The organism is Streptomyces sp. NPDC004266 (genome assembly GCF_042874095.1).
Lineage (GTDB): Bacteria > Actinomycetota > Actinomycetes > Streptomycetales > Streptomycetaceae > Streptomyces.
Genome location: NZ_JBIAMM010000012.1, coordinates 190,816 through 289,253, shown reverse-complemented (window position 1 = coordinate 289,253; position 98,438 = coordinate 190,816). Strand labels below are relative to the sequence as shown.

Sequence of the window (98,438 nt, the reverse complement as noted above, 5' to 3'; positions counted from 1 at the left end):
GCCTCGCCGACCACCTCCATGTCGGGCTCGTCGTCGATCAGGTCACGGAGGCCCCGGCGGACGACCTCGTGATCGTCGACGAGGAACACCCGCGTAGGTGCGGTGGCTGCCGGCAGATCGGTCATGGCGATCCCTGTGGTCGGTCGGGTAGTTACCCGCCCCCACAAGGATTGTCCATCAATGGGGCGTCTCAAGGGGCGCCGAGATCCATTCGGACGTCGACGACGCCCTCCACAGCACGCACGGCGCGGGCGACCAGAGGCACCAGCGACCGGTCGGAAAGCGACCCACGGATCGTGGCCACACCCTCCTCGACGGTCGCCTCCAGCCCCACGGGGGCGGCCGGCTCGCCGAGCACGGAGTGGCGGATCTCCTCCTCGATCTCGGCGTCCGTACGGAGGAACACCTTCAGCAGATCGCTCCGGCTGACCACACCCTCCAGCATGCCGACGCCGTTGACCACGGGCAGGCGCTTCACCCTCCGCGTCGCCATGATCCGTGCCGCCTCGGCGAGCGTCGCGTCAGGACGGACGGTCACGGCCGGGCTGGACATGAGCTCCCCGGCCCGTACGGCTCCGGCCTTGGACGCCGCGGCGGACTCGTCCGGGCGGAACCCCTCGGTGCGGAACTCCTCCTTCGGCAGCAGATCGGCCTCCGACACGACCCCGATCACCCGTCCCTCGCCCTCCAGGACGGGCAGGGCGCTCACCTTCCAGCGGTCCAGGAGCGCGACGATCTCCTTGTACGGCGCGTCACGCCCGATGGCGATGGCGATGGCGGTGCGGGTCATGACGTCGCTGACGGTGTGGCGCGAGGCGGTCATCACGTTCTCCCAGAGGGATGAGGATCTACGGGCCGCTCCCGTGCGGGCGTAGATCCAACAGCCGCGCACGGGCGGAGAAGACACGGTGGGCGAGCATGTGTCCGGCGAACTGGTCCAGAGCGAGGCGGGGGCCTCCGCACCGGAGTCCACTGCACTCCAGTCTGGCCTCGTTCCTTGAGGGGAGAGGAGGGCCGGATGGCCCCCCTTGGGCCCTGTTCGGCCGGTGCAAGGCGTGTCGCGCTCTGGCTGGCGGAGCACGGCTTCGCCGACCGCACCCGAGTCCCGGGCGGCGCTGGCGAGTGGGTCAGCCGGGATCTCCGCGCATCTGATCTTCGGCTCAACCGCCACAGTCCCCGTGGGTCTTGGTTCCCTTGGGGATCAGTCAGGCGACCTGGAGGGCCGCGCCCCATGCCCTCGCGCGATCCCGTTCGCCTTCGCGCAGCGGTCCTTCGGTGTCCTCGATGATGAATCCCTCGGGTTCCGCGACGAGTTCGTAGCCGTGGCTGCGCAGCCGACGTGCGATGCCGCTGGCGGCGGCGCCGGCCAGGCGCATGTCCGCCCGGGTGTCGAAGGCCGCGGCGGCATGGGTGCCGGTGTGGGACTTCGGGAGCGTGTCGTGGAACCAGTCGCGGACGCCGGGGCCCTCGGCGCCCTCCTCGGGGGTGTAGGTACGCTCCTTCTTCTGGGCCTCTTGCTTCTCGGCCTTCAGCCCCATCTTCCGGCTCATCCCGGAGGTCATGCCCCGCATATGGGTCGGCCCGCCGACGACCAGCAGGTCGGTGGGGCCGATGCGCTCGGGCAGGGCGTCGGCCACGGCCACGCACTCGACCTCGGCGTCCGGGTGCGCTTCCTTCACGCCCTCTCCGATCGCGTCAGCGATCTCGCGCGTGTTGCCGAACAGGCTCTCGTACACGATCACAGCACGCATCACGGCTCATCTCCTCAGGTGATTCCTTCTCCGGTCTCCGCCGCCGCTTCGATCGCCCGCAGCGCTCTGCGCAGCACGATGCCGACGCCGGGGGAAACCAGCGTCCAGTAGCGGCCGAACCGCGTGGTGGAAACGGGGTCGGTGCAAGCGGTACGCGCTTCATAAGTCAGGAGAGACCGCCGTGCGCCGTAGGGGTGGACGACGAAGGCGGCGGCCATCTTCGCCCAGCCGGGTTCCGCGAAGCCCGGGTAGTCACCGGGTTCGACACGGCGCCACTCGATGGTGGGCTTCCACACCTTGCCGACCGCCCCGAAGACGATCTCGCGCCCCGCTCGCTCCCCCAGGGCGACCCAGGGTTGAGCCAGGTCCTCCCGATCACCAGCTGCGGCGGCTTCGAACAGGTCGGACACCCGCATCGAAGGCGGTGTGGCCACGGGGCGACGGCGCACTCGGTCCGGCACGCCACGTGCCCACATGACCGCGTCGAACAGCGGCGAGTGTATGGACAGCATGTCCAGGTCGCGGGCTGCGCGGTACACGACGTCCGGCTCGGCGGTGATCACGGCGCACTCCAGGCGGGAGAACCGGAACTCGGGCAGAGCCGCGTCGAGCAGGAGAGGCTCGGCTGTCGCGGTGACGCTCGGCTGGGCATTCATGGAGACCTCCCACATCCAACACCACCAGTCTGGCCCGCAGCACAAGAATCTCGCTGGGGCCGAACGGTCCCCAGCGCATCGCCGACGTCTCCGCCCGCTCCACGGCTGGGCCCGCGATCTCGGCCATCTCGCGCAGCCCCAGGCGTTGTGGCGCGTCAGCCCGTCACCGGATCAGTGGCCGGGGCTGGGGTTATGAAGGATGGCAGGTGATGACCGCGTACGCCGGCTCCGGCAGGGCCGTGAGGTCGCCGGTGGTGATGTCCAGACACTGCCACACCGGCCCGAGCCCGGGCCCCGAGCTGCGGGAGGCGGCGAGGGCGACGACACTGGGTGAGCAGTCGATGATGGCGCGGTAGCCGAGACCATGAAGGTGGAGGGCCAAGGCGCCGTCGCCGCTCCCGACGTCGAGGGCGGAGCGTCCGCGACCGGGTCCGAGGTGCTCGTCCAGTAGCCGGGTCTCGGCGTCGTCGAGTTGCCGGTACCGCCGGCCCTGTGCCCACAACGGCTCCCAGTAGGCGGAGGTGGAGGTCAGCTCGGTCATAGGACTCCTTGGCGTGTGGGCGGCACAGTGCAATAACTGCCGCGAACGGAGCCGGACCAGTCATCGAAGCTGCCGAGAACGGAGAAACCGGCTGGCCCTGGCAAGGTCCTCCGGTGTGTCGACCGCGAGCCCGTCGTCCACGACGGAGAGCATCTGCACACGGTGCCCGTTTTCGACGAAGCGCAGCATCTCCACGCCCTCGGTCCGCTCCAGCGGCCCGTGCGGGAGTTGTCGGAACAGTCTGAGGGCCGTTCCAGTGAGGCCGTAGAGCCCAAGCTGCCGCAGGTATCTCGGTCGGTCGCCCCGCGGATAGGGGATGGGCTGGCGGGAGAACATCAGGGCGTTGCGATCTGCATCGACGACGACCTTCACGACGTTGTGGTCCAGGACCGCGCTGGCGTCCTTCAACTCTGTGTACGCGTTCACCGCGAGTGTGTCCGGCGCCAGGTGCTCCAGGGCTTCGGAGACCGCATCGATTGCGGCGGGGGAGATGAAGGGTTCGTCGCCCTGGACATTGATGTAGGCGTCGGCCGGCAGGCGATCCGCGCACTCAGCGACACGGTCCGTTCCGGTGAGGTGGTCCCCGGTGCGCATGCACTCGATGCCCAGTTCGTGGCACGCCTCCTCGATGCGCTCGTCGTCGGTGGCGACCACCACGCCGTCGAGGCGCTGGGCCTCCTTGCAGCGTTGGTGGACGTGCCAGAGCAGCGGCTTGTTCCCGAGCTGAGCCAGGGGCTTGCCGGGAAACCGGGAGGCGCCCCAGCGGCAGGGGATGACCGCTATGTGTCGGCGTGCAGGGGTGCGTGGTAAAGCGGTGGCAGCCACGGTGTGCTCCTGTCCGTGAGTATCGAGCGTGGGTGCGAGGCCGTGGTCAGCCCGTTATGCCGCGTGGCCGTACGCGGCGGAACCGGTGGTCAGCGCCTGCATGTGGGCTCGCATGCCGGTGTGGAGGTCGACCTGGGGCCGCCAGCCGAGGACCTCGTGGGCGCGGCCGGGGTTGGCGCGAGTGGTGAGGACGTCGCCGCTGCGCGGGTGCTCCTGGTGAACCTGGATCTCGCGCCCGGCGAGGCTGTTGGCGATGCTGATCACTTCGAGCAGGGAGGCGCTCGAACCGCCCCCGACGTTGATCACCCCGCTGGCCGTCGGGATGGTGGCCGCGGCGATGGTGGCGGCCACCGCGTCGTCGATGTACGTGAAGTCCCGGCGCTGGTGCCCGTCCCCGTACAGCCGCAGCGGACGGCCGGCCAGGGCGGCTGCGAGAGCGCGGTGCGTGAACATGTCGGGGCGCTGTCGAGGACCGTAGACGGTGAAGTACCGCAGGGCGACGACGCTGGTGGGGCAGTGGGCCTGCGTGGAGTGAGCGAGGCAGAGCTGCTCCTCGGCGAGCTTCGTGACCGCGTACGGGGATGCCGGCTGGGGCCGATCGGTCTCGACGCTCGCACCGCCGTCGGTGGGGCCGTACACGCTGGAGGAGGAGGCCACCACGAGCCGGGGAACGCCCATCCGTGAGACGGCGTCCATGACGCGGTGGGTGGCGAGGACGTTGGAGGCCACGTACTCGCTGAACCTCGGTCCCCACGAAGGGCGTACCCCGGGGATGCCCGCCAGGTGGAAGACGGCGTTCGCGTCGACGAGAAGCGGCTCGATCGCACAGCTGAGAAGGTCGGCGGTGACGTGCATGTACCCCGGAAGCCCCTGCAGAGCGGCGAGGTTGGCAGCGGCCGTGGGGTCGGTGGCCGGGTCGCGCCGGTCGACGCCGATGACGACGGCGCCCGCTTGGACGAGGGTGTGCGCGAGGTGGGAGCCGATGAAGCCGGCGGCGCCGGTCACCACTGCCCGGCGGGGGACGGCGGTGGTCAGGTGGGATGGGTGCTGTTGCACGGGAATCTCCGTGAATTTGAGGGAGGGGTGGCTTAGGCGAGGCGGGCCAGCACCGTCCGGCCGTGGGAGCTGAGGGCGAGGTCGTCCTGCTCGTGCCCGCGGACCAGGGCGGTGACGGCCTCGATCGCGCCGAAGGACTCCAGCAGCCGCTGCTCGGTGTCATTCAGGAGCTGTCCGTATCCCGCGAAGAACGCGGTCCGGAGGTTCGGGGCGGCCTGCCATCGGCGGAACTCGAGCCGGGCGAAGTCGCGGATGCGGGCGTCGCGGCGCATGTGCTCGAAGTCGCACAGCCCGAAAGTCTCGCCGAGGAGCCAGTTTCGCGGCTGGTAGTCGAGGTGGCATACAGCGCTGTCCATGAGCGTGTTCGCCAGAACGTCTGCTCTGTGGCTCAGACGCCCTCGTTCGACCGCGGAGATGAGGCCGGCCCGGTCTGCGCGGGCGATCCAGTCGTGCAGCCGCTGGGCGAGTTCCGTGCCCATGGCGCCGGTACGCGGTGCCGAGGTGGCGTGGTGCAGTTTGCCCAGCACGCGTCCTGCCTCGTAGTGGGCCTGTTCCTCCTCGGGTGACCCCGGTGTGACCGTGTCTGCCCGTACGCCGGGGACAGCGGTGAGAAGCAGGGTGCATGTTGCGTCCTGTCGGCTGACCACGTGGGGGACGTGGCCGATCAGGTGGGTCCCCCAGGCGAGATAGGCGTGCAGCTCGCGGGTGTACCGGTCGCGTTCGCTGTGCTGCTTGGCGAAGAACTCGTTGCCCTCGGCGTCGACCAGGCGCAGGACTCGGGGCGGGAGCATCGGGTCGTGCACGATCCGAACCGCTCCGAGCGCGCCACGGGCCAGGTTCAGACGCGGGTCGTCGAACAGCGTGATCACGAGGCGGCCTCCTGCGCCAAGGCGGCCAGGTGCTCGGTGTCGTTGTGGCGGTCGAGCATCCACCGTCCCTGTCCGAGTCGGTTGAGGTGGTGCTGCCAGCAGGTGATGGACCCATGGGAGACCGTGAATCCGGCCGAAGAGCCGGACGGGATTCCCAGGAGCAGGGTGTGCGCGGCGATCACGGTCTCGCCGTGCGCGGCGAACAGGACACGCTCGCCCTGATGCTGGGCGATGAGCTCTCGCAGGAAGCGGCCGGCCCGCTCCAGGTAGCCGTTCCAGGTGTCGGATCCAGCAGCCCAGGGCTCGTTGGGATGGGCGTGCGGCCCGCCGCTGGCCGCAGTCTTCACCTCGGTCCAGGGCTGGCCGTCGGCGGCGCCGTGGACGGGACCGTCGACACGGTCGTCCGTGCGCATCGGAAGCCAGAGGGCCTGGCTGATGACCTCGGCGGTCTGGCGCAGGCGGATGCGCGGGCCGGCGTACAGCGCGTGGAACGGCTTGTCGCGGTGCTCGGCGGCGAGGCGGAGCGAGACCTGCTCGACCTGGGCGTACCCGCGGTTGGTCAGACCGGTGCAGGTGCGCGGGCCGCCGACCAGGCCGTCGACGTTGCACTGGGCCTCGCCGTGGCGGATGAAGACGAGTTCGGTGGTGATCATGCGGAACCTCGGGGGCAGGGTCGGGCCGTCCAGGTGTCGCGGTAGCCGTGGCGACCGGCGTACGGAGCGGTGAGGACGGCGTGCAGGGCCAGGCAGTCGTCGAGCCGCTCGCGATCCGCGGTGCCGAGCCGGGGGTCGTGGCGTTCGGCGGCTTCGTTGTAGGCGCGCAGGGCGGAGTCGATGGTCGCGGCCGACAGCGGCCCGTACGTCAGGACCAGCGTCGCGATCAGCTTCGCCAGGTCGTACGCCATCGGTGCGAGCGTCAGGTCGTCGGTGTCGACCGTGTAGATGTCGCCGGCCTCGGTGATGAGGAAGTTCCGGGGGTTGCTGTCCTTGTAGAAGGCGGTCGGCCCCTCGGCGGTCTTCTCCAGCAGCGTCAGCATCTTGTGGAGGGCACCCCTGTCTGGCAGGTATCCCTGCTCCAGTCGTCTTCGCAGGGCGGTCTGCCGGGGACCGATGTAGTCGCCGAACGCGATGCCGTCCCGGAATCGGTGCGGCGTGTTCAGGGAGGCCGGCCGGAGGTCGGTGGTCCAGGCGGCTCCGTGGGCGTCGCCCAGCAGCGCGGCCAGAGCCAGCAGGTCCTCGGGCCGGGCGGGGCGGCCGTCGACCCACTCGTACGTCAGACTCGTCGGCCCGACCACGGTCAGCGCCGGCAGCCGCAGCGGCCGGGCGTGCTCGGCGAGCCAGGCGTGATGGCGTGCTGCCGAAGCCACCCGTTCAGGAGCCTCGTAGCGCTTGGTGAAATACCGGGGCCTCATTTCCATCCTCCCCGTGACTGGGCGAGCACGAAGGTGACGAGGGACGTGGTGGTGAGGGGCCGGTCCGGCAGGAGCTCGTGCAGGGTCGTTGCGAGCGCGTCCGCGTTGCCGTACAGGCCGGGGGCGAGGTCGTACTTCGGGTTGGTGGCCAGGTACTCGGCGACGTGGTCGTGGCCGTCGAAGGTGAAACTGTGCTCTTCGTGCTCCACGGCTAGTACGTCGAGCGACACGGAGGCCAGGTCGGCGAGGTTGCCGCTGTGCGCCGAGACGTACAGGCTCTCGTGCTGCTCGGCTCGGGGGTCGAGGCCGGCGGCGGCCACCAGCTGGTCGATCTCCCGGTAGCTGTCGAGGCTCTTCGTGACGAGCACGGCCAGACCGTCGGGAGCGAGCGCCCGGCCGATCTCCGCGACCACTGACTGCGGGCGAGGCGAGTGATACAGGCAGAACGCGGCGACGACGACATCGCACGACCCGGCGGACACGGGGAGACGGTGGAAGTCGCCCTGATGGAAAGTCACCGGGAGACCGTGCGGTTGCCGGGCGCGCCGGCGAGCCTGCTCAAGCAGGGCCGGCGCGGCGTCGAGGCCGACGACGCGCCGGGGGCGGAGGCCGTCTGCGAGAGCCAGGCTGGTCGTGCCTTGGCCGCAGCCGAGATCCAGGACCAAGCCGAGGCGATCCGGTCGCTCATGGTGGTCGCGCACCAGCCCGACGATCGTGTCCGGTACAGGGCGCCCAGAGGTCTTCGCCCGCATCAGCGCGCTGGACCGGCCGGCCAGCCGAGAGGCGTGGCCGTACAGCTCCGCCTGCCGCGCGGGGTCCAGGAAGGGATTGGTCCCGCTCATGCCGCACCCTCCCCTCGGGGGAGCGGTGCACTCAGCGGTGCTCGGCAGCGACCTTCCGCAGCCAGCGGCGCGTCTGACGCCGGCTGGACAGCAGCACCACGTCGGCACGGCCAGACGCGAACTCGCCGATCTTGGCCACGACCCGCGGGCGCATCTTGCGGCGATACGTCGCCACGTACTTGATCACGCCCCAGTGGATGCGGTTGTGCACGCCATTGCCCTTGTGCCCGGCCCCGTGCCGAATCTGCCGGGAGAACATCCCGTACAGCGCGGCCACGGTCGAGACGTCCATCAGGACCACCGTGTCGCAGGCTTCGAGCCGGATCTGCAACGTGGAGTTGTAGTTCCCGTCGATCACCCACCTCGGCTGCGCGACCAGCTCCCGCTGCAGGTCGGCGAACTTCTCCATGGGCAGCTCGTTCCACTCGTCGTCGTAGAACGCGGCGTCCAGGTGTGTCACCGGGGCGTCGAGAATCCTGCCCAGCTCGCGCGCCAGGTACGACTTGCCGCTGCCTCCGCAGCCGACGATGGCGACCTTCTTCATGGTGCTCCAGCGTAGAGGTGCTCGGGTGCCCGGTCGGACCGGCCGCCTGGGCACGTTCGGATGATCCAGATGCGGTGGCCTGGCTGCTCAGCTGCATCAGGCCGCTCCGCGTTCCAGCGCGACGACGCGGCCGACGGCCGCGTCCAGGACCGCTTCCAGCGCGTCGACCTGTCGGCTCAGACGGAACAGGTCCAGGCGGTCCAGGCAGGCCGCGATCAGGTCCGCGTGCTGCTGGGTGCCGGCGATCCGCTGGAGGTAGTTCAGCCGCTCGACCACCTCGCCACCAGAACGGACGATCAACTCTTCGGGTACGAAGCGGTCGGCGTGCACGATGTCGGCAGGGGCGAGCGGGAGGCAGCCGGCGAGCACGGCCTCGAAGATCCGCTGCGTCATCTGCCCGACGGCGGCGTACCGCTCCGGCAACATGAGCACGGTTGCCAGCGACCTGCCGTACACGCCGTGGACCGCCTCGAAGGGCAGCCTGCCGAGGAACCGGACGTGTGGCCAGCGGCTGGTCCTGGTCCATTTGCCTCCGACGAGGTGATCGAAGCGTGCGGCGGCCGGTGCGAAGAAGCGGTCGAAGTGCTCGTCGCGGTCGTACTGGTTGCCGAGGTACCCAAGGACGAGGTCCCGGGGCTGCTTGGCGAGCGCGACCGGATCCGCCCCGGCGAGCAGGCGGTCGTCGACGGGGAAGAGCAGGCGCTGCGCGCCAGGCGTCGGTTCGAGAGCGGCCTCGCAGACAGTGGCCTGGGGAACGCGCCGCCACACGCTTTCCGTCCGGAGCTTGCGGTCCTTGTCCCAGATCACGGTCGGCGTCTTCCTGCGCACGGTGTACCGGGTGACCAATTCGGCCTGGCGGTGCAGGTCGCACGTGTGGCCCTCGGCGCCGCACGGGGTGGTGTTGCGTCCGTCGATCGCCCAGCGCCACTCCAGGAACAGCGCGTCGATGTCAGGGCTGCCCCTGTGGAAGGTGTAGGCATTGCCCAGGTCGTCGCCGGCCTCGATCAGGTCGCGGTTGGCCTGCAGGAAGACGATCTCGTGGCCGCGGTCGAGGAGGGCGTCGACCAACGGGCGGCGGTGGCTGCGGCCCCCGTCCGGAGTGTCCGTGATCCCGTTCCCGAGGAAACCCCAGAAGCTGTATCCGATCCTCATTTGGTGATCCACCGCCCTTCCAGAAGCAGGGCGTCCAGGCCCGAGTTGGCCAGGCAGTCGAGCGCCATTGCGGGTGTTCCGCAGATCGGCTTGCCCTTGACGTTGAGCGAGGTGTTGATCAGTACCGGCACGCCGGTGCGCCGGGCGAAGGCGCTGAGGACGTCGTGCATGAACGGGTTCTGCGAGCGCGTGACGGTCTGCAGGCGGGAGGTGCCGTTGGCGTGCACGATGGCCGGCACCAGCTCGCGCGCCTTGTCGGTCACGCTGGAGGCCATCGACATGTACGGCGCCTCCTGGCCGAGGGTGAAGAACTCCGAAGCACGCTCGGCGAGCACCATGGGGGCGAAGGGACGGAACGGCTCCCGGAACTTCACCGTGGCGTTCAGCCGCTCGACGACGCCCGGCTCCCTCGGGGAGGCGAGGATCGAGCGGTTGCCGAGGGCACGGGGGCCGGCCTCGACGCGGCCCTGGAAGAGCCCGACGATCAGACCGTTGGCGAGCTGCTCGGCGAGGAACTCGGCGGCCTCGGTGCCCAGGGCCTTCTCCTGGAGGCCGGGCCACGACGTGAGGTCGAGGGACGTTCCCTCGAAGGACGGCCCGAGGTAACAGGCCCGGGTGACGCCAGACAGGGGCTGTCGGGCGTGGCCATCGTGGTGTACGGCGATGGCCGCACCGATCGCGGTGCCGGCGTCGCCCGGGGCGGGCGGCACGAAGACCTCGTCGAACACGCCGGCCTCGATGATGCGGCCGATGCTCACGCAGTTCGTGGCGACGCCGCCTCCGACGCACAGGCGTCGGGAGCCGGTGACGGTCCGCGCTCGGCGGACCAGGTGCAGCATCACCTGCTCGGTGCGCTCCTGGAGGGCTGCGGCCAAGTCCTGATGGACGTCGCGCAGCGGTTCGCTCGGGTGGCGCTCGGGGCACGTCGCGTCGATGAACCGCCGGGCTGTCCTCGGGTAGCCCGAAGTCAGCACCCGCGGAGGAAAGTAGAGCGGGTCGACGACGAAGCCGGTCGGAGTGAGGCGGACGGCTCGGGCAAAGAGTTCCCGGAATCGCCCGGGTTCACCGAGCGCGGCGAGCGCCATCACGGTGCCCTCCTCGTCACCGCGACGCCATCCCAGGTGCTCGGTCACCGCGCCGTACACATACCCGAGGGAGGCGGGATCGTTGATCGCTTCCAGGGTGCGGGTGCGTGGCCGGAGTGCGTCGTGCCCGTGGGCGATGGTCGTGGTCTGCCGTTCCCCGAGGCTGTCGACGACGAGCACAGCGGACTCGTTCCACCCGGAGGCGGCGAAGGCGGCCAGCTGGTGGGCTCGGTGGTGCAGGACGGGGGTGACGCGTGCGGCGGGGAACCGCCGGCCGATGTCGCGAACCCGGATCTGGGTCCGCAACGCCACCTTGGCGAAGCCCCGGGCCCGTGGCACCGCCCGGTCGCGTGTGGTCGGTGACAGCGCCAGACGCAGCGCGGCCGGGGATGCGAGCAGGTAGCGAGCGGGCTGGAAGTTGTAGGCCACGGCGTCGACGTCGGTGGCGGACAGCCCGGCCTCGCCGAGCAGCCACTCGACGGCGTGGCGCGGGTAGTCCTTGGTGTGCTTCTTCTGGGACAGCCGCTCCTCCTCGACGAAGCCGATGAGCTGCCCGTCGACGAGCAGTGCGGCGGCGGAGTCGTGGGTGTACGAGCACAGGCCGAGAATGATCGAGGGCGCCTGGTCCACGGCCGCCGTCACCGCGCACCGGCCGAGGCGTGCGCGGACGAGGTCCTGGTACGACGGTTCAGCTCGTCGTACCAGGCGGTCATGGCCTGGCCGAGCGGCCCGTCGATCTTGCCGGCCAGGTCAGTCGCCTGCTTCCGCTGGCCGTCCTTCCAGAGCTGGTAGCTGCGCAGGGTCTCGGACATGGTGTCCCAGCCGGCGTGCCCGGTCACGTCCCCCGTCTTGACCTGGTGGAGGAGGTCGTCGAAGCCCTCCCACGACGTGGTGAGGTCCGGCATGTCGGAGCTCGCGACGATCGAGGTCAACTCCTCTGCCTGGGCGAGGTGGTTCTCGTAGATGTGCAGGGACCCGACGTGGTGGTGGAAGTCGCCCAGCTCGGCGCCGATCCAGCCGGCCACCAGCTCGTGCAGGACCGTGTAGAAGAACAGGTCGTACGGCATGCCGATCCACACGTCCTGACCGCGCATCGTCGTCGACATGTGCAGGCGACCGTCACGCAGGTAGAAGCGGAAGCCCAGCGTGCAGGGCACGTCCTTGTGGCCGGCGGCGTCCCGTGCCGGGTCGTAGAGCTGGATCAGAGCCCGGCGGGAGTCCGGGTCCTGCTTGAGGATTTCCACGACGCGGGCCAGCTGGTCCACCGTGCCCGCCCACTTCCGCATCCGCGGGCCGTAGGCGCCGCGCAGGACTCCGTCGTCGGCGTACTGCCGGAGTTTCGCGTTGTAGTCGAAGATCCAGGGCTCGTCCGAGCCGGAGAGGATCCAGACGGTCTCGGCCACCGCGAAGGCGGGGTTCGGGATCCTGGACGGGGGCGCGCACAGCAGGCGGGCCCGCGGACGGGTCAGCCGCATGTGCACGTCGAGGACCTCACGAGTCGCCATGCCGCGGGGGCTGACACTCTCGCCGGACTTGGCCAGGGTGACGGCACCGACGAAGAGTTCGGCGATGCTGTCGGCGGTCAGGGATGTCATCGGGCGGAAACTCCTTCGTTTCGGACGTGGTCGAGCTGATTTCCGGACGCGCGGCTGACGATGAGTCGCGCGACGAGAGCGGCGCTGTCGCCGCCCCAGCGGCACACAGCGTCGGTCGAGCCGGGCTCGGCAGCAGCAAGCGGATTGGGGGGTGCGGAGAGTGCGTCGGCGACATCCCCGGCGGTAGTGCAGCGTCGCGCGAGGCCGTGGGCCGTGAGCCCGAGTGTGCGTTCGTCGGCGGTGCCGATCTCCAGGACCGGCACGCCCAAGAGGGCGGCCTCGATGCCGCACGTCGAATAGGCGCTCGCCACGACGTCCGCGCCGGCGAGACAACCCCGGGCCCCTACCTGCGGATCGGCGACGGCCACGAGCGGCCTTCCGTCCCGCTGCAACAGCGAGGCGAACACCTCCGGGCTCTGCGCCGGGTGCGGGGCGATGACCAGTCCCCATTCGCCCTCGGCCTTCCACAGCCCGTCCAGGAGGAGGTCGGCGTGGGCCTTGAGCCGGTCGGGACCGAAGGGCTGGCAGGCCCAGACCATGATCCGGTCGGGGCTCCGCCCGGATCCGGGGACCAGCAGCTTCTCCAGGTACTGCCGCTGAGCTTCCCGCCCGAGGCCGGCGAGAACGTCGAAGCGGGGCTGCCCCAGCACGTAGACCTCGGCGTCCGGGTGGCGCGCCCACGCCTTGGCGAGCGGGGCGTCGCGATCGCCCATGACGACGATGTCCCGGCTGTGCAGCGCGGGCCACGCGACCGACTCCGCAGTCCAGGCCCCGTGCTGCACATGGACCGTGTTCACGCCATTGAGATCGGCCAGGTGGACGGCGAGGGCGCCGACGGGGCTGGTGTCGTTGCTGACGAGCAGCGTGTGCGGGCGCGACGCTTCCAGCACACCGCGCAGCCACGTCTCCAGACGGACCACGGAGCGCCACGACGGCTGGGTGCATCCCCCGCTCGTCTCCAGCAGGACGGCCAGGAGACGGACCAGACGTGAGAGCCGGACGACGTGTTCCTTCAACCGGACGACGTGCTCGTCGTCCCACAGCTGCAGGCGCTGCACGGCTCCGGACAGGGCGAAGAGGCCAGCGGGAGGCGTAACGATCCTGATGCCCTCGACGGCTGGGGTGTCGCAGCGTTGCGCCGGGTCCGTGGCGAGATCGACGAGGAGGCTCGTCCGGCCACTGCGTGCCAGGTCTCCGAGCACCGGCAGCAGAGTGGCCGCATGGCGGGACGACCACGAGAGCGCAACGACGCCGGCGCGCGGCAGCGCCGACGGGGGAGGGCTCGGCACCCGGGTTTCGACGCGCGCCGGCTGCAGGTTGCTCAGCTGCGCGGTACGGAAGGGGTTGTACAACGCGGTTGCCCCGAGCAGATACGCGATGCCGGACCACGTGACGGTGTAGGCGCGGTACTCCCGCGAGCTGCTCTTGCGAAGCCCGACGAGTCCCTCGTGCGGAGCGATCTTCAGCGGGCCGGGCGCCTCTCTGAATGGCTCCCAGGCGCTGAGGGCCATCAGCTTGCGTACGACGTGAGCCACCAGGCGACGGACCGGTACGTGCTGCACGTACAGCCACCCGGCCCCGCCCGGCGTCGTCCTGAGATCGGCCCCGTACCACTGGAGCGCGTCCATGACACGCTCGACGAGCGCTTCGTGCTCCTCGGCGTCCAGAGGCAGAGCCTCCAGCTCGCTCGCGGTGATCCGGTCGGACGCCAGAGTCGCGAGCACTCCTTCACCGACCAGTGCCCACGCGGGCTGTCGGTTGATGTCGACTCGCGCCAGACCGTGGACATGGCGAGAGGGCGTGGTCACAACAGGCTCCCTTCGAGGAAAGGGCCCGGGGAAAGGAGCCTTAGCAGGTCATTCGGGGACTCGGCGACCACGGGAGAGGGGACACCCGGGCAGCCGTACCCCCAGCCCGCGTGGACGTACCGGACTCTGGCGCGGCGGGCGGCTTCCTGGTCGACCGCCATGTCGCCCACGTACACGGCGTCGGCGGGGTCGACACCCAGGTCGGTCAGGGCGAGGAGAACCGGGTCCGGCGCGGGCTTGCCGCGCCCACCGCCGTTCGGCGTGCGCACCGTGGAGAACGGGCAGCCGAGGTTGGTCAGGAGCGGGGCCGCCCGCTCCAAGGGCTTGGACGTGACGACGCCGAGGAGCCAGCCGGCGGCGACGAAGGCGTGCAGGACCTCCAAGGCGCCGTCGAACTCGCGGGCGAGGTGGGACGCGGCGATCGACGCCTCGTCGTATGTACGGTGAAGCCGCTCGGACTCGGCGAATCCGAGCCGCTCCATGATGTCGCTGAACGGCCGGCCGAGGTGGCGCTCGTACTCCTCGAACGGAACGTCGAGACCGTGCTCCTTCTGGACTTGCTGCCATGCGCTCTCCATGACCGGGCGGGTGTCGAGGAGCACGCCGTCGAGGTCGAGGAGCAGCGCCTTCAGGCGTAAGGACGAGGGCGGGAGCAGGATGGGCATGAGGTATCTCCGATGGAGTGGATCAGGGGGCGATGGAGCTCTCGGGGCGCTTCACGAAGGCGATCACCCGCTTGCCGCTGCCGTCCCGCTTGGGACAGGCGGTCCAGGCGTCGGCCACGGCGGATACGAGGAACAGGCCGCGTCCGCCAGTCGAGAAGGGGGAGGCGACCCGCGGGACGGGGGGCTCGGGGGAGTTGTCCTCCACTTCGATCCCCACGACGTCCGCCTGGAAGGCGAGCGTCAGCGTGATCTCGTCAACGTTCCTGTCCGCCGCACTCGGCCAGTTGTCAGGTTCGGCAGGCCGGCGACCGTGCTGCTCGGCGTTCGTCGTGAGCTCGCTGACGATCAGCACGGCTTCGTCCAGGAGGTCTTCGACTCCCCAGGCAATCAGGGCTGCGCGGGTGAAGGAGCGGGCGCGACTCGGCGCCAGCTCGTCCGCGGGCAGTGTGAGACTCGTCCGATGCTCAGGGGCGTCGATCACGCTGCCCAGGTTTCCGATTCGTTCCATGATCGCCTTCTCACAGGTCGTACCTCAGCCCTTGAGGGAAGCGCCCGGTTGTCGCGTCGCAGCGCGCGAACCGGACGCCCGCTTCTCCGCAATGAGCGAATGAGGGCCTCGGCATGCGTCGTTCGGATACGGTGTGATCAGCTCGTACCGACGATGAAAACGGCCGGGCGGCCTCGCCGGGAGACTTCGCATGGGGCCCCGTGTGCTGGCCCCTCTGGCCCCATCCAGCTGCAGGCGGAGCCGTCGGAAGTACCCGCAAGGCGGGCAGGAGTTCACGAGGGGGAGGCATGGGGCAGCAGCCGAGCGAGCTGACGCCGGACGCCGGCCCGTGGCACCGATGGGGCTACGAATTACGCCAGTTCCGGGAAGCCCGCGGACTGTCGCAGCAGGCACTCGCCCGCAAGGCCCTGATCGACCGCTCCCATCTGGGGCGGTTCGAACGTGCCGAACGCCCCGTCCCCCGTCAAGCCGCAGTTGCGCTCGACGAGGCCCTCGACGCTGCCGGGGCGCTGGTCCGCCTCTGGGACTGGGCCGAGGGCGAACAGCCCCAGGTGCATCCCGCCTCCGTGTCCAGAACCGTGACACAGATCCATGGGGCCAATGCGCGGAGCCATGGGGCCAGCGCCCCAGAGGTCCTGGCCTTCGGGGCGTTCGGGCAGGCAGGCTCAGTCGACGACGACACGGACACGGTCGTCGTCCCTGCCCGCATCCACGGAAGGATCCTCTTCGTGCCTGTTCCTCGTCGTGTCGTTCTCGCTTCCGGGCTCGCCGGCCTTGCCGCGACCGCGCTCCCGGCTCCGACAGTGGCGACCGCGACCGAGGTCGCCGACATGGGGTCCCCCGTCGAGCACTTCGCGCGCCTTCGCCGCGTGATGATCCAAGCCGACAACCTCATCGGCCCCCGGCACGTGCTGCCCGCGCTGGAGCAGCAGCTTGTCGCGCTTGGCGCGCGGCGTCGGGCAGCCCGCGGTACTGACGCGGCCGACCTTCTGGCCCTGGAGACGCGGTACGAGGAGCTGGCCGGCTGGTTCGCCCAGGACATCGGTGACGATCGCGCCGCATACGGCCATACGGCGAAGGCGCTCGACGCCTCCCATATCACCGGCGACACCGACCTCACCGCGTACATCCTCGCTCGCAAGGCCCAGCTCGCCGTTGATACCGGCCATCCCGCCGACGGCCTGGGTCTTGCCGCTGCCGCTCGGCGCACAGCCCGGCCGGGCAGTCGGCTCGAAGTCATCGCCGTCCTCCACGAGGCGCACGCGCACGCGATACTCGGCGAAGGCGCCGAAGCCCACCGCGCATACGAGACCGCCCTCACTCTGCTGGGCCGTGCGGACGTCGACGGAGTCTGGGGCTCGTGGCTCGATGAGGCGTACATCAAGACTGCCCGTGCCCGTTCCCTTGCCGCACTGGGGGACTACGAGCGGGCCGCCGTCGGCTTCGACAGCGCGATCGCGGCGCTACCGGCGATGTATCGGCGCGACCGAGGGGTCTACCTGGCCCGGGCAGCGCGTGCCCACGCGGGCACCGGAAACATGACGCTGGCCGCCAGGATCGGTACGCAGGCTGTTGGGATCGCGGCCGAAACCGGCTCCGCCCGGATCATCGGTCAGCTGGGTCGGCTGGACCTGGCGCTTGCCCCTGCGGCGGGTGACGAAGGCGTCGCCGAGTTCAGGGCCGCGCTCGACCGCATCGTGCTACACCCTGCTTGATCTGCTCACCCTTGGAGTTCTCCGTGTCTCGCCCTTACGTCCTTCTGTCCGCTGCGGTCTCCATCGACGGCTTCCTCGACACCCGCCCCGGTGAAGACCGGCTCATGCTGTCCAACCCGGAGGACTTCGACCGCGTCGACTCCGTCCGCGCCTCCGTTGACGCGATCCTCGTCGGCGCCGGCACCCTCCGCGCCGACAACCCCCGCCTCCTCGTGAACTCCGAGGAGCGCCGTGCGGCCCGGGTTGCCGCCGGCCGGCCGGAGTACCCGTTGAAGGTCACGATCACCGGCACCGGGGACCTGGACCCGAACTGGAAGTTCTGGCACCACGGAGGGGAGAAGCTCGTACTCGCCGTCGGCCAGGAAGCCGGTACGAAGGCGCGAGCGGCGCTCGGTGACCTGGCCGAGATCGTCGTCGTCCCCACCGAACACACCTGGCCTGTCGCGTTGGACGTACTCGGTGGGTCCCACGGGATTCACCGCCTCATGGTCGAGGGCGGTGGCACCATCCACACCCAGCTCCTCGAGCAAGCACTCGCCGACGAGCTCCACCTCGTCATCGCCCCGCTCCTCGTCGGCCAGCCCGACGCCGTCCGCATGCTCGGCTCCGCCCACTACCTCGGAGGCCCCACTGGCCGCCTCCGACTCCTGGAGACCAGGCAGATCGGCGATGTGGTACTCCTTCGTTACGCCCCCAAGGACATCTCGACGGAGCCCCGATGAGCACCACACCTCCCCCTGCGAGCGCGCCTGGCGCCGACCGCGAGCCCAACGCCGCGGACCGGGCGTGGCTCGCACTCGCCTGTGAGCTCGCCACCCTTTGCCCGCCCTCGACGACCGCATTTTCCGTCGGCGCGGTCATCGTCGCGGCCGACGGCACAGAGCTCGCTCGCGGCTACTCTCGCGAGCACGACCCGCTCGACCACGCCGAGGAGGCCGCGCTCGCCAAGCTCCCGGCCGACGACTCCCGGCTGGGTGACGCCACGATCTACAGCTCCCTCGAACCATGCGCGAAACGCGCCTCCCGGCCCCAGCCGTGTGCCCGGCTCATCCGCGACGCCGGGATCCGTCGCGTCGTCACCGCCTGGCGGGAGCCGGACACGTTCGTGCTCGGCGCCGACGGCACCGAGCTCCTCGAGGACGCCGGCGTCACTGTCGTCGAGCTTCCGGAGCTAGCCGAATCCGCTCAGGTGCCCAACCAGCACCTGCTCTGAAGAACGGCCATGAACCCGTGGTGTACGGCGCTGCGAGCGCCGTTCACCGAGAAGCGTCGGGCGATGATGCCGTAGATGGCGGCCCAGTACGGCCTCACCCACCAGCTCCGCAGCATCACGGACTTCCGGAGGACGGCCGATGGGCCAGCCAGTCATCAACGACGAGCAGATCCGCAATGCCAAGCTGGTCTGGGACCACCACCAAATGGGTCACGCCCTGCGCCCCGTCGACGTCGCCATCGGCCTCGGGAGCCACGACCTCGGCGTCGCAGCCTTCTCCGCGGAGCTGTACCAGGCCGGGCTGTTCCCCACTCTGGTGTTCACCGGTGGCAACAGCCCCACCACCGCGAAGGTCTTCCCCCGCGGCGAAGCCGTCCACTTCCGCGAGCACGCTCTCACCCTCGGCGTGCCTGACAGTGCGATCCTGGTGGAGCCGAACGCCGGCAACACGGGTCAGAACATCGAGCTGTCCCGAGAGCTCCTTGCCTCCGCCGGCCTTACCCCGAAGGCGGTGCTCCTCGTCTCGAAGCCGTACATGGAGCGGCGTTCCTTCGCCACCGCCCGCAAGTTGTGGCCGGAGGCCGAAGTGCTGTGCGCCTCTGAGCCGATGGAGTTCGACGATTATCTGAAGAGCATCGGCGACGAGAAGCTCGTCATCGACATGCTCGTCGGTGACCTCCAGCGCATCATCGAATATCCGAAGCAGGGCTTTGCGATCGAGCAGGACGTCCCGGAGAGCGTGCATGCCGCGTACGAAGACCTAATCCGCGCCGGCTTCACCAGCAGGCTCATCGGCGCGTGAAGCAGTACCGGGGGGATTGGTGGCGATCCACCAGCCCAACCTCTTCCCCCGGCTGAGCACCCTCGCGAAGCTCTTCGCGGCGGACTGCTGGATCGTCCTCGACGACGTCCAGTTCGCCCGCCGCGACTTCCAGCACCGCGCCCGCCTCGGCAACATGTCCAGCCCGGACCGGCACCAGTGGCTCTCGATCCCGACCCACCTACCCCACGGGCGGTCCACCCTCATCAAGGACGCGGTGGTGGTCGACCCGGACCTGGCTCGTCCCCGCCTCACGCACATGCTGGCTCAGTACTACGCGAAGAGCCCCGACTGGCCGAGGTTCAGGGGTGGGCTGGACGCTGTACTTGATCGGTTTGAGACCGCGAGGATGGCTGATCTTGCCGAGGAGTCCACAAAGCTATTGCTCAGGCTCCTGGGGTGGAGGGGACGCATTCTGCGGAGCAGTTGCTTGGCAGCCCGGTCGGAGCGCTCACAGCGGCTCGCCGGCCTCTCCGCTGCCACCGGTTCGCGCGGCTACCTGTGCGGAACCGGTGGCATGCGCTACCTGGTCACTGCGCCGTTCGAAGCACATGGATTGAGCGTTGTGCCCTTCGTAACCCCGAGCACCGGCGTTTGGAGGGACGCGCGCGAAATGAGCGCCCTGCGGCCGCTTATGGCCGCAGGGATTGCAGCCGTAGCCGACGATGTACGAACCATCGCGGCAGGCCATCAACAGACCATGGGCGCGGCGTAGGCACCGCTGGTCCCGGACCCGGTCGAGGGGCAGTCCCCGCTGGAAGCCCTGCGCGGCTGGGCGGAGCGCGTCCTCGTCCGGAGGGAGCGGCAAGCGCCGGCGGGCCGCGCTCGAGACGACCACCGCGCCGTCTCCCCCATGCTTCCGGCGCGGCTCCGTTCATGATCTGGAGTACCGGGGCGGCTCGGGCTAGGCCGATGAAGGTGTCGCTGACCCGGTCTGGGGCGGGGGAGGGGGGTCACGGCCTTAGGTGGCCAGCGGCTGTCGAAGAACGCGGTAAGGCCGGCCACTGCGCGTGCGGTCGCCTCGTGACCTGCCGGGGAGAGATACTCGGCGCCCTCCGGACATCCGAACCACGCTTCCCAGCTGATCGCCCGCCATATCTCTTCGTCACGAGGGTGCATGCCCGTGGTCATGACGCATCCGCAGACGAGGACGCGGGGCTTTTCCGAACGTCCGGTGCATCCTCCCGGCTTGCCCTGGGCCAATCCCTCGTCCGGTCCACACCGCAGCAGTAGCGGACGGCGACCGCGGATCGCGCGTCGGCGACCCTCGCATGCCTATTTGCGGGGCAGTTCTTATAGCGCGGGGCATTCGCTCGCGGCAGACGAGAATCGACGGCAAAAGACTGGAACTTAGGCTTGGACCATGTCAACGTACAACGTCCCGAAAATGCAAAGTCGGACGAGGATTTAGTTGACGGGCAGGGAGGGAGAGATCGCAATCCCAGCCTTGTGCGATTGGCAGGCTGGAGTAGTTCCTGCCTAGGAGGTTCGTGTTTCTGATCCCGCTATTCGATCTGCTCGCTTCACGTCCCCTGTCCTCTTTGTTTTCGGCGGATTGAACGCATGGCCCGGAAAGTGTCTGGTGGCTAAGGGACGGTCACTGTCGACTGCGCGTCTGCGCCTGCGCGGCTGACCTATTTGGTAATCCGAGGTGTTGCGAGCTCCTCGGCGCGGGGCGCGCAACATAGCCCACGATCGCCGGTTGGCCAAACCGGCGATCCTCGCGACCATTGATGTTCGTCCGCATCGGCCGTGCTTGGCGGTGGAGCCGGCGGACGCGCTGTCCCGGGACTGCGCAGTGCTTCCTCGCGACCTGCACCTGTGTAGCCCTTCCCGTCCCCTACTGAAAGGAAGAAATGGCTCGTCCCCCTGCGCTGAAACTCGCTGAGGTCCTGGCGGAGATCCGCATGAGTCCCTCGGCGTTCTACCGTCTGCGCGCCCGCAACCAGGCTCCTCGAATGATCAAACTACCGAACGGCGAACTCCGCTGCCGTCGTGCCGACCTTGACGCCTGGTGGCAGGCGTGCGAAAGGGATACGCCTGAATGGCGATGAGTTACAAGGTCCGCTTCTGGGACATCCGGGAGCGGCCGAAGCGTCGCAAGCCGTTCGAGGTCCGATGGACGGTCAACGGCCGCGAGCGGTCGGAGTCCTTCATCACCAAGGGACTGGCCGAGAGCCGGCGAGCGAAGCTCATGACGGCCGCGCGCGACGGTGAGGCGTTCGACGAGCAGACTGGTCTGCCGGCCTCCGAGATCCGCGCCATTCGGCAGCGGACCACCTGGTACGACCTGGCTCATGCCTACATCGATGAGCGATGGGACCGAACGCCTGGCAACACCCGTCGTACCCTCGCTGATGCACTCGCCACCATCACGCCCGCGCTGGTGAGGCGCGAAGCGCGCTACTCGGAGCCGAGGGTTCTGCGGCGCGCGCTGTATTCATGGGCGTTCAACAAGCGAGCCTGGGAGAGTGAGCCGTCCGCCGAATGGCAGCATGCCCTCGACTGGATGCAGCGGCACTCCCTGCCCGTCAGCGAGCTGATGGAACCAGACGTCGTGCGCAGGGCGTTGGACGCGCTCGGCCGGAAGATCGACGGAGAGTCCGCCGCGGCGAAGACCGCCCTGCGGAAGCGATCGGCCTTCAGCGAGGTCCTCGGAACTGCCGTCGACAAGGGATACTTCGCGGAGAATCCGCTCGCAAGGGTCAAGTGGCAGGCTCCTGGGGTGAGCGAGGAAGTGGACCCGGCCTGCGTGCCGAACCCGACCCAGGTTGCTCGCCTGCTGGCGGCCGTTGGCAAACAACAGGGCCGCGGCCCGCACCTTGAGGCGTTCTTCGGCTGCATGTACTACGCGGGCCATGCGTCCGGCGGAGGTCATCCACCTACAGATCTCACAGTGCTATCTGCCGAAGAGCGGCTGGGGCATGCTCAACCTGAGCGGAGGTGTCGTCACGGCCGGCAAGGAGTGGACGGACGATGGCTCGGTCCACGAAGTGCACTCCTTGAAGCGGCGAGCCGTCAAGGCCACACGTCCCGTGCCGATACCGCCGTCGTTCGTGCACACACTGCGAAAACACGTCGATCGCTTCGGCGTTGCGCCCGATGGCCGAGTGTTTCGCAATGAGGCCGGCGGCTACGTTGATGCAGCGGCCTACGGCAAGACATGGGAGCGGGCTCGTAAGAAGGTCCTGGCTCCCAACGAGCAGCCGACGCTGCTCGCCAAGAGGCCCTATGACCTCCGGCACGCCGGGATCTCGTTCTGGCTGCACTCCGGCGTGGATCCTGCCGAATGCGCGCGCCGTGCCGGCCAGAGCATCCAGGTGCTCTTCCAGTACTACGCCAAGTTCCTGGACGGTCTGCAGGAGCATTCCAACCGGCTCATCGAGGAGTCGATGCAGGAGTGGAGCCGGCGCAGTGGGGACAGCAGCCCCACGGGCTGAGCTGCAATCTGGCCCGTGTATGGCCCGGAACTGCTGGTCAGGACTGGGATACCGGTGGGATGAACTGGGAGAAGAGGCATATTTCGACGCCTCCCCTATCGGAGTGCTCGGCGCTCCCAGAAGGCGCCTGACCCGGGTAAAACCCCAGGTCAGGCGCCTTCTCTCGTTCCGTTAGAAGAAGCCCAGCTTCTTTGGGGAGTAGCTCACCAGCAGATTCTTCGTCTGCTGGTAGTGGTCCAGCATCATCTTGTGGGTCTCCCGCCCCACCCCCGACTGCTTGTAGCCGCCGAAGGCCGCGTGGGCCGGGTAGGCGTGGTAGCAGTTCGTCCAGACGCGGCCCGCCTGGATCGCGCGGCCCGCGCGGTAGGCGGTGTTCGTGTCGCGGGTCCAGACGCCTGCGCCGAGGCCGTAGAGCGTGTCGTTGGCCGTGCGGATCGCGTCGTCGAAGTCGGTGAAGGAGGTCACCGCCACCACCGGGCCGAAGATCTCCTCCTGGAAGATCCGCATGCGGTTGTCGCCCTCGAAGACGGTCGGCTGTACGTAGTAGCCGCCCGCCAGCTCGCCGCCGTGCTCGACGATCTGGCCGCCCGTCAGGATCTTCGCGCCCTCCTTCTGGCCGATCTCCAGGTAGGAGAGGATCTTGCGGAGCTGCTCGGCGGAGGCCTGTGCGCCGATCATCGTGTCCGTGTCCAGGGGGTGGCCCGGGACGATCTTCTCCGTGCGGGCGATCGCCGCCTCCATGAAGTCGGCGTAGTGGCCGCGCTGGACGAGGGCGCGCGAGGGACAGGTGCAGACCTCGCCCTGGTTGAGGGCGAACATCGTGAAGCCTTCGAGGGCCTTGTCGCGGAAGTCGTCGTCCGCCGCCCACACGTCGTCGAAGAAGATGTTCGGCGACTTGCCGCCCAGTTCGAGCGTGACGGGCTTCAGGTTCCGCGAGGCGTACTCCATGATCAGCCGGCCGGTCGTCGTCTCGCCCGTGAAGGCGATCTTCGCCACGCGCGGGCTGGACGCCAGCGGCTTGCCGGCCTCCTCCCCGAAGCCGTTGACGACGTTCAGGACGCCCGGCGGCAGCAGGTCCGCGACCAGGCTCAGCCAGAAGTGCACCGAGGCCGGGGTCTGTTCGGCCGGCTTGAGGACCACCGCGTTGCCCGCGGCCAGCGCCGGCGCCAGCTTCCAGACCGCCATCAGGATCGGGAAGTTCCACGGGATGATCTGCGCGACCACGCCCAGCGGCTCGTGGAAGTGGTACGCCACGGTGTCGTCGTCGATCTCGCTCAGCGCGCCCTCCTGGGCCCGCAGCGCCCCCGCGAAGTAGCGGAAGTGGTCGATCGCGAGCGGGATGTCCGCGGCGAGCGTCTCCCGCACGGGCTTGCCGTTGTCCCAGGTCTCGGCGACCGCGAGCGCCTCCAGGTTGCTCTCCATGCGGTCCGCGATCCGCAGCAGGACGGCCGCCCGCTCCGCCGGCGCCGTCCGCCCCCACGCCGGGGCCGCCGCGTGCGCCGCGTCGAGGGCGCGCTCCACGTCCTCGGCGGTGCCGCGCGCGACCTCCGTGAAGGGGCGGCCGTCGACCGGGCTGGGGTTCTCGAAGTAGCGGCCGCCCGCCGGGGCGACGTACTCGCCGCCGATCCAGTGGTCGTAGCGGGCCTGGTACGACATGAGCGCGCCCTCGGTACCGGGTGCGGCGTAACGGGTCATGGGCATGGCCTCCCTCGGACGCGCCGGCCGTCCCTGGCCGGCGCTCACGCCCGAGTGTGGTGAACCGTACGTTGCAAGTCCGTTGCGCCGGCGGACAGTTCCGCCTCCAGGGAGTCGAGCCTCGCCCGTACGGGAGGAAGCTGCGGCGCCGGTACCGCCGCGCACAGCGCCCGCCAGACCACCACGTCGTCCTCGCCCCACGCGCTGTACGCCCAGTCGGCGAGCAGCCCGGGATCGCCCCGGTCCACCAGCGCCGCCCGCAGCCGGTCCGCGAGCCGCTCCCGCAGCCGTACCACCCCGGGCGCGATCGACGCGGGGAGCAGCGGGCCCGCGTACTCCCCGGCCGCCGCCGCGACGGCCCCCGAGGCGAGCCTCCGGTCGACCGTCGTGAAGTCCGCGTCCACCGGTGCGGCGAGCCGGTACGGCCGCGATCGCAGCACATCGGGGCCGAGCAGGGCGCGCAGCCGGGACAGCTCCGCCCGCAGCGTCACCGGCGTGACCGCCCCGTCCTCGTACAGGAGGGTGAGGAGTTCGTCGCCGCCCACCCCCTCCGGCCGGTGCGCGAGGACCGCCAGGATCTCGCTGTGACGGCGGCTCAGCCGCAGTCGCCGCCCGCCCACCGAGAGCACCGCCTCGTCCCGGCCGAGCGCCGACAGCCTGATCCGCTCCGGGTCCGGGGCCGGTCCGAGCAGGGCCAACTGGGACTCGGCCGCGCGGGCCACCGCCTGGACGAAGCCGAGGCTGTGCGGGTGCGCGAGCCGCTCTCCGCCGGTGATGTCGACCGCGCCGATCACCCTCCCGCTGTGCGGGTCGTGCACGGGGGCCGCGGCGCAGGTCCACGCCCGCACCGGACGCCGGAAGTGCTCGGCGGCGACGACCTGCACCGGCCGGTCGACGGCCAGGGCGGTGCCCGGCGCGTTCGTCCCGGCCGCCGCCTCCGACCAGCGGGCCCCGGCGACGAAGTTCATCCCCCGCGCCTTGCGCAGGGTGGCCGGGTGCCCCTCGACCCACAGCATGCGTCCGGCGGCGTCGCAGACCGCGAGAAGGTGCTCGCCGTCCGTCGCGTACGCCCCCATCAGCTCCCGGATCACCGGCATCGCCGCGGAGAGGGGGTGGGCCTCCCGGCACGCGACGAGCTCGTCCTCGTCCAGTTCCACCCGAGCCGCCCCGTCGGGGCTCACGCGCGCGCGTACGGACCGGCGCCAGGACGCGGCCACCAGCGGGCGGGCCTCCCGGACGGGCGGATCGGCGTCCGTGCCCGGGGCCGCAGCCGTGCTCCGGTGGACGTCCGCGCTCCGGTGGACGTCCGTGTCCCCATGGGCATCCTTGCCCGGGCCGGTGGCCGTGCGTCCGTCGTCGCCTCGGCGGGCGCCTGTGCGTCCGCCGCTCTCTCGGCCGGTGCCCGCGTCCCGGGCTGCCGATGCGCCCTTGGCGGTCGTCGTACCCCGGCCCTCCCACGGGCGGGGAGTCGCTCCCGCTCCCGGATCCGCCGTCGGTGCCCGTTCCGATCGTGGCTCCGCGGCCATCCACGCATCGCTCAACTCGGCCTCCTCGTCGAGGTCGTCCCGGCCCGTCGCGCTCATCGTGGTGCGCCCGGGGGCGCCCCACAAGCCACCTCGCACCACGGCATATGCACCCTGTCCGGTACGGGCCCCCGGCCGCTCACGTAGAGTGGGGTCCGGGCCGTGACTGGCGCTTGAGGTGGATCACCACCGGGGAGCGGCCCGGCGGAGCGCGCCGCAACGGCGCGACCGTGCCGATGCCGTGCGCCTGGGCGAATCACCTGTCAGAGACGACGCCCAGGAGTTCCCATGTCCACCGACACCGCCACCCTCATGGACGGCACGGCCCTCGCCCGCCGTACGGTCGAGGAGACCGCCGCCCGAGCCGCCGAGATCACCCGCCGCACCGGCGTCACGCCGTGCCTCGCGACCGTCCTGGTCGGCGCGGACCCGGCCTCCGTCACGTACGTGAAGATGAAGCAGAACCGCTGCGCGAAGGCCGGAATCCGCTCCAAGCACGTCGAACTGCCCGCCGAGACGACGACCGAGGAGCTCGTCGCCGCCATCACCGCCCTGTCCGAGGACCCCGAGGTCCACGGCATCCTGCTCCAGCACCCGGTCGGCCCCCACATCGACGAGCGCGCCGCCTTCGAGGCCATCGCCCCCGAGAAGGACGTCGACGGCGTCACCATGGCCTCCTTCGCCGCCATGGGCTTCGGCCTGCCCGGCTTCGTCTCCTGCACGCCCGGCGGCATCATGCGCCTCCTCGACGCCTACGACGTCGAACTCAGCGGCAAGCGCGCGGTCGTCGTGGGTCGCAGCGCCATCCTGGGCAAGCCGGCCGGGCTGCTCCTGCTCGGCCGCGACGCCACCGTCACCTACTGCCACTCCCGCACCCAGGACCTCTCCTCGGTGGTCCGTGAGGCCGACGTCCTGGTCGCCGCCGTGGGGAAGCCGAACTTCATCAAGGGCGAGGACATCAAGCCGGGCGCCGTCGTCATCGACGCCGGCTACAACCCGGGCAACATCGGCGACGTCGACTTCGCGTCGGCCGCCGAGCGCGCCTCCCTCATCACCCCGGTCCCCGGCGGTGTCGGCCCCATGACCATCGCCGTGCTCCTCGCCCAGACGGTCGAGGGCGCGGAGCGTCAGCTCGGCCTGTAGGCGGCTGTGTCCGGGCGGCGGCGGTGACGGGGGAGCGGCGGGGGCGCGAGCGCGCGCGGTCGGCGATCGTCACGATTCTGTACAGGTCGAGCCCGGCGGCCGGTGAAGGCTGGCCGCGCCGCCGCCGAACGGCGAGTCTGGTCCCTGTGTCCCACCCGCAGACCGCCACTCCGCAGCCCGAACCGGGCCGTCCGGGCCCGTCCGGTCCCACCGACACCGATACGGGCCCTTCGACTCCCACCGATACGGATCCCATCGACACGGACCCCACGGACACGGGCTCTTCGACGATTCCGAATCCGACCGGGTCGGTCGCACCCGCATCGGTCGCACCGGCATCGGTCGCACCGGACTCCGCCGACCGCCGTCGGACCGGGTCCCTCACTGTCGAGGGCCTCGCGACCGGTGCCGACTCCGCGTGGTCGGCCCGCTTCGTGCGGCTCGGCGCGGCCCGGCCGGGGCCGGCGGCGCGGCGTGCCCGCTGGTTCGGCGTGCCGCTGGTGCCGCTGCTCACGGCCGCCCTGGTGGCCGGCGCCTTCCTGACCGCACGGGGCGGGACGGCAGGGGGCGGACTCGCCGACGGCCCGCCCGGCGGGGACCCGGCCGGCGTTCCGTCCCCCGTCGTCACCGACGGGACGGGACAGGCCGTCCCCACCCCGACGACCGGAGCGGGAACGGCCGACACGCCGAGCGTCGGCACGTCCGCGAACTCCACGACGACGAGCGCCACGCCGAAGCGGACGGCGTCCGGGGACCGGGCCGGGCAGTCGCGGGGCGGCACGTCACCGACCCCTTCCCGGTCCCGGAGCACCGCCCCCGCCACCGGCGCCACCCCCTCCGGCCGTCCGAAGGGCGCTCCGGCGCCCGAGCGGCCCGTCTCCTACGAGGAGCTGCGCGTCGGCGACTGCTTCGACATCGACCGCGACGCGCCCGGCACCGCCCTCCGGCGGCGCTGCGACACGCCGCACCAGGGCGAGCTCGTCGTCCGCCCCCGTCTGGTCGGCACCTTCGCCACCGACGAGGCGGTACGCGAGGCGGCCACCGTGCTCTGCCGCGAACCGCTCCGCCGCAAGGCCGCCCGGCAGCCGCTCGGCACACGCTGGACGACCTTCGTCCAATACCCGTACCGGACGAGCTTCCTCCTCGGCGAGGACACCGTCGCCTGCAGCCTGGTCGCCACCAGCGGCACGCTCAGCCACAGGCTTTCGTAGCATCGGGCCCGAGGGAACCGGCTTCACCGGCACCGGCTTCACCGGCACCGGCGGCGAGCGCCGTCGCCAGGGCCGCCGCCGGGTCGTGGTCCGGCGGGCCGGCCGGGGACCAGCGGGCCCCGGCCTTCCGATACGGCCACCAGCGCCCGTCCTCGCCGAGCCTCAGCTGCGCGTCGGCTCCCACGGCCGTCCACCGCGCGCCGCCCGCGCGCCGCAGCGCCGGACGATCGTCCTCCGCCCAAGCCTCGGCGAGCCGGACCGCGGCCCGCTCCAGTGCCTCGGCGTCCGGCACCCACTCCTCGTCCAGCACGGCGAGGGCGGTGGCACCGCCGAACCGCCACGCGCGCGTGGCCGGCTCCAGCTCCGCCCGCGACCTGCCCGAGCCGGCGGCGAGCCGTGCCGCGATCGAGGGAGCGGGGGCGCCCGCCGCGAGTCGTACCGCGTCCTGGCCGACCGTCAGGCGGGGCGGACGCGGCAGGGCCGCCCCGCCCGGAGAGGCCGCGCCCCCGCCGCCCGTCGACTCGCCGAGCAGCCGGTGCGCGCGTGCCGCGGCGTCGGCCGCGAGGAACTCGAGGGCCGCGGGGTCGACCCCCGGCTCCGGCGGCGTGTCCGTGTCCAGGGACGGCGGTCGGCCCGGCAGGGGCGGGACGACCGGAGGGGCGGGCAGCGGCGGCACGAGGAAACCCGCCGCGAACGCCTCCTCGGCCGACACGCCGGGCATCCCGCCTGCCCCTCCGGGCGCGTCGCCCGGCGCGCCGCCGGTCCCCGCCCCGCCACGCGCGGACGGCGCGGCGGCCCGTGCGGCACTGCGCGCCTGCAGCTGCTCCAGAAGGGTGCGCTCGCCCCGCCCGCGCATCAGGAGGAGCACGAACGGGTCCTCGTCGAGGAGGCGGGCGACCTGGTAGCAGAGCGCCGCCGTGTGCGGGCAGTGGTCCCAGGCCTCGCAGCCGCACTCCGGGTCCAGGTCCCCGATGCCCGGCAGCAGGTCGAGTCCGGCCGCCGCCGCGTCCTCCACCAGGTGCGGCGGCATCTCGCGGTCGAGGAGCGCGGCGATGTGACCCGCGCTGTCCACGGCGAGGCCGAGGAGCCGCTCCCACTGCTCCTCCGAGAACTCCCGCACCAGCACGTCGGCGCGGTACGCCGTGCCGTCGCGGTCCTTGACCAGGGCCGTGATCCGGCCGGGCCGCACCGAGACGGCGCCCACCGCCCCCGCGCGCGCGTGCCGGCGGCCCGCCTTGAGCTGCTGCCCGTCGAGCGCGGAGTCCTCCAGGGCCTTCAGCCACGCGCGTCCCCACCAGGTGCGGGTGAACCCGCCGTGCGCCGGCGGCAGCGCCTCGAAGGTCCGCTCGTCGTCCCCGTGCCCGGCCCCGTGGCCGCGCCCTCGTCCGTACTCGCTCATCGTCCGTCCCCCCGCAGTCGCACCAGCTCCGCCAGTTCGGCATCGGTCAGTTCGGTCAGCTCCGGCGGCGCGTCCCCGCCGGTTCCGAGGACGGTGTCGGCCAGCTCGCGCTTGCGGTCGAGCATCGCGGCGATCCGGTCCTCGATCGTGCCCTCGGCGATAAGCCGGTGGACCTGCACCGGCCGGTCCTGCCCGATGCGGTACGCGCGGTCGGTGGCCTGCGCCTCCACGGCCGGGTTCCACCAGCGGTCGTAGTGCACGACGTGTTCGGCACGGGTCAGGTTGAGTCCCGTCCCGGCGGCCTTCAGGGAGAGGAGGAAGACCGGGACGTCCCCGCTCTGGAAGCGGGCGACCATCGCCTCGCGTTCGGCGACCGGGGTGCCGCCGTGGAGGAACTGCGTCCGCACGCCCCGTGCCGCGAGGTGCGCCTCCAGGAGCCGGGCCATCCCCACGTACTGGGTGAAGACCAGGGTGCACGCGCCCTCGGCCAGGATCGTGTCGAGGAGTTCGTCGAGCAGCTCCAGCTTGCCCGAGCGGCCCTCTATCCTCGGCCGCTCCTCCTTGAGGTACTGGGCCGGGTGGTTGCAGATCTGCTTGAGCCCCGTCAGGAGCTTCACGACGAGGCCGCGGCGCTCCATGCCGTCGGCTTCGGCGATCGCCGCGAGGGTCTCCCGCACCACCGCCTCGTACAGACCGGTCTGTTCGGGCGTGAGGGAGACGGTCCGGTCGGTCTCGGTCTTCGGCGGCAGCTCGGGGGCGATCCCTGGATCGGACTTGCGCCGGCGCAGCAGGAAGGGGCGCACGAGGGCGGCGAGCCGCTCCGCGGCGGCCGGGTCCCGCCCGCCCTCGACGGCGGCGGCGAACCGGGTCCGGAAGGCGCCCAGACCGCCGAGGAGCCCCGGCGTGGTCCAGTCGAGGATGGCCCACAGCTCGGAGAGGTTGTTCTCCACCGGCGTGCCGGACAGCGCCACGCGTGCGCGTGCCCCGATGGTCCGCAGCTGACGGGCCGTCGCCGAGTACGGGTTCTTGACGTGCTGTGCCTCGTCGGCGACGACGAGCCCCCAGTTCCGGGCGGCGAGCCGCTCGGCGTCCAGTCGCATGGTGCCGTACGTGGTGAGCACGAAGCCGCCGTCGGCGAACTCCTCCAGATCACGGGCCGCGCCGTGGAAACGGCGCACCGGAGTGCCGGGCGCGAACTTCTCGATCTCCCGCTGCCAGTTGCCCATGAGCGAGGTCGGGCAGACGACGAGGGTCGGGCCGGCGGACGCCGGGTCGGTCTGCCGGTGCAGATGCAGGGCGATGACCGTGATCGTCTTGCCGAGTCCCATGTCGTCGGCGAGACAGCCGCCGAGGCCGAGCGAGGTCATCCGGTGGAGCCAGTCGAGACCGCGCAGCTGGTAGTCGCGCAGGGTCGCGGCGAGCGCCGCCGGCTGCGCGATCTCCGGGCGGTCGCCCCCGGGTTCGGCGAGCCGCTCCCGCAGGCGCTCCAGCCAGCCCGTCGCGGCCACCTCGACGGGGCGCCCGTCGACCTCGGTCGTGCCGGTGAGGACGGCCGAGAGGGCGTCCACCGGTGTGACCTTGCGGTCCTGGTGGGCCCGTGCCCGGCGCACCTCGGCCGGATCGACGAGGACCCAGCGGTCGCGCAGCCGTACGAGCGGCCGTCCGGCCTCGGCGAGCCGGTCGAGCTCGGTCCGGGTGAGCTCGTGGTCGCCCACGGCGAAGCGCCAGTTGAAGGCGAGCAGGGAGTCGGCGGCGAGGAAAGAGGGCAGTGCGGAGGCGCGGGCGGCGTCGGTCGCGCCCGTGGGGTCCGAGTCGCCCGTGAGGTCGGCATCGGGACCGGCGCCGCGCCCGAGTCCGGAGCCCCCGAGCCCCGGCTCCCCGCCTCCGCAGTCACCGGCGTCGACTTCGGCTCCCACCGGGCCGATCACCGCGCGGGCGGTGAGCCGGTCGGCCAGCTCACGCGGCCAGTGGACCTGGACGCCCGCCGCCGCGAGGGCCGTGGCCGCCGGGCCCAGGAGCTCCCCGACCTCCTCGTCGGCGAGTTCGACGGTGTCGGGCACGGCCGCCGACAGGAGCGGGGAGAGCGGAGGCCAGGCGCGGGCGGCACGCCGGAGAAAGAGGAGGGCGTCCATCCGGGCTCGGGGCCCGAACGCGGCCCCGGCGCGGCCGGATCCCGCCCACACCTCCGCCGCGTCCGCGACCAGGGTCGGATCGGCGACGCCGTGCAGCTGGAGCACCGCCCGGAAGGCGGGCGCCTCCCGGGATTCCGTGGTGAAGCCGGGCAGTTCGAGCCGGAGCGAGAGCCGGACGCCGGCGTCGTGCACGGCCGCCACGTCGGCGGCCCATGCCCGATGTTCGGGAACGGTCTGCGGCGCGTCGGCCGCGAAGGCGGGCCCGCCGGCGGCCAGCGGGGCCGCCGGTGTACGGGGCAGCGTGTCGGCCACCGCGTCGGCGAAGGCACGCAGCAGCGCCTCGGGCTCGGGCAGCAGCAGCCGCGGTTCCCCGTCGGACAGGGGCGCGTCGTCGGTGGGGGGTACGGGGGCGGGCAGGGGCACGGCGTGCGCGAGGGGCGGCATCGACGCGGCGAGCGTGCGGAGTTCGGACAGTTCCCCCGGGCCGAGCGGTCCGACGCGCCACGCGTCGTGGTCGCCGGGGGTGATGCCGGGCAGCAGCAGGCCGCGCGCGACCAGGTCCAGGGCGAAGAGGGACGCGGCACCCCAGAACGCGGTCGCGGGGGAGGCGGCGTCCGAGAACCGGGCACGGGCGAGGAACGGCAGGGCGTCCCGTACGGACAGGGTGCGGGCGGCGACGGTCACGGCCTGGAGCGAGTCGCCGTCGACGACGGTGATCTCGGTGTCGCCCATGTGCCCGGGGTTGTCAGGGTGTGCGGTGTCGTCCGCGTGACCGGAGTGGCCGGAGTGGCCGGAGTGAGGGTCGGGGGCGGTGTGGGCTTCCGGCAGGGGCTCGTCGTCTGGTGACCAGAAGGCGATCCGTCCGGCGCGGGGCGGATCGGCGGGCAGGAAGACGGCGGAGTGGCGGCTGAGCTCGGGCGAAGGGAAGGAGAAGGGGGAGGGGTCCTGAGCGGGTTCGCGGGCGGAATCATCGGGTCCGTGCGAGAGCGACAACGCATTCCTCAAATTTGACTACCTGGAGACCGAGTCGCCGAGGATACCCCACGGAGTCGCCGGGCGCGGCCTTCCCTCAAGTGATCCATGCCACAACTGCTCGACTGTCATGGAGGGGTGGGGATCGCCCCACCCCCGCCCCCCGGTGCGCCCCCGGCGGTGGACGGGTGGTGACGCCATGGCCCCGGGGGATCGCGGATCCGTACGTTCTCGGTAGGCGCCCAGAGACCAGAACCGGCCGTGAACCCACGGCACCGACCGCCCGAGAACCGGAGCCCGCCATGTCCCAGGCCACCGTCCTGCCCCCGGCCGTCGCCCCCGTCGCGGCGCCCGCCCGCGCCCGGGGCGGCAGCGAGTTCAGCCCCCTCCTCCGGACGGTCAGGGAACAGGGCCTCCTCGAACACCGCCCCGGCTGGTACGCCCGCGGCATCGTCGTCAACCTCCTCGGCATCGCCGCCGTGGTGGCCGGACTCGCCCTGATCGGGCCCTCCTGGTGGGCGCTGCTCCTCGCCGTACCCCTCGCCCTGTTCTCCGCACGCGCCGCCTTCGTCGGACACGACGCCGGCCACGCCCAGATCACCGCGAACCGCAGGGCGAGCCGCGTCCTCCAGCTCGTCCACGCGAACCTCCTCCTCGGCATGAGCCGGGAGTGGTGGAACGACAAGCACAACCGTCACCACGCCCACCCCAACCACCTCGACAAGGACCCGGACGTCGCCGCCGACATCCTCGTCTTCGCCGAACACCAGACAGCGGGCCGCACGGGCCTGCGCGGCTTCCTCACCCGCCACCAGGCCTGGCTGTTCTTCCCGCTGACCACCCTGGAGGGCATCGCGCTCAAGGTGTACGGAGTCCAGGCCCTGCTCGCGAAGGACGGCCCGTGCCGCGACCGCCGCGAGCGGCTCGTCGAAGGAGCCCTCCTCCTCGCTCACTTCGCCGGGTACGCGGCGCTGCTCCTCACGCTCCTGACGCCCGCCCAGGCCCTCGTCTTCGCCCTCCTCCACCAGATGCTCCTCGGCGTGCACCTCGGCATGGCCTTCGCCCCCAACCACAAGGGCATGGAGCGGCCGGACGAGCACGCGGACGGCGACGGCTGGGGACATCTGCGCCGTCAGGTCCTCACCTCGCGCAACATCCGGGGCGGCGCCCTGACCGACTGGTTCCTCGGCGGGCTCAACTACCAGGTCGAGCACCACCTCTTCCCGAGCATGCCGCGCCCGAACCTCCGTCTGGCCCAGCCCGCCGTCCGGGCCCACTGCGCCGCGCTGGGCGTCCCGTACACGGAGACCGGTTTCGTGGACTCGTACCGCCAGGCCCTCGGCCATCTGCACGAGGTGGGGGCGCCGCTCCGCGACGAGGGCGCGGAGTAGGGTCGTCCGTCGAGGCGCGATGTGATCATCGGTCCGGAAGGGCGGCGGGGAGCCGCTGCCCGGGCCGGAAGAGAAGGGGGAGCCCTCACCATGGCCAGCGGCACCGTCACCACGGTCAGCAGCAACGGCACGTACTCGTTCACCAAGCCCAACCGGGAGGGCATCACCCTCCTCGCCGGCCTCGGCGTGGAGGGCGACGTCCACGCGGGGGTGACGGTGAGGCACCGGTCCCGTGTCGCGCAGGACCCCACCCAGCCCAACCTCCGCCAGGTCCACCTCATCCACGCCGAGCTCTTCGAGGAGGTCGCGGGCGCCGGCTTCGAGGTCGCCCCCGGCGACCTCGGCGAGAACGTCACGACCCGGGGGATCGACCTCCTCTCCCTGCCCACCGGCACCCTCCTCCACCTCGGCGCGGAGGCCGTCGTCCGGGTCACCGGACTGCGCAATCCCTGTGCGCAGATCGACGCCTTCCGGCACGGCCTGCTCAAGCAGGTCCTCGGCCGCGACGAGAACGGCGAGGTCGTGCGCAAGGCGGGCATCATGGGTGTCGTGCTCACCGGCGGGGAGGTGCGGCCCGGCGACCCGGTCCGGGCCGAACTGCCGCCGGAGCCGCACCGTCCGCTGGAGCGGGTCTGAGCGCCCGAAGCCCGCTCAGCCCTCCAGGGCGCAGGAGTTGACCACGTCACCGCTCGCGGGCCGCGCGATCGTACGGTCCGACGGCGGCGCCGTACCCTCCTCGACCCAGCGCGTCAGGGCGTCGAACGCGGACCGGTAGCACGGCAGGATCGGCCGCAGCCGGTCCGGATACGTGTCGTAGAGGCCGTCCGTGTGCGTCCCGTCCTGCACCGTGTAGTAGCGGTGCAGGACGCCCCGGCCCCGCGCGTCGATCATCCGCGCGTACACGTCGGAGTCCGTGGCGATCGGCAGCAGGGTGTCGAGATCGCCGTGGAGCGTGATGAGCGGCTTGCCGATCCTTCCGGTGAGCGCGACCTTCGCGACCGCGCGGTGGACGGACGCCGGCCGCGAGGCGTAGTCGTACGTGGCGTCCGAGGCGCAGGGCGCGAAGATCTGCTCCACGGTCCCGCCGGCGGTGGAGCCGGGGCAGGCGGGGTCGTACGCGGGGTCGAACTCGGCCCGGAAGAGCTTCTGCGTCAGCCCCCAGTAGGCCTTCTCGTGGTACGGCCACAGGAAGCGCGAGCCGGGTGCGAAGCCCGCCGCGATCAGGTCCTCGTCATCCGCGAGACCCCGGGACCGGGCCACCGTCACCGGCAGGCTCGTCAGGAGGTTCGGGCCGCGTGTCGTCCACAGCACGCCCTCCCAGTCGACCCCGCCGTCGTACAGCTCGGGCCGGTTCTCCAGCTGCCAGCGCGTGAGGTAGCCGGCGTTGGAGATGCCGGTCATGTACGTGCGTTCCGGAGCCCGGCCGTAGCGCTGCCGTACGACCTTCTTGGCGGCGCGCGTCAGCTCGGTCACGCGGCGGTTCCACTCGGCCACGGCGTCGCCCGGCTCCCGTCCGTCGGTGAAGAAGTCCGGGCCGGTGTTGCCCTTGTCGGTGGCGGCGTAGGCGAAGCCCCGGGCGAGCACCTGGTCGGAGATCAGCGCGTCCGTGGAGTACTGGCGGCGGCTGCCGGGCGCCCCGGTGACGACGAGGCCGCCGTTCCAGTGGTCGGGCAGCCGGATGACGAACTGTGAGTCGTGGGCCCAGCCGTGGGTGGCGTTGAGGCGGGAGTCGTCGGGGAAGTAGCCGTCGACCTGGATGCCGGGCACCCCCGAGGGGTTGCGGGTCCCCTTCGCGGCGAGACCGGCCTGGTCCGCCGGGTCGGTGTACGGGGTGCCGGCGAGCCCGGTGGTCGTGAGGTCCTCCAGACAGGCGGACTGCCCGCGTTCGGCGCCGGGTACGCGGATCCGGTCCTGGCGTGCGCAGTGCGCGGCGGCCGGCGCTTCGGCCCCGGCGGGGCTCGCGGGGGCGAGGACGGTGACCCCGGCGAGGAGCGCGGTGATCAAGGAGACGCCTGGGAGCAGGCGCATGGTGGGCCTCCGGTGGGACGACGGAAAGGGGTGCGGCGCCACATCGTGCGGCGTGTCCCTGTCGTCGTGCCATGGCTGGGAACCACACCTCGGGCCGTCGTCCTATGGGGAGCCGAGACGGGGTCCGGGGCGGGGCCGAGACGGGGCCCGGGGCGGGCGGAGGACTTCAGGAGGAACGGCGGCCATCGCGCCGAGCGCTTGGCGGAGGCCTTCGGGAGGAGCGGTCCACCATCGTGCCGAGCCCTTCGCGGAGGCCCTCAGGAAGGGCGCACGGCCATCTCGTCGAGCGCTTCGAGGAGAGCGGGCAGCTGCGGCCCCCGCGTCACGGGCAGTACCTCGCGCGGCAGCTCGTCGAGGAGGACGAACGCCATGTCGTCGACCTTGGCCACGAGCGACCAGCCCGGACCGTCGGCGCGCAGCATCCCGGAGGCCGACCGCACCCGCCCCACCGGCGGCGGCTCCTCCAGATAGCCGCGCAGCTCGTGCAGGGCCTTCCTGACCCCGGTGTACGGGCCGGGGGGCGTGGTGCCGGCTCCCGTCGTCTCCGCGCCGGAGGGCGCCGTCGGCGGCCCTCCGGCCGTGCCCTCGTCGCCCACCCGGGCCCGCCAGGCGTCCCACTGGAGCGCCACCTCGTCGGCGCCCAGCCGGCGCTGCGCCGGCCCCCATTCCGCACCGGAGGGCGGGACCAGCGGTGCGGGGTCGCCCTCTTCGGGCTCCGGGTCGTGCGGGGCCGGGACGCCGGGGGCGACGGTCGCCACGGGGAGCGGCCAGCCCGGCAGTCCGGTCACCACCGAGCGCTCGTCGGGGGACAGGTCGTAGGCCATGCCGCAGTCCCAGGAGGAGATGGCCACCGCGACGAGCGACACGTCGTCGACGACGACCGTCCAGCGGGCGCCGTGCCCGTCCTGGCCGAACACGAGCCCGTACCCCTCGGCGTACGGCCGCAGGCCCAGCGCGGCGCAGGCCGCCGGGTAGTCGTCGCCGAGCACGCTCGGGAAGCGCCCGGGTGTCAGCAGGGCCGCGGTCAGCACAAACAGCGCGTCGGCGTCGGCCTCGGCGATCGGGTCCGTCCCAGCCACGGCGTCCTCCCCATCTGGTCGTCGGCGCACCTTAACCAGTGGGTAACCCGCGCGTCGAGGGTCTCCGCCCCGGAACCTCGCGCCTTCGAGGAGCCTCCGTCACGCGTCGCCGACCCGCCGGGCGGCCGACTGGTCGCGCAGGCCGAGCAGCGAGCGGGCCACGGCGCGGGGGGACTGGTTCCGTTCCCGCGCGAGGGTGATCAGGGCACGGCAGGCCAGTTCGTTCACGCCGAAGGAGAGCATGCCGGGGGAGACCCGGCTCGCCGCCTCCTCCGCCCGTGCCGGGTCGTCCTCGGCGCAGGCGGCCACGTACTCGGCGGCCGCCTCGAAGAGGTTGTGCCCCTGGCGGGGGCGCGGTGGCGCCGGAGCGGCGGCTTCGGGCGCCTTCCGGCCGGAGGGGAGGAGTCTGCGCAGTCTTTCCGGAACTCGTGCCACGGCCCGCCGCCTTCCCCGGGCACGACTGCCCGGCCTCTCCACGGTAGACAGTGAAGTGCCGGGGAAGAAGGGGGCGTTGGCATCCGTGAGGGGCATGTGGGGGCGCGCGCCCGGTGGGCTCGGGCGGTGAGGGGGACGGGACGGCGCGGGACCCGTGAGGATCCCGCGCCCCGGCACCGCCGCCTCACCGGGCGCGTACCGCCCCTTTCGCCCGCGGCGGAGGCTCAGCCCTCGCGGACCGAGAGGGCCAGGTAGCGCGCGTCCTCGTCGACGTAGTCGACGAGCCGCCAGCCGGCCTCGGCGAGCAGGGGGCGCAGCCGGGGCTCCGCGCGCAGGTCGTCCGGCGTGATCTGCCGGCCGTGACGGGCCGCGAGGGCGGCTCGCCCGATCGGGTGGAAGAGGGCGAGGCGACCCCCGGGCCGTACGACGCGGGCGAGTTCCCGCAGGCCGGCGACGGGGGCCGCGAGGTGCGAGATGAGCCCCGCCCCGAACACGGCGTCGAGCGCGCCGTCGCGCACCGGGAGCCGGCCGACATCGGCGAGCAGCAGCGTCCCGCCTTCCTCGCCGCCGCGTCCGGCGGCGACGGCCCGTTCGATCATCTCGGGGGTGAGATCGGCGCCGAGCACCGTGCCGGAGGGGCCGACGGCCGCCCGGAGCGGCGGGAGCGCCCGGCCGGTCCCGCAGCCGGCGTCCAGCACCGCGTCGCCGGGGCGCAGGCCGAGCTCGCCCACGGCGGCGGCGTACGCGGGGCCGTCGTCGGGGAACCGGCTGTCCCAGTCGGCGGCGCGGGCGCCGAAGAATTCTCGTACCTGGGTGGGGTCATCGCTCATGCGTTCATGATCGCGCACGATTCGATACCCGGAGGGGTGAACTTTCTGCGTGCCCGTTCGAGCTCGGCCTGATCGTTCGGGACCGTCTCTCTGTCATATTCCAGCAGCTTTCGAAATGCGCCCCCGATGCGCCCCCCGATGCGCACTAGCGTCCCTGGGCCATGGGACACCTGGACCACGCCACCTTCGGCTGGCTGACACCCGTGCTGTCGTACGCGATGGCCTGCATCGGCGCCGCCCTCGGGCTGCGCTGCACCGTGCGAGCGCTCGACGCGACCGGCCGGTCGCGGCGCAACTGGCTGATCACCGCCGCCTCCGCGATCGGCACCGGCATCTGGACCATGCACTTCGTGGCGATGCTCGGATTCGGCGTGACGGGCACGGACATCCGCTACGACGTTCCGCTCACCCTCCTCAGCCTCGTCATGGCGATGGCCGTCGTCGGGGTCGGCGTCTTCGTCGTCGGCTACGGACGCGACCGGTTCCGTTCGCTCCTGATCGGCGGTCTGACCACGGGCGTCGGCGTGGCGAGCATGCACTACATGGGCATGGCCGCGCTCCGGCTCCACGGTCAGGTGCGGTACGACCCGCTCCTCGTCGGACTCTCCGTCCTGATCGCCGTCGTCGCCGCCACGGCGGCCCTCTGGGCGGCGCTCAACATCCACGCGCCCGCGGCCGTGGCCGTCGCCTCGCTCGTGATGGGCGCGGCCGTCACCAGCATGCACTACACCGGCATGTTCGCCGTGCGGATCGAGGTCGTCCCCTCCGGCGCCCCCCTCCCGGGGGCCATGCTCATGCAGTTCGTCTTCCCCCTCGCCGTCGGCCTCGGCTCGTACCTGTTCATCACCTCCGCCTTCGTCGCCCTCACCCCGACGGCCGGTGAACGCGCCGCGTACGCCTCGGCCGGACGCCTCGCCGAACCGGACGAACACGCGGTCGACGTCGCACCGCCCGGCTTCCGTGCCGGGGAAGCGGCCCCCACGCCCACGACCTGACCCCTGGCGTACAGCACGCCACGCCCTACCGCACCAGAGCACAGACGCAGCCGGAACGAGGAGGCCATGCGAACTCCCCGCAAGACCAAGGGCGCCGAGGCGGCCACACCGCCGCCGGCGGCCGCGCGCGGGCGGCGCGCACACGCGGGCCCGCCCGCCGACGAGCAGGAGGGGCGGGCCCCCGGGGCCCCGCCGCCCGCAGGACACGCGGGCCGCCCGACGCCGGGCGCCGCCGGGAGCGCCGATGCGACCGCACGGCCCTCGGGCCCGATCTCCGGACGGCCTTCCGCACGGTCCTCCGAACGGCCCGGGGCTCCCGCCGGGCCTCCGCCGTCCGACGGGCGCCGTGCCCGTCCCGCGTTCCACGGGCTGCGCCCCCGCTCGGTCCGCGCCAAGATCGTCTCGCTCCTCATGGTCCCGGTCGTCTCGCTCTTCGCCCTCTGGGGCTTCGCCACCGTCACCACCGCGCAGGAGGTCGCGGACCTCCGCCGGCTCCAGCGCGTCGACGCCGAGATCCGCGAGCCCGTGGCGGCCGCCCTCACCGCGCTCCAGGCCGAACGACGCGCTGCCGTACGGCAGGTCGCGGCGCCCGGCACCGCCCGGGCCGCCGAGCTCAAGGACCGGATCCGCCGGACGGACGAGGCCGTCGCTCGGCTCCGCCTGGACGGTTCGCACACCGTCGGCGACACCGGAGACCTGCCCCGCGACGTCGCCGGCCGGGTGAGCGCGTTCGTCGGCAAGGTCGAGGGCCTCGCCCGGCTCCGTACCGCCGCGGCCGACGGGCGCGCCGACTGGGACCAGACGTACGAGGAGTACACGGACGCCGTCTCCGCCGCCTTCGCGGTCGACGGAGCCCTCACCGGCATCCAGGGCGCGGGGGAGGGGTCCGACGCGCGCGTACTCCTCGAATTCGGCCGGGCCGGCGAGATGCTGTCCCGCGAGGACGCCCTCCTCACCTCCGCCCACCTCACCGGCCGGCTCTCCGCCGACCGGCTCCGCGACTTCTCCGGAGCCGTCGCGACCCGGCGCACCCTCACCGACTCGGCCACCGCCGACCTGCCCGCCGCCGCACGCGTCGCCTGGGCCCGCCTCTCCGCCGGTGGCGACCACGCCCGGCTCACCCGGGCGGAGGACCGGGTCAGCGCCGCCGACCCCGGCCGCCCCGCCGCCCAGGCGGTCACCTCCACCGAGTGGGACGACGCCCTCGCGGCCGTGCACGGCGGACTCGCCGCGATCGAGACCGACGCGCGCCGCGCGGCCGCCGACCGCTCCGACCCCTTCGCCGGCGTCCTCACGGCGAGCGGCGCGGCGGTCGCCCTCGGCCTCGCGGCCGTCGCCGCCTCGCTCGTCATCTCCGTACGGATCGGCCGCGGCCTCGTCGTCGAGCTCGTCAGCCTCCGCAACACCGCCCTCGACATCGCGCGCCGCAAACTCCCCGCCGCCATGCGCCGGCTCCGCGCGGGCGAGGAGATCGACGTCCGGGCCGAGACACCGCCCGGGCCCGTCTCCCAGGACGAGATCGGCCAGGTCGGCGAGGCCCTCACCACCGTCCACCGCGCGGCGCTCTCCGCCGCCGTCGAACGGGCCGAACTCGCCAGCGGCATCTCCGGGGTGTTCGTCAACCTCGCCCGCCGCAGCCAGGTCCTCGTCCATCGCCAGCTCAACCTCCTGGACAGCATGGAACGGCGCGCCGACGACCCCAACGAGCTCGGCGACCTCTTCCGGCTCGACCACCTCACCACCCGCATGCGGCGCCACGCGGAGAGCCTGATCATCCTCTCCGGAGCCGCCCCGGGGCGCGCCTGGCGCATGCCCGTCCCCCTCACCAACGTCGTCCGCGCCGCCGTCTCCGAGATCGAGGACTACGCGCGCGTGGAGGTGCGCCGGCTTCCCGAGACGGCCGTCGTCGGCGGAGCCGTCGCCGACCTCACCCACCTCCTGGCCGAACTCATCGAGAACGCCGCCCAGTTCTCCCCGCCCCACACCAAGGTCCGGGTCAGCGGCGAACCCGTCGGCAACGGCTACGCCCTGGAGATCGAGGACCGGGGGCTCGGCATGGGCAAGGAGACCCTCGCCGAGGCGAACGCCCGTATCGCCCAGTCGGAGGCCCTCGACCTCTTCGACAGCGACCGGCTCGGCCTCTTCGTGGTCAGCCGCCTCTCCTCCCGCCACGACATCAAGGTCCATCTGAGGACGTCTCCCTACGGCGGTACGACCGCCGTCGTCCTGCTCCCGACCGACCTGCTCCAGGGCGCGCTGCCACCCGGCCGCGGCACGCCGGCGGCCGGTTCCGACACGCCCCACGACGGAACCCCGCGCGTGGGGAGCCCCCGTGCCCGCACGTCGGGCGGACCGGGTGCCGACGCCGTACGCAGCGGGCTCCGGCCCGAAGGGGCCCCGCGCGGCGACGACGAGCGTGCCGCGCGGGAGCGGGAGGAGGCGCGCCGCGCCGAGGCACGCCGCTTCGGACGGCCCCAGATCGCGCAGCCCGCCCCACCTGCCGCGCCCGCCCCGACGAACCCCGCGCTCCCCGGCAACCCGGCCTCGCCCGCCGCGTCCGGACGCCGGACCGCCCCGCAGCCCCAGACCGGAACGCGCCCCGCGAACCCGTCCCGGCAGACGGACGGAACGCGGCGCCCGGCCCCGCCGCAGTCCCCTCCGGCCTCCCGCCCGCAGCCGTCGGCGCGCCCGACCGTCGTGCCCGCCCCCTCCTCCTCCTCCTCCGCCCCCGCCCCCGCCTCCTCCGCCCCCACCCCCGTCTCCGCCTCCGCCGACGTGACCGAACTCCGCCGCCGCGGCCCCTCCGTACCGACGCCTCCGGCGGAGCGGCCGCCCGCCGCCCCGGCCGACCGGGCCGACACGGAGGGCGAACTGCCCCGACGCGTACGCCAGGCGAGTCTCGTTCCGCAGCTGCGCGAGGCACCCGCCCCGACGCCGGTGCCCGCACCGGTCGCACCCGGCACGGACGCGCGCACCCCGGAACAGGTCCGGGACCGCATGGCGGCGTACCGGGACGGCTGGCAGCGGGGCGGCGGCGCCGCCCCGGGCACCAGACGACCCCTCGGCACGGGCTTCGGAACAGACACGGGCCACGGCACCGCACCTCTCGACCCTCGCTCCGAAGGAGACGACGCATGATCGACCACGAGCGGATCTCGCACCACCGGTCCGGCGAACTGGACTGGCTCCTCGACGACCTCGTCATGCGGGTCCGCGAGGTCCGCCACACCGTGGTGCTCTCGAACGACGGACTCGCCGTGGGCGCCTCCAACGGGCTGAGCCGTGAGGACGCCGAGCACCTGGCCGCCATCGCCTCCGGCTTCCACAGCCTCGCCAAGGGCGCCGGGCGGCAGTTCCACACCGGTGGGGTCCGCCAGACGATGGTCGAGATGGACGACGGCTTCCTCTTCGTCGCCGCGGCCGGAGACGGCTCCTGCCTCGCCGTCCTCAGCTCCGTGAGCGCCGACATCGGCCTCATCGCCTACGAGATGGCCCGGCTCGTGAAGCGCGTCGGTGAGCACCTGCACACCCCGCCGCGCCTCACGGTGACCCCGCCGGCCGCCGGCTGACCCGGAGGTGCCCATGAACGACGACAGCGCCGGCGACGGCCCGCCCGTACCGGGCAGTCAGTGGTACGACGCCGACGCGGGACCGCTCGTACGGCCGTACGCGATGACCGGCGGACGGACCAAGCCGGGCCCCAGCAACGTACGGTTCGACCTCATCGCCCTCGTCGTCGTGGACGACGAGCCGCCGGGACCGGCGGAGGAGGCACTCCTCGGTCCCGAGCACCGGTCCCTGCTGTCCCTGTGCCGGGCCGAGACCCAGTCGGTGGCCGAGCTCGCCGCCGACGCCGACCTTCCCGTCGGGGTCGTCCGGGTCCTCCTCGGCGACCTCCTCGAATCGGGCTTCGTGCGCGTCAGCCGACCCGTGCCGCCCGCCCAGCTCCCTGACGAAAGAATCCTGAGGGAAGTAATCGATGGCCTACGAGCGCTCTGAGAGCACCGGCGCGGGCGACGACGCGGACACCTCCGCCCTCGCGCTGAAGATCCTGGTCGCCGGCGGGTTCGGCGTCGGAAAGACCACCCTCGTCGGCGCGGTCAGCGAGATCCGGCCCCTGCGCACGGAGGAACAGCTCAGCAGGGCCGGGGAACTCGTCGACGACACCGGGGGCGTCGACCAGAAGACCACCACGACCGTCGCCATGGACTTCGGCCGCATCACGATCCGCTCCGGGCTCTCGCTCTACCTCTTCGGCACGCCCGGCCAGGACCGGTTCTGGTTCCTCTGGGACGAGCTGTCGCAGGGCGCCCTGGGGGCCGTCGTCCTCGCCGACACGCGGCGCCTGGAGGACTGCTTCCCGGCGGTCGACTACTTCGAACACCGGAAGATCCCCTTCGTGGTCGCGGTCAACTGCTTCACGGGCGCGCGTACGTACGGGGCGCACGACGTGTCCCGCGCCCTCGACCTGGACCGCGGCACGCCCGTCGTGCTGTGCGACGCGCGCGACCGCGACTCGGGGAAGGAAGTGCTGATCCGCCTGGTCGAGTACGCGGGGCGGATGCACACCGCCCGGCTCCTGGACACGGTCGGCTGAGGCGGCGTCACCGCGCCCGCGGCACGCGCGGGCGTGATGCGGTGCTTGCCCTGTCCACGACAGTGCGTAAGGCTTGCGGCGATACGCGGACCACGACGGGACGGCGGACCACGCAGGCCTTGAGGACCCCCAGGGTCCGGGCCGAGGGGGACGCAACCGCTAGGGGGAGGACCACTGATGGCGCTGGACAAGGAACTGGACTGGCTCCTGGACGACCTGACGCAGCGGGTCGGACACATACGGCACGCGCTGGTGCTGTCGAACGACGGCCTGGTGACGGGCGCGAGCAGCGGCCTCGTCCGCGAGGACGCCGAACACCTGGCGGCCGTCTCCTCCGGTCTGCACAGCCTCGCACGGGGCTCGGGCCGGCACTTCAAGGCGGGCCGGGCACGGCAGACGATGGTGGAGTTCGACGACGCGCTGCTCTTCGTGACGGCGGCGGGCGAGGGCAGCTGCCTGTGCGTCCTGAGCGCGGCGGAGGCGGACGTCGGTCAGGTGGCGTACGAGATGACGCTGCTGGTCAACCGGGTCGGCGAACACCTCGGCGTGGCGGCGCGACAGCCCGGGCTCCCGGGCGGCGGCATGCTCTGACGGCGCTGCCCGGAAGGGTTGTCCACAGGTCGTTTTCCACAGACGGTGCGCCTGTAGTCACTCTGCGTTACCTTCTTCCGTGTGGGTCCGAGAGGCCCGCTGCCCGAAGGGGGCACGGACGCAGGGGGAGGGCCGCGAAATGACGGTGGACGAGGGAGCGCGCACGGTGGCGCCGGGGCGGGCCGCGCAGGAACTGGAGCTGAGGCGCGACGAGTTCCGGCTCGCGGTCCAGCTGGGCCTGGTGAGGACGGTGCCGGTCGGCGAAGGGGAGCGGCGGCGGATCGAGCGGTGCGAACTCGACCGCCTCAGGGCGGCCCCGGACTTCCCCGCAGGCCTGCGCGAGCGGGTGCGCGCGGTCGGTACGGGGGAGGCCGCCGCCCTCCTCGGAATCACCGCCGACCGGTTCACCCGCCTGGCCCGGACGGGGCACGTCAGCCCGGTGCGGTTCTCGCTGAACCGCTACCGGGCGGTGGTGTGGATGTATCTGGCGCAGGAGGTCGTCGAGTTCGGCCTCACCTGCCCGGCGCTCCTCACCGGGCGCCTGCCGCTGCGCCTCCGCGAGCGTCTCGCCGCGCACGAGGACCTGCGGGCGAGGAACTGGCGGGCGCGGCGGCTCTCCCTGTCGCTCCGGGCCACCGAAGACCCCTGGGCGCGGGCCGCCGCCATCGCCTCCCTCCTCGACCCGGTCCAGGTGGCCGAGGTCGTCGACGATCCGTACGAGCGCGCGCACCTGGACCGGTTGCGCCCGCCTCCGCCGCCCGGGATGCCGATGCCGCCGGCCGCGCGCGGGATCGCCGAGCGGCTGACGCTGGCCGACGACCCGGACGAGATCCTCTGGCACCGACTGAGCCTCGCCCTGGCGCTGGACGAGGCACGCGCGGAGCGCCAGGCCCCGCATCCCGGCGAGACGCACGGGGACGGAGCCGGTGCGCCGTCACCGACGGTGCCACCGGCTGGGCCGGTTCGGGCGGAGGCGGTTCCGTCGGAGGCGGTTCCGAGGACGCCTGTCCCGGCGGTGCCTGCTCCGGCGGTGTCCGTTCCTGTACCGCCTGTTCCGGCGGTGTCCGTTCCCGCGGTGCCCCTTCCGGCAGCACCCGCCCCCGAGGGGTGGCTCGTGGGGATCGGCCGGCCGGTGGGCCGGCCGGTGCGCGGGAGGCTCCTGGAGCGTTTCCGGCGGGGGAGGGCGGCGGGTGCGGTGCGGCCCCGGCGGCGGAGGCGTCCGGTGGCCTGGCCCTGACGGGGTGCCCTGACATGCGGCCGGGGCGGGCGGTGGAGAGGATGGGCCCATGCTGCTGGCGCGTGTCGCGGAAGTGTCCCGGGAGGTCGCCGCCGCCTCCGCGCGCTCGCGGAAGATCGCTCTGCTGGCCGAACTGTTCGCCGAGGCCGGGCCCGACGAGAGCCCGCTCGTCATCGCGTATCTGTCCGGGCGGTTGCCGCAGGGACGGATCGGGGTCGGATGGAGCGTCCTCAAGGACGTCGTCCCGCCGGCCGTTCCGCCTGCCGAAGGTCCCACCCTCACGCTCGGGCAGGTGGACGCGACGATGGCGGAGCTCGCCGCCGTGTCGGGCGCGGGAGCCCGTGCCGAGCGGAGCCGGATCGTCCGCGGACTGTTCTCCGCCGCCACCCGCGACGAGCAGGAACTCCTGGTGAGGTTGCTGACGGGAGAGGTGCGGCAGGGGGCTCTCGACGCCATCGCCCTGGAGGGGGTGGCGCGGGCCGCCGGGGTGCCCGCCCTCGAACTGCGGCGTGCCGTGATGCTCGAAGGCGCGCTGCCGCCGGTCGCCCAGGCCGTGCTGGCCGAAGGGGCCTCCGCGCTGGAGCGGTTCACCCTGCGGGTCGGCGGTCCCGTGCAGCCCATGCTCGCCCACACCGCCGCTTCCGTCGCCGAGGCGATCGCCGGCCTGGGGCCGTGCGCGGTCGAGGAGAAGCTCGACGGGATCCGCATCCAGGTGCATCGGCGCGGCGACGACGTCCGGGTGTACACCCGCTCGCTCGACGACATCACCGACCGCCTCCCCGAGGTGGTCGCGACGGCCCGCGCGGTCGCCGCCGACGGGTTCATCCTGGACGGCGAGGTGATCGCGCTCGACGCCGGGAGCGGCAGGCCCGTGTCCTTCCAGACGATCTCCGCCCGGGTCGGCTCCCGGACCGACGTGGCCGCCGCGCACGCCGTGCTCCCTCTCACGGCGGTCTTCTTCGACGTCCTCGCGGTGGAGGGGGAGGAGCTGATCGACCGGCCGGCCCTGGAGCGGCACACCGTTCTCGCCCGTCTGCTGCCGGAGTCGCAGCGGGTCCGCCGTACCGTCGTCACCGATCCGGCCGATCCCGCGCAGACCGAGGCCGCCGAGCGGTTCTACGCGGACACCCTGGCCCGGGGACACGAGGGCGTGCTCGTCAAGGCGCTGGAGGCGCCCTATGTGGCCGGTCGCCGGGGGCGCACCTGGCTGAAGGTGAAACCCGTCCACACCGTCGACCTCGTCGTGCTCGCCGTGGAGCGGGGCCACGGCCGCAGGACCGGGCTCCTCTCCAACCTCCACCTCGGCGCGCGGACCGCCGACGGCGGCTTCGTCATGCTGGGGAAGACCTTCAAGGGGCTCACCGACGAGATGCTGCGCTGGCAGACCGAGCGGCTCCGGGAGCTCGCCGTGTCGGACGACGGATTCACCGTACGCGTACGGCCCGAGCTCGTCGTGGAGATCGCGTACGACGGGCTCCAGGTCTCGACGCGCTACCCGGCGGGCGTCACGCTCCGCTTCGCCCGGGTCGTACGGCACCGGCCCGACAAACGTGCCGCGGAGGCCGACACCGTCGAGCGCGTCGTCGAAGGCCGCTGACCGAGGGGGACGGCCCTCGCGGGGCGGCCGTCCACGAGGGATGCTGGAGGCGTGGCACGAGGAGTGCCCGGCACGAGGAGCGCGTGGCATCACGACAGGCCGGCGGGCCGCGAGGAGATGAGCGACGTGTACGACTTGCACATCGACACCGACGTCACCGTGCAGCTCAACGACTGCTGCAAGGAGGACGCCCAGGCCGTGTTCGACGTCCTCGACCGGGTCTACCAGATGGAGGAGACGTCGACACCGAACCCCCAGGCGGCCACGGGACCGGCGCCCACTGTCTGGACCGCCACGTTCGACACGGCCGGCGGACGGCACGAGGAAGTGGGCCCCGTCCACCTGACCGCCCCGGTCGGAGCCACGCTCACCGGCGGCTACCGAGCCGTCGACGAGGTCGAGAAGGTGCTCGCCACCGGCTTCGACATCCAGTCCCTGCAGTCCGTCTCCGGTGACCAGGAGACCGAGGCCCGGCTGTTGCTCGCGTCCCGCTGAGCGGACGCGTGAAGGCTCCGGGCGGCGCGGACGGGCGCCGCCCGGGGTTCTCGTCTGCCCGTGAACGGTCGGCGGACCCCGCCGACATCCCCGGTATACACCGTGTGTAGAGTGCCTTCCGGTTGCGCGCACCGCCCTGACCAGCGGTGACGGCCGTACGAAGACACCACGGGGAAAGCGGGTCCACCATGTTCCGATCCAGGTCCGGCCGCGGCAAAGCGGTGGGCACGGCACTGCTCGTCGCGGCGTCGCTGATGCTGACTCTGGGTGCCTGCGGAGTCGATCCGGTCACCCCGCAGGACGCCAGGCGAGAGGGAGGCGCGGACGACAAGGCGGGTGGCGGGGGCCGCCGGGTCGACTGCGCCGAGGTCAAGTGCATAGCCCTGACCTTCGACGCGGGACCGGGCAAGGACACCCCTCACCTCCTCGACGTCCTCAAGGAGAAGCAGGTGCCCGCCACCTTCTTCCTCCTCGGCAGCAGGCACGTCGACCGCTACCCCGACGTGGTCAGGCGCATCGCCGACGAGGGCCACGAGGTCGCCAACCACACCTGGTCGCACCGGATCCTGACCGACCTCGACGAGTCCGAGATCCGCGAGGAGCTCTCCCGCACCCAGGACGCCATAGAGAGGATCACCGGCCGGAAGCCCACCCTCATGCGCCCGCCGCAGGGCCGCACCGACGGCACGGTGTCCGACGTCAGCCGGGACCTCGGGCTCGCCCAGGTCCTGTGGAGCATCACGGCCAAGGACTACTCCACCACCGACTCGGCGCTCATACGGCAGCGCGTGCTCGACAACGCGCACCGCGACGGGATCATCCTGCTCCACGACATCTACGACGGGACGGTGCCGGCCGTGCCCTCGATCATCGACGAGTTGAAGCGGCGGGGCTTCACGTTCGTGACGGTGCCCGAGCTCCTCGCGCCCGGCAAGGCCGAGCCCGGCACCGTCTACCGTCCCGAGAGGGACTGACGGACCCGGCGAAAACGGGTGAGGTGACTCACATCGCCCACCTGGGATGCCCCGGAACATTCGGGAAAGGTTTACCGTTCATATGTACGTGACCGCGAAGGGGCCTGGTCCCCAAGGTCCCCCCCCGAGAGGTGACCGCCCTTCGCCCCGTCACGGCAATCGGCCCCGGTTGGAATCCCCCGTCCAACCGGGGCTTTGTCGTTCCCTCCGCCCCCCTCAGCCGCGCGGGAGAGCGCCGGCCGGGTGGCGGAGGGCGGAGGCCAGCATCAGACCCGCACCGCGGACGACGCTGGTGGCCGGGTCGTTCGCCAGCCGGAGCCGGGCGCGCAGGAGGTGGGCGAGGCGCCCCGTCACGTCGAGGCGCAGGGCGCCGCCGCCGGTCACCAGGACGCCCCGGCGCAGCGCCCCGCGGACGGCGCCGGTGCGGTCGTGCCGCCACAGGTCGCTCACCATGTCCGCGGTCGTCGCGGCGATCGCGTCAGGCCCCTTCTCCGACTCCGGAAGGTCGTCGAGGCCCGCTTCGGCCTGCCGGGCGTCCTCGACGAGGCCGTCCACGACGAGCGTGACCTCCGTCAGCTGGGCGCCGAGGTCGACGACCAGCAGCGGCCCCCCGCCGGACGGGGCCGCGTAGGCGGCCGCCGCGCGGGCGCTGTCCACGGCGATGACCCGCACCGCGCCGAGACCGTCCGCCATCCGCTTCGCCGCTGCCCGCTCCTCCGGACCCGCGAGGACCGGATGGGTCAGCATGACGACGGTGTCCTGTCCGTCGCCGCCCGGCGCCGAGGCGGCCAGGCGCCGGAGCAGGTGGAGCTGGGAGTCGGGGTCGATCACCCGGCCCCGCCGCACCGGGCCGCTGGGCACGTCCGCGAAGACGCCCGCCCCCGGTGCCCAGGCGCGGGTCCGGGAGCTGCCGATGTCGAGGGCGATCCCGCGCACCGGCCGTCCCGTGCCCCGGCCGCCCGCTGCTGCTCCGAACGTTCCCATCGCTTCCGTCCCATTCTCACGAACCCGCTGATTGCTAGGTTGATATGGCACATCACTATGCAATATCCCCGACAGGGGCGCCATGGTGCATGAGGATCGAAGGGGTGGGGTGGTGAGGGTGGGTCAGCCTTCGCTGCCGAGCCACAGGTCGGGGCCGAACACCTCGTAGTGGATGTCCGCCGCCGCGACGCCCCGGCCGAGGAGGTCGCCGCGCACCGCGCGCAGGAAGGGCAGCGGCCCGCACAGGTACGCGGTGGTGCCGGCCGGAAGGTCGAGGAGCGTGACGTCCGCCCGGCCCGGACGGGCGCCGGACTCGCCCGGCTCCTCGTACCAGAGGTGCAGCGTTCCCCGCGGCAGTGCGTCCACGAGTCGCCGCAGCTCGTCGGCGTGGGCGTGGGAGGCGGGAGTGCGGTCGGCGTGCACCACGACGACGGGGCGGTTCGACCCGGTGGCGACCAGGTGGTCGAGCATCGCCAGCATCGGGGTGCTGCCGATCCCGGCGGAGGCGAGCAGCAGGGGGCTCTCGCCCCCGGGCAGGACCAGGTCGCCGAAGGGGGCCGAGACCTCCACGGCGTCGCCCTCGGCGGCGTGGGCGTGCAGCCAGGAGGAGACCTCGCCCGCCGGGTCCCCGGCGACCCGCTTCACCGTGATCCGCCACTGCGGGCGTCCGGGGGCGGCGGACAGGCTGTACTGGCGGATCTGTCGGGCGCCGTCGGGCAGGGTGACCTGGACGCTCACGTACTGGCCCGGCCGGAAGGGGGCCGTGGGGGTCCCGTCGGCGTGCCGCAGGACGAAGGACACCGTGTCGGCCGTCTCCTCCCGTCTCCCGGTGATCTCCATGGACCGCCAGACCTGGCCCTCGGCGACGCCGGCCTCCTGGTAGAGGCGGGCCTCCACGGCGATGAGCGCGTTCGCCATCAGCCAGTACACCTCGTCCCAGGCCTGCGCGACCGCGGGGGTCACCGCCTCGCCGAGGACCTCCACGATCGCGGCGAAGAGGTGCTCGTGCACGGTCTTGTACTGCTCGGAGGTGACCCCGAGCGAGGCGTGCTTGTGCGCGATCCGGGACAGCATGGCGTCGGGGCGGCCGTCCGGGTTCTCCAGCAGGGCGACGGCGAAGGCGGCCATGGAGCCGGCGAGAGCCTTCCGCTGGTCGCCGTTGGCCTGGTTGCCCCGGTTGAACAGGTCGCGCAGCAGCTCGGGGTGGGCGGCGAAGAGACGACCGTAGAAGCGCTCGGTGATCTCGTCGAGTGCGCCGCCGACGGCGGGCAAGGTGGCGCGGACGACCGGAGCGGCCTGCTCGGACAGCATGGGAACTCTCAATCTGGTAGATGATCTACGTATTAAAAGGCGTGCGGATGCGCCCCCGGGGGCGGGCCCCCTCAGGGCGATCGCACGGGGCGCGGGCCGAGGGTCAGCAGCAACGGGCCGGTCGGCGACTCCACGAGCTCCGCCACGGTCAACGGATCCAGCGCGCGGTAGAAGGCCTCCTGCGCCTCGCGCAGCGCTCCGCGCAGCCGGCACGCGGTGCGCAGCGGGCACGGCGGATCGCCCTCGCAGGCGACGACCTCCTCCTCGCCCTCCAGGGTCCGGGCCAGCCAGCCCACGGAAGAGCGGTGCCCCAGCTCCGTCAGGGCCAGGCCGCCGCCCCGGCCGCGCCGCGCCTCGACCACGCCGAGGTGCTGGAGCCGGGTGACCACCTTCGCCATGTGTGCGTAGGGCACGTCCATCGACTCCGCCACCTCGCGGGTGGTGACGGGCTCCTCGGGTGCGGTGACCGCCAGGCGCATCACGGCACGGAGCGCCAGGTCGGTGAACTTCGTCAGCCTCACGGCTCGACCGTACCAAAGACGCATTTCACGTACGTATTAGGGGGCCGGTTCCCGGTGGCGCCGTCGCCGCCATACCCACCAGCCGCCCGTGACCAGGCAGCTCGTCGTCAGGACGATCCCGGCCACCGGCCACCGCCCGCCCGCGATCCGGGTGTCGGTGACGATGACCAGGAACAGGGTGACCGCCGGGAGCAGCATCGATCCCAGCGCACGCAGCCCCGCCGCGGCCATGGTGGGGTCGACCCGGACGCCGCGCGGGGTGCGCAGGTCGCGCGAGCCGACGTAGAAGACGGTCGCCCGGTCGATCAGCCGGTTGGTGGCACGGTTGTACGAGAGGGCCATGTACGGCAGCCAGACGAGCGGGGCCACCAGGCCCACCAGGAACACACAGCCGACGAGCACCCACTGGCCGATCCGGGTCCACAGCCCGACCTTCTCGTCGGAGGGCGTGAGCAGTCCGAGCAGCCAGGCCATGCGCAGCACCAGATCGCGGAGCGCGGCCACCCGCCCCCGCCGACTCTCCGACCGAGGACCGTCGAGGGCGGCCCGGGCCGCCGCGGTGTCCGCGTACACCCCTTGCAGGACGAGCAGTTCGGCCGCACGGTCCGGATCCGTGGTGTCGAGTCCCTCGGTGGCGGCGAGTTCGAGCACGATGCGCGCCTGGGACAGGAGGGCTCCGCAGAACGCCACGGGGATGAGGAGCAGGAAGGGCCCACCCACGAAGGACCCCTCCGCCGTGACCCGTCGGCGCCCGCGGGTGACGACGAGGGCCCGCAGGGCGGTCGCGTCCGCATCGGGGTGGGCGGCACGGAGGCGTTCGACCGAGGGCCCCGCCCCGGGGCCGAGATGACGCAGGGCGAAGAGGGCGAGCGCTTCCGGAAGCCTCCCGGGCTCCGCCGCGATCTCCCGCAGGAGGGAACCCCTGAGCCCATCGCCGCGCTCGCCTCCGTCGGCTCCGGCGCGCCGTCCCGTCCGCCGCTTGTGGAGTCTCAGGACAGGACCTTGGCCTTGGCCTTCTCGAACTCCTCGGCCGTGATGGCGCCCTTCGCCTTGAGGTCGGCGAGCCGAGTCAGTTCGTCGGCGGCTCCGCCACCGCCGCCCTGCGGGCCGGCGGTCTTGCGGATGTAGTCCTGGAACGCCGCTTCGTTCTCCTTCGCCTCCTTGATGTCCCGCTGCCCCATGCTCTTGCCGCGCGCGATGACGTACACCAGCACGCCGAGGTACGGGAGCAGGATGCAGAAGATCAGCCAGCCCGCCTTGCCCCAGCCGCCGAGGGAGTGGTCACGGAAGATGTCGGTGATCACCTTGAACAGCAGGAAGAGCCACATGATCCAGAGGAAGAACCACAGCATGGTCCAGAAGACGTTGAGGAGGGGGTAGTCGTCCATCGCTGCACACTCCGTTCCCGCGCGGGCCGTGGGAGGCCCGGTGATGCAGCGAGTCTCACCCGGCCCCCGCACGTCCGCATGTCGTGGCCGCCCCGCGTGCGGGCCCTCCGCCGCCGTGTTCGGATGGAGGCCGCATGCCCCCGGATCCGATCGCACCGCCCACCGTCGGCGGGACGCCGTCGATCACCGACCAGCCGGCCCGGCTCGGCGAGCTCGCCCAGCAGGGCCTGCTCGCCTCCGAGGAGTTCGCCGCGGCCAAGGCGAAGCTGCTCCGCGTCTGACCGGCAGCGAAGCCCTCCGGCACCCGAGAGGGCTGCCCCGGGCAGGCGCGGCGGGGGAAGGGCGCCCGTCTCAGGCGCGGCGGGGGAAAGGCCCCGTCGCCCGGCGGAGGGAAGGACCCCGTCAGGCGCTGCGCAGGGCGGCCAGCGCGCGGTCCGCGTGCGCGCTCATCCGCAGTTCGCTGCGGACGACCTCACGGACCCGCCGGTCCTGGCCGATCACGAAGGTGACCCGCTTCGTCGGGGCCAGCGAGAACCCGCGCCTCACGCCGAACCGCTCCCGTATGGCGCCGTCCGTGTCGGACAGCAGGGGGTAGCCGAGCGAGTGCCGCTCGGCGAACTCCTGCTGCCGCTCCACCCCGTCGGAGCTGATGCCCACGGGCAGGGCGCCGACGGCGCGGAACTCGGCCGCCAGGTCACGGAAGTGACAGGCCTCGGCGGTGCAGCCCGGCGTGAGGGCCGCCGGGTAGAAGAAGAGGACGACCGGGCCCTCGGAGAGCAGGCCGGTCAGCGAACGCGGAGCGCCCGTCTCGTCCGGAAGGGTGAAGTCCTCGACGAGGTCACCGACGTTCATTTCAGGCCCGCCCGATCCGTCCCTGTGTCGCCGCCGGTGCCTCCGGCGGCCGGGCGGTGACGTTACCGCAGAGTAGGGGCGGCGTCACCCCTCCGCGGGGCCGCGTCGCGTGCGGCGGCACGCCGGTCGAGCACGGCGAGGGCGCGCTCGCCCCACCGCAGGTTCTCCTCCTCGAAGAACCGCCCGCGCATCAGCGTGAGGTACGGGCCCACCCGCTCCGCCTCACCCAGATAGGTGTCCTCGTCACGGCCGTCGAGCATCCACTCCCGCAGCCGGTCGTAGCGGGCCAGCTTCGCCCGGGCCGTCTCCATCCGCTGGGCCACGAACTCGCGGACGGCCGCGGTGTCGCCCTCGTCGCAGGCCTGCACCTGCACCAGCAGTTCGTCGCGGACGGCGCTCGGGCGCGGCGGTGTCGTCGTGTAGGCGACCAGATCCTGCCTGCCGGGCTCGGTGAGGCTGAACATCCGCTTGTTGGGGCGCCGTTCCTGCTCCACCACGCGGGCGGTGATCAGACCGGCCTCGGCGAGCCGCTCCAGCTCGCGGTAGAGCTGCTGCGGAGTGGCGGCCCAGAAGTTGGCGACGGACACGTCGAAGATCTTGGCCAGGTCGTATCCGGAGGCCTCGCCCTCCAGGAGAGCTGCGAGGACGGCGTGCTTGAGGGACATCCGGACACGCTAGCAGCACGTTGAATAGTTTCCTCCGCACCTAATCAACCGGCGGAGCACCCCGTGCCGGACGGAGGGTCTTCGCTGGCACGTCCGTCCGGCGCCTGCCTAGGGTGGAGAGGGGCAGGCCGCGGGGGAGCAGATCCGAGGGGCAGCACGATGGACAGCGACTCGTTCGTCTACACCACCTACATCCGGACCACCCCCGAGGAGCTCTGGCGGGCGCTCACCGACCCGGAGCTCACGCGCCGCTACTGGGGCGTCGCCTTCGAGTCGGAGTGGACCCCGGGCGCGCCGATGGTCTGGGACGAGAACGGCCGCCGGACCGAAGACCCCGAGCAGGTCGTCCTCGAGGCCGAGCCCGGCCGCCTCCTCTCGTACACCTGGCACACCTTCACCCCGGCCTGGGCGGAGGCGGTCCGCCTCGAAGAGGAGGCGTACGAGCGCCTCGTCCGCGAGCGCCGGTCCCGGGTCACCTTCGTGATCGAGCCGTCCGGAGACATGGTCAAGCTCACGGTCACCCACGGGGACCTGGAGCCCGACGGCGCCATCAAGGGGCTGATCGGCGAGGGCTGGCCCGCGCTGATCTCCAGCCTCAAGTCCCTTCTGGAGACCGGCGAGGAGCTTCCCGAACCGGCCCGCTGACCCATTCGAGTCGTCTCGCCCCCGACTCCGGCGCCACGCCCGGTGCCTTGATCATCTTTTTCTCCTTTCATCGGCTTTGATGCTGCGGTCGGCACCGTCCGCCGACGCCACCGCATGAAGGAGAGGGTGTCCGACGTGTCGTCACGCCGCTACGCACGGGGGTGGGGTGCCCTCTCCCTCGCCGTCGGAGCCGTCCTCGTCAGCACGGCGGCCCCGTCGCAGTCGCCGGACCGCGACCCCGAGGGCGAGCGGCGGGTCGCCGCCTCCCGCGACGCGACCGCCGTCGTCGCGGTGGACGGCTGCGCCGCCGACGGAGGCCTGTGCTCCGACCCCCGCCACTCGGTCGTCCTGGGCGGCGACCGAGTCCTCACGGGCCGCCCCTTCACGCTCGGTCCGAAGGCCACCGGGCCCGTGGAGCTCGCGCTCCGCACCCCCGGGGTGCTCGCCGACGTCACCCTCACCGACCAGCGCGGCCACCGGATCGCCGGAGCGCAGAGCGCGGACCACACCCGGTGGACCAGCGCCGCACCCCTGCCGGCCGGAGCCCGGTACGCCGCCCGGCTCGTCGTCGACGGGGCGGGGGCGGGCGCCGCGCGCCGCGCCCGCCTCGACTTCCGGACGGCCCCGATGCCCGCCGGGGAACGGCTGACCGTCACCTTCGGGCCCGAGGACGGCGGCACGTACGGAGTGGGCAGGCCGGTCACCGCCGAGCTCAGCCGGCCCGTGCCGGAGGACGTCCCCGGTGCCCGCCGCGCCGTGGAACGGGCCCTCGACGTGCGGTCCGAACCCCACGTCGACGGCGCCTGGCACTGGGTCGACCCCGTCACCCTCCACTACCGGCCCCGCACGTACTGGCCCGCTCACGCCACGATCCGCGTCCACAGCGGCCTCGACGGGATCCACATCGGCGGCGGCCTCTACGGCGGCCCCTCACGTCCCCTCACGTTCACCACGGGCGCCCGGATCGAGGCCGTCACCGACGTCTCCGCCCACCGGATGGCCGTCTTCCGCGACGGGCGGCTCCTGCGCACCGTCCCGGTCACCACAGGCAAGGCCGGCTACCGCACCCGAGGCGGCGTCAAGGTCGTCCTCGGCAAGGAGCCGCTCGTCCGCATGCGCGGCGACTCCATCGGCATCGCCCGCGGCAGCACCGACTTCTACGACCTCAAGGTCCGCTGGGCCACCCGGGTGACCTGGAGCGGCGAATACCTGCACGCCGCGCCCTGGTCGCTCGACTCCCAGGGCAGCGAGGACGTCAGCCACGGCTGCACGGGCATGAGCACCGAGGACGCCGCCTGGCTCTTCCACACGGTGCGCGAGGGGGACCTCGTACGGGTCGTCAACGGCTACGGGAAGCCCATGACGCCCTTCGACAACGGCTTCGGCGACTGGAACCTCAGCTGGTCCGAGTGGCTCCGGGGCAGCTCCCTCGCCGCGGACGCCACCGGCACCGCCGGCAGGCCGTCCGCGGGTGCGCTGGGACCGACACTCTGAACGAACCGATCCGTCCCTCCCGACCGCCCCTCGGTGATACTGACGTCCTGCCCGTTCCCGCCGACCCCAGGGAGCTTCGATGCCGGACGTCACCAAGGTCGAGGTCGGGGACGCGACGCTCTTCGTGGAGACGCGACGCCTCGGTCCGCAGCGGGACCTCGAAGAGCCCGGGCCGGACCTCGAAGAGCCCGAGTCGGACCTCGGCGGGGCGGGACCGGATCTCGACGGATCCGGTGCGGACTTCGACCGGGCCGGTTCGGAGCGGGAAGGGAGCGGCGGTCACCTGCCCGACCTGTCGGGCGTCACCCAGGCGCTCTCCTCCTTCGCCGGACAGATCGGCGAGGCGCTCCACCAGGCGGCCCCCGACCGCGCGACCGTCGAGTTCGGCTGCCAGCTCGGCCTGGAGGCGGGCAGGCTCACCGCGCTCCTCGTGCAGGGCAGCGCGAACGCGAGCCTGCGCGTGACCCTCGAATGGGTGAAGGCGCACCGCTGACGGACCGGGGCCGACGGGCTCCCCTCACACCCGGCCGCCGCCCGGCGTGTCCGAGGAGAGCCGCTGCGCCGCGTAGATCGGGATCACCGAGAGCAGGACGAGTGCCGCCGCCACCACGTTCACCACCGGGGCCTGCTGAGGGCGGGTCATGTTGTTGAAGATCCACACCGGCAGGGTCTGCACCCCGGGTCCCGCCGTGAAGGTCGTCACCACGATCTCGTCGAAGGACAGCGCGAAGGCGAGCAGCCCGCCCGCGAGCAGCGCCGAGCGCAGCAGCGGGAAGGTGATGTCCCGGAAGACGCGGAACGTGTGCGCCCCCAGGTCCATCGCCGCCTCCTCGTACGAGCCGGGCAGCCGCCGCAGCCGCGCCACCACGTTGTTGAAGACGACCACGATGCAGAAGGTGGCGTGGCCCACGACCACCGTGAACATCCCGAGGCCGACGCCGAGGGGCTCCAGGACCGTCCCGAAGGCCGAGTTGAGCGCGATGCCCGTGACGATGCCGGGCAGCGCGATCGGCAGCACCACCGCGAAGGAGACGGCCTCCCGTCCGAAGAAGGAGTACCGCTGCACCGCGAAGGCGATGAGCGTGCCGAGCACGAGGGCGACCGCCGTCGCCGCGAGTCCCGCCCGGACGGAGGTCCACAGCGCCTCGCGGGCGCCCTCGTTGTCCCAGGCCGCCGCCCACCAGTCGAGCGTGAGGCCGGGCGGCGGCCAGCTCGCCGAGCGGTCCGGGTTGAGCGAGCCGAGCAGGACGAGCAGCAGCGGCAGGTAGATCGCCGCGAAGCCGAGGCCGGCCGCGGTGCGCAGTGCGATCCGCGCGGGACGGGAGAGGTTCATCGGTCGCGGTCCTTCCGGCCGTTCACAGGCTGCGCAGCGCACCGGAGCGCCGCACCGCGAGGAGGTACACCACGATGACGGCGACCGGCACGGTGCCGAGCGCGGCCGCCAGCGGCAGGTTCAGGGTGACGTTGGAGTAGACGAGGTTGCCGATCAGCTGGGTCTTGCCGCCGACGATCTGCACGGTGATGTAGTCGCCGAGGCTCAGGGAGAAGGTGAAGACGGACCCCGCGACCACCGCCGGCCACACCAGGGGCAGCACCACCGAGACGAAGGTCCGCCAGGTCCTCGCCCCGAGGTCCGCCGAGGCGTTCAGGAGGTTGTCGGGGAGCTGGGCGAGCGCGGTGTGGATCGGCAGCGCCATGTACGGCAGCCAGAGGTACGTCAGGACGAGCACCGTCGCCGTGAGCCCGTATCCCGGTCCGCTCAGGCCGAACGGCCGCAGCGCCCAGTCGAGCGGCCCCCCTTCGGAGAGGATGAGCCGCCACGCGTACACCTTCACGAGGTAGCCGGCCCACAGCGGCATGAGCAGCGCGACCACGAACAGCGGGCGGCGGCGCGGGTGCGCGACGCGTGCCGTGTAGAAGGCGAGGGGGAAGGCGATGACGGCGCAGAGCGCGGTCACGGCCAGGGCGACGCCGATGGTGCGCAGGGCGACCGTGCGGTAGACGGGGGAGCCGACGAGTTCCTCGAAGTTCTGCGAGGTCCAGATCCGGACGACCTCGGAGGTGAAGGTGTCGGTCGACCAGAAGGCGGAGAGGAACAGGGCCGCGAGGGAGCCGAGGTAGGCGAGGACCAGCCAGAGCAGCGGGGCGGTGAGCAGGGCGGCGAGGCGCAGCCGGGGCCGCCGGTGCAGGGCCCCGGCGAGCCGCCGGACGGCACCTCTGCCGGGGCCGGCGGCTCGCTTCGCGGACTCGGGGGAGAGCCCCGGGGTGAGTGCGGTCATGGCGCCGGGGTCAGCCCTTGATCTCGGTCCAGGCCTGGACCCACTGGGCGTACGGCACGCAGCGGACGTCCGTCCGGCCGTCCAGGCACTGCTCGATGGGCGTGGTCCAGAAGTGGACCTGCTTCCAGTAGGCCTCGTCGGTGGCGTGGAAGACGGCGCAGTGGTTCTTGTCGGCGGTCTCGGCGCAGGACCTCGCGTTGGCCGGGGCCTCCCCGAAGTACTCGGCGACCTGCGCGTTGGTCTTCGGCGAGACGATCCAGTCGAGCCACTTGTAGGCGCAGGTGGGGTGCTTGGCCCTGGCGGAGACCATCCAGGTGTCGGACCAGCCGGTGGAGCCCTCCTTCGGCAGGACCGCCTCGATCTTCGCGCCCTCGGACTTGGCGAGGTTGGCGATCACCTGCCAGCTGGTGCCGACGACCGAGTCGCCGCTCTTGAAGGCGGAGATCTCCTTGAGGTAGTCGCTCCAGTACTCCCCGATGTGCGCGTTCTGCTCCTTGAGCAGGGCCACGGCGGCGTCGAACTGCTTCTTGTCGAGGGCGTAGGGGCTCTTGATGCCCAGCTCGGGCTTGGTCGCCTTGAGGTAGAGGGCGGCGTCCGCGAGGTAGATGGGGGAGTCGTAGGCGGTGACCTTGCCGCTGTGCGCCGAGGCCTTGTCGAAGACGGCGGACCAGGAGTCGGGGGCGGGCTTCACCTTCTCCGCGTCGTACATGAGGAGGTTGGCGCCCCGGCCGTGCGGGACGCCGTAGGCGACGCCCTTCACGGAGTTCCACTCCTTGTTCTTGAGCCCGGCGAAGACGTCGGCGTAGTTCGGGACGAGCGAGGTGTTCACGGGCGCGGCGTCGCCGGAGGCGATCAGGCGGAGGGAGGCGTCGCCGGAGGCGGAGACGGCGTCGTACGCGCCGGTCTTCATCAGCGAGACCATCTCGTCGGAGGTCGCGGCGGTCTTGGCGTTGACCTGGCAGCCGGTCTGCTTCTCGAAGGCGCTGACCCAGTCGACCTTCGGGTCGTTCGAGCCGTCCTCGACGTATCCGGCCCAGGCGATCAGGTTGACCTCGCCCTCGGCCTCGCCGAGCGCCGTCGGCGCCTTCAGGTCGGGCGGGTTGAGGCCGCCGGACTTCCCGGACCCCGCCGGGTCGGCCGATCCGCAGGCGGTGACGAGGAGCAGCCCGGAGAGGGCGGCTGCGGTCAGGAGGGAGCGGTGCGGGCGCACGTGGTTCTCCGTTGCGTGAGGGGACGAAGGACGAGGGGCGTGGGGGGTGCGGGGGTTCACGGGACCGGCCGGCAGGCAGGGGGAGGGGGCGTGCTCACGGGCTCTCGGGGACGCGCACGGCGTGGTCCGGGTGCCACTGGAGGCCGATCCGGGCGCCCCGGAAGGCGGCGAGGTCGGCGGAGGAGGTCTCCAGGTTCTGCTGGAGGGCGGTGAGCCGGCCTCCGCCGTCGAGGTCGATCAGGAAGCGGGTGGAGTCGCCGAGGTAGACGACCTCCGCGACCGTGCCGACCGCGGTGGCGTGCCCGAGGTCGCCGGGCGCCTTGTGGTCGGGGAGGAGCCGGATCTTCTCCGGGCGGATGCTGTACGTGCCCGCCGTTCCGACCACCTGCCGGGCGGTCTCCCCGGTCAGCAGGTTGGAGGTGCCGACGAAACCGGCCACGAAGGGGGTCGCGGGGCGCTCGTAGATCTCGGCGGGGGCGGCGACCTGTTCGATCCGGCCCTGGTGGAAGACGGCGATCCGGTCGCTCATCGTCAGGGCCTCCTCCTGGTCGTGGGTGACGAAGACGAAGGTGATGCCGACCTCCCGCTGGATCTCCTTGAGTTCGACCTGCATCCGCTCGCGGAGCTTGAGGTCGAGCGCGCCGAGGGGTTCGTCGAGCAGCAGCACGCGGGGGCGGCCGACGAGCGCGCGGGCCAGGGCGACCCGCTGGCGCTGGCCGCCGGAGAGCTCGGCGGGCCGGCGCCTGCCGAGACCGTCGAGGCCGACCTGTGCGAGGGCGGCCCGGGCGCGCACCAGGCGCTCGGCGCGGGGCACGCCGCGGACCTTGAGGCCGTAGGCGACGTTCTGTTCGACCGTCATGTGCGGGAAGAGCGCGTAGTCCTGGAAGACGGTGTGCACGTCCCGCTCGAAGGGGGCCAGCCGGGTGACGTCGCGGCCGGCCAGCTCGACGGTCCCGGCGGTCGGTGCTTCGAAGCCGGCGATCATCCGCAGCACGGTCGTCTTCCCGGAGCCGGAGGGACCGAGCATCGAGAAGAACTCGCCGTCCGCGATCTCCAGGTCCACCCCGGCCACGGCCTCGGTCCGGCCGTAGGTCTTGCGCAGTCCCGTCAGCCGGATCGCCATTCCCTCCATGGGCGGGAACCTTTCTGGTGCGGTGGAGCGTTGCTCGGGCGTGGGCGTAAACATATGAAGTCATAGTTCAAATCTCAAGACCCCTTTAAGGTAAAGCCTGAGTCAACGCTCGACGCGCGAGGTGGTTAACCGTGAGACCGAACGGCAGGCCGGACGAGGCAGGCGGCGCGGCCGGGAGCGGCGGGGCCCGCAGGGCCGTCTTCACCCCCGTCGACACCCGGGCGCGGGTCGACACCGTCGTCCGCCGCATCGGCGACGCCATCGAGCTCGGACTCCTCGCCGACGGGGAGCAGTTGCCCGGCGAGACCGAACTCGCCGGACAGCTCGGCGTCTCCACCGTCACCCTGCGCGAAGCCCTCATGGCCCTGCGGCAGCAAGGCCTCGTCACCACCCGCAGGGGCCGCGGCGGCGGCAGCTTCGTCACCCTGCCCGACAGCCCGCCGGAGGAGCGGCTGCGCGCCCGCCTCGCCGACTGGTCCACCGAGGAACTCCGCGACCTCGGCGACCACTGGGCCGCCGTCTCCGGCGCCGCCGCACTGCTCGCCGCCCGCCGCACCCAGCCCGGAGACCTGCGCCCCCTCACCCGTACGGTCGAGGAACTCGCCGCCGCCGCAGACCCGGCGACCCGCAGCAGGCTCTACGGCCGCTTCCACGTCGAACTCGCCGCCGCCGCCCAGTCCGCCCGCCTCACCCGCGAGGAGATCGCCCTCCAGACGGACCTCGGCGCACTCCTCTGCCTCGTCCTCGACGACCCCGTCCATCTCGGCAATGTGTCGGATCGTCACCGCGCCGTGATCTCCGCCGTGCAGGATGAGGCCGACGAGCGGGCCAGAACGCTCGCCGAGACGTGTGTACGGGAGTCGGTGGGGCGGCTGATCGCGCTGCGCCTCGGCACCCCCGGCCACGCAACCGAGCCTCGTCCCGAGGAGGACACGCATGGGCAGGAGCACCGGGCTCGCGGGCCCCGCGGGGGCCGTCGCTGACACGGACCCGGTCGACGCGGTCATCGGCCGCGTCCGGGACACCCTCGAAGAGGTCTTCGCCGCCGTCGCCGAGACCGTCGCCGACACGGGCGCCCTGCTCGCCGAGGCGACCGGAGCGGACCGCGCGCCCGTCGCCGCCGACCTGACCGGACTGCGACCCGGACTGCACGCCCGGCTCGCGGCCCATCCGCTGGTCTCGGGCGTCGGCTTCGTCGCCGCCCCCGGGCTCCTCACCGACGTACCGGGCTGGCTGGAATGGTGGCAGCGCGGCCCCGACGGAGCCGTCCGGCCGCTCCTCCTCGACCTCGACCCGGAGCACTCCGCCTACTCCGACTACACCCACTGGGACTGGTACACGCTGCCCCGCGAGACCGGGCGCCGGGCCGTCGCCGGGCCCTACGTGGACTACCTGTGCTCCGACGAGTACAGCCTCACGCTCTCCGCGCCGGTCGCCCTCGGCGGCCGGTTCGTGGGCGTGGCGGCCGCCGACGTCTACCTGCGGCACTTCGAAGCGGCCGTCCTCCCCGTGCTCCAACGGCTGCCCGCACCGGCCCGGCTCGTCAACGCGCGCGGCCGGGTCGCCGCCTCCACCGACCCGGCCCACCTCGCCGGATCCCTCACCAGGGGCCCCGACTTCGCCGCCGTCCTCGCGGGCCCGCCGGCCGAACACCGCCCCGCCGGCCTGCGCCTGCTGCCCTGCGGGGGAACGCCCCTCGTCCTGGTGACGACGGACGACTGACCCGCCGCCGAGGGAGCGGGGTCGGGCCGGCTCGGGGCCCGGCGGCACTTTCCGGACACGACCCGGAGGGTCACAGACTCCTCAGGAGGTCGTCGAGCGGCGCCGGCACCCGGTCGGCGTCCAGGGCCTCCACCAGGAGGGTGCCGTAACGGATCTTGCGACCCTTCTTCGTGCCGAGGAAGCGCCGCAGCTGCCGGTGCCGGGGCCGGCCGTGCTGGGCGGGCTGGGTCAGGAAGGTCTGCCAGGGGCGCAGATCGCCCTCCGTCCGGATGATCTCCTCGACCTTCGCCGGGCCCAGCGCCCGGATGAGCTCGTCCTCCAGGTCCGCCACACAGACGAAGAAGTCCTCGCGCGGGGCTCCGGCCCGCAGCAGACCGCGCTCGTAGAAGCCCCGCTCGCGCTCGTCGCACAGGCCCGTCAGACGCAGGCCGAGACCGGGCGGTCCGAGCAGTTCGGCGTAGCGGGCGATGTTCATCGCCCCGCCCATGGACACCACGCACACGCCTTCCGCGGCGAGGTCCTGGCCGCGCCGCGCGGCCAGCGTCTCGACGGCCGCGAAGTCGCTCGGCCCTTCCAGGAGCACCGCCGTGCGCAGCCCCAGGGCCACGGCCAGGCCCCGCGCCGTGTCCCCGTCGGAACCGCCGGCCGCCCAGCGGCCCACCTCGTCCCGGAACGCCCTCGTGCCCGTCAACGCCCTCGTGTCCGCCATGGGGGCGAGTCTGCCCGCCCACCGGCCGTCGGGGCAGCGAATATTCGACCGGGGCCGGTCCCTCAGTCGTTCACGGCCGTGAGGAGCACCACCGCGTCCTCCAGCGCCGTCAGCCCGTGCCGCTCCTTCGGGATCATCCGCAGCGTGCCGGCCCGCAGCTCCTCGGCCCGCCCGGCCGCCGTCAGGCTCACCCGGCCCCGCAGCACCTGGAGGCTCGCGGCCGGCGGCGCGTTGTGCTCGTCCAGGGAGGTGCCCGAGGTCAGGGCGATGACGGTCTGCCGCAGCACCCCGTCGTGCATCACCAGATGGGCGCTGCGCCCGTGCGGCGCCGTACGGGCCGCGGTGAGGTGCTCGTCGGCGAGGGCGGTGAGGTCCAGCATCATGACTCTCCCTGCGGGATGCGCGGGCGGATACCCCCAGCCTCCCGTGTGACGTCCGGGACGCAAGTCGGGACCGCCGGTCGCGCGGAGACCACCACGAGCCCGCCGGCGGCGACGCACGCCCCCGCCGCGAGCAGCGCGGCCGGCCAACCGTGCGCCGCGTACAGCCAGGACCCGGCGAGGGAGCCGAGGGCCCCGCCGCCGAACGTGGCCAGCATGAAGACCGTGTTGACCCGGGCCGCCACCCCCCGTCCGATCCCGAAGATCCGCGCCTGGGCGGCCACCTGGCACGAGCTGACCCCGACCACCAGCAGGTTCGCCCCGGCCACCAGGGCCACCGGGGAGTACGGGGCGAGCCCGGCCGCCGCGAGGCCGAGCCCCGCGCACACCAGCCCCCCGGCGTTCACCGCCGTGGCCCCGTACCGGTCGGCCAGCGGTCCGGACGCCGCCGAGAGCAGCGCCGCCGGCAGGGTCAGCACCCCGAAGAGGCCCGCAGCCCCCGGCCCGTACCCCAGCGGCGGGGCCGCCAGGTGGAAGGCGAGGACGGACCAGAAGACGCTGAACGCCGCGAAGACGCACGCCCCGAGCAGCGCCGAGATCCGCAGCTCCCGGTGGACCGCCAGGAGCCGGGGGAGCCCGGCCAGGAGCCCGGCGTACGAGGCGCCTCCCCGCGACCCCAGCCGTTCGGGCAGCCGGCGGGGGAGGACGAGGAGCAGCGCCGCCGTCGCCACGGCCGCCACCGCGTAGGCCACCCGCCAGCTGCCGCTCGCGTCGGCCACGGCGCCCGAGACCGTACGGGAGAGCGTCGAGCCCAGCGTCAGGCCCAGGCCCACCAGACCCACGACGCGGCCCTGCCGTCCGGGTCCGGCGAGCACCGCCGCCACCGGGGTGAGGATCTGCGGCAGCACCGTCGTGGTGGAGAGCGCGAGGGTCGCGAGCGCCAGGGTGACCACGTCGGGCGCCGCCGCCGCGCCGAGCAGGGCGGCGCTGGTCAGGGCGAGCAGCACCGAGGTGAGGCGGCGCAGCCGCGCGGAGTCGGCGAGCGGCACGAGCAGCAGGATGCCGAGCGCGTACCCGATCTGGGCGGCCGAGGCGAGCAGCCCCGCCGTCCGCTCCGACACGTCCAGGCCACGCGCCACGGCGGCGAGCAGCGGCTGGGGGAAGTAGATGTTGGCGACGGTGACCGCTCCCGCCACGGCGAGGAGCAGGACGTTCACGCGCGGGGCGGGGGCGGGGGTGCGTGGGACCACGGAGGCCCTTCCGTACGGGGGAGGGGGGACGCCTCCAGGCTCCCGGCCGCCACCCCGGCCGATCAAGGTGTCATCATGAAACCGGCGTTGAGCCACACTCAACGATCGGCGGACGTCAAGGGGTGGGGCCGGTGCTCGAACGGTACGAACTGGAAGCCTTCCTCACGCTCGCCGAGGAACTCCACTTCGGGCGCACCGCCGAGCGCCTCGGCGTCTCCACCGGCCGGATCAGCCAGACCGTCAAGAAGCTGGAGCGCCGCGTCGGCACCCCGCTCTTCGCCCGCACCAGCCGCAGCGTCCGGCTCACCCCCGTCGGCCACGCCCTGTACGAGGACCTCCTGCCCCTCCACCGGCAGATGCGGGCCGCTCTCGAACGGGCCGTCGCCGCCGGGCGCGGCGTCCACGGCAGGCTGCGCGTCGGCTTCGGCACCCCCTGGGGCGGCGAGCTGCTCACCGCCGCCGCCGAGACCGTGGCCGCGCTCCACCCGGGCTGCGAGATCACCGTCCGAGAGGTCCCCCTCGATGGCGGAGTCCGCGCCCTCCAGGACGGGACGCTGGACATCCAGTACACCGCCTTCCCCGTGCGGGAGCCGGACCTGACCACCGGCCCCGTCGTCGCCACCGACGAGCGGGTGCTCCTCCTGCCGGTCGGCCACCCGCTGGCCGGCCGCGCGTCCCTCGGCCCGGAGGACCTCGCGGGCCTCGACCTGATCGCCCCCGGCAGCACTGTCCCCCGCTACTGGGTCGACCACCACTACCCGCGCAGCACCCCGTCGGGAGCCCCCGTCGGCCGGGGCCCGGCCGCCGCCACCTGGCAGGAGGTCCTCTCCCACGTGACCGCGGGCCGGGGCGCGTCCCCCGGCGCGGCGCGCGGTGCCCGGTACCACCCGCGCCCCGGCATCGCCTACGTCCCCCTGCGCGACGGCCCGCCCATGGAGTACGGACTGGTGTGGCCGACCGCCGCCGAGTCCGCCCTCCTCCGTGCCTTCGTCGCCGCCGTCACCCTGTGACGGACCCGGGGAGCCGTGTCCCCGGCCGGCTCCGGCACCCCCGCCGCTTACCGTGAACCGGTGCGACGCACCACCACCGACCAGGCCACCCTCGCGGCGTTCGCGGTCGCCGCGCTCCTCGCCGGGGGCAACGCGGTCGGCGTCCGCTTCAGCAACCGCGAACTCGACCCGCTGTGGGGAGCCGCGCTGCGGTTCGGTGCCGCGTCGATCGTCCTGTTCGTCCTCATGGCCGTCCTGAGGCTCTCCCTCCCGCGCGGGAGGGCGCTGCGCGGCGCCGTCCTGTTCGGGGCGCTGAACTTCGGCGTCACGTCCGCCCTCGTGTACTACGCCCTCGTCCGCCTGCACGCCGGAATCGGCCAGACGATCCTCGCGCTCGTCCCGCTCGCCACCCTGCTGCTCGCGGTCTCCCAGGGCCTCGAACGGTTCCGGCCCGCCGCGGCCCTCGGAACGGTCCTGGCCGCCGCGGGGGTCGCCCTCGTCTCCGGAGCCACCCCGAGCGGGTCCGTCCCCGCGCCGTCCTTCCTCGCCCTGCTCGGCGGCATGCTGTCCTTCGCGCAGGCCACGGTGCTCGTCCGCCGTCTCCCGCGGCTGCATCCGGTGACGATGAACGCCGTCGGCATGGGCGCCGCGTCCGTCCTCCTCCTCGCCGGCTCCCTCGCCGCCGGCGACACCCGGCACCTGCCGGACCGGGCGGCGACCTGGTGGGCGCTCGCCTACCTCGTGGTCGCCGGCTCCGTCCTCACGTTCGTGCTGTTCCTCTTCGTCGTGCACCGCTGGAGCGCCTCACGGGCGGCGTACGTCTTCGTCGTCATTCCCGTCGTGACGCTCGTCCTCTCTGCCTGGCTCGACGACGAACCCCTCACCGCGTCCCTGCTCATGGGCACCCCCCTGATCCTCGCCGGCGTCTACCTCGGCGCCCTCCGCAAGCCCCGCCCGCACGCCTGATCACGGGACCAGGGCGCCCGCCAGATGGTCGTACGCCACGTGCGCGTGGAGGCGTACGCCGGTGACGAGGGTGTCGTCGTCCGCGTAGAAGTGCGGGTTGTGGTTGGTGACCAGTCCGCGCCCGCCCTCCACCGGCACCGGTCTGCCGGAGGCGTCCAGCGTGGCGTCCTGGACGCCGAGCATCACGTACAGGCCGCCGAAGCGGCCGATGAGCTCGGAGACGTCGTCGTACCCGAGCGTCGCCCCCGTCTCCCGCACGCGTCCTCCGCCGGCCACCCGGCGGAGGGTCGGCAACCCGGCCTCCACCCACGGCCCGCTGTTGTGCACGGGCGGCACGGACTGCAGGTACTCCACCGTGGCCGTCGCTCCGTACGCCGCCGCGGAGTGCTCGGCCAGCGTCGTCAGACGGCGCTGGACCTCCGCCATGTCGGACTCCACGGCACAGCGGACCGTGCCCCACAGGGTCACGGTCTGGCCGATGACGTTGAAGCGGCCCACGTCCTCGACGTGCCCGATCGTCACCGTCACCGCGTCGAAGGCCGAGACCTGCCGGTAGAGCTGGCCGATGCCCGTCAGGACCGCCCCGGCCGCCGGCATCGGGTCGACACCCTCCCAGGGCGTGGAGCCGTGCACCTGCTTTCCGGTGACGACGATGCGGACCAGGGTGGACGCCCCGTACTGGTTCCCGATCCTGTACCCCACGTACCCCTTCGGATACGGCGTCACGTGCATGCCGAAGGCCATCGTCGGCACCGGGCCGGCGAAGGCACCCGCCTCGACCATCGCCCGCGCCCCGCCCTCCTCCGTCACCGGAGGACCCTCCTCGGCGGGCTGGAACACGAAGAGGACCGTGCCGGGAAGCCGCTCCCGGACACCCGCGAGCACCGTCGCCGCACCCATCAGCATCGCCGTGTGGCAGTCGTGCCCGCACGCGTGCGACACGGGGAACGGACCGCCCGGGTAGTCGGCGTCCACCACCTCGGAGGCGAAGTCCGCCCCGCACAGGTCCCTCACCGGCAGCGCGTCCATGTCCGCCCGCAGCGCCACGACCCGTCCGCCGTCCGGCGCCGCCCCGCGCAGGACGCCCACGACCCCGTGGCCCGCGATGCCCGTACGGACCTCGTCGAGGCCCAGGGCGCGCAGGTGGTCCGCCACCAGGCGGGCCGTGTTCACCTCCCGGTTGGACAGCTCCGGATGCCGGTGCAGACGGCGCCTCCAGGCCACCACCCGACCGGCCACCCCGGCCGCCCGCCCGTCCAGTTCGTCGTGGATCGCCTCGCTGCCCAACGGGGACTCCCTCTCGTACCGGCCGGCGCCGCGGCCCGGGAACCGTGCGCCACCAGCCTGCCATCCGGGAGGCCCCGGCACGAGGCACGGACCGGGCGGGCCCGGCCCGTGACCGCGCGAGCCGTCAGTCCCGGGCCGCGGCCGGCGCGGCGCCGGTCGGGTCGGCCGCGGCGCCGGTCGGGCCGGTGTGGCCCTGGGCGGGCCGGCCGAGGCACCGGTCAGGCCGGTGTGCTCACCGCGTCCGGGCCGCTCCGCGCGATGATGGCCGCCGTGTCCACGCCCGCCGGCAGCGTCCCGAAGGCGAGGCCCCGGTCCCCGTCGAGGCGGGAGGCGCAGAACGCGTCCGCGACCGCCGGGTGGCCGTGCCGGACGAGCAGGGAACCCTGGAGGACCAGGGCGAGCCGCTCGACAAGGCGCCGTGCCCCGTACGCCACCGCGTCCGGGTCACCGAGCCCCGCGAGGTCCTTGCGGAGGCCCGCGACCGCCGCGTCGAGACGCCGGTCGGCGCCCGCGCCCCGGTCGACCTCCGCGAAGTACGCCTCCACCGCCTCCGGCTGACGGGACATCGCCCGCAGCACGTCGAGCGCGGCGACGTTCCCGGAGCCCTCCCAGATCGACGGCAGCGGCGACTCCCGGTAGAGCCTCGGCAGGCCCGAGTCCTCGACGTAGCCGTTGCCGCCGAGGCATTCGAGGGCCTCGGCCGCGTGTGCGGGGGCCCGCTTGCACACCCAGTACTTGGTGACCGCGAGACCGAGCCGGCGCAGCTGCTCCTCCTCGGCGTCACCGCGGGCCGCCCGGTCCACCGCCCCGGCGAGCCGCAGCGACGCGACCGTCGCGGCCTCCGCCTCCACCGCCAGGTCCGCGAGGACGTTCCGCATCAGCGGCTGGTCCACGAGGCGCGCTCCGAACGCCGTGCGGTGCGTGGCGTGGTGCACGGCCTGCACGAGTCCGAGGCGCATGCCGGAGGCCGAGCTGATGGCGCAGTCGAGCCGCGTCATGTTGACCATCCGGATGATGGTGGCCACCCCGCGCCCCTCCTCGCCCACGAGCCGGCCGAGGGCACCCTCGTACTCGATCTCGGAGGAGGCGTTGGACCGGTTGCCCAGCTTGTCCTTGAGCCGCTGGAGCCGGATCGCGTTGCGGCTGCCGTCGGGCAGCACCCGGGGCACCAGGAAGCAGGACAGGCCGCCGGGAGCCTGCGCCAGGGTGAGGAAGACGTCCGACATCGGCGCCGAGGTGAACCACTTGTGCCCGGTCAGCGCGTACTGCCCGGGCTCTCCCGTCGGCACGGCACGGGTCGTGTTCGCCCGGACGTCCGAACCGCCCTGCTTCTCGGTCATCGACATCCCGGCGATGATCCCGCGCTTCTCCGTCGGCACCCGCAGCCCGAAGTCGTACGCGGAGGAGGTGAGCAGCGGCTCGTAGACCTCGGCGAGCTCGGGCTGGACGCGCAGCGCGGGCACCGCCGCGTACGTCATGGAGACCGGGCACAGGTGTCCCGCGTCGGCCTGCCCCCACACGAACACCTTGGCCGCGCGCGCCACGTGCGCGCCCGGCCGCTCGTCGCGCCAGGGGGCGGCGCCCAGCCCGTGCCGCACGGCCACGTCCATCAGCTGGTGCCAGTGCGGATGGAACTCGACCTCGTCGACGCGGTGGCCGTACCGGTCGTGGGTGTGCAGCACGGGGGAGTGGCGCTCGGCGAGCCGACCCCACTCCTGGGCCTCCTCGCCCCCCGCCTTCGCCCCGAGCTCACGGACCTCGGCCTCGGCCCAGCCCGCGCCCTCCCGGCGCAGCGCCTCCAGGAGCGCGGGGTCGGCGGAGACGTCGTGACCGGTCAGCGGCGGTACCTGGTTGGTGACCTCATGCGTGGTCGGCATCGGGAACTCCCAGTGCTCGCAGGGTGAAGGTGACGAGTGCGGGTACGGTCCCGGGCCCGACGGACCCCTCCGCCAGCGGCCCGACGAGCGCCTCGGCGCCCGCCCCGACCAGCGCCGAGGCCGTCAGGACCGGGTCCTGGGGCGGCAGCTCGCCCGAGCGCACGCCCTCCTGGACGCGCGCGGCGAACACGTCCCGGAACGCGCGCCGGAAGACGAGCCGCTCCGCGTCCACGGCCGGGTCGACCGGTTCGGCGAGGAGCGCGTAGGCGAGGCGCGGCGACTTCAGGGCCCGCTGGGCGAAGGTCTCGATCACGGCGACCACCCGCTCGGCCGCCGAACCGTGTCCGGGGTGCCCGGCCGCCTCGGAGACGGCCGCCACTTCCCGGCCCACCACCGTCCTGAACAGTTCGACGGCGAGCTCGGCCTTGCTCGGGAAGTGGCGGTAGACGCTGCCGGTGGCGATTCCGGCGCGCGCGGCGACGGCGGCCATCGTGCAGCCCGCGTACCCCTGCTCGGCGAGCAGCTTGAGGGCCGCGTCGACGACCGACGCGCGCTGGGCGTCGAGCCGGGCCTGGACGGCGGGGGTGCGTCGGTAGGGCATGGAAGGAGTGAAGCAGTGATTCATTGCTTCATCAAGAGGCCGGGCAAGGGTGTTCCAGGGACGCGGAGTCCCGGTCGTCAGTGACCGGTCAGGTCGCGGAGCGCGAAGTCGTCCGGCAGCGGGGTGTCGAGCTCGGCGAGGGCGGTGACGAGCTTCTTCTCCTCGTACGTGAAGTGCGATTCCACGAGCGCCACGAGACCGTCCAGCTCGCCGCGGACCCGTCGTGCCTCCGCCGGGTCCGGGGCGCTCGTCGGCTCGGCCGGGAGGGTGTCGAGGAGGTCCTGGAGGCGGACCAGGATCTCCTCCACCTGCACGTGGTCGCGGGCCAGTTCGTCGAGCACGGGCCGCAGCTCCGGGTACGCCTCGGCGAGGACGGGGAAGACGCCCCGGTCCTCGGCGGTGTGGTGGCGGGTGAGCGCGGAGCAGAAGGCGAGGCAGTGTGCCCGCAGATCGCGGGGGCGGGTGCCGCCGGAGAGGAAGGAGTCCAGTTCCTCGCGGAGGCGGGCGAGTTCCTCGCGGAGCCAGAGGTGCACGTCGACCAGTTGGTTCCCGAACGCCGTGAGGCGGTCGGCCGGTTCGGAGGTGGTGGCCATGGGGTGCATGCTCCCAGCCGACGCGCAACGGCGCACGCCCCTTCCCGAGCGGGAAGGGGCGTGCGCCGGAGCCGGGGCGCGCTCAGCCGGTGAAGACCTCGGTCAGCGACCAGATCGCGAGCCCCGCCATGCAGACGCCGCCGATCCGCTGCACGGTCTTGAGGGGGACGCGCTTGGCGATGAAGCGGCCGGCGACCAGGGCGAGGGCGGAGACCGTCGTCAGGGCGGCGAACGAACCGATCGCCGTCGACCAGGTGCCGTTGGTGGCGGCCAGGTTCGCGGTGGTGATCTGGGTCAGGTCGCCCCACTCGCTGATGAAGACGGCCGTGAACGCGGTCGAGAAGACGGGCCAGAAGCCGCTGACGGTCCGGCCGCCCTCGTCGGCGTCGTCGTCCTCGCCCCCGCCGCGCAGCAGCATGAAGGCGCCGAAGCCGAACATCAGGGCCGAGACCAGTTTGACGGTCCAGCCCGGAAGCAGCCCGAGCAGGCTGCCGGCGCCCACCGCGATGGCGACGTGGGCGAGGAAGGCGGTGGAGGTGCCGATCCACACGTACAGCGGACGCATGCGCGTGCCCATGGCGAGGGACGCAAACATCGTCTTGTCGGGAAGCTCGGCGAGGAAGATCAGCCCGAAGGCGGTGAGGATCGCCAAGGGGTCGAGGTGCATACCGGGGCTCTCTGCTCGGTCCGGGCCCCGCGGCTCCGCACGACACCTCGGTGGGCGACGGGAGGACCACTCGGCCCGGCATGACGGACCACGCCCACGGGAACGCGGACGCGGCTGTTGCCTGGCCGAAGGTCTCGCCCGTCCGCGTGATCCGCGGACCCGGTCACCGGGAACCCGAAGGCTCCAGTGTGTCGACGACCGGTTCGCAGGGCTACTCCCCTTCGCTGTCGCCCAGTGTAACGGATGAGGGCGCGAGGGTGGGTAGACACTGTCTACCCGATCTTGGTAGACAGTGTCCATGTCACTGAAAGAGCATGAGGACGGCCTCCGCGACCGGCTCGTCAGGGTCGGCGTCGAGCTGGTGAACGCCGAGGGCACCCAGGCCCTCTCGCTCCGCGAGATCGCCCGTCGCGCCGGCGTCTCCCACGGAGCCCCGCGGCGGTACTTCCCCACCCACCTGGAACTGCTCTCCGCCATCGCCCGCCAGGGCTTCGCCGAACTGGCCGCCCGCGTCGCCCAGGAGGACCCCGAAGGGGCCACGGCCCGCGAACGCGTCGGGGCGCTCGCCCGTGTCTACCTCGACTACGCCGACGCCCGGCGCGGCATGTACGAGCTGATGTTCCGGCACGACCTGCTCGAGAGCGGACGGCTCGGGCTGCGCGAGACCAGCCTGCCGCTCTTCGCCCACCTCACCGGGCTCGTCGCCCGCGTCCGTCCGGCGGCCGACCCCGCCCTCCTCGCCGGCGCCCTCTGGGCCAACCTGCACGGCCTCGCCCAGCTCTGGCACTGGGGCAGCCTCCGCCTCGCCACCGGCGGCGACGACCCGGGGCCCCTGCTGGCCGCCGCGCTCGACGCCCATCTCGGCCCCGTGGAGCCCGCCCCGTGAACCGCACCCTCGCCTGCAGCGTCGTCGGCGCCGCCGTCGTCGCCCTCGACGGCACGGTCCTGACCATCGCCCAACCCGCCCTCCAGCGCGACCTGGGCGCCGAGGTCGGCCAGGTGCAGTGGACCAGCACCGGCTACCTCGTCGCCGTCGCGAGCCTCCTCGTCCTCGCGGGCCGCCTCGGCGACCGGTACGGCCACCACCGGGTCTTCGCCGTCGGCGCCCTCGGCTTCGCCGCCGCCTCCACCGGAATCGCCCTGGCCCCCGGCATCGGCACGGTGATCGCGCTCCGCGTGCTCCAGGGCGTCTGCGGGGCGCTCCTCCAGCCCGCCACCCTCGGCATGCTGCGCACCGCCTTCCCGCCCGAGCGGCTGTCGACCCCGATCGCCGTGCGCACCGCCGCCATCGGCCTCGCCGCCGCGACCGGTCCCCTCGTCGGCGGCGTGCTGGTCTCCTCGTACGGCTGGCGCGCGGTCTTCCTCCTCGGCGTCCCCCCGACCCTCGCCATCGGCCTGCTCGCCCTGACCGCACCGAACCGCAGACGACCGGACTCCCCTGACAACAGGCGCCCCGACCCGCTCGGCGCCCCGCCCTCCCCGGGCCGCCTGCCCACGGATTCCCCCGGCCACCGGGTCACCGGCCCTGCCGCGGCCGGTCCACTCGGTGCTTCGTCCTCCCCGGGCCGCCTGCCCACGGATTCCCCCGGCCACCGGGTTACCGGCCCTGCCGCGGCCGGTCCACTCGGTGCTTCGTCCTCCCCGGGCCGCCTGCCCACGGATTCCCCCGGCCACCGGGCAGCCGGCCCCGGCGCGCTCGATCCGCTCGGGGCCCTCCTGCTCGCCGCCGCGCTCGGGCTGCTCGTCCAGGGGCTCGACGAGGCGTCCCGGCCCGGCGGCATCGGTGCCGCCGTCCTCGCCTGGAGCGCGGCCCTCGGCGCAGGGGTGGCCTTCGCGCGGCACGAGCGGCGCGCCGCGGACCCGTTGCTGCCCCCGGCGCTGCTCCGGAGCGTGCCGGTCGTCGCGGGGCTCGCCGTGCTCCTCGCGGCCTCCGCGGCCCTCTCCGGCGCGCTCTTCGTGGCGACGTACTTCCTCCAGGACGTCCAGGGGCTCGACCCCCTCGACTGCGCGCTGCGCGTCCTGCCCCTCGCCGTCCTCATGGTCCTCGGCGCGCCGCTCTGCCCGCCGCTCCAGCGCCGCTTCGGCCCCCGGCGCACCGCCACCGCCGGGGCCGGGCTGCTCACGCTCGGGGTCCTCCTGCTCTCCCGGCTCGACGCGACCGCCGGCGCGGCCCCCGTCGGCGTCGCCTCCGCGCTTCTCGGCGCCGGGTTCGTGACGCTCATGGTCACCGCGACCTCCGTCGTCGTACACCGCGCCCCCGCGGCCCACGCCGGGGTCGCCGGCGGCCTCCAGCAGACCGTGATGAACGTCGGCCCGGCACTCGGCGTCGCCACCGCGACCCTCCTCCTCGCCCTGGTCCCCGACGGCGGCTTCGTACCGGTCCGGGGGGCCGCGCTCCCGGCCCTGGCGGCGATCGCCGCGCTCGCCGTCCCGGCCGCCCTGGCCCTGCCCGGCCGGGCCGACCGCGGGAGGACACGCCCGGACCCGACGACACCCCGGCCCGGCGGACGGGCCTGCGTACGATCATGAGATGTCCGCAGTCGGTCACCGCCGTCCCCCCGGCGCGGCGGCGCGCACCCAGTTCAACCTCGGTCGCGCGCTGCCCTTCCTGGTCCTGGTCCTGACGGTCGTCGCCGAGCTGCTCACCCCCGACCGGGAGCACTTCGACCGGCTCCTCGTCGCCGCGCCCGCGCTCGCCGCCGTCACCTGGAGCGTGCGCGGGACCGTCGGCATCGGACTGCTGGCCATGGCCGTCCGTGTGCTCCTCGACCCGACCCGGGAGGCGGCGTCCGCCGGCGAGCTCCTCGCCAGCGAGACGGTGCTCGCGGTGGCGACCGCCGTCGCGGCCTGGGTGAGCCGGGTCAGGTCCCGCTACGAGCGGGACCTGCGGGAGGTGACCGCCGTCGCCGAGGTCGTCCAGCGGGTCGTCCTGCGCCCGCTGCCCGAGCGCCTCGGCCGCTTCGATCTGCACCTGCTGTACGTCGCGGCCGCGGCCAAGGCGAGGATCGGCGGCGACTTCTACGAGGCCGTCAGGATCCCCGGCGCGGTGCGCGTCATGCTCGGCGACGTCCAGGGGAAGGGCCTCGGCGCCGTCGAGACCGCCTCCGTCCTGCTCGGCTCCTTCCGCGCCGCCGTCAACGAGGCCCGCGACCTGGCGGACCTCGCGGACCGGCTCGACGAGGGCCTCGCCCGCTACGGCGCCTGGGACCCGGACTCCGACGCCGCCGAACGCTTCGCCACCGTCGTCCTGGTGGAGCTCCCCGACGGCCGTGACGTCGCACGGCTCCTCAGCTGCGGCCATCCCGCCCCGCTGCTCCAGCGGGCGACCGGCGTCGAGCCCGTGCACTTCGCCGACCCCTCGCTGCCCGTCAACCTCGCCGGTCTCGCCGACAGCCACCACCGGATCGAGGAGGTGCCCTTCGGGCCGGGGGACCGGCTGCTCCTCTACACCGACGGGGTCAGCGAGACCCGCGACCGGGCCGGCACCTTCTACCCGCTGGAGCTGCGCCTGCGGGGCTGGGCCCGGGAACCGGCCGCGGAGCTGCCCGCGCTCCTCCACCGGGACCTCGCCGCCTACGGGGCGGACGGCCTCGACGACGACGTGGCCGCCGTCCTGGTGGTGCGCCCGCACGAAACCCCCTGAGGAACGTCCGGAAAGCCCCGCCCGGGCCGCGACGTCCGGCGGGCCCCGATCCGCCGGACGGGCCCCGGGACGTCCTGCCGATCGGGCCGGACACCCCGGGCGCCGCCCCCGCGTCCCCCCCCAAACGTCATGCCCGGGGCGGCTTGTGTCGTTGACGCCCGGTTGCGCGTCCCGTGCGCCGTTCGTGCGCTCTGGTCGCTCCGTTCCCGGTACGTGAGGCTTGCGACCGTCCGCAGAGCGGACCGCCAGCAGCCCAGTCGAGAGGAAACGGGTGCCCGTGCCCCAGGACAACCCCTTCGCCAACGGATCGTCCGAAGAGTTCCCCGGCTTCCCGGGCACCACGACGGGCCTCACCGCCGCCGAGGCCTCCCGCCTCGCCGGCCGCGGCCTCTGGGCCGCCGACGGCACCGTCGACCCCGACGTCGTCCGCCTCGGCCGGACCCTCGCCACCGCCCTCCTGGACGGAGGCGGCGACGCCCCCCGGGCCCTGCTCCCCGCCCGACTCGCCGCGCGCGTCGAGGAGGTGCGGGGCCTGGCCCTGCCCGCGTACCACCGCATCGAGGCCACGGACGGCATCCGCCTCTCCGCCCTCAGCCTCCGGCAGTCGGCCCCCGGCCCCCACCCGCTCGTCGTCGTCCCGGCCGGCTGGACCCCCTACGGCTGGCCGCTGTTCCTCTGGTCCTACCTCGACCTCGCCCTCAGGGGCTACCACGTCCTCGCCTACACGCCCCGCGGCCTCGGCGTCCCCGGACTGCCCTCCACCTCCGAAGGCCTCGTCGACATCGCAGGGCCCCACGACTGGGCCGACGGCTCGGCCGTCGTCGACTTCGCGGTCGACCACCTCGCCCCGAGCGCGATCGGCTTCCTCGGCGAGTCCTACGGCTCCGGCATCAGCCAGCTCGTCGCCGCCCACGACGACCGCGTCACCGCCGTCGTCGCCCTCAGCACCTGGGGGAACCTCGCCACCAGCCTCTACGACCACGGCACCCGCCACCTCGCGGCCGTGAAGGCCCTCCTCGCGCTCACCGGCGGCCCGGTGGAGACCAAGTTCGACCAGGCGAACCAGGAGATCCTGGCCGACTTCCTCGCCGACCGGAACCTCGACCGGATCGTCGAGTGGGGCCGGCTGCGCGCCCCCGAGTCGTACCTCCACCTCACCAACGAGAACGAGACCCCCACCTTCTTCTCGAACACCTGGCACGAGGGCCTCTTCGCCGTCAACCAGCTCCTGGAGACCTTCGAGGGCCTCGAGGTGCCCAAGCGGCTCAACCTCTGGATCGGCGACCACGCCGCCCCCGAGGGCCCGGGACTCGTCGGCACGGAGCCCGGCGGGGCGAACCTCCCGCTGGCCGAGGCGTACGCCTGGCTCGACCACCACCTCAAGGGCGAACGCAACGGCGTCGAGGAGTGGGAACAGGTCTGCAGCCAGGTGATGTTCACCTACGTCACCGAACCCGTCCTCGACCCCGGCACCGGCGAGCCGACCGGAGAGAACCGCGTCGTCGAAGAGGCCTTCCGGGAGAGCCGCGCCGACTGGAGCCGGGTCACCACCGGCGTCGAGGTCTTCGGACTCACCGGCGACGGCGCGGGCGGCGCCGACGGACGGCTCCTCCCCGCGGGCGAGACGACGGCCCCCTCGGAGGTCACCGGCTGGCGCCGTGCCTTCCTCGCGGGAGTGGACACCGAGGCCACCGTCATGGACGGCCTCATGAGGACCGGCCAGGCGGAACGCGCCGGCAATCCCAAGACCTACGAGACCCGCAAGATCGACCGCAGGCACGCCGTCGTCTGGACCACCGCACCGCTCACCCCCCTGACGGGCGACGGCGCGACCGGCCGCCGCGTCCGGGGCGCCCCGCGGCTGCGCCTCACGGTCCGCTCAACGGCCGGCTCGGCCGGTCTCGTCGCCCATCTCTTCGACGTCGCCGAGGACGGCACGGCCCGGATCGTCACCCACGAGCCGCTCAACGTGTACGGGCTGACGCCCGACCAGGACCGCACCGTGACCTGGCGGCTCCAGGCCGCCGCGTACGACATCGCCCCGGGACACCGGCTGATGCTGGTCGTCGACAGCAAGGACCCGCTGTACGGGGACGCCTCCGTGACCTGGACGCAGACGGTCCTCAGCTCCCCGGAGGGTGCGCCGGCCTTCCTCGAACTGCCGCTGGGCTGACACCGGAGGCCGCGCCGTGGGTGCCCGGCTCCCCGGGCGCCCACGGCGCGGTGTCACACCGCCGGCGCGAGCCCCAGATGCTCCCGCAGCGTCGTCCCCGTGTACGCCGTCCGGTACACGCCCCGCTCCTGGAGCTCCGGCACGAGCAGCTCCACGATGTCGTCGAGTCCGTCCGGCACCAGGTACGGCGAGATGTTGAAGCCGTCGACGGCGCCGTACCGGGCGAACCGGGCGAACTTCTCCGCGAGCCCGGCGGGGGTGCCGACATGACCGCGCTGCGGACCGAGCTCGATGACCGTCTCGCGCAGCGACCAGCCGTTGGCGTCGGCCTTCGCCCGCCACTCGGCCACCGTGTCCAGGGTCTCGCCCAGCTGACGGGTGCCGAACTTCCCGTCGTACTCGGCGACCACCGGATCCTCGGAGGGCAGCGGCCCGTCCGCGTCCCGTCCGGACAGGTCGAAGCCCCACAGCCGGCTCGCGATGCCCAGCGCGACGGCGGGCGTGACCTGTTCGAGTCGGACCCATCGGGCCTTCTCCTCCGCCTCCTTCTCGGTGGCCCCGATGACGATCTCCGTGCCCGGCAGGATCCGCAGGGCGTCCTCCGGCCGCCCGGCCGCCCGCAGCCGGCCACGGACGTCCTCGGCGAAGGCCAGGGCGTCGTCGAAGTCCGTACCGTGCGCGGAGAAGATCACGTCCGCGTTGCGGGCCGCGAAGTCCCGCCCCTCGCCGGAATCGCCCGCCTGGAAGATCACCGGATGGCCCTGCGCGCTGCGCGGCAGCGTCGGCGCCAGATCGACGTCGAAGTGGTCGGTCCGCGACCGTACGCGTCCCACCGCCCCCGGCACCGACCAGGACCGGGCCTCGGCGGACCCGGCGACCGCGCCCTCCGCCCAGCCGTTCCACACGGCGCGCGCCACGGAGAGGAACTCCTCGGCGCGCCGGTAGCGGTCGGCGTGGTCGAGGAAGCCGCCCCGCCGGAAGTTCTCGCCGGTCCAGGCGTTGTGCGTGGTCACCACGTTCCAGCCGGCCCGGCCGCCGGAGAGCAGATCGAGCCCCGCGAGCCGCCGGGCGAGGTCGCCGGGCTCGTTGAAGGTCGTGTTGGACGTGGAGACCAGACCGATCCGCTCGGTCGCGGCGGCGAGCGCCGACAGCTGGGTGATCGAGTCCGGGCGGCCGGCGACGTCCAGCTCGTGGATGCCTCCCCCCGACTCGCGCAGCCGCAGGCCGTCCCCGAGGAAGAACGCGTCGAAGAGTCCGCGCTCGGCGGTCCTGGCCACCCGCAGGAAGGACGCCGGATCGATCTGGGAGCCGCTGGACGGGTCCGACCAGATCGTCCAGTGGTTGACGCCCTGGAAGAACACCCCGAAGTGCAGCCGGGCGTCCGGGCGCGGGACGTCGTTCGCATCGGCGCGGGTCATCGGGTCTCCTCCCGGACGGGCGCGGCGGCCCCGTCGGTCGTGAAGCGGCTGAGGGGCCGGGGGAGCCCCAGGGCGGTGCGCAGGGTGGTGCCCGGCAGCGGGCGTGCGGCGATCCGCCGCACGAACAGCTCGGGCAGGACGAGACGGGAGAGCACCGCCAGGTCCTCGTCGAGGACGAGCGGCCGCAGCCGCACCCCGTCGACGTGGCCGCCGAGCTCGGCCAGGAGGTCCACGAGACCGGCCGCGGGACCGGCGTAGCGCAGCCGGTCCGGGCCGGCCTCCCAGGGGGAGTGCCGCTCCAGGTCGGCGATCCGCTCCCGGGCCGTCTCGCCCGGGGTGTCGAGGGCGACCTCCAGTTCGGCGAAGGCGAGCGGCGTGCCCGCGGCGAGGGCCGCCCCGCCCGCCTCGGCCGGCGTCGCCCCGCCGACGAGGGCCACGTCGGCGAGACCGGCCGGTACGAGACCCGGGCGGGCGAGGACCACGGGACGGCCCTGCGGCGGCCGCGGCACGATCGACGGGCCCTTCACGGAGTACGTCTCTCCCGTGAAGTCGATGGCGTGGAGCCGCGACCGGTCCAGGTAGCGGCTGGTGGCCACCGACCGGATCACCGCGTCGTCCTCCCACGAGTCCCACAGGTCCCGTACGACCCGGAGGCCGTCGTGCGCCTCACGGGCGCGGGCGTCGGCACCCTCGACGACCGGCCGCCCCCAGGCACGCGCGGCGGCCGGATCCTCCTCGGCCCCCACCACCCACCCGGCCCGGCCCGCCGAGACGTGGTCGAGCGAGGCGAGCTGCGAGGAGACGTGGAACGGCTCTGCGTACGTGGTCGCCACGACCGGCGCCACACCGAGGACGCTCGTCGACGCGGCCACGAACGCGGCCCGCTCCACCGCGCCGATCCGGCCCACGGGGCCGGAGCCGTCCCCGGCGCCGGGCGGCAGGATCGAGTCCTCCAGGGTGACCAGGGTGAATCCGGCGTTCTCGGCGACGGCCGCGACCCGGGCGAGCCGGCGCGGGGTCAGCAGCTCGTCGGGGGAGTGGGCGGCACGGCGCCACGCGGCGGGATGGGCACCGTCGCCGTCGATCTCGACGGCCAGGCGCAGGGCGGGGCGGGGCATGGGGGTCCTTCCGAACGACAGGGACGCGCCACGGCACGGCAGCGGTGCGGAGCACGGCTGCACGGGGCCGGGCGACGGGACGTCACGGGACGCGCGGACCCACGCGGGGCGGGGTCAGGCGCGAGGGGAAGGACAGATGGCCGAGGAGGTACGGCAGAAGTCGACGTGCCGACGGCAGACCAGGAGGGCACGGGAAAGGGCGGGGACGTGCGCCACGGCGATCGCTGCGAGCACGTGCGCCTCCCCCCCGGTCATGGTCCCGTCCGGGTGCGTGGACGGGGAGGCCTCACCTTAGGCAGGCCGCCTTCCGCGCTGTCAAGGCCGTCCCGACCGACGGGACGTCAGGACGGCGGCGAGGGAGGGGAGTCGGGTCGGCGCGGAAGCGGGGAGGAGCGGGGAGGGGAGGGGAGGCGCGTCGGTGCAGGGACGAGGAGGGAGGACGGGGCGGCGGCCCGCCGGTCCCGGCCCGTCCCCGCCGGACGCCCCGTCCTGCTCCCGGCCCCGCCCTCCGCTCCCCCTCGGGCCGGATCCCGCGTCCGTCCCCGGGCTGACCTCGGATCAGCCCGGGGGCGGACGCGGGGTCCCGGCGCCGGCGCCTAGCGTGCCCGCATGATCCGTTTCACCAGGGCGGCCGCGGTCGCCGTTCTCCTCTGCTCCCTCGCCTTACCCGCCGGCGTCGCCACGGCGGCAGGACCGGCGACCGATGCTCCGGCCGTCGCCGGTACGGCACAGGCGGCCCGGGCCGCCGTGCTGCCGGCGCCCACCGGACCGTACGCGGTCGGCAGCACGGTCCTGCCGCTCGTCGACCGCTCCCGTACCGACCCCTGGGTGCCCACCGCCGACGGCCGGGCGCTCATGGTCACGCTGCACTACCCGGCCGCCCACCCCGGCGGCGGCCGCCCCGCCCCGTACGCCACGCAGGAGGAGGCGCGGCTGCTCGCCGAGCAGCTCGGGCCCGGCGTCTCCGGCGACGTGCTCGCCCGCACCCGCACCCACAACAGGACCGGCGTCGGGCCCGCGCCCGGCCGGCACCCCCTGGTGCTGCTCTCGCCGGGCTTCGGCGTCTCCCGCTGGACGCTCACCCATCTCGCCGAGGACCTCGCCTCGCGGGGTTACGTCGTGGCCTCCGTCGACCACGCCTACGAGTCGTACGGGATCAGTCTTCCCGGCGGCCGCACCCTCACCTGCGTCGCCTGCACGGCCCTCGACGAGGGCGGGGTGCACGGCAGCGTCGTCACCTCCACGCGCGCCGCCGACATGCGGTACGTCCTGGACCGGCTGACCGGGCCGAAGCCCGTCTGGCGGTACGCCGACGTGATCGACGCGCGCCGCGTCGGCATGGCCGGGCACTCCATCGGAGGGGCGAGCGCGGCCTCCGCCATGGTGGCCGACCCGCGCATCGACGCCGGGATCAACATGGACGGCGCCTTCTGGGAGGACCTCCCCGCGGAGGGCCTGCGGGGCCGCCCGTTCCTGATGCTCGGGACCCACGACGGCACGCACCTGCCCGGCGGGCAGGACGCCAGCTGGGACCGGGCGTGGACCGCGCTCGACGGCTGGAAGCGCTGGATCACGGTCGCCGGATCCGAGCACTTCACCTTCTCCGACGGCCCCGTGATCGCACGTCACTTCGGCCTCCCCCAGCCGGAACTGCCCACCGACCGGGCCGTCGCCGTCACCCGGACCTACGTCGCGGCCTTCTTCGACCAGCACCTGCGCGGGCTCCCGCGCCCGGTCCTCGACGGCCCGACGCCCGCGAACCCGGAGGTCCACTTCCAGCACCGCTGAGCCGCTCCCGGGCGGGGGTCAGGAGCGGTACGGGGTGTTCGCCTCCGCCCAGTCGGCCAGCGCCCGCGCGCACTCGGCGACCGATTCCCGCCAGGTGCGCGCGGCACCCTCGCCGGCCTCGTCGCTGACGTGCTTCACGATGCGCAGCGGCACCCCGGCGAGCTCCGCCGCCGCGGCGAGGGCGTACCCCTCCATGTCGACCAGCGGCGCCCGCTCGGCGAGCCGGGCGCGCGCCGCCTCGTCCGAGACGAACGTGTCGCCGGTGGCCAGGACCACGTCACCGCCGTCCGGCAGCGCCAGCGGAGCGCCGTACGTCTCGCCGGTCAGCGTGGCGAGCAGCTCGCCGTCGAGGTCGTGCTGCACCACCGTGCCGACGACGTGCGTCCCGGTCCAGCCCGGCCGCAGGGCCCCGGCCGTCCCCAGGTTCACGATCCCGGACGGCCGCGGGCCCCGGCCGAGGACGGTGGCGAGCGCGGTCGCCGCGTTCACCTTGCCCATGCCGGTGAGCAGGACGGGCAGCTCCGTGTCGAGGAACTGCGCCTCCTCCTTGACGGCGAGGACGAGCAGGGGGCGGTCGGCCGTGATCTCTCCCAAGAGTTCCATGGGGGCCACGCTAGTTCGAGGGGCCGCCCGCCGTACAACCGGGCGGCCCTCGGCCCGGGGAAAGACCCTGCTCCGCGAGCTCCTCGCCCAGCACGCGCAGGGCCTTCGGCCCACGCCGCGCAGCGGGGCCGGCTCGGCGGCGGGCATGCCGGCGAGCCGCGCGAGCCGGGTGTACCCGGCCGCGCCGAGCGCGCGGGTCGCGGGCGCGCCGGTTCCACGGGGGAGGCCCTTCTCGGGCCGGTCGGATCCGTCCGCCAGGGAGCGATCGTGCCACGGCGCGGGCGGGGTGGCAGGCCGGTCCACGGCGTGGGCCCCGTCGTCACACCGGGAGCAGCCGGCCGATCAGCTCCCCCAGCTGGCGGGCGTTGCGGCACGGGCGCATCTCCACCAGCTCGGCGTAGGCCGGGGCCACCGAGTCGCCCGTGCCCCAGAGCGAGGGCTGCTCGGGGTTGAGCCAGTGGACCCGGCGCGCGCGGTCCGCGACGAGACGCAGAGCCGCCAGGTTCGGATCGGCCCCGTTGGTGCGGGCGTCACCGAGGACGAAGACGACCGTGCGCGGGCCGACCGCCTCCGCGTACCGCTCGGCGAACTCCCCGAGCGCCGTCCCGTAGTCGCTCTGCCCGTGCCACCCCGTGAGCTCCGCCTCCGCGAGGATGCGGTCGCCGAGCCCCGCCGGGTCGGCCGAACCCCGCGCGATCAGCCCGGTCACCTCGTCCGCCCGGTTGACGAAGGCGAAGACCCGCACGCGGCTGAACTGGTCGTGCAGGGCTTGCACCAGCAGCATCGTGAACTGCGCGAAACCGGCCACCGAGCCCGACACGTCGCACAGCAGGACCAGTTCGGGGCGCCGGGGGCGGCGCCGTCGCAGGACCGGGCGCACCGGCACGCCCCCGGTCGACAGCGAGCCGCGCAGGGTCCGCCGCAGATCGATCTCCCCGCGCGCCGCCCGGCGCCGCCGCGCCGCGAGCCGGGTGGCCAGCTTCCGCGCCAGCGGCCGTACCGTACGCCGCAGCTCGTCCAGCTGCGCCCGTCCGGCCAGCAGGAAGTCCACGCCGTCCGCCGTCCCCGCGACCGCCCGCCGCGCGACCCGGTCACGGCCCTGCCCCTCGGCGACGCGCCGCCGGGCCTCGGTCCGCACGCGCTCCCGGAAGGCCTCGATGCGCCGCCGGATCTCGTCGTCGAGCAGCCGCTCGGTGAACTCAGGGTCATCGGCCGCGGCCGTCGCGCGCAGCCGCTCGCGCACCCGGGCGAGCAGCGTTTCGGGGCGCAGGCGGGAGAGCGTCTGGTACGAGGACCAGCCGTCCGACTCCGGACCGGAGCCGTAGCCGCCGAACCCGCCCACCGCCTCGGCGGCCAGCCGGTCGAGCGCGGCGCCGTCTCCGGCGGTGAGGGCCTCGGCGAGCCGCTCCCGCAGCGCGGCGAGGTCCGCGGACGTGTTCCCGTACGCCTCGGCCGGGCCGGGAGCGGTGCCGAGCGGGAAGTACAGGTCGAAGACCTGGTCGAACACCCTCCGCCGGCCCTCTCCGTGGAGCAGCGTCGCCGCCAGCGCCTCCCGCACCCGCTCCCGTTCGGCGAAGCCGACGGCTTCGAGGGCCAGCCCGGCGTCCACGGTCTCCCCGGTGCCGATCCCGAACCCGTGCGCGCGCAGCGCCGAGACGAGCCCGGTGAGCCGCGCCGCGACCCCGGCGGGGGCGACGGGGCCGGCCGGGTCCGCCGTACCGGCGTCCGCCGGGCTCACACCGTGTCCAGGTCGAGCTTGGCCGCCGCCTTCACGATGTCCTCCTGGTGCTTGAGGAGCACGCCGAGGGTCTCCCGCACGACCCGTTCGTCCAGCCGGTCCGCGCCGAGCGCGAGCAGCGTGCGGGCCCAGTCGATCGTCTCCGACACGGAGGGCACCTTCCGCAGGTCCATCGCCCGCAGCGCCCCCACCACCCGTACGACGGACGCGGCGAGTTCGGCGTCGAGGCCGGGGACCTTGAGAGTCAGGATCCTGCGCTCCAGCTCCTCCTCGGGGAAGCCGATGTGCAGGAAGAGGCAGCGGCGGCGCAGCGCCTCGGACAGCTCGCGGCCGGCGTTCGAGGTGAGCACGGTGAAAGGCCGCCGCGTCGCCGTGATCGTGCCGAGCTCGGGCACGGTGATCTGGAAGTCCCCGAGCACTTCGAGGAGCAGCCCCTCCACCTCGACGTCGGCCTTGTCGGTCTCGTCGATGAGCAGCACCGTCGGCTCCTCGGAGCGGATCGCGGTGAGCAGCGGCCGGGGGAGCAGGAACTCCTCGCCGAAGATGTCCGTCCGTGTCTCGTCCCAGGACTCGCCCCGCCCGGCCGTGATGCGCAGCAGCTGCTTGGCGTGGTTCCACTCGTACAGGGCGCGGGACTCGTCCACGCCCTCGTAGCACTGCAGCCGGACCAGGCGTGCCCCGGCGACCTCGGCGACGGCCTTGGCGAGCTGCGTCTTGCCGACGCCGGCCGGGCCCTCGACGAGCAGCGGCTTGCCCAGCCGGTCGGCGAGGAAGACGGTGGTGGCGACGGCCGGCGACGCCAGGTAGCCGGTCGTGGCGAGCCGTTCGGCGACGTCGTCGACGGAGGTGAAGAATCCGGTCGTCATGGCTGTCCCCCCGGGGAAGCGGAATCTCTTACTGGCCAGTAGCCTCAGCTGTACTCGATCAGATCGGGCACCACCGCACAACCGTCCCGCACGAGCTCCGTGCCGAGCGTGGGGCGGTCGGACGGTGGTGCAATGGGGGGACCGGGTGCGCGACCCGGCGGCCCGCACGGCGGTGGAGGTGTCGTGACGGAACGGGACGAGGCCCTTCTGACCAGGGCACGGGCCCTGGAGCAGGCGATCGGCGAGATCGGCACGACGCTCGACGAGACGGCCACCTGCCGTGAACTCGCGGCCTTCCTCGCCCGCCACCTCCACGGCGCCGTCACGGTCGACCTCCTCGACGAACCGGGAACCCCGCCCCGCCGCGCGGCATCCACCGCCCCGCCGCCCCCCGGAGCCTCCGCCGCGGGCCCGGCGGTCTCCGGGGCTTCCCGCGCGGGCTCCGGCGCGGCCCGGGTCTCCGTCGTGCCCCCGGACGCCCCCAGCGTCGCCGTCCCCCTCGCCGTTCACGACGAGGCCCCCTGGGGGACCGTGACCGTCACGCGCCACGGGCCCGGTCTCTCCGTCGACGAGGTCGCGCTCCTCGGGCAGGCGGCCCGGCTGGCCGCCCGGCACATCGGTCACGCCCGCCGCCTCGCCGCCACGGAGGACACCGCGCTCCACCTCCAGCGCGCCCTCGTCGCCGAACCCGGCCGACCGCACCCCAACCTGGAGATCGCGGGCGGCTACCTCCCGGCGGGTCCCCGCGCCCTCGTGGGCGGCGACTGGTTCGAGACCGTGCGCCTCCACTTCGGCCGCAGCCTTCTCGTCGTCGGCGACGTGATGGGCCACGGGCTCGACGCGGCCGTCGACATGAACGCCTACCGCACGGCGCTCCGCGAGGTCGCGGCGACCGATCTGCCCCCGCACCGGGTGCTGCGCCACCTCGACTCGGTGGTCGCCCAGGACGACGCCCGCCGCCCCGCCACCTGCCTGCTCGTCCGGGTGGACCCGACCCGTGGCACCGCGACCTTCGCCAGTGCCGGGCACCTGCCGCCCGCCGTGTTCGGCCCGGACGGCTCCGCCGAGCTCGTCGACCTCCCGGTGGGGCCGCCGCTGGGCACCGGCCTCGGAGGCTACGAACCCACCACGCGCCCGCTCGCCCCCGGCGAGACCCTGCTGATCTTCACCGACGGCCTCGTCGAGCGGCGCGGGGAGGACATCGACCTGTCGCTCGCCCGTCTCGCCGCCCTCCGGCTCCCCGCGGGCTCCGGCCCCGAGCAGGTCGTCGAAGAGGTGCTCCACCGCCTCGACGCGCATCACGCGGAGGACGACGTGGCCGTCCTCGCCGCCAGGGTCCGCTCCCGCCCCACAGCATGACACAGAGTCACCCCATCCCCACGCGCAGCCGTGACGCACGGTCACACCACCCCCTCCGACGACCTGTTTCACGCCGCGGCGGGATTGTTGCGGTAGGACGCTTGTGCACGGACCCGCGGCCCGGCACGCTCCTCGTATGAACACGGCCAGGCATGCCAGTGAACGTCTGATGAGCTGGCCCTCGCTGACCCCCGGCCGCGCCCATTGCGGCGCCGAGCTCGGACTGGGCACCGGGACGCAGGAGATCGTCCACTTCCACGGTGAACACGAGGCGGACGTCCACCTCACGCGCGCCATGGTCGCGAAGCTGCGCCCGGCCCTCCTCGGGTCGAGCGCGGTCCGGTTGCGGGCCGGGTCGGGCTGGGTGACGGTCCGTCTGGACATGGGCTCGGACATCGACCTGCTGGCCACCCTGGTGAGCGCCGCCCTCCAGGCCAACGGCGTCCCCGACGTCGCCCCGGACGGCTGCACCCGCACCCTGCCGGTTCCCGGCACTCGCTGACCCCGAGGGCGCCGGAGGGCTACGAGGGGACCGGGAAGAGCATGCACGTGCTCGTCGCGTGCGCGAGGAGCCGGTCCTCCGCGTCGTACAGGCCCGCCTCCGCCAGTGCCGTGCGGCGCCCCCGCGACAGCACGGTGCCGACGGCCCGGACCTTGCCCGTGTCCATCGTGATCGGGCGGAGGAAGCGGGTCGACAGGTCGAGCGAGGTGTACGCCGTGCCCTGCGGGAGCGTGCTGTGCACCGCGCAGCCGGCGGCCGAGTCGAGCAGGGTCGCGTAGACCCCGCCGTGCACGCTTCCGATCGGGTTGTAGTGCTCCTCGCCGGGTTCGAGCGCGAACACCGCGCGTCCCGGCTCGACCTCCTCCAGGGAGAAGCCGAGCAGGGCGGCGATCGGCGGCGCGGGCAGCCGGCCCGCCACCATCTCCCGCAGGAAGTCGATGCCCGCCATCGACATCGCGGCGCGCGCGGTGGCCCCGGCGTCCTCCCACTCGACCGTGCGTGACCGCCCCATCACCACTCCACTCCGCTGACCATCTGGCTCTGTATGGCGAAGCTAGCCTCCGTGTCGGCTGACTGTCAACGACAGAGCCAGGTGGCTACAGTGGGCGGATGAACTGGCTGGAGACGGATACGGAGAACTGCCCGGTCCGCCGTGCCCTGGACGTCGTGGGCGAGAAATGGAGCCTGCTCATCCTGCGCGAGGCCTTCAACGGCGTCCGCAGGTACGACGAGTTCCGCCACCACCTCGGCCTCTCGGAAGCCGTCCTCGCCGACCGCCTCCGCAAGCTCGTCGCCGCCGGGGTCCTGCGCAGCGAGCCCTACCGCGAACCCGGCGCCCGCACCCGCAACGAGTACCGGCTCACCCGCAAGGGCGTCGACCTCTGGCCCGTGCTCCTCGCCCTCAAACAGTGGGGCGACACCCACGCCGCCGAGCCCGAGGGCCCGGTCCTCGACATCCGGCACACCGACTGCGGCGCCCCCGTACGCGTCGTCGTCCAGTGCGAGGGCGAGGAACGGGCCGTCCTCACCGCCCGCGACGTCACCGTCCGCCCAGGCCCCGGCGCCCGCCCGTTCCGGGCCCGGTGACCGCTCGCCCGCTCCCGACCCGGTGACCGTCCGCCCGCTCCCGGCCCGGTGACCCGAGCCGGGGGCCGCCCACCCGTTCGGCCCCACCCCTGAGATGTCCCCGCGCCCCGCCGGGTACCTCACCAGGCATGCCCTCCACACCCGGTCCGCCGCGCGGCGGTGCCCCCGCCGAACACGGCCACTGGTTCGCACGGGTCCACGCGCGCGTGCTCGCCTCCTCGGTCGGCCTCGCCTGGAGCCGCGGCCGGGCCATGGAACTCATGCACCGCGCCATGGGCTTCGCGGCGCTCAGCCTGCTCACCCTCGTCCCCCTGCTCATCGTCATCGCCGCGGCCGACCTCGCCAGCGGCCACGGCTTCGCCCGCTGGCTCGTCCAGGGCCTCGGCGTCTCCGAGGTCTCCCAGGAGGAGGTCGAGCGGCTCTTCGGCCAGCCGGGGCAGGCCCTGCAACGCACCACCGCCTTCGGCCTCGGCGCCCTCGCCGCCTTCGGCGTCACCTTCGGATCCGCCGTACAGACCGGATACGAGCGGGTCTGGGACCTCCCCACCGCCCGCTGGCACACCATGTGGCGGCACGTCGTCTGGCTCGCCGTCCTCATCGCGTCCCTGCTGCTCTTCGTCGCCTTCCCCGCACCCGAGAACGCGTCGGCGGGTGTCACCACCCTCGTCGCCCTCGGCGACGTCCTCGGCACCTTCGTCTTCTTCTGGTGGTCCCAGCGCTTCCTGCTCTGCGGCCGCATCCGCTGGCGCGCCCTCGCCCCCGGCGCCGTGCTCACCGCCCTCGGACTGCTCGGGCTGCGGATCTTCTCGCAGCTCGTCTTCTCCCCGCTGATCGCCTCGAACGCCGTGACGTACGGCCAGTTCGGCACCGTCCTCGTCCTCCAGTCCTGGCTCGTCGGCGTCGGCTTCGTCGTGTACGGAGGCGCCCTCGTCGGGCGCCTCGTCCACGAACACCTCGTCCTCCGCCGACTGCGGCGTCCCCGGTGACCCCTACTGGTCCCGGCCCCGCACCGCGAGGACCGTCACCACCGCCCCGCCCAGCGCCCACAGCGCGAACACCAGCCACGCGCCGCCCGCCGACCACGGGAACGACTCCCCGGCGGGCGGTCCCGCGTCCCCCAGCCGCTGCCAGGCGTGCAGCGGCGTCGCGTGCGCGAGCACCGCCGTCAGGTGACGCCGCTCCGAAAGCACCGCGGGCAGCAGCAGGAGCAGGACCACCGCGCCGACGATCGAGACCGCGGCCTTCCGCAGCAGCGCGCCGATCGCCATCCCCGCCACCGCGCACACCGGGGCGAGCAGGGCCGAGGCCATCACGATGCGCCCCGCTCCCGGGTGGGTGATCGGCAGCCCGATGTCCCGGGCCGACAGCATCGCCTGCGTCGACCAGAACGAACCGAGGGCGACCACCGCTCCGAACGCGGTCTGCACCACCGCCACGACCAGTACCTTCGCGGCCATGAGCGCACCCCGCGCCGGCACCGCCGTGAACGTCGTACGGATCAGTCCGCTCCCGTACTCGCCGACCACCGCGACCGCCCCCATGGCGGCCGAGGCGAGGACCAGGACCAGCGCCGCGTTGTACGTGAAGGCGTCCCACAGCGCCATGTCGTTCGCCACGAACTCGGCCCGGCTCGCCTCGTCGTACTGGAGCCAGTAGCGGTAGTGGTCCCAGGCCGTGCCGAAGTTGAAGGCCACCACGACGAGCGCGCCGAGCAGCAGCGACCAGCCCGTCGAGCGCAGCGACCACAGCTTCAGCCACTCCGACCCCACCAGGTCACGGAAACGGGCACGGGGCTCCACCACGGGGGCCACGGGAACATCGAGGGTCGTCATCGGGCGTCTCCTGCCAGGTACTCGACGCTGTCGGCGGTCAGTTCCATGAAGGCCTCCTCCAACGAGGCCGTACGGGTGGTGAGCTGGTCGAGCAGCACCCGGTGCTCAAGGGCCAGCCGGCCGACGCGGGCCGCCGAGAGCCCGGTCACCGTCAGCAGACCGGCCTCCTCCTCGACCTCCGCGCCCTCCCCGAGCATCAGCGCCGTCAGGCGCGCCCGGTCCGGCGTGCCGACCGTCACGCTCAGGCGCCTGCCCCGCGCGGCGAACTCCGCCAGGCTCTCCGCCGCGATCAGCGAGCCCCGGCCGATGACCACCAACTCGTCCGCCGTGTGCTCCATCTCCGTCATCAGATGACTCGACACGAAGACCGTGCGGCCCTCCGCCGCCAGGCGCCGGAACAGCCCCCGCACCCACTTCACGCCCTCCGGGTCCAGGCCGTTCAGCGGCTCGTCGAACAGCAGCACCGGCGGGTCGCCGAGCAGTGCCCCGGCGATGCCGAGCCGCTGCCGCATGCCCAGCGAGTACCCGCCGATCCGGCGCGTGGCCGCCCCCGCCAACCCGACCTCCTCCAGGACTTCGTCGACCCGGGAGGGCGGGATGCGGTTGCTGCGCGCCAGGACCCCCAGATGCGCCCGCGCGGTGCGGCCGCCGTGCACGTCCCCGGCGTCGAGGAGCGCGCCGACGTGCCGCAGGCCGCGCGGCCGGTCCCTGAACGGCCGGCCGTCGACCGTCACCGAGCCGCTCGTCGGCGTGTGCAGGCCCAGGACCATCCGCAAGGTGGTGCTCTTGCCCGATCCGTTCGGGCCGAGGAATCCGGTGACCCGGCCCGGCCGGACCGTGAAGGTGAGCGCGTCGACGGCGGTCGTGGCGCCGTAGCGCTTGGTGAGTTCCCTGACTTCGATCATGGGCACCACCGTGCCGTCCGGACCCCGCGCGGGGCATCGGACCGGTGCGGACAATCCGCGGCGGGCCGTGTCACCCCAGGTCGTACACCCCCGGTCCGATGCCCGCGCCGGGGACCGCCGTCTACGATCACCGCATGTCCGCCACCCCGTCAGCACCGTTCCACAAGAGGGTCGCACCCGGCGGGTGGGCCGCCGTCGCCTGGGGCGCGGGCATCGTCTTCACCGCCCTCCTCCGGATGCCCGTGCCCGGCCAGGAGGGGCCCGACGTCCTGCCCGGCTTCGTCATCCTGCGCTGGGACGGCCTCGCCATGCTGGCCGTCTCCACCCTCCTCACCCTGCGCGGAAGCATCCTGCTCGCCCGGCGTCCGACCGCCGCCCTCAACCACCTCCTCGTCGCCCCGGTCATCGCCTCCACCCCCCTCGGCGTCACCGCCATCCCCTTCGCCCAGTACCTCGCGGTCGACGTCGCGCTCTACGCCATCGCCGCCGCCCGCCCCCGCCCCGAGGCCTGGCGGGCGCTCCTGCTCGCCCTCGGACTGCTCGTCGTCTACGTGGCCGTTCGCCTGCTCGCCGGCTGGAGCGCCGGCACCACGAGCACCCTCGCGGTCGCCCTGACCGCCCTCGTGGCCTGGCTCCTCGGCCGCTCGGAGGGGCAGGCCAGGGAGTACGCGGAACGGAGCCGTACCCAGGCCGCCGAACAGGCCGTCACCGCCGAACGCCTCCGGATCGCCCGCGAGATGCACGACACGGTCGCCCACAGCCTGGGGATCGTCGCCCTCCAGGCCGGGGCCGCACGCCGGGTCATCGCGACCCAGCCCGAAGCCGCCCGGCAGGCCCTCACCGAGATCGAGACGGCGAGCCGCGAGACCCTCGCCGGCCTGCGCCGGATGCTCGGCGCCCTGCGCACGGCGGACACGGAGGGGGAGGGGGAGGCGGAGGCACACCCCGGGGCGCCCCCGGCCGCCACCGGCCCCGCGACGACCGCCACCACGCGGACGACCGCCCCCGGCCGTACGACGACCGCCCCGGGCAGCACGGCGACCGCCGACGAACCCACGGCTACCGCCGCCGGCCGTACGGCGGCTGCGACCGGCGGTGCCGAGACCGCCACCGGCCGTACCGCGATCTCCGCCGAAGTCCGGGGACTCCCCGAGATGCCCGGTCTCGCCGCGCTCGACCGACTCGCCGAACTCACCGGAAGCGCCGGTGTCCGGGTCGCCGTCCGCAGGCTCGGGGCCCCGTGCCCGCTGCCCCCGGACATCGACCTCTCCGCGTTCCGGATCGTCCAGGAGTCCGTCACCAACGTCGTACGGCACTCGGGCGCCGACTCCTGCACGGTCACCGTCGACCACCGCGACCCCGCGTCCCTCGCCCTCACCGTCGAGGACCGCGGCCCCGTCCCCGGCCACGCGCGCGTGAGTCCCGGACCCGGCTCCGGGTACGGCCTGACCGGGATGCGGGAGCGCGTCGCGGTGCTGCACGGAGAGTTCGGCGCGGGACCCCGCCCCGGCGGCGGCTTCCGCGTCACCGCCCGCCTCCCCCTGCCCACAGGAGTCACCACCCCATGAGCCAGACCACCGCCGGGCAGCCGGTCCGCGTCGTCCTCGCCGACGACCAGCCCCTGGTGCGCACCGCGCTCCGGATGGTCATCACCGACACGACGGACCTCGTCGTCGTCGGCGAGGCCGCGAACGGCGCCGAGGCCGTCCGGCTCGTCGAGGAGACCGGCGCCGACGTCGCCGTCATGGACCTGCGGATGCCCGGCACGGACGGCATCGAGGCCACCCGGACCATCACCGAGGGCCCCACCGACGCCCGAGTCGTCGTCCTCACCACCTTCGACGACGACGACCACGTGTACGCGGCGCTCCACGCGGGCGCGTCCGGATTCCTCGTCAAGGACATGGCCCTGGACGACATCCTCGCCGCCGTCCGCGTCGTCGCCTCCGGCGACGCCCTCATCGCGCCCAGCGTCACCCGGCGGCTCATCAAGGAGTTCACCGAACGCCCCAGGACCCCGCCCGCCCCGCGCCGCCGCGCCGAGGGGATCACCGACCGCGAGCGCGAGGTCCTCACCCTCGTCGGACGCGGCTTCTCCAACGGCGAGATCGCCGAGGCGCTCCACATCAGCATCGCCACCGCGAAGACCTACGTCACCCGGCTGCTCGCCAAGCTGGACGCCCGCGACCGCGTACAGCTCGTGATCATCGCGTACGAGGCGGGCCTGGTCTCCGCCGTCTGACGGACCGGCGGTGCTCACACGATCCGGTGATCCACTCGCGAGGCGCCGGCCGGACCGCCCCGGACCGCTTGGATGGGGGTGACCCATCCGGTCCGTCGAGAGAGAGCCGCCCATGGCGAACACCTGGCTGCCGCCCGCCGAGTACGTCGACACGCTGCCGAGAGCGACGGCGTACGCCTGCCTCTACTTCACCGACACCGCAGGCCGCCCCCTCCAGCTCCGGGCGGTCTACCAGACCGAGACGTGGCAGTGGCCCGGCGGGAACATGGACCCGGGGGAGACCCCCTGGGAGACCGCGGTGCGCGAGTGCCACGAGGAGACCGGGATCGTCTTCACCGGCGAACCGCGCCTCCTCGCCGCCCACTTCGCCACGGACCGGGGCGAGGACTGGCCGGCCAACCACATCGGCTTCATCTTCGACGGGGGCGAGCTGACGGACGAACAGATCGCCGCCGTCGTCCTCGACCCCGAGGAACACAGCGAGTACCGCCTGCGGACCCTGGACGAGTGGGAGCGGGAGATGAGCCCGCGCGAGTTCGCCCGCCTCGCCGTGATCGACCGGGCGCGAAGGAGCGGGTCGACCGTGTACGTGGAGAGCGGACCCGCCGGGACGTGAGCGTGGGGCCCGTCCACCGGGACGGGCCCCACCCTGCGCGCTCAGGCCCGGCAGCCCACCATCGGGTGGGCGATGTCGACGACGAAGCGCTCCGGCGAGTGCAGCCGGAAGGTCTTGTACTCGGGCTTGGTGTCGAAGGCGGCTCCGATGCCGACCACGCCCTCGAAGTCGCCGGTCAGCGCGACCCCCTTGAGCGCGGGCAGATGGATCTTCAGCAGCCGGGGCCCCTGATAGACGGACCGGCCGGCGTCGTCGTGGGCGGCCGCGGGGGAGAACTTGATCTCCAGGAAGTACTTCCCCGCGAGCGGGACCCTGTCTCCCGATCCGTCGTAGTGGAGCGAGCGGGTCTGATGGACGGTGACCGGGGGCATGACGCCCCGTACGTCGATCACGAGCCGGTCGAAGGCGGCGTGGCCGCCCCAGCGGGCGTTGACGACCAGGGCCGTGGCCGGGGCCGTGGTGCTCGGGGTCGGGGTGCCGGCCGCGCCTGCCGGGATCGTGGCGCCGATCCCGGCGGTCAGCAGGATTCCCGCGGCGACGGCCGCGAGGGTGTGGCGGTGATGCATGACGTCCCCCAATTTCTGCTGTTCCGGGGACAGTGGTGTCACTGGGAGAGACAACCACCACAACGATACGGTTCCACCCGTTTTGACGTATATAGGGTAAAAATTCTCCATGTGCTGGAGTGCGGGCGCCGACCTCTGGGCGGGCATCGGGATCGGCGCCGTCGGCGTCGCCTCCCTGGCCTCCGTACGCCGTCCCGGGGACGCGCCGCTCGCCGCCCTGCCCCTGCTCCTCGGCGCCCACCAGGTCGTGGAGGCCGCCGTCTGGCACGCCGGCGGCGGAACCGGGCCCGCCACCCTCGCCTGGGCCGTGATCGCTCTCCCCCTGCTGCCCCTCTGGGTGTCCTCCGGCGTCCTCGCCGCGGCCCGCCCCGCCGACCGGCCGCGTCTGCTCGTACCGCTCGCCGCCGGCCTCGCGACCGCCTCCGTCCTCGCGCACCGCCTCGCCGTCCGCCCCGTCTCGGCCGAGATCCGGGGCCACACCCTCGGCTACGCCGTCGACCTGCCGCACGCGCCACTGGTCCTCGCCGGGTACCTGCTCGCCACCGTCGGGGCGCTGCTCCTCGCCCGGGACCGGCTCCTGCGGATCCTCGGACTCCTCACCGGCCTCGGAGCGGTCGTCTGCGCCCTCCTGTGGCGCACCGAGTTCGTCTCCACCTGGTGCGCGCTGGCCGCGGTCGCCTCGCTGCTGCTGCTCGCCTGGGCCCGCGGGCGGCGGCCGGTGACGTCCGCGGACGGATCCGAGCCCGCCCGGCCGTAACCCGACGGCCTCTCAGCAGTTGACCAGGCCATGAAGAAGCGCAGCATGCTCGCCATCGCCTCCCTTGCCGCAGGCGTCGTCACCGCCATCGTCACCCCGCCGCCGCAGGCCAGCGCCACCGAGAACCCCCTCGCCGGCACGACGGGCCTCCTCCAGGACGACCAGACCACCACCGTCCTCCACGAGACCGTCCAGGGCGCCGAGGGCGCCCTCCAGAACCAGCAGGGCGGCGGGCTGCTCTGACGTCGCGTACCAGGTGGCGACCGGTGCCCCGCGTTCCCGACGGACGCGGGGCACCGGCACGCCGTGACCCGGGAGGGGGCGGCCCGTGCGCGCGCCGTGCGTGAGTAATGACAGGATGTCCCCATGAGCAACGAGAACGTTTACTTCGAGATCAACATCAACGGCGAGTCCGCGGGCCGCATCACCTTCAAGCTGTTCGACGACGTCGTCCCCGACACGGCGAAGAACTTCCGCGAGCTTGCGACCGGTCAGCACGGCTTCGGCTACGCCGGCTCCCCGTTCCACCGCGTCATCCCGGGCTTCATGCTGCAGGGCGGTGACTTCACCAACGGCAACGGCACCGGCGGCAAGAGCATCTACGGCGAGAAGTTCGCCGACGAGAACTTCAAGCTGAAGCACGACCGCCCGTTCCTGCTCTCGATGGCGAACGCGGGCAAGAACACCAACGGCTCGCAGTTCTTCATCACCACGATCGTCACCGACTGGCTCGACGGCAAGCACGTCGTCTTCGGCGAGGTCGTCGAGGGCCAGGACCTGGTCAAGAAGATCGAGTCCCTCGGCTCCGCCTCCGGCACCACCAAGGCCAAGATCGAGATCGCCGAGTCCGGCATCGTGAAGTAGGCCTGACCGCCTCTCCGAGCCGAATCGTCTCTCCGGGACGAATCGCCTTCCGGACGGAATCGTCTCTCCGGAGCCGAATCGCCTTCCGGGCCGAGCGGAAGGCCCGGCGCCCTCGCTCGCCCACCCGGCCGGGGCGGGGAACGCGGTCCATCGGACGCGTGTCCCCGCCCCGCCGTGGCTCCTGCCCCCGTGCCTCAGGCGAAGGCCGGAGCGTTCCGCACCGCCCACGCCGAGAAGGGCCGGGGCGCCCGCCCGAGCACCCGCTCCACATCGGGACTCACCCGCTGCTCGTCCGCGCGGGGCTCGCCCATCACCGACAGCATCCCGTCGACGGCCGCCTCCGGCAGGAACCGCACCAGCTGCGACCGGGCCTCGCCCGCGCTCTGCTCCACGAACTCCACCGGCGCGTCCAGCGCCTCGGCCAGCGCCCGCACCTGCTCACGCGGCGAGACCGCGGCCGGCCCCGTCAGGACGTACGTCCGTCCGGCGTGCGCCGGGTCGCGCAGCGCGGCGGCCGCGACCCCGGCGACGTCCGCCGGATCCACCACCGGCAGCGCCACGTCCGCGAACGGAGCCGCGACGGTACGCGCCGAGCGCACCTGCCCGGCCCAGAGGAAGGCGTTGGACGCGAAGCCGCCGGGCCGCAGCACCGTCCACTCGACGCCCGACTCCCGTACCGCCGCCTCGAACGCGCGCAGGATCTCGTGCGACACCGAATCGGTCCGCGTCCCCACCAGCTGCGAGGACTGGAACACGATCCGCCGCACCCCGCAGGCCACCGCCGCCGCCACGATCTCGCGCGGCCGCAGCTCGTCCCCGAGGCCCGCGACGAGCAGGTACACGGACTCCGCACCCTCGAACAGCCCCTTGAGGCCGGCGACATCGGCCAGGTCGCCCTGCCGGTGCGTCACACCGGCGGGCAGCCCCCCGGCCGGACGGCGGCTCACCGCCGTGACCTCCTCGCCGGCCGCGGCCAGCATCTCCACCAGCGGCCGCCCGACGTTTCCGGTCGCTCCGGTCACCACGATCACAGCTGTCCCCTCCCGGGAGTCCGCGGCGGAGCGCGAGCGCCCCGCCGTCTTCGTGACCTCATCCTGGAAGGTGAACCGGCCATCTCCTGGCCGGTTTCACGGACCGGTCTCCGGCAGCCTCATTTCTCCTCGCCGTAGCGGCGCTCGAACCGGGCGATCCGCCCCTCGGAGTCCACGGTCCGCGCCTTGCCCGTGTAGAACGGGTGGCTCTCGGAGGAGATCTCGACGTCGATCACGGGGTACGTCTCGCCGTCGTCCCACTCGATGGTCCGGTCGCTGGTCGCGGTGGAGCGGGTCAGAAACGCGTACCCCGCCGAGCGGTCACGGAACACCACGGGGCGGTAGTCGGGCTGCTTGTCCTGCTGCACGTGTCCTCCTCGGGCTGCTGCCCTGACTCGTCCGGCCTGATCGGCACGGCACCCCCAGCCTCCCCGGCCGCACGGTCCCCGACCAGCGCCACGGGCCCGACCGGGTGACGGCCGCGCGATCGGCTCAGCCGCCGTCCGTCCACCGTGCCGCGAGCAGCAGCGCGATGTCGTCCGGGCGGGACGTGGCGGCCCTGGCCTCCCGGATCAGCCGGTCGGCCGTCTCCGCGAGCGGCAGCGAACCCGTCGCGGCGAAGGCACGGCTCAGCCGCCCGATCCCCTCGTCGATGTCCTGACCCGGCCGCTCCACCAGACCGTCCGTGAACAGTGCGAGGACGGCACCCGGAGCCAGCCGCAGCCGCGTCACCGGATACGACGCACGGCCGTCGACCCCGAGGACCATCCCGCCCGCCAGCTCCACCTGCCGCGTCGTACCGTCGGGCATGCGCAACAACGGCTGCGGGTGCCCCGCCCGCACCGCCCGCGCGTCGCCCGTCTCCGGGTCGTACAGCACGTAGCAGCAGCTCGCGAACTGCCCCGGGTCCAGGTCGATCAGGAGCCGGTTGGTGCCGCGCATCACGTCCTGCGGCCGATGTCCCCCCAGGGCGAACGCCCGGACGGCGC

General features: G+C 73.2%; 98 protein-coding genes, 3 pseudogenes and 1 riboswitch (1 of these 102 running past the window's edge). Of the genes and pseudogenes, 44 read left to right on the top strand and 57 right to left on the bottom strand.

Annotation, left to right across the window (positions count from 1 at the left end):
* From ACFYUZ_RS27775 to ACFYUZ_RS27690, 18 genes and pseudogenes are all read right to left on the bottom strand, one after another.
* Positions 1–125 (bottom strand): annotated as a pseudogene (locus tag ACFYUZ_RS27775) (DNA-binding response regulator); the annotation flags it as partial.
* Between the two features lie 65 nt (positions 126–190).
* Positions 191–823, bottom strand: coding sequence for a CBS domain-containing protein (locus ACFYUZ_RS27770; protein WP_389313674.1), 633 nt, complete (start codon positions 821–823; stop codon positions 191–193).
* Positions 824–1,205: 382 nt separating this feature from the next.
* Entirely contained in the window at positions 1,206–1,751 is a 546-nt protein-coding gene (locus ACFYUZ_RS27765; protein WP_389313672.1) for a flavodoxin family protein, read from the bottom strand.
* 14 nt (positions 1,752–1,765) lie between these two features.
* On the bottom strand, positions 1,766–2,407 hold the full coding sequence (locus ACFYUZ_RS27760; RefSeq protein WP_389313671.1) for a hypothetical protein: 642 nt from the start codon (positions 2,405–2,407) through the stop codon (positions 1,766–1,768).
* Between the two features lie 190 nt (positions 2,408–2,597).
* Positions 2,598–2,948 carry a class I SAM-dependent methyltransferase gene (locus ACFYUZ_RS27755; protein WP_389313669.1) on the bottom strand — a complete coding sequence of 117 codons (351 nt, stop codon included), beginning with the start codon at positions 2,946–2,948 and terminating at the stop codon, positions 2,598–2,600.
* A gap of 60 nt (positions 2,949–3,008) precedes the next feature.
* Entirely contained in the window at positions 3,009–3,773 is a 765-nt protein-coding gene (locus ACFYUZ_RS27750; protein WP_389313667.1) for a 3-deoxy-manno-octulosonate cytidylyltransferase, read from the bottom strand.
* A 54-nt stretch (positions 3,774–3,827) separates the two neighbouring features.
* Positions 3,828–4,829 (bottom strand): NAD-dependent epimerase/dehydratase family protein, encoded by a 1,002-nt coding sequence (locus ACFYUZ_RS27745; protein ID WP_389313665.1) that lies wholly within the window; start codon positions 4,827–4,829, stop codon positions 3,828–3,830.
* A 32-nt stretch (positions 4,830–4,861) separates the two neighbouring features.
* On the bottom strand, positions 4,862–5,698 hold the full coding sequence (locus ACFYUZ_RS27740) for a phosphotransferase (RefSeq protein ID WP_389313663.1): 837 nt from the start codon (positions 5,696–5,698) through the stop codon (positions 4,862–4,864).
* The gene (locus tag ACFYUZ_RS27735; RefSeq protein WP_389313661.1) at positions 5,695–6,351 is read right to left on the bottom strand and encodes a histidine phosphatase family protein; all 657 of its coding nucleotides are present in this window, start codon (positions 6,349–6,351) and stop codon (positions 5,695–5,697) included. Before ACFYUZ_RS27735 ends, ACFYUZ_RS27740 begins: the two co-directional genes overlap by 4 nt.
* Positions 6,348–7,109, bottom strand: a complete 762-nt coding sequence (locus tag ACFYUZ_RS27730) for a phosphotransferase (RefSeq protein ID WP_389313659.1) — start codon at positions 7,107–7,109, stop codon at positions 6,348–6,350. The genes ACFYUZ_RS27735 and ACFYUZ_RS27730 overlap by 4 nt, the downstream gene beginning before the upstream one ends.
* On the bottom strand, positions 7,106–7,861 hold the full coding sequence (locus ACFYUZ_RS27725) for a class I SAM-dependent methyltransferase (protein ID WP_389313684.1): 756 nt from the start codon (positions 7,859–7,861) through the stop codon (positions 7,106–7,108). Before ACFYUZ_RS27725 ends, ACFYUZ_RS27730 begins: the two co-directional genes overlap by 4 nt.
* Positions 7,862–7,982: 121 nt before the next feature.
* Positions 7,983–8,495 (bottom strand): topology modulation protein, encoded by a 513-nt coding sequence (locus ACFYUZ_RS27720; protein WP_389313657.1) that lies wholly within the window; start codon positions 8,493–8,495, stop codon positions 7,983–7,985.
* A 96-nt stretch (positions 8,496–8,591) separates the two neighbouring features.
* Entirely contained in the window at positions 8,592–9,647 is a 1,056-nt protein-coding gene (locus ACFYUZ_RS27715; RefSeq protein WP_389313655.1) for a hypothetical protein, read from the bottom strand.
* Complete coding sequence (locus ACFYUZ_RS27710) at positions 9,644–11,362, bottom strand: carbamoyltransferase (protein WP_389313653.1); 1,719 nt, start codon at positions 11,360–11,362, stop codon at positions 9,644–9,646. Before ACFYUZ_RS27710 ends, ACFYUZ_RS27715 begins: the two co-directional genes overlap by 4 nt.
* A gap of 8 nt (positions 11,363–11,370) precedes the next feature.
* Positions 11,371–12,327 (bottom strand): thymidylate synthase, encoded by a 957-nt coding sequence (locus tag ACFYUZ_RS27705; protein ID WP_389313651.1) that lies wholly within the window; start codon positions 12,325–12,327, stop codon positions 11,371–11,373.
* The gene (locus ACFYUZ_RS27700) at positions 12,324–14,135 is read right to left on the bottom strand and encodes a hypothetical protein (RefSeq protein ID WP_389313649.1); all 1,812 of its coding nucleotides are present in this window, start codon (positions 14,133–14,135) and stop codon (positions 12,324–12,326) included. The genes ACFYUZ_RS27705 and ACFYUZ_RS27700 overlap by 4 nt, the downstream gene beginning before the upstream one ends.
* Positions 14,132–14,800 (bottom strand): HAD family hydrolase, encoded by a 669-nt coding sequence (locus ACFYUZ_RS27695; RefSeq protein WP_389313647.1) that lies wholly within the window; start codon positions 14,798–14,800, stop codon positions 14,132–14,134. Before ACFYUZ_RS27695 ends, ACFYUZ_RS27700 begins: the two co-directional genes overlap by 4 nt.
* A 22-nt stretch (positions 14,801–14,822) precedes the next feature.
* Entirely contained in the window at positions 14,823–15,308 is a 486-nt protein-coding gene (locus ACFYUZ_RS27690) for an ATP-binding protein (RefSeq protein ID WP_389313645.1), read from the bottom strand.
* Between the two features lie 287 nt (positions 15,309–15,595).
* Here ACFYUZ_RS27690 and ACFYUZ_RS27685 point away from each other — a divergent pair, with 287 nt between their 5' ends.
* The 7 genes and pseudogenes from ACFYUZ_RS27685 to ACFYUZ_RS27655 all read left to right on the top strand — a co-directional run bounded on the left by ACFYUZ_RS27685 (position 15,596) and on the right by ACFYUZ_RS27655 (position 22,496).
* Positions 15,596–17,023, top strand: a complete 1,428-nt coding sequence (locus tag ACFYUZ_RS27685) for a helix-turn-helix domain-containing protein (RefSeq protein WP_389313643.1) — start codon at positions 15,596–15,598, stop codon at positions 17,021–17,023.
* A gap of 23 nt (positions 17,024–17,046) precedes the next feature.
* Positions 17,047–18,236: pseudogene (locus ACFYUZ_RS27680) on the top strand (dihydrofolate reductase family protein).
* 139 nt (positions 18,237–18,375) lie between these two features.
* Entirely contained in the window at positions 18,376–19,038 is a 663-nt protein-coding gene (locus ACFYUZ_RS27675; protein WP_389313641.1) for a YdcF family protein, read from the top strand.
* Positions 19,039–19,057: 19 nt separating this feature from the next.
* Positions 19,058–19,771 carry a WbqC family protein gene (locus ACFYUZ_RS27670; RefSeq protein ID WP_389313639.1) on the top strand — a complete coding sequence of 238 codons (714 nt, stop codon included), beginning with the start codon at positions 19,058–19,060 and terminating at the stop codon, positions 19,769–19,771.
* 1,141 nt (positions 19,772–20,912) lie between these two features.
* A complete protein-coding gene (locus ACFYUZ_RS27665) occupies positions 20,913–21,110 on the top strand; it encodes an AlpA family transcriptional regulator (RefSeq protein WP_073224270.1) in 198 nt (65 codons plus the stop codon).
* Positions 21,101–22,180: a hypothetical protein gene (locus ACFYUZ_RS27660; protein ID WP_389313637.1), complete on the top strand. Its 1,080-nt coding sequence runs from the start codon at positions 21,101–21,103 to the stop codon at positions 22,178–22,180. Before ACFYUZ_RS27665 ends, ACFYUZ_RS27660 begins: the two co-directional genes overlap by 10 nt.
* The gene (locus tag ACFYUZ_RS27655) at positions 22,167–22,496 is read left to right on the top strand and encodes a hypothetical protein (RefSeq protein ID WP_389313635.1); all 330 of its coding nucleotides are present in this window, start codon (positions 22,167–22,169) and stop codon (positions 22,494–22,496) included. Before ACFYUZ_RS27660 ends, ACFYUZ_RS27655 begins: the two co-directional genes overlap by 14 nt.
* Positions 22,497–22,667: 171 nt before the next feature.
* Here the strand turns inward: ACFYUZ_RS27655 and ACFYUZ_RS27650 are convergent, their stop codons facing one another.
* Together ACFYUZ_RS27650 and ACFYUZ_RS27645 are read right to left on the bottom strand one after the other, a co-directional pair.
* Positions 22,668–24,191, bottom strand: coding sequence for an aldehyde dehydrogenase family protein (locus ACFYUZ_RS27650; RefSeq protein ID WP_389313633.1), 1,524 nt, complete (start codon positions 24,189–24,191; stop codon positions 22,668–22,670).
* A gap of 44 nt (positions 24,192–24,235) precedes the next feature.
* Positions 24,236–25,411: pseudogene (locus tag ACFYUZ_RS27645) on the bottom strand (GAF domain-containing protein); the annotation flags it as partial.
* A 455-nt stretch (positions 25,412–25,866) separates the two neighbouring features.
* A riboswitch (ZMP/ZTP riboswitch) is annotated at positions 25,867–25,974 on the top strand.
* A gap of 28 nt (positions 25,975–26,002) precedes the next feature.
* On the opposite strand from ACFYUZ_RS27645, the gene ACFYUZ_RS27640 reads away from it, so the two are divergent.
* Positions 26,003–26,857: a bifunctional 5,10-methylenetetrahydrofolate dehydrogenase/5,10-methenyltetrahydrofolate cyclohydrolase gene (locus tag ACFYUZ_RS27640; RefSeq protein WP_389313631.1), complete on the top strand. Its 855-nt coding sequence runs from the start codon at positions 26,003–26,005 to the stop codon at positions 26,855–26,857.
* 434 nt (positions 26,858–27,291) lie between these two features.
* Positions 27,292–28,068: a hypothetical protein gene (locus ACFYUZ_RS27635; protein WP_389313630.1), complete on the top strand. Its 777-nt coding sequence runs from the start codon at positions 27,292–27,294 to the stop codon at positions 28,066–28,068.
* Here the strand turns inward: ACFYUZ_RS27635 and ACFYUZ_RS27630 are convergent.
* Together ACFYUZ_RS27630 and ACFYUZ_RS27625 are read right to left on the bottom strand one after the other, a co-directional pair.
* Entirely contained in the window at positions 28,049–29,467 is a 1,419-nt protein-coding gene (locus ACFYUZ_RS27630) for an SWF or SNF family helicase (RefSeq protein WP_389313628.1), read from the bottom strand. The genes ACFYUZ_RS27635 and ACFYUZ_RS27630 overlap by 20 nt on opposite strands.
* Positions 29,464–32,592, bottom strand: coding sequence for a DEAD/DEAH box helicase (locus tag ACFYUZ_RS27625; RefSeq protein ID WP_389313626.1), 3,129 nt, complete (start codon positions 32,590–32,592; stop codon positions 29,464–29,466). Before ACFYUZ_RS27625 ends, ACFYUZ_RS27630 begins: the two co-directional genes overlap by 4 nt.
* A gap of 281 nt (positions 32,593–32,873) precedes the next feature.
* On the opposite strand from ACFYUZ_RS27625, the gene ACFYUZ_RS27620 reads away from it, so the two are divergent.
* Both ACFYUZ_RS27620 and ACFYUZ_RS27615 read left to right on the top strand, forming a co-directional pair.
* Positions 32,874–33,962 carry a fatty acid desaturase family protein gene (locus ACFYUZ_RS27620; RefSeq protein ID WP_389313624.1) on the top strand — a complete coding sequence of 363 codons (1,089 nt, stop codon included), beginning with the start codon at positions 32,874–32,876 and terminating at the stop codon, positions 33,960–33,962.
* Between the two features lie 90 nt (positions 33,963–34,052).
* Entirely contained in the window at positions 34,053–34,598 is a 546-nt protein-coding gene (locus ACFYUZ_RS27615; protein WP_389313622.1) for an MOSC domain-containing protein, read from the top strand.
* A 15-nt stretch (positions 34,599–34,613) separates the two neighbouring features.
* On the opposite strand, the gene ACFYUZ_RS27610 is transcribed toward ACFYUZ_RS27615, so the two are convergent.
* The 4 genes from ACFYUZ_RS27610 to ACFYUZ_RS27595 all read right to left on the bottom strand — a co-directional run bounded on the left by ACFYUZ_RS27610 (position 34,614) and on the right by ACFYUZ_RS27595 (position 38,334).
* Complete coding sequence (locus tag ACFYUZ_RS27610) at positions 34,614–35,990, bottom strand: tannase/feruloyl esterase family alpha/beta hydrolase (protein ID WP_389313620.1); 1,377 nt, start codon at positions 35,988–35,990, stop codon at positions 34,614–34,616.
* Between the two features lie 257 nt (positions 35,991–36,247).
* Complete coding sequence (locus ACFYUZ_RS27605; RefSeq protein WP_389313618.1) at positions 36,248–37,069, bottom strand: hypothetical protein; 822 nt, start codon at positions 37,067–37,069, stop codon at positions 36,248–36,250.
* A gap of 99 nt (positions 37,070–37,168) precedes the next feature.
* On the bottom strand, positions 37,169–37,504 hold the full coding sequence (locus tag ACFYUZ_RS27600; RefSeq protein ID WP_389313616.1) for a hypothetical protein: 336 nt from the start codon (positions 37,502–37,504) through the stop codon (positions 37,169–37,171).
* Positions 37,505–37,728: 224 nt separating this feature from the next.
* Positions 37,729–38,334, bottom strand: coding sequence for a class I SAM-dependent methyltransferase (locus tag ACFYUZ_RS27595; protein ID WP_389313614.1), 606 nt, complete (start codon positions 38,332–38,334; stop codon positions 37,729–37,731).
* Between the two features lie 161 nt (positions 38,335–38,495).
* On the opposite strand from ACFYUZ_RS27595, the gene ACFYUZ_RS27590 reads away from it, so the two are divergent.
* The 10 genes from ACFYUZ_RS27590 (at position 38,496) to ACFYUZ_RS27545 (ending at position 48,820) form a co-directional block, all read left to right on the top strand.
* A complete protein-coding gene (locus ACFYUZ_RS27590) occupies positions 38,496–39,329 on the top strand; it encodes an MHYT domain-containing protein (RefSeq protein WP_389313612.1) in 834 nt (277 codons plus the stop codon).
* A gap of 66 nt (positions 39,330–39,395) precedes the next feature.
* On the top strand, positions 39,396–42,467 hold the full coding sequence (locus tag ACFYUZ_RS27585) for a nitrate- and nitrite sensing domain-containing protein (protein WP_389313610.1): 3,072 nt from the start codon (positions 39,396–39,398) through the stop codon (positions 42,465–42,467).
* Complete coding sequence (locus ACFYUZ_RS27580) at positions 42,464–42,898, top strand: roadblock/LC7 domain-containing protein (protein WP_030690181.1); 435 nt, start codon at positions 42,464–42,466, stop codon at positions 42,896–42,898. The genes ACFYUZ_RS27585 and ACFYUZ_RS27580 overlap by 4 nt, the downstream gene beginning before the upstream one ends.
* A gap of 13 nt (positions 42,899–42,911) precedes the next feature.
* Positions 42,912–43,328, top strand: coding sequence for a DUF742 domain-containing protein (locus ACFYUZ_RS27575; protein WP_389313608.1), 417 nt, complete (start codon positions 42,912–42,914; stop codon positions 43,326–43,328).
* Complete coding sequence (locus tag ACFYUZ_RS27570; RefSeq protein ID WP_389313606.1) at positions 43,309–43,926, top strand: ATP/GTP-binding protein; 618 nt, start codon at positions 43,309–43,311, stop codon at positions 43,924–43,926. The genes ACFYUZ_RS27575 and ACFYUZ_RS27570 overlap by 20 nt, the downstream gene beginning before the upstream one ends.
* A 177-nt stretch (positions 43,927–44,103) precedes the next feature.
* The gene (locus tag ACFYUZ_RS27565) at positions 44,104–44,517 is read left to right on the top strand and encodes a roadblock/LC7 domain-containing protein (protein WP_389313604.1); all 414 of its coding nucleotides are present in this window, start codon (positions 44,104–44,106) and stop codon (positions 44,515–44,517) included.
* Between the two features lie 139 nt (positions 44,518–44,656).
* Positions 44,657–45,754, top strand: coding sequence for a DUF6397 family protein (locus ACFYUZ_RS27560; RefSeq protein WP_389313602.1), 1,098 nt, complete (start codon positions 44,657–44,659; stop codon positions 45,752–45,754).
* A gap of 49 nt (positions 45,755–45,803) precedes the next feature.
* Positions 45,804–47,351, top strand: coding sequence for an ATP-dependent DNA ligase (locus tag ACFYUZ_RS27555; RefSeq protein WP_389313600.1), 1,548 nt, complete (start codon positions 45,804–45,806; stop codon positions 47,349–47,351).
* A 117-nt stretch (positions 47,352–47,468) separates the two neighbouring features.
* The gene (locus tag ACFYUZ_RS27550) at positions 47,469–47,846 is read left to right on the top strand and encodes a hypothetical protein (RefSeq protein ID WP_389313598.1); all 378 of its coding nucleotides are present in this window, start codon (positions 47,469–47,471) and stop codon (positions 47,844–47,846) included.
* Between the two features lie 188 nt (positions 47,847–48,034).
* Positions 48,035–48,820, top strand: a complete 786-nt coding sequence (locus ACFYUZ_RS27545) for a polysaccharide deacetylase family protein (protein WP_389313596.1) — start codon at positions 48,035–48,037, stop codon at positions 48,818–48,820.
* A gap of 216 nt (positions 48,821–49,036) precedes the next feature.
* On the opposite strand, the gene ACFYUZ_RS27540 is transcribed toward ACFYUZ_RS27545, so the two are convergent.
* From ACFYUZ_RS27540 to ACFYUZ_RS27520, 5 genes are all read right to left on the bottom strand, one after another.
* Complete coding sequence (locus ACFYUZ_RS27540) at positions 49,037–49,804, bottom strand: rod shape-determining protein MreC (RefSeq protein WP_389313594.1); 768 nt, start codon at positions 49,802–49,804, stop codon at positions 49,037–49,039.
* 123 nt (positions 49,805–49,927) lie between these two features.
* Positions 49,928–51,115 carry a globin domain-containing protein gene (locus tag ACFYUZ_RS27535; protein WP_389313592.1) on the bottom strand — a complete coding sequence of 396 codons (1,188 nt, stop codon included), beginning with the start codon at positions 51,113–51,115 and terminating at the stop codon, positions 49,928–49,930.
* Between the two features lie 71 nt (positions 51,116–51,186).
* The gene (locus ACFYUZ_RS27530; protein WP_389313590.1) at positions 51,187–51,636 is read right to left on the bottom strand and encodes an RrF2 family transcriptional regulator; all 450 of its coding nucleotides are present in this window, start codon (positions 51,634–51,636) and stop codon (positions 51,187–51,189) included.
* A 36-nt stretch (positions 51,637–51,672) separates the two neighbouring features.
* Positions 51,673–52,356, bottom strand: a complete 684-nt coding sequence (locus tag ACFYUZ_RS27525) for a hypothetical protein (RefSeq protein ID WP_389313588.1) — start codon at positions 52,354–52,356, stop codon at positions 51,673–51,675.
* 269 nt (positions 52,357–52,625) lie between these two features.
* On the bottom strand, positions 52,626–53,024 hold the full coding sequence (locus ACFYUZ_RS27520; RefSeq protein ID WP_389313586.1) for an SHOCT domain-containing protein: 399 nt from the start codon (positions 53,022–53,024) through the stop codon (positions 52,626–52,628).
* A 134-nt stretch (positions 53,025–53,158) separates the two neighbouring features.
* Between ACFYUZ_RS27520 and ACFYUZ_RS27515 the strand changes: the two genes are divergently transcribed.
* A complete protein-coding gene (locus ACFYUZ_RS27515; protein WP_389313584.1) occupies positions 53,159–53,305 on the top strand; it encodes an SHOCT domain-containing protein in 147 nt (48 codons plus the stop codon).
* Between the two features lie 121 nt (positions 53,306–53,426).
* Here ACFYUZ_RS27515 and ACFYUZ_RS27510 read toward each other — a convergent pair whose 3' ends face one another.
* Together ACFYUZ_RS27510 and ACFYUZ_RS27505 are read right to left on the bottom strand one after the other, a co-directional pair.
* A complete protein-coding gene (locus tag ACFYUZ_RS27510) occupies positions 53,427–53,876 on the bottom strand; it encodes a peroxiredoxin (RefSeq protein ID WP_389313582.1) in 450 nt (149 codons plus the stop codon).
* Between the two features lie 62 nt (positions 53,877–53,938).
* Entirely contained in the window at positions 53,939–54,541 is a 603-nt protein-coding gene (locus tag ACFYUZ_RS27505) for a PadR family transcriptional regulator (protein ID WP_389313580.1), read from the bottom strand.
* A gap of 159 nt (positions 54,542–54,700) precedes the next feature.
* Between ACFYUZ_RS27505 and ACFYUZ_RS27500 the strand changes: the two genes are divergently transcribed.
* The 3 genes from ACFYUZ_RS27500 to ACFYUZ_RS27490 all read left to right on the top strand — a co-directional run bounded on the left by ACFYUZ_RS27500 (position 54,701) and on the right by ACFYUZ_RS27490 (position 57,173).
* Entirely contained in the window at positions 54,701–55,186 is a 486-nt protein-coding gene (locus tag ACFYUZ_RS27500; protein ID WP_389313578.1) for an SRPBCC family protein, read from the top strand.
* Positions 55,187–55,321: 135 nt separating this feature from the next.
* The gene (locus tag ACFYUZ_RS27495; RefSeq protein ID WP_389313576.1) at positions 55,322–56,680 is read left to right on the top strand and encodes an Ig-like domain-containing protein; all 1,359 of its coding nucleotides are present in this window, start codon (positions 55,322–55,324) and stop codon (positions 56,678–56,680) included.
* Between the two features lie 79 nt (positions 56,681–56,759).
* A complete protein-coding gene (locus ACFYUZ_RS27490) occupies positions 56,760–57,173 on the top strand; it encodes a CU044_2847 family protein (protein ID WP_389313574.1) in 414 nt (137 codons plus the stop codon).
* A gap of 24 nt (positions 57,174–57,197) precedes the next feature.
* On the opposite strand, the gene ACFYUZ_RS27485 is transcribed toward ACFYUZ_RS27490, so the two are convergent.
* The 4 genes from ACFYUZ_RS27485 to ACFYUZ_RS27470 form a co-directional block, all read right to left on the bottom strand.
* Complete coding sequence (locus ACFYUZ_RS27485) at positions 57,198–58,013, bottom strand: ABC transporter permease (RefSeq protein ID WP_389313572.1); 816 nt, start codon at positions 58,011–58,013, stop codon at positions 57,198–57,200.
* 22 nt (positions 58,014–58,035) lie between these two features.
* Positions 58,036–58,959, bottom strand: coding sequence for an ABC transporter permease (locus tag ACFYUZ_RS27480; protein ID WP_389313570.1), 924 nt, complete (start codon positions 58,957–58,959; stop codon positions 58,036–58,038).
* Positions 58,960–58,969: 10 nt separating this feature from the next.
* Positions 58,970–60,169 (bottom strand): ABC transporter substrate-binding protein, encoded by a 1,200-nt coding sequence (locus ACFYUZ_RS27475; RefSeq protein WP_389313568.1) that lies wholly within the window; start codon positions 60,167–60,169, stop codon positions 58,970–58,972.
* Positions 60,170–60,263: 94 nt separating this feature from the next.
* Positions 60,264–61,301 carry an ABC transporter ATP-binding protein gene (locus ACFYUZ_RS27470; RefSeq protein WP_389313566.1) on the bottom strand — a complete coding sequence of 346 codons (1,038 nt, stop codon included), beginning with the start codon at positions 61,299–61,301 and terminating at the stop codon, positions 60,264–60,266.
* Between the two features lie 131 nt (positions 61,302–61,432).
* Between ACFYUZ_RS27470 and ACFYUZ_RS27465 the strand changes: the two genes are divergently transcribed.
* On the top strand, positions 61,433–62,284 hold the full coding sequence (locus tag ACFYUZ_RS27465) for a FadR/GntR family transcriptional regulator (RefSeq protein WP_389313564.1): 852 nt from the start codon (positions 61,433–61,435) through the stop codon (positions 62,282–62,284).
* Positions 62,238–63,023 (top strand): cache domain-containing protein, encoded by a 786-nt coding sequence (locus ACFYUZ_RS27460; RefSeq protein WP_389313562.1) that lies wholly within the window; start codon positions 62,238–62,240, stop codon positions 63,021–63,023. Before ACFYUZ_RS27465 ends, ACFYUZ_RS27460 begins: the two co-directional genes overlap by 47 nt.
* Before the next feature lie 70 nt (positions 63,024–63,093).
* Here the strand turns inward: ACFYUZ_RS27460 and ACFYUZ_RS27455 are convergent, their stop codons facing one another.
* From ACFYUZ_RS27455 to ACFYUZ_RS27445, 3 genes are all read right to left on the bottom strand, one after another.
* Positions 63,094–63,732, bottom strand: a complete 639-nt coding sequence (locus ACFYUZ_RS27455; RefSeq protein WP_389313560.1) for a TOPRIM nucleotidyl transferase/hydrolase domain-containing protein — start codon at positions 63,730–63,732, stop codon at positions 63,094–63,096.
* A 62-nt stretch (positions 63,733–63,794) separates the two neighbouring features.
* Positions 63,795–64,112, bottom strand: a complete 318-nt coding sequence (locus tag ACFYUZ_RS27450; protein WP_093878045.1) for a cupin — start codon at positions 64,110–64,112, stop codon at positions 63,795–63,797.
* Entirely contained in the window at positions 64,112–65,362 is a 1,251-nt protein-coding gene (locus ACFYUZ_RS27445; protein ID WP_389313558.1) for an MFS transporter, read from the bottom strand. Before ACFYUZ_RS27445 ends, ACFYUZ_RS27450 begins: the two co-directional genes overlap by 1 nt.
* A gap of 131 nt (positions 65,363–65,493) precedes the next feature.
* On the opposite strand from ACFYUZ_RS27445, the gene ACFYUZ_RS27440 reads away from it, so the two are divergent.
* Entirely contained in the window at positions 65,494–66,372 is an 879-nt protein-coding gene (locus tag ACFYUZ_RS27440) for a LysR family transcriptional regulator (RefSeq protein WP_389313557.1), read from the top strand.
* Between the two features lie 60 nt (positions 66,373–66,432).
* On the top strand, positions 66,433–67,317 hold the full coding sequence (locus ACFYUZ_RS27435; RefSeq protein WP_389313555.1) for a DMT family transporter: 885 nt from the start codon (positions 66,433–66,435) through the stop codon (positions 67,315–67,317).
* On the opposite strand, the gene ACFYUZ_RS27430 is transcribed toward ACFYUZ_RS27435, so the two are convergent.
* The 5 genes from ACFYUZ_RS27430 to ACFYUZ_RS27410 all read right to left on the bottom strand — a co-directional run bounded on the left by ACFYUZ_RS27430 (position 67,318) and on the right by ACFYUZ_RS27410 (position 72,342).
* Positions 67,318–68,604, bottom strand: coding sequence for a M20 family metallopeptidase (locus ACFYUZ_RS27430; protein ID WP_389313553.1), 1,287 nt, complete (start codon positions 68,602–68,604; stop codon positions 67,318–67,320). It lies immediately after the preceding gene.
* A gap of 218 nt (positions 68,605–68,822) precedes the next feature.
* Positions 68,823–70,481, bottom strand: coding sequence for an acyl-CoA dehydrogenase family protein (locus ACFYUZ_RS27425; protein ID WP_389313551.1), 1,659 nt, complete (start codon positions 70,479–70,481; stop codon positions 68,823–68,825).
* Complete coding sequence (locus ACFYUZ_RS27420) at positions 70,465–71,082, bottom strand: TetR/AcrR family transcriptional regulator (protein WP_389313549.1); 618 nt, start codon at positions 71,080–71,082, stop codon at positions 70,465–70,467. The genes ACFYUZ_RS27425 and ACFYUZ_RS27420 overlap by 17 nt, the downstream gene beginning before the upstream one ends.
* Positions 71,083–71,159: 77 nt before the next feature.
* On the bottom strand, positions 71,160–71,675 hold the full coding sequence (locus ACFYUZ_RS27415) for a hemerythrin domain-containing protein (protein WP_389313547.1): 516 nt from the start codon (positions 71,673–71,675) through the stop codon (positions 71,160–71,162).
* A gap of 82 nt (positions 71,676–71,757) precedes the next feature.
* Complete coding sequence (locus ACFYUZ_RS27410; RefSeq protein WP_389313545.1) at positions 71,758–72,342, bottom strand: TMEM165/GDT1 family protein; 585 nt, start codon at positions 72,340–72,342, stop codon at positions 71,758–71,760.
* Between the two features lie 298 nt (positions 72,343–72,640).
* On the opposite strand from ACFYUZ_RS27410, the gene ACFYUZ_RS27405 reads away from it, so the two are divergent.
* From ACFYUZ_RS27405 to ACFYUZ_RS27390, 4 genes are all read left to right on the top strand, one after another.
* Positions 72,641–73,228 (top strand): TetR/AcrR family transcriptional regulator, encoded by a 588-nt coding sequence (locus tag ACFYUZ_RS27405; protein WP_389313543.1) that lies wholly within the window; start codon positions 72,641–72,643, stop codon positions 73,226–73,228.
* Positions 73,225–74,871: an MFS transporter gene (locus ACFYUZ_RS27400; RefSeq protein WP_389313541.1), complete on the top strand. Its 1,647-nt coding sequence runs from the start codon at positions 73,225–73,227 to the stop codon at positions 74,869–74,871. The genes ACFYUZ_RS27405 and ACFYUZ_RS27400 overlap by 4 nt, the downstream gene beginning before the upstream one ends.
* 1 nt (position 74,872) lies before the next feature.
* On the top strand, positions 74,873–75,985 hold the full coding sequence (locus tag ACFYUZ_RS27395; protein WP_389313539.1) for a PP2C family protein-serine/threonine phosphatase: 1,113 nt from the start codon (positions 74,873–74,875) through the stop codon (positions 75,983–75,985).
* A gap of 277 nt (positions 75,986–76,262) precedes the next feature.
* Positions 76,263–78,158, top strand: a complete 1,896-nt coding sequence (locus ACFYUZ_RS27390; protein WP_389313537.1) for a CocE/NonD family hydrolase C-terminal non-catalytic domain-containing protein — start codon at positions 76,263–76,265, stop codon at positions 78,156–78,158.
* A 53-nt stretch (positions 78,159–78,211) separates the two neighbouring features.
* On the opposite strand, the gene ACFYUZ_RS27385 is transcribed toward ACFYUZ_RS27390, so the two are convergent.
* Together ACFYUZ_RS27385 and ACFYUZ_RS27380 are read right to left on the bottom strand one after the other, a co-directional pair.
* Complete coding sequence (locus tag ACFYUZ_RS27385; protein WP_389313535.1) at positions 78,212–79,576, bottom strand: NtaA/DmoA family FMN-dependent monooxygenase; 1,365 nt, start codon at positions 79,574–79,576, stop codon at positions 78,212–78,214.
* On the bottom strand, positions 79,573–80,694 hold the full coding sequence (locus tag ACFYUZ_RS27380) for an LLM class flavin-dependent oxidoreductase (protein WP_389313533.1): 1,122 nt from the start codon (positions 80,692–80,694) through the stop codon (positions 79,573–79,575). Before ACFYUZ_RS27380 ends, ACFYUZ_RS27385 begins: the two co-directional genes overlap by 4 nt.
* Positions 80,695–81,303: 609 nt before the next feature.
* Between ACFYUZ_RS27380 and ACFYUZ_RS27375 the strand changes: the two genes are divergently transcribed.
* Positions 81,304–82,482: an alpha/beta hydrolase family protein gene (locus tag ACFYUZ_RS27375; RefSeq protein ID WP_389313531.1), complete on the top strand. Its 1,179-nt coding sequence runs from the start codon at positions 81,304–81,306 to the stop codon at positions 82,480–82,482.
* An 18-nt stretch (positions 82,483–82,500) separates the two neighbouring features.
* On the opposite strand, the gene ACFYUZ_RS27370 is transcribed toward ACFYUZ_RS27375, so the two are convergent.
* The 3 genes from ACFYUZ_RS27370 to ACFYUZ_RS27360 form a co-directional block, all read right to left on the bottom strand.
* On the bottom strand, positions 82,501–83,085 hold the full coding sequence (locus tag ACFYUZ_RS27370) for a nucleosidase (RefSeq protein ID WP_389313530.1): 585 nt from the start codon (positions 83,083–83,085) through the stop codon (positions 82,501–82,503).
* 319 nt (positions 83,086–83,404) lie between these two features.
* Entirely contained in the window at positions 83,405–84,823 is a 1,419-nt protein-coding gene (locus ACFYUZ_RS27365) for a VWA domain-containing protein (RefSeq protein ID WP_389313528.1), read from the bottom strand.
* Positions 84,820–85,689, bottom strand: a complete 870-nt coding sequence (locus ACFYUZ_RS27360) for an AAA family ATPase (protein ID WP_389313526.1) — start codon at positions 85,687–85,689, stop codon at positions 84,820–84,822. The genes ACFYUZ_RS27365 and ACFYUZ_RS27360 overlap by 4 nt, the downstream gene beginning before the upstream one ends.
* 183 nt (positions 85,690–85,872) lie before the next feature.
* On the opposite strand from ACFYUZ_RS27360, the gene ACFYUZ_RS27355 reads away from it, so the two are divergent.
* Positions 85,873–87,048: a PP2C family protein-serine/threonine phosphatase gene (locus ACFYUZ_RS27355; protein WP_389313524.1), complete on the top strand. Its 1,176-nt coding sequence runs from the start codon at positions 85,873–85,875 to the stop codon at positions 87,046–87,048.
* 136 nt (positions 87,049–87,184) lie between these two features.
* Complete coding sequence (locus tag ACFYUZ_RS27350; RefSeq protein WP_389313523.1) at positions 87,185–87,550, top strand: luciferase family protein; 366 nt, start codon at positions 87,185–87,187, stop codon at positions 87,548–87,550.
* Between the two features lie 19 nt (positions 87,551–87,569).
* Here ACFYUZ_RS27350 and ACFYUZ_RS27345 read toward each other — a convergent pair whose 3' ends face one another.
* Positions 87,570–88,061 (bottom strand): PaaI family thioesterase, encoded by a 492-nt coding sequence (locus ACFYUZ_RS27345; RefSeq protein ID WP_389313521.1) that lies wholly within the window; start codon positions 88,059–88,061, stop codon positions 87,570–87,572.
* Between the two features lie 98 nt (positions 88,062–88,159).
* Between ACFYUZ_RS27345 and ACFYUZ_RS27340 the strand changes: the two genes are divergently transcribed.
* Together ACFYUZ_RS27340 and ACFYUZ_RS27335 are read left to right on the top strand one after the other, a co-directional pair.
* Complete coding sequence (locus ACFYUZ_RS27340) at positions 88,160–88,636, top strand: winged helix-turn-helix transcriptional regulator (protein WP_389313519.1); 477 nt, start codon at positions 88,160–88,162, stop codon at positions 88,634–88,636.
* A gap of 128 nt (positions 88,637–88,764) precedes the next feature.
* A complete protein-coding gene (locus ACFYUZ_RS27335; protein WP_389313518.1) occupies positions 88,765–89,622 on the top strand; it encodes a YhjD/YihY/BrkB family envelope integrity protein in 858 nt (285 codons plus the stop codon).
* A gap of 3 nt (positions 89,623–89,625) precedes the next feature.
* Here the strand turns inward: ACFYUZ_RS27335 and ACFYUZ_RS27330 are convergent, their stop codons facing one another.
* Both ACFYUZ_RS27330 and ACFYUZ_RS27325 read right to left on the bottom strand, forming a co-directional pair.
* Positions 89,626–90,468 (bottom strand): ABC transporter permease, encoded by an 843-nt coding sequence (locus ACFYUZ_RS27330; protein WP_389313516.1) that lies wholly within the window; start codon positions 90,466–90,468, stop codon positions 89,626–89,628.
* A complete protein-coding gene (locus ACFYUZ_RS27325) occupies positions 90,465–91,373 on the bottom strand; it encodes an ABC transporter ATP-binding protein (protein WP_389313514.1) in 909 nt (302 codons plus the stop codon). Before ACFYUZ_RS27325 ends, ACFYUZ_RS27330 begins: the two co-directional genes overlap by 4 nt.
* Before the next feature lie 134 nt (positions 91,374–91,507).
* On the opposite strand from ACFYUZ_RS27325, the gene ACFYUZ_RS27320 reads away from it, so the two are divergent.
* The 3 genes from ACFYUZ_RS27320 to ACFYUZ_RS27310 all read left to right on the top strand — a co-directional run bounded on the left by ACFYUZ_RS27320 (position 91,508) and on the right by ACFYUZ_RS27310 (position 94,231).
* A complete protein-coding gene (locus tag ACFYUZ_RS27320; RefSeq protein ID WP_389313512.1) occupies positions 91,508–92,941 on the top strand; it encodes a sensor histidine kinase in 1,434 nt (477 codons plus the stop codon).
* Positions 92,938–93,615 carry a response regulator gene (locus tag ACFYUZ_RS27315; RefSeq protein WP_389313510.1) on the top strand — a complete coding sequence of 226 codons (678 nt, stop codon included), beginning with the start codon at positions 92,938–92,940 and terminating at the stop codon, positions 93,613–93,615. The genes ACFYUZ_RS27320 and ACFYUZ_RS27315 overlap by 4 nt, the downstream gene beginning before the upstream one ends.
* Positions 93,616–93,727: 112 nt before the next feature.
* A complete protein-coding gene (locus ACFYUZ_RS27310; protein ID WP_389313508.1) occupies positions 93,728–94,231 on the top strand; it encodes an NUDIX domain-containing protein in 504 nt (167 codons plus the stop codon).
* Between the two features lie 41 nt (positions 94,232–94,272).
* Here the strand turns inward: ACFYUZ_RS27310 and ACFYUZ_RS27305 are convergent, their stop codons facing one another.
* A complete protein-coding gene (locus ACFYUZ_RS27305; RefSeq protein WP_389313506.1) occupies positions 94,273–94,797 on the bottom strand; it encodes a hypothetical protein in 525 nt (174 codons plus the stop codon).
* A 109-nt stretch (positions 94,798–94,906) separates the two neighbouring features.
* On the opposite strand from ACFYUZ_RS27305, the gene ACFYUZ_RS27300 reads away from it, so the two are divergent.
* From ACFYUZ_RS27300 to ACFYUZ_RS27290, 3 genes are all read left to right on the top strand, one after another.
* Positions 94,907–95,554, top strand: coding sequence for a DUF6629 family protein (locus ACFYUZ_RS27300; RefSeq protein ID WP_389313504.1), 648 nt, complete (start codon positions 94,907–94,909; stop codon positions 95,552–95,554).
* Between the two features lie 30 nt (positions 95,555–95,584).
* Positions 95,585–95,797, top strand: coding sequence for a hypothetical protein (locus ACFYUZ_RS27295; protein ID WP_389313502.1), 213 nt, complete (start codon positions 95,585–95,587; stop codon positions 95,795–95,797).
* A gap of 123 nt (positions 95,798–95,920) precedes the next feature.
* Positions 95,921–96,418 carry a peptidylprolyl isomerase gene (locus ACFYUZ_RS27290; protein WP_389313501.1) on the top strand — a complete coding sequence of 166 codons (498 nt, stop codon included), beginning with the start codon at positions 95,921–95,923 and terminating at the stop codon, positions 96,416–96,418.
* A 194-nt stretch (positions 96,419–96,612) separates the two neighbouring features.
* Here the strand turns inward: ACFYUZ_RS27290 and ACFYUZ_RS27285 are convergent, their stop codons facing one another.
* From ACFYUZ_RS27285 to ACFYUZ_RS27275, 3 genes are all read right to left on the bottom strand, one after another.
* On the bottom strand, positions 96,613–97,449 hold the full coding sequence (locus ACFYUZ_RS27285) for an SDR family oxidoreductase (RefSeq protein WP_389313500.1): 837 nt from the start codon (positions 97,447–97,449) through the stop codon (positions 96,613–96,615).
* A gap of 119 nt (positions 97,450–97,568) precedes the next feature.
* Positions 97,569–97,817, bottom strand: coding sequence for a type B 50S ribosomal protein L31 (locus tag ACFYUZ_RS27280; RefSeq protein ID WP_030690121.1), 249 nt, complete (start codon positions 97,815–97,817; stop codon positions 97,569–97,571).
* 124 nt (positions 97,818–97,941) lie between these two features.
* Positions 97,942–98,438: the 3' end of a SpoIIE family protein phosphatase gene (locus ACFYUZ_RS27275; protein WP_389313498.1), read on the bottom strand. It continues 2,029 nt past the right edge of the window; only the last 497 of its 2,526 coding nucleotides appear in the window; the start codon falls outside the window, past its right edge — the gene reads right to left on this strand; the stop codon is at positions 97,942–97,944.

Bases quoted from the DNA above. Each gene is read 5' to 3' on its own strand.
- ACFYUZ_RS27545 (WP_389313596.1), top strand. From the start codon at position 48,035: ATGTTCCGATCCAGGTCCGGCCGCGGCAAAGCGGTGGGCACGGCACTG.
- ACFYUZ_RS27310 (WP_389313508.1), top strand. From the start codon at position 93,728: ATGGCGAACACCTGGCTGCCGCCCGCCGAGTACGTCGACACGCTGCCG.
- ACFYUZ_RS27760 (WP_389313671.1), bottom strand. From the start codon at position 2,407: ATGAATGCCCAGCCGAGCGTCACCGCGACAGCCGAGCCTCTCCTGCTC.
- ACFYUZ_RS27630 (WP_389313628.1), bottom strand. From the start codon at position 29,467: ATGAGCGAGTACGGACGAGGGCGCGGCCACGGGGCCGGGCACGGGGAC.
- ACFYUZ_RS27755 (WP_389313669.1), bottom strand. From the start codon at position 2,948: ATGACCGAGCTGACCTCCACCTCCGCCTACTGGGAGCCGTTGTGGGCA.
- ACFYUZ_RS27715 (WP_389313655.1), bottom strand. From the start codon at position 9,647: ATGAGGATCGGATACAGCTTCTGGGGTTTCCTCGGGAACGGGATCACG.
- ACFYUZ_RS27685 (WP_389313643.1), top strand. From the start codon at position 15,596: ATGGGGCAGCAGCCGAGCGAGCTGACGCCGGACGCCGGCCCGTGGCAC.
- ACFYUZ_RS27350 (WP_389313523.1), top strand. From the start codon at position 87,185: ATGAACACGGCCAGGCATGCCAGTGAACGTCTGATGAGCTGGCCCTCG.
- ACFYUZ_RS27315 (WP_389313510.1), top strand. From the start codon at position 92,938: ATGAGCCAGACCACCGCCGGGCAGCCGGTCCGCGTCGTCCTCGCCGAC.
- ACFYUZ_RS27330 (WP_389313516.1), bottom strand. From the start codon at position 90,468: ATGACGACCCTCGATGTTCCCGTGGCCCCCGTGGTGGAGCCCCGTGCC.
- ACFYUZ_RS27650 (WP_389313633.1), bottom strand. From the start codon at position 24,191: ATGACCCGTTACGCCGCACCCGGTACCGAGGGCGCGCTCATGTCGTAC.
- ACFYUZ_RS27515 (WP_389313584.1), top strand. From the start codon at position 53,159: ATGCCCCCGGATCCGATCGCACCGCCCACCGTCGGCGGGACGCCGTCG.
- ACFYUZ_RS27665 (WP_073224270.1), top strand. From the start codon at position 20,913: ATGGCTCGTCCCCCTGCGCTGAAACTCGCTGAGGTCCTGGCGGAGATC.
- ACFYUZ_RS27300 (WP_389313504.1), top strand. From the start codon at position 94,907: ATGTGCTGGAGTGCGGGCGCCGACCTCTGGGCGGGCATCGGGATCGGC.
- ACFYUZ_RS27460 (WP_389313562.1), top strand. From the start codon at position 62,238: ATGGGCAGGAGCACCGGGCTCGCGGGCCCCGCGGGGGCCGTCGCTGAC.
- ACFYUZ_RS27555 (WP_389313600.1), top strand. From the start codon at position 45,804: ATGCTGCTGGCGCGTGTCGCGGAAGTGTCCCGGGAGGTCGCCGCCGCC.
- ACFYUZ_RS27420 (WP_389313549.1), bottom strand. From the start codon at position 71,082: ATGCCCTACCGACGCACCCCCGCCGTCCAGGCCCGGCTCGACGCCCAG.
- ACFYUZ_RS27535 (WP_389313592.1), bottom strand. From the start codon at position 51,115: ATGCTGTCCGAGCAGGCCGCTCCGGTCGTCCGCGCCACCTTGCCCGCC.
- ACFYUZ_RS27325 (WP_389313514.1), bottom strand. From the start codon at position 91,373: ATGATCGAAGTCAGGGAACTCACCAAGCGCTACGGCGCCACGACCGCC.
- ACFYUZ_RS27565 (WP_389313604.1), top strand. From the start codon at position 44,104: ATGGCGCTGGACAAGGAACTGGACTGGCTCCTGGACGACCTGACGCAG.
- ACFYUZ_RS27770 (WP_389313674.1), bottom strand. From the start codon at position 823: ATGACCGCCTCGCGCCACACCGTCAGCGACGTCATGACCCGCACCGCC.
- ACFYUZ_RS27305 (WP_389313506.1), bottom strand. From the start codon at position 94,797: ATGCATCACCGCCACACCCTCGCGGCCGTCGCCGCGGGAATCCTGCTG.
- ACFYUZ_RS27705 (WP_389313651.1), bottom strand. From the start codon at position 12,327: ATGACATCCCTGACCGCCGACAGCATCGCCGAACTCTTCGTCGGTGCC.
- ACFYUZ_RS27290 (WP_389313501.1), top strand. From the start codon at position 95,921: ATGAGCAACGAGAACGTTTACTTCGAGATCAACATCAACGGCGAGTCC.
- ACFYUZ_RS27735 (WP_389313661.1), bottom strand. From the start codon at position 6,351: ATGATCACCACCGAACTCGTCTTCATCCGCCACGGCGAGGCCCAGTGC.
- ACFYUZ_RS27295 (WP_389313502.1), top strand. From the start codon at position 95,585: ATGAAGAAGCGCAGCATGCTCGCCATCGCCTCCCTTGCCGCAGGCGTC.
- ACFYUZ_RS27590 (WP_389313612.1), top strand. From the start codon at position 38,496: ATGGGACACCTGGACCACGCCACCTTCGGCTGGCTGACACCCGTGCTG.
- ACFYUZ_RS27415 (WP_389313547.1), bottom strand. From the start codon at position 71,675: ATGGCCACCACCTCCGAACCGGCCGACCGCCTCACGGCGTTCGGGAAC.
- ACFYUZ_RS27575 (WP_389313608.1), top strand. From the start codon at position 42,912: ATGAACGACGACAGCGCCGGCGACGGCCCGCCCGTACCGGGCAGTCAG.
- ACFYUZ_RS27640 (WP_389313631.1), top strand. From the start codon at position 26,003: ATGTCCACCGACACCGCCACCCTCATGGACGGCACGGCCCTCGCCCGC.
- ACFYUZ_RS27395 (WP_389313539.1), top strand. From the start codon at position 74,873: ATGTCCGCAGTCGGTCACCGCCGTCCCCCCGGCGCGGCGGCGCGCACC.
- ACFYUZ_RS27610 (WP_389313620.1), bottom strand. From the start codon at position 35,990: ATGCGCCTGCTCCCAGGCGTCTCCTTGATCACCGCGCTCCTCGCCGGG.
- ACFYUZ_RS27410 (WP_389313545.1), bottom strand. From the start codon at position 72,342: ATGCACCTCGACCCCTTGGCGATCCTCACCGCCTTCGGGCTGATCTTC.
- ACFYUZ_RS27500 (WP_389313578.1), top strand. From the start codon at position 54,701: ATGGACAGCGACTCGTTCGTCTACACCACCTACATCCGGACCACCCCC.
- ACFYUZ_RS27730 (WP_389313659.1), bottom strand. From the start codon at position 7,109: ATGAGGCCCCGGTATTTCACCAAGCGCTACGAGGCTCCTGAACGGGTG.
- ACFYUZ_RS27335 (WP_389313518.1), top strand. From the start codon at position 88,765: ATGCCCTCCACACCCGGTCCGCCGCGCGGCGGTGCCCCCGCCGAACAC.
- ACFYUZ_RS27345 (WP_389313521.1), bottom strand. From the start codon at position 88,061: ATGGGGCGGTCACGCACGGTCGAGTGGGAGGACGCCGGGGCCACCGCG.
- ACFYUZ_RS27425 (WP_389313551.1), bottom strand. From the start codon at position 70,481: ATGCCGACCACGCATGAGGTCACCAACCAGGTACCGCCGCTGACCGGT.
- ACFYUZ_RS27570 (WP_389313606.1), top strand. From the start codon at position 43,309: ATGGCCTACGAGCGCTCTGAGAGCACCGGCGCGGGCGACGACGCGGAC.
- ACFYUZ_RS27540 (WP_389313594.1), bottom strand. From the start codon at position 49,804: ATGGGAACGTTCGGAGCAGCAGCGGGCGGCCGGGGCACGGGACGGCCG.
- ACFYUZ_RS27615 (WP_389313622.1), top strand. From the start codon at position 34,053: ATGGCCAGCGGCACCGTCACCACGGTCAGCAGCAACGGCACGTACTCG.
- ACFYUZ_RS27675 (WP_389313641.1), top strand. From the start codon at position 18,376: ATGGGCCAGCCAGTCATCAACGACGAGCAGATCCGCAATGCCAAGCTG.
- ACFYUZ_RS27695 (WP_389313647.1), bottom strand. From the start codon at position 14,800: ATGCCCATCCTGCTCCCGCCCTCGTCCTTACGCCTGAAGGCGCTGCTC.
- ACFYUZ_RS27470 (WP_389313566.1), bottom strand. From the start codon at position 61,301: ATGGAGGGAATGGCGATCCGGCTGACGGGACTGCGCAAGACCTACGGC.
- ACFYUZ_RS27690 (WP_389313645.1), bottom strand. From the start codon at position 15,308: ATGGAACGAATCGGAAACCTGGGCAGCGTGATCGACGCCCCTGAGCAT.
- ACFYUZ_RS27370 (WP_389313530.1), bottom strand. From the start codon at position 83,085: ATGGAACTCTTGGGAGAGATCACGGCCGACCGCCCCCTGCTCGTCCTC.
- ACFYUZ_RS27550 (WP_389313598.1), top strand. From the start codon at position 47,469: ATGAGCGACGTGTACGACTTGCACATCGACACCGACGTCACCGTGCAG.
- ACFYUZ_RS27405 (WP_389313543.1), top strand. From the start codon at position 72,641: ATGTCACTGAAAGAGCATGAGGACGGCCTCCGCGACCGGCTCGTCAGG.
- ACFYUZ_RS27480 (WP_389313570.1), bottom strand. From the start codon at position 58,959: ATGACCGCACTCACCCCGGGGCTCTCCCCCGAGTCCGCGAAGCGAGCC.
- ACFYUZ_RS27720 (WP_389313657.1), bottom strand. From the start codon at position 8,495: ATGAAGAAGGTCGCCATCGTCGGCTGCGGAGGCAGCGGCAAGTCGTAC.
- ACFYUZ_RS27485 (WP_389313572.1), bottom strand. From the start codon at position 58,013: ATGAACCTCTCCCGTCCCGCGCGGATCGCACTGCGCACCGCGGCCGGC.
- ACFYUZ_RS27490 (WP_389313574.1), top strand. From the start codon at position 56,760: ATGCCGGACGTCACCAAGGTCGAGGTCGGGGACGCGACGCTCTTCGTG.
- ACFYUZ_RS27765 (WP_389313672.1), bottom strand. From the start codon at position 1,751: ATGCGTGCTGTGATCGTGTACGAGAGCCTGTTCGGCAACACGCGCGAG.
- ACFYUZ_RS27505 (WP_389313580.1), bottom strand. From the start codon at position 54,541: ATGTCCCTCAAGCACGCCGTCCTCGCAGCTCTCCTGGAGGGCGAGGCC.
- ACFYUZ_RS27380 (WP_389313533.1), bottom strand. From the start codon at position 80,694: ATGCCCCGCCCCGCCCTGCGCCTGGCCGTCGAGATCGACGGCGACGGT.
- ACFYUZ_RS27595 (WP_389313614.1), bottom strand. From the start codon at position 38,334: ATGAGCGATGACCCCACCCAGGTACGAGAATTCTTCGGCGCCCGCGCC.
- ACFYUZ_RS27585 (WP_389313610.1), top strand. From the start codon at position 39,396: ATGCGAACTCCCCGCAAGACCAAGGGCGCCGAGGCGGCCACACCGCCG.
- ACFYUZ_RS27560 (WP_389313602.1), top strand. From the start codon at position 44,657: ATGACGGTGGACGAGGGAGCGCGCACGGTGGCGCCGGGGCGGGCCGCG.
- ACFYUZ_RS27510 (WP_389313582.1), bottom strand. From the start codon at position 53,876: ATGAACGTCGGTGACCTCGTCGAGGACTTCACCCTTCCGGACGAGACG.
- ACFYUZ_RS27375 (WP_389313531.1), top strand. From the start codon at position 81,304: ATGATCCGTTTCACCAGGGCGGCCGCGGTCGCCGTTCTCCTCTGCTCC.
- ACFYUZ_RS27360 (WP_389313526.1), bottom strand. From the start codon at position 85,689: ATGACGACCGGATTCTTCACCTCCGTCGACGACGTCGCCGAACGGCTC.
- ACFYUZ_RS27520 (WP_389313586.1), bottom strand. From the start codon at position 53,024: ATGGACGACTACCCCCTCCTCAACGTCTTCTGGACCATGCTGTGGTTC.
- ACFYUZ_RS27580 (WP_030690181.1), top strand. From the start codon at position 42,464: ATGATCGACCACGAGCGGATCTCGCACCACCGGTCCGGCGAACTGGAC.
- ACFYUZ_RS27660 (WP_389313637.1), top strand. From the start codon at position 21,101: ATGGCGATGAGTTACAAGGTCCGCTTCTGGGACATCCGGGAGCGGCCG.
- ACFYUZ_RS27455 (WP_389313560.1), bottom strand. From the start codon at position 63,732: ATGGCGGACACGAGGGCGTTGACGGGCACGAGGGCGTTCCGGGACGAG.
- ACFYUZ_RS27340 (WP_389313519.1), top strand. From the start codon at position 88,160: ATGAACTGGCTGGAGACGGATACGGAGAACTGCCCGGTCCGCCGTGCC.
- ACFYUZ_RS27320 (WP_389313512.1), top strand. From the start codon at position 91,508: ATGTCCGCCACCCCGTCAGCACCGTTCCACAAGAGGGTCGCACCCGGC.
- ACFYUZ_RS27725 (WP_389313684.1), bottom strand. From the start codon at position 7,861: ATGCGGGCGAAGACCTCTGGGCGCCCTGTACCGGACACGATCGTCGGG.
- ACFYUZ_RS27450 (WP_093878045.1), bottom strand. From the start codon at position 64,112: ATGCTGGACCTCACCGCCCTCGCCGACGAGCACCTCACCGCGGCCCGT.
- ACFYUZ_RS27620 (WP_389313624.1), top strand. From the start codon at position 32,874: ATGTCCCAGGCCACCGTCCTGCCCCCGGCCGTCGCCCCCGTCGCGGCG.
- ACFYUZ_RS27385 (WP_389313535.1), bottom strand. From the start codon at position 79,576: ATGACCCGCGCCGATGCGAACGACGTCCCGCGCCCGGACGCCCGGCTG.